This is a genomic window from Hahnella aquatica (SeqCode), assembly GCF_965194505.1.
In the GTDB taxonomy this organism is placed as follows: Bacteria; Pseudomonadota; Gammaproteobacteria; order Burkholderiales; family Burkholderiaceae_A; genus Hahnella; species Hahnella aquatica.
Window position 1 is genome coordinate 1,055,694 of record NZ_OZ239144.1, and the last position, 111,454, is coordinate 1,167,147.

Annotated in this window: 112 protein-coding genes, 7 tRNA genes, 1 pseudogene and 1 riboswitch (2 of these 121 only partly in view); of the genes and pseudogenes, 54 read left to right on the forward strand and 66 right to left on the reverse strand. The window is 63.3% G+C overall.

Features of this window, described 5'->3' with window-relative positions; all coding sequences use genetic code 11:
* The 3 genes in view from prmB to mnmH are tightly spaced (each overlapping or abutting the next) and all read left to right on the forward strand, a layout consistent with a single transcriptional unit that may run on beyond the window.
* Nucleotides 1-259, forward strand: the 3' end of a protein-coding gene (gene prmB, locus AC8GDA_RS05445; protein ID WP_506555528.1) for a 50S ribosomal protein L3 N(5)-glutamine methyltransferase. 668 nt of this gene lie to the left of the window's left edge; the window shows 259 of its 927 coding nt (coding positions 669-927); its start codon lies off the left edge, out of view; its stop codon occupies nt 257-259.
* Complete coding sequence (locus tag AC8GDA_RS05450) at nt 256-951, forward strand: glutathione S-transferase N-terminal domain-containing protein (protein ID WP_506555529.1); 696 nt, start codon at nt 256-258, stop codon at nt 949-951. The genes prmB and AC8GDA_RS05450 overlap by 4 nt, the downstream gene beginning before the upstream one ends.
* Nucleotides 920-2,041, forward strand: a complete 1,122-nt coding sequence (gene mnmH / locus AC8GDA_RS05455; RefSeq protein WP_506555530.1) for a tRNA 2-selenouridine(34) synthase MnmH — start codon at nt 920-922, stop codon at nt 2,039-2,041. The genes AC8GDA_RS05450 and mnmH overlap by 32 nt, the downstream gene beginning before the upstream one ends.
* On the opposite strand, the gene AC8GDA_RS05460 is transcribed toward mnmH, so the two are convergent.
* The 9 genes from AC8GDA_RS05460 to AC8GDA_RS05500 all read right to left on the reverse strand — a co-directional run bounded on the left by AC8GDA_RS05460 (nt 1,993) and on the right by AC8GDA_RS05500 (nt 9,894).
* Complete coding sequence (locus tag AC8GDA_RS05460) at nt 1,993-3,474, reverse strand: SurA N-terminal domain-containing protein (RefSeq protein WP_506555531.1); 1,482 nt, start codon at nt 3,472-3,474, stop codon at nt 1,993-1,995. The genes mnmH and AC8GDA_RS05460 overlap by 49 nt on opposite strands.
* Before the next feature lie 14 nt (nt 3,475-3,488).
* Nucleotides 3,489-3,565 (reverse strand) — tRNA-Asp (locus tag AC8GDA_RS05465).
* A 42-nt stretch (nt 3,566-3,607) separates the two neighbouring features.
* Nucleotides 3,608-3,683 (reverse strand) — tRNA-Val (locus AC8GDA_RS05470).
* Nucleotides 3,684-3,725: 42 nt separating this feature from the next.
* Complete coding sequence (locus AC8GDA_RS05475; RefSeq protein WP_506555532.1) at nt 3,726-3,998, reverse strand: HU family DNA-binding protein; 273 nt, start codon at nt 3,996-3,998, stop codon at nt 3,726-3,728.
* Between the two features lie 49 nt (nt 3,999-4,047).
* Complete coding sequence (gene lon / locus AC8GDA_RS05480) at nt 4,048-6,471, reverse strand: endopeptidase La (RefSeq protein WP_506555533.1); 2,424 nt, start codon at nt 6,469-6,471, stop codon at nt 4,048-4,050.
* An 88-nt stretch (nt 6,472-6,559) separates the two neighbouring features.
* Complete coding sequence (clpX, locus tag AC8GDA_RS05485) at nt 6,560-7,837, reverse strand: ATP-dependent Clp protease ATP-binding subunit ClpX (protein WP_506555534.1); 1,278 nt, start codon at nt 7,835-7,837, stop codon at nt 6,560-6,562.
* Nucleotides 7,837-8,460, reverse strand: coding sequence for an ATP-dependent Clp endopeptidase proteolytic subunit ClpP (gene clpP, locus AC8GDA_RS05490; RefSeq protein ID WP_506555535.1), 624 nt, complete (start codon nt 8,458-8,460; stop codon nt 7,837-7,839). Before clpP ends, clpX begins: the two co-directional genes overlap by 1 nt.
* Complete coding sequence (gene tig, locus AC8GDA_RS05495; RefSeq protein ID WP_506555536.1) at nt 8,457-9,785, reverse strand: trigger factor; 1,329 nt, start codon at nt 9,783-9,785, stop codon at nt 8,457-8,459. Before tig ends, clpP begins: the two co-directional genes overlap by 4 nt.
* Before the next feature lie 24 nt (nt 9,786-9,809).
* Nucleotides 9,810-9,894: transfer RNA gene (locus AC8GDA_RS05500), tRNA-Leu, on the reverse strand.
* Between the two features lie 64 nt (nt 9,895-9,958).
* On the opposite strand from AC8GDA_RS05500, the gene AC8GDA_RS05505 reads away from it, so the two are divergent.
* Genes AC8GDA_RS05505 through AC8GDA_RS05515 form a run of 3 tightly spaced genes read left to right on the forward strand, consistent with a single transcriptional unit; the run spans nt 9,959 to nt 13,067 of the window.
* The gene (locus AC8GDA_RS05505; RefSeq protein ID WP_506555537.1) at nt 9,959-10,840 is read left to right on the forward strand and encodes a squalene/phytoene synthase family protein; all 882 of its coding nucleotides are present in this window, start codon (nt 9,959-9,961) and stop codon (nt 10,838-10,840) included.
* On the forward strand, nt 10,837-11,679 hold the full coding sequence (gene hpnD / locus AC8GDA_RS05510; protein WP_506555538.1) for a presqualene diphosphate synthase HpnD: 843 nt from the start codon (nt 10,837-10,839) through the stop codon (nt 11,677-11,679). Before AC8GDA_RS05505 ends, hpnD begins: the two co-directional genes overlap by 4 nt.
* 8 nt (nt 11,680-11,687) lie before the next feature.
* On the forward strand, nt 11,688-13,067 hold the full coding sequence (locus AC8GDA_RS05515) for a hydroxysqualene dehydroxylase (protein ID WP_506555539.1): 1,380 nt from the start codon (nt 11,688-11,690) through the stop codon (nt 13,065-13,067).
* Here AC8GDA_RS05515 and radA read toward each other — a convergent pair.
* The 5 genes from radA to ispF are packed head-to-tail and all read right to left on the reverse strand — an operon-like array spanning nt 13,035 to nt 18,401.
* Nucleotides 13,035-14,441, reverse strand: coding sequence for a DNA repair protein RadA (gene radA / locus AC8GDA_RS05520; protein ID WP_506555540.1), 1,407 nt, complete (start codon nt 14,439-14,441; stop codon nt 13,035-13,037). The two genes, AC8GDA_RS05515 and radA, sit on opposite strands and share 33 nt — an antisense overlap.
* Entirely contained in the window at nt 14,438-15,577 is a 1,140-nt protein-coding gene (alr, locus tag AC8GDA_RS05525; RefSeq protein WP_506555541.1) for an alanine racemase, read from the reverse strand. Before alr ends, radA begins: the two co-directional genes overlap by 4 nt.
* 1 nt (nt 15,578) lies before the next feature.
* Nucleotides 15,579-15,986 carry a hypothetical protein gene (locus tag AC8GDA_RS05530; protein ID WP_506555542.1) on the reverse strand — a complete coding sequence of 136 codons (408 nt, stop codon included), beginning with the start codon at nt 15,984-15,986 and terminating at the stop codon, nt 15,579-15,581.
* Nucleotides 15,983-17,134: a tRNA (adenosine(37)-N6)-threonylcarbamoyltransferase complex dimerization subunit type 1 TsaB gene (gene tsaB, locus AC8GDA_RS05535; RefSeq protein ID WP_506555543.1), complete on the reverse strand. Its 1,152-nt coding sequence runs from the start codon at nt 17,132-17,134 to the stop codon at nt 15,983-15,985. The genes AC8GDA_RS05530 and tsaB overlap by 4 nt, the downstream gene beginning before the upstream one ends.
* A gap of 13 nt (nt 17,135-17,147) precedes the next feature.
* Nucleotides 17,148-18,401 carry a 2-C-methyl-D-erythritol 2,4-cyclodiphosphate synthase gene (gene ispF, locus AC8GDA_RS05540; RefSeq protein ID WP_506555544.1) on the reverse strand — a complete coding sequence of 418 codons (1,254 nt, stop codon included), beginning with the start codon at nt 18,399-18,401 and terminating at the stop codon, nt 17,148-17,150.
* A 17-nt stretch (nt 18,402-18,418) separates the two neighbouring features.
* Here ispF and mfd point away from each other — a divergent pair, with 17 nt between their 5' ends.
* Both mfd and serB read left to right on the forward strand, forming a co-directional pair.
* Entirely contained in the window at nt 18,419-21,934 is a 3,516-nt protein-coding gene (gene mfd, locus AC8GDA_RS05545; RefSeq protein WP_506555545.1) for a transcription-repair coupling factor, read from the forward strand.
* A complete protein-coding gene (serB, locus tag AC8GDA_RS05550) occupies nt 21,931-22,833 on the forward strand; it encodes a phosphoserine phosphatase SerB (protein WP_506555546.1) in 903 nt (300 codons plus the stop codon). Before mfd ends, serB begins: the two co-directional genes overlap by 4 nt.
* On the opposite strand, the gene AC8GDA_RS05555 is transcribed toward serB, so the two are convergent.
* The 13 genes from AC8GDA_RS05555 to AC8GDA_RS05615 form a co-directional block, all read right to left on the reverse strand.
* Nucleotides 22,780-23,613, reverse strand: a complete 834-nt coding sequence (locus tag AC8GDA_RS05555) for a formate dehydrogenase accessory sulfurtransferase FdhD (RefSeq protein WP_506555547.1) — start codon at nt 23,611-23,613, stop codon at nt 22,780-22,782. The two genes, serB and AC8GDA_RS05555, sit on opposite strands and share 54 nt — an antisense overlap.
* Nucleotides 23,614-23,699: 86 nt before the next feature.
* Nucleotides 23,700-23,948, reverse strand: a complete 249-nt coding sequence (locus tag AC8GDA_RS05560) for a hypothetical protein (protein WP_506555548.1) — start codon at nt 23,946-23,948, stop codon at nt 23,700-23,702.
* 34 nt (nt 23,949-23,982) lie between these two features.
* A complete protein-coding gene (locus AC8GDA_RS05565) occupies nt 23,983-25,026 on the reverse strand; it encodes a formate dehydrogenase subunit gamma (RefSeq protein ID WP_506555549.1) in 1,044 nt (347 codons plus the stop codon).
* 5 nt (nt 25,027-25,031) lie between these two features.
* Nucleotides 25,032-25,268 carry a hypothetical protein gene (locus AC8GDA_RS05570; RefSeq protein WP_506555550.1) on the reverse strand — a complete coding sequence of 79 codons (237 nt, stop codon included), beginning with the start codon at nt 25,266-25,268 and terminating at the stop codon, nt 25,032-25,034.
* Nucleotides 25,269-25,270: 2 nt separating this feature from the next.
* Nucleotides 25,271-25,903: a formate dehydrogenase FDH3 subunit beta gene (gene fdh3B / locus AC8GDA_RS05575; RefSeq protein ID WP_506555551.1), complete on the reverse strand. Its 633-nt coding sequence runs from the start codon at nt 25,901-25,903 to the stop codon at nt 25,271-25,273.
* 14 nt (nt 25,904-25,917) lie between these two features.
* Nucleotides 25,918-28,896, reverse strand: coding sequence for a formate dehydrogenase subunit alpha (locus AC8GDA_RS05580; protein WP_506555552.1), 2,979 nt, complete (start codon nt 28,894-28,896; stop codon nt 25,918-25,920).
* A gap of 24 nt (nt 28,897-28,920) precedes the next feature.
* Complete coding sequence (locus AC8GDA_RS05585; RefSeq protein ID WP_506555553.1) at nt 28,921-29,130, reverse strand: formate dehydrogenase; 210 nt, start codon at nt 29,128-29,130, stop codon at nt 28,921-28,923.
* 77 nt (nt 29,131-29,207) lie between these two features.
* Nucleotides 29,208-29,903 (reverse strand): TorD/DmsD family molecular chaperone, encoded by a 696-nt coding sequence (locus tag AC8GDA_RS05590; protein WP_506555554.1) that lies wholly within the window; start codon nt 29,901-29,903, stop codon nt 29,208-29,210.
* Nucleotides 29,900-31,993, reverse strand: a complete 2,094-nt coding sequence (locus AC8GDA_RS05595; protein WP_506555555.1) for a 4Fe-4S binding protein — start codon at nt 31,991-31,993, stop codon at nt 29,900-29,902. The genes AC8GDA_RS05590 and AC8GDA_RS05595 overlap by 4 nt, the downstream gene beginning before the upstream one ends.
* Nucleotides 31,990-32,694 carry a DUF3306 domain-containing protein gene (locus tag AC8GDA_RS05600; RefSeq protein WP_506555556.1) on the reverse strand — a complete coding sequence of 235 codons (705 nt, stop codon included), beginning with the start codon at nt 32,692-32,694 and terminating at the stop codon, nt 31,990-31,992. The genes AC8GDA_RS05595 and AC8GDA_RS05600 overlap by 4 nt, the downstream gene beginning before the upstream one ends.
* Nucleotides 32,694-33,206, reverse strand: a complete 513-nt coding sequence (locus tag AC8GDA_RS05605; protein WP_506555557.1) for a DUF3305 domain-containing protein — start codon at nt 33,204-33,206, stop codon at nt 32,694-32,696. Before AC8GDA_RS05605 ends, AC8GDA_RS05600 begins: the two co-directional genes overlap by 1 nt.
* A complete protein-coding gene (gene apbC / locus AC8GDA_RS05610; RefSeq protein ID WP_506555558.1) occupies nt 33,203-34,291 on the reverse strand; it encodes an iron-sulfur cluster carrier protein ApbC in 1,089 nt (362 codons plus the stop codon). The genes AC8GDA_RS05605 and apbC overlap by 4 nt, the downstream gene beginning before the upstream one ends.
* Nucleotides 34,292-34,391: 100 nt before the next feature.
* A complete protein-coding gene (locus AC8GDA_RS05615; RefSeq protein ID WP_506555559.1) occupies nt 34,392-35,498 on the reverse strand; it encodes a substrate-binding domain-containing protein in 1,107 nt (368 codons plus the stop codon).
* Between the two features lie 50 nt (nt 35,499-35,548).
* Here AC8GDA_RS05615 and AC8GDA_RS05620 point away from each other — a divergent pair, with 50 nt between their 5' ends.
* Nucleotides 35,549-36,244: an ABC transporter permease gene (locus AC8GDA_RS05620; RefSeq protein ID WP_506555560.1), complete on the forward strand. Its 696-nt coding sequence runs from the start codon at nt 35,549-35,551 to the stop codon at nt 36,242-36,244.
* Entirely contained in the window at nt 36,241-36,879 is a 639-nt protein-coding gene (locus AC8GDA_RS05625; RefSeq protein WP_506555561.1) for an ATP-binding cassette domain-containing protein, read from the forward strand. Before AC8GDA_RS05620 ends, AC8GDA_RS05625 begins: the two co-directional genes overlap by 4 nt.
* Here AC8GDA_RS05625 and moeA read toward each other — a convergent pair.
* From moeA to AC8GDA_RS05655, 6 genes are read right to left on the reverse strand one after another with little or no spacing between them, the layout of a single operon-like run.
* Entirely contained in the window at nt 36,876-38,177 is a 1,302-nt protein-coding gene (gene moeA / locus AC8GDA_RS05630; protein ID WP_506557204.1) for a molybdopterin molybdotransferase MoeA, read from the reverse strand. The two genes, AC8GDA_RS05625 and moeA, sit on opposite strands and share 4 nt — an antisense overlap.
* 23 nt (nt 38,178-38,200) lie before the next feature.
* A complete protein-coding gene (gene mobA / locus AC8GDA_RS05635; RefSeq protein ID WP_506555562.1) occupies nt 38,201-38,827 on the reverse strand; it encodes a molybdenum cofactor guanylyltransferase MobA in 627 nt (208 codons plus the stop codon).
* Nucleotides 38,824-40,440: an ABC-F family ATPase gene (locus AC8GDA_RS05640; RefSeq protein WP_506555563.1), complete on the reverse strand. Its 1,617-nt coding sequence runs from the start codon at nt 40,438-40,440 to the stop codon at nt 38,824-38,826. Before AC8GDA_RS05640 ends, mobA begins: the two co-directional genes overlap by 4 nt.
* Before the next feature lie 15 nt (nt 40,441-40,455).
* Nucleotides 40,456-44,403, reverse strand: a complete 3,948-nt coding sequence (gene purL / locus AC8GDA_RS05645) for a phosphoribosylformylglycinamidine synthase (protein ID WP_506555564.1) — start codon at nt 44,401-44,403, stop codon at nt 40,456-40,458.
* A gap of 21 nt (nt 44,404-44,424) precedes the next feature.
* Nucleotides 44,425-45,084, reverse strand: a complete 660-nt coding sequence (locus tag AC8GDA_RS05650) for a hypothetical protein (RefSeq protein WP_506555565.1) — start codon at nt 45,082-45,084, stop codon at nt 44,425-44,427.
* The gene (locus AC8GDA_RS05655; RefSeq protein WP_506555566.1) at nt 45,081-45,752 is read right to left on the reverse strand and encodes an arylesterase; all 672 of its coding nucleotides are present in this window, start codon (nt 45,750-45,752) and stop codon (nt 45,081-45,083) included. The genes AC8GDA_RS05650 and AC8GDA_RS05655 overlap by 4 nt, the downstream gene beginning before the upstream one ends.
* Between AC8GDA_RS05655 and AC8GDA_RS05660 the strand changes: the two genes are divergently transcribed.
* Nucleotides 45,752-46,390, forward strand: coding sequence for an ABC transporter ATP-binding protein (locus AC8GDA_RS05660; RefSeq protein ID WP_506555567.1), 639 nt, complete (start codon nt 45,752-45,754; stop codon nt 46,388-46,390). The genes AC8GDA_RS05655 and AC8GDA_RS05660 overlap by 1 nt on opposite strands.
* On the opposite strand, the gene AC8GDA_RS05665 is transcribed toward AC8GDA_RS05660, so the two are convergent.
* The 9 genes and pseudogenes from AC8GDA_RS05665 to AC8GDA_RS05705 form a co-directional block, all read right to left on the reverse strand.
* Nucleotides 46,380-46,706, reverse strand: coding sequence for a cytochrome c (locus tag AC8GDA_RS05665; protein WP_506555568.1), 327 nt, complete (start codon nt 46,704-46,706; stop codon nt 46,380-46,382). The two genes, AC8GDA_RS05660 and AC8GDA_RS05665, sit on opposite strands and share 11 nt — an antisense overlap.
* 64 nt (nt 46,707-46,770) lie before the next feature.
* Nucleotides 46,771-48,489, reverse strand: a complete 1,719-nt coding sequence (gene soxB / locus AC8GDA_RS05670) for a thiosulfohydrolase SoxB (RefSeq protein WP_506557205.1) — start codon at nt 48,487-48,489, stop codon at nt 46,771-46,773.
* Nucleotides 48,490-48,582: 93 nt separating this feature from the next.
* Nucleotides 48,583-49,209, reverse strand: coding sequence for a sulfur oxidation c-type cytochrome SoxX (gene soxX / locus AC8GDA_RS05675; protein ID WP_506555569.1), 627 nt, complete (start codon nt 49,207-49,209; stop codon nt 48,583-48,585).
* Nucleotides 49,210-49,221: 12 nt separating this feature from the next.
* On the reverse strand, nt 49,222-50,031 hold the full coding sequence (gene soxA / locus AC8GDA_RS05680; protein ID WP_506555570.1) for a sulfur oxidation c-type cytochrome SoxA: 810 nt from the start codon (nt 50,029-50,031) through the stop codon (nt 49,222-49,224).
* 67 nt (nt 50,032-50,098) lie between these two features.
* Nucleotides 50,099-50,410 (reverse strand): thiosulfate oxidation carrier complex protein SoxZ, encoded by a 312-nt coding sequence (soxZ, locus tag AC8GDA_RS05685; RefSeq protein WP_506555571.1) that lies wholly within the window; start codon nt 50,408-50,410, stop codon nt 50,099-50,101.
* A 30-nt stretch (nt 50,411-50,440) separates the two neighbouring features.
* The gene (gene soxY, locus AC8GDA_RS05690) at nt 50,441-50,911 is read right to left on the reverse strand and encodes a thiosulfate oxidation carrier protein SoxY (RefSeq protein ID WP_506555572.1); all 471 of its coding nucleotides are present in this window, start codon (nt 50,909-50,911) and stop codon (nt 50,441-50,443) included.
* A gap of 43 nt (nt 50,912-50,954) precedes the next feature.
* Nucleotides 50,955-51,698: pseudogene (locus AC8GDA_RS05695) on the reverse strand (c-type cytochrome); the annotation flags it as partial.
* Nucleotides 51,682-53,022, reverse strand: coding sequence for a sulfite dehydrogenase (gene soxC / locus AC8GDA_RS05700; protein WP_506555573.1), 1,341 nt, complete (start codon nt 53,020-53,022; stop codon nt 51,682-51,684). The gene soxC and the pseudogene AC8GDA_RS05695, both read right to left, overlap by 17 nt.
* Before the next feature lie 36 nt (nt 53,023-53,058).
* Entirely contained in the window at nt 53,059-53,421 is a 363-nt protein-coding gene (locus tag AC8GDA_RS05705) for an ArsR/SmtB family transcription factor (protein WP_506555574.1), read from the reverse strand.
* A 96-nt stretch (nt 53,422-53,517) separates the two neighbouring features.
* On the opposite strand from AC8GDA_RS05705, the gene AC8GDA_RS05710 reads away from it, so the two are divergent.
* The 7 genes from AC8GDA_RS05710 (at nt 53,518) to AC8GDA_RS05740 (ending at nt 59,060) form a co-directional block, all read left to right on the forward strand.
* Nucleotides 53,518-53,979 carry a thioredoxin domain-containing protein gene (locus AC8GDA_RS05710; RefSeq protein WP_506555575.1) on the forward strand — a complete coding sequence of 154 codons (462 nt, stop codon included), beginning with the start codon at nt 53,518-53,520 and terminating at the stop codon, nt 53,977-53,979.
* Nucleotides 53,976-55,355 carry a DUF3422 family protein gene (locus AC8GDA_RS05715; protein WP_506555576.1) on the forward strand — a complete coding sequence of 460 codons (1,380 nt, stop codon included), beginning with the start codon at nt 53,976-53,978 and terminating at the stop codon, nt 55,353-55,355. Before AC8GDA_RS05710 ends, AC8GDA_RS05715 begins: the two co-directional genes overlap by 4 nt.
* Nucleotides 55,356-55,440: 85 nt before the next feature.
* The gene (locus AC8GDA_RS05720; protein WP_506555577.1) at nt 55,441-55,800 is read left to right on the forward strand and encodes a protein tyrosine phosphatase family protein; all 360 of its coding nucleotides are present in this window, start codon (nt 55,441-55,443) and stop codon (nt 55,798-55,800) included.
* Complete coding sequence (locus AC8GDA_RS05725) at nt 55,778-57,496, forward strand: SulP family inorganic anion transporter (protein ID WP_506555578.1); 1,719 nt, start codon at nt 55,778-55,780, stop codon at nt 57,494-57,496. The genes AC8GDA_RS05720 and AC8GDA_RS05725 overlap by 23 nt, the downstream gene beginning before the upstream one ends.
* Nucleotides 57,497-57,566: 70 nt before the next feature.
* Nucleotides 57,567-58,301: a Rieske (2Fe-2S) protein gene (locus tag AC8GDA_RS05730; RefSeq protein WP_506555579.1), complete on the forward strand. Its 735-nt coding sequence runs from the start codon at nt 57,567-57,569 to the stop codon at nt 58,299-58,301.
* Between the two features lie 56 nt (nt 58,302-58,357).
* Entirely contained in the window at nt 58,358-58,660 is a 303-nt protein-coding gene (locus AC8GDA_RS05735; protein ID WP_506555580.1) for a hypothetical protein, read from the forward strand.
* 13 nt (nt 58,661-58,673) lie between these two features.
* Complete coding sequence (locus AC8GDA_RS05740) at nt 58,674-59,060, forward strand: hypothetical protein (protein WP_506555581.1); 387 nt, start codon at nt 58,674-58,676, stop codon at nt 59,058-59,060.
* Nucleotides 59,061-59,079: 19 nt separating this feature from the next.
* On the opposite strand, the gene AC8GDA_RS05745 is transcribed toward AC8GDA_RS05740, so the two are convergent.
* Nucleotides 59,080-59,454, reverse strand: a complete 375-nt coding sequence (locus tag AC8GDA_RS05745) for an FKBP-type peptidyl-prolyl cis-trans isomerase (RefSeq protein ID WP_506557206.1) — start codon at nt 59,452-59,454, stop codon at nt 59,080-59,082.
* Nucleotides 59,455-59,553: 99 nt separating this feature from the next.
* Between AC8GDA_RS05745 and AC8GDA_RS05750 the strand changes: the two genes are divergently transcribed.
* On the forward strand, nt 59,554-60,381 hold the full coding sequence (locus tag AC8GDA_RS05750; RefSeq protein ID WP_506555582.1) for a uroporphyrinogen-III synthase: 828 nt from the start codon (nt 59,554-59,556) through the stop codon (nt 60,379-60,381).
* Here the strand turns inward: AC8GDA_RS05750 and AC8GDA_RS05755 are convergent.
* A tRNA-Leu gene (locus tag AC8GDA_RS05755) sits at nt 60,382-60,466 on the reverse strand. It abuts the gene before it with no gap.
* Between the two features lie 76 nt (nt 60,467-60,542).
* On the reverse strand, nt 60,543-61,349 hold the full coding sequence (locus AC8GDA_RS05760; protein ID WP_506555583.1) for a metallophosphoesterase: 807 nt from the start codon (nt 61,347-61,349) through the stop codon (nt 60,543-60,545).
* A 25-nt stretch (nt 61,350-61,374) separates the two neighbouring features.
* Here AC8GDA_RS05760 and AC8GDA_RS05765 point away from each other — a divergent pair, with 25 nt between their 5' ends.
* The 9 genes from AC8GDA_RS05765 to AC8GDA_RS05805 are packed head-to-tail and all read left to right on the forward strand — an operon-like array spanning nt 61,375 to nt 68,871.
* Complete coding sequence (locus AC8GDA_RS05765) at nt 61,375-61,866, forward strand: Na+/H+ antiporter subunit E (RefSeq protein ID WP_506555584.1); 492 nt, start codon at nt 61,375-61,377, stop codon at nt 61,864-61,866.
* The gene (locus tag AC8GDA_RS05770; RefSeq protein ID WP_506555585.1) at nt 61,866-62,180 is read left to right on the forward strand and encodes an MrpF/PhaF family protein; all 315 of its coding nucleotides are present in this window, start codon (nt 61,866-61,868) and stop codon (nt 62,178-62,180) included. Before AC8GDA_RS05765 ends, AC8GDA_RS05770 begins: the two co-directional genes overlap by 1 nt.
* Nucleotides 62,177-62,518, forward strand: a complete 342-nt coding sequence (gene mnhG / locus AC8GDA_RS05775; protein ID WP_506555586.1) for a monovalent cation/H(+) antiporter subunit G — start codon at nt 62,177-62,179, stop codon at nt 62,516-62,518. Before AC8GDA_RS05770 ends, mnhG begins: the two co-directional genes overlap by 4 nt.
* On the forward strand, nt 62,515-63,504 hold the full coding sequence (locus AC8GDA_RS05780) for a DUF4040 domain-containing protein (RefSeq protein WP_506555587.1): 990 nt from the start codon (nt 62,515-62,517) through the stop codon (nt 63,502-63,504). The genes mnhG and AC8GDA_RS05780 overlap by 4 nt, the downstream gene beginning before the upstream one ends.
* Nucleotides 63,504-63,881, forward strand: coding sequence for a cation:proton antiporter subunit C (locus tag AC8GDA_RS05785; protein ID WP_506555588.1), 378 nt, complete (start codon nt 63,504-63,506; stop codon nt 63,879-63,881). The genes AC8GDA_RS05780 and AC8GDA_RS05785 overlap by 1 nt, the downstream gene beginning before the upstream one ends.
* Nucleotides 63,878-65,371, forward strand: a complete 1,494-nt coding sequence (locus AC8GDA_RS05790; protein ID WP_506555589.1) for a monovalent cation/H+ antiporter subunit D family protein — start codon at nt 63,878-63,880, stop codon at nt 65,369-65,371. Before AC8GDA_RS05785 ends, AC8GDA_RS05790 begins: the two co-directional genes overlap by 4 nt.
* Nucleotides 65,368-66,837, forward strand: coding sequence for a proton-conducting transporter transmembrane domain-containing protein (locus AC8GDA_RS05795; RefSeq protein WP_506555590.1), 1,470 nt, complete (start codon nt 65,368-65,370; stop codon nt 66,835-66,837). Before AC8GDA_RS05790 ends, AC8GDA_RS05795 begins: the two co-directional genes overlap by 4 nt.
* Nucleotides 66,834-67,151: a hypothetical protein gene (locus AC8GDA_RS05800; RefSeq protein ID WP_506555591.1), complete on the forward strand. Its 318-nt coding sequence runs from the start codon at nt 66,834-66,836 to the stop codon at nt 67,149-67,151. The genes AC8GDA_RS05795 and AC8GDA_RS05800 overlap by 4 nt, the downstream gene beginning before the upstream one ends.
* Entirely contained in the window at nt 67,144-68,871 is a 1,728-nt protein-coding gene (locus tag AC8GDA_RS05805) for a Na(+)/H(+) antiporter subunit D (RefSeq protein ID WP_506555592.1), read from the forward strand. Before AC8GDA_RS05800 ends, AC8GDA_RS05805 begins: the two co-directional genes overlap by 8 nt.
* A gap of 1 nt (nt 68,872) precedes the next feature.
* On the opposite strand, the gene AC8GDA_RS05810 is transcribed toward AC8GDA_RS05805, so the two are convergent.
* Complete coding sequence (locus AC8GDA_RS05810) at nt 68,873-70,309, reverse strand: DUF294 nucleotidyltransferase-like domain-containing protein (RefSeq protein WP_506557207.1); 1,437 nt, start codon at nt 70,307-70,309, stop codon at nt 68,873-68,875.
* A 120-nt stretch (nt 70,310-70,429) separates the two neighbouring features.
* Between AC8GDA_RS05810 and AC8GDA_RS05815 the strand changes: the two genes are divergently transcribed.
* From AC8GDA_RS05815 to AC8GDA_RS05830, 4 genes are read left to right on the forward strand one after another with little or no spacing between them, the layout of a single operon-like run.
* Nucleotides 70,430-70,732 (forward strand): hypothetical protein, encoded by a 303-nt coding sequence (locus AC8GDA_RS05815; RefSeq protein WP_506555593.1) that lies wholly within the window; start codon nt 70,430-70,432, stop codon nt 70,730-70,732.
* The gene (locus AC8GDA_RS05820; RefSeq protein ID WP_506555594.1) at nt 70,729-71,331 is read left to right on the forward strand and encodes a tetratricopeptide repeat protein; all 603 of its coding nucleotides are present in this window, start codon (nt 70,729-70,731) and stop codon (nt 71,329-71,331) included. Before AC8GDA_RS05815 ends, AC8GDA_RS05820 begins: the two co-directional genes overlap by 4 nt.
* 52 nt (nt 71,332-71,383) lie before the next feature.
* Nucleotides 71,384-71,647 (forward strand): DUF4212 domain-containing protein, encoded by a 264-nt coding sequence (locus AC8GDA_RS05825; RefSeq protein WP_506555595.1) that lies wholly within the window; start codon nt 71,384-71,386, stop codon nt 71,645-71,647.
* 23 nt (nt 71,648-71,670) lie between these two features.
* The gene (locus tag AC8GDA_RS05830; RefSeq protein WP_506555596.1) at nt 71,671-73,731 is read left to right on the forward strand and encodes a sodium:solute symporter family protein; all 2,061 of its coding nucleotides are present in this window, start codon (nt 71,671-71,673) and stop codon (nt 73,729-73,731) included.
* 98 nt (nt 73,732-73,829) lie between these two features.
* Here the strand turns inward: AC8GDA_RS05830 and AC8GDA_RS05835 are convergent, their stop codons facing one another.
* A complete protein-coding gene (locus tag AC8GDA_RS05835; protein WP_506555597.1) occupies nt 73,830-74,312 on the reverse strand; it encodes a MarR family winged helix-turn-helix transcriptional regulator in 483 nt (160 codons plus the stop codon).
* A gap of 145 nt (nt 74,313-74,457) precedes the next feature.
* Nucleotides 74,458-74,563, forward strand: a riboswitch (TPP riboswitch).
* A 31-nt stretch (nt 74,564-74,594) separates the two neighbouring features.
* On the opposite strand from AC8GDA_RS05835, the gene thiD reads away from it, so the two are divergent.
* Genes thiD through AC8GDA_RS05865 form a run of 6 tightly spaced genes read left to right on the forward strand, consistent with a single transcriptional unit; the run spans nt 74,595 to nt 80,416 of the window.
* Nucleotides 74,595-75,437: a bifunctional hydroxymethylpyrimidine kinase/phosphomethylpyrimidine kinase gene (thiD, locus tag AC8GDA_RS05840; RefSeq protein WP_506555598.1), complete on the forward strand. Its 843-nt coding sequence runs from the start codon at nt 74,595-74,597 to the stop codon at nt 75,435-75,437.
* A 13-nt stretch (nt 75,438-75,450) separates the two neighbouring features.
* Entirely contained in the window at nt 75,451-77,364 is a 1,914-nt protein-coding gene (gene thiC, locus AC8GDA_RS05845) for a phosphomethylpyrimidine synthase ThiC (protein ID WP_506555599.1), read from the forward strand.
* Nucleotides 77,361-78,398, forward strand: coding sequence for an FAD-dependent oxidoreductase (locus AC8GDA_RS05850; RefSeq protein ID WP_506555600.1), 1,038 nt, complete (start codon nt 77,361-77,363; stop codon nt 78,396-78,398). Before thiC ends, AC8GDA_RS05850 begins: the two co-directional genes overlap by 4 nt.
* Nucleotides 78,383-78,595 (forward strand): sulfur carrier protein ThiS, encoded by a 213-nt coding sequence (thiS, locus tag AC8GDA_RS05855; protein ID WP_506555601.1) that lies wholly within the window; start codon nt 78,383-78,385, stop codon nt 78,593-78,595. The genes AC8GDA_RS05850 and thiS overlap by 16 nt, the downstream gene beginning before the upstream one ends.
* A 2-nt stretch (nt 78,596-78,597) precedes the next feature.
* Nucleotides 78,598-79,407 carry a thiazole synthase gene (locus AC8GDA_RS05860; protein ID WP_506555602.1) on the forward strand — a complete coding sequence of 270 codons (810 nt, stop codon included), beginning with the start codon at nt 78,598-78,600 and terminating at the stop codon, nt 79,405-79,407.
* Nucleotides 79,408-79,414: 7 nt separating this feature from the next.
* Nucleotides 79,415-80,416: a thiamine phosphate synthase gene (locus tag AC8GDA_RS05865; RefSeq protein ID WP_506555603.1), complete on the forward strand. Its 1,002-nt coding sequence runs from the start codon at nt 79,415-79,417 to the stop codon at nt 80,414-80,416.
* Here the strand turns inward: AC8GDA_RS05865 and AC8GDA_RS05870 are convergent.
* Entirely contained in the window at nt 80,322-80,972 is a 651-nt protein-coding gene (locus AC8GDA_RS05870; RefSeq protein ID WP_506555604.1) for a DsbA family protein, read from the reverse strand. The two genes, AC8GDA_RS05865 and AC8GDA_RS05870, sit on opposite strands and share 95 nt — an antisense overlap.
* Nucleotides 80,973-81,077: 105 nt before the next feature.
* Between AC8GDA_RS05870 and AC8GDA_RS05875 the strand changes: the two genes are divergently transcribed.
* The 5 genes from AC8GDA_RS05875 to AC8GDA_RS05895 all read left to right on the forward strand — a co-directional run bounded on the left by AC8GDA_RS05875 (nt 81,078) and on the right by AC8GDA_RS05895 (nt 85,116).
* Nucleotides 81,078-81,302, forward strand: a complete 225-nt coding sequence (locus AC8GDA_RS05875; RefSeq protein ID WP_506555605.1) for a hypothetical protein — start codon at nt 81,078-81,080, stop codon at nt 81,300-81,302.
* A 215-nt stretch (nt 81,303-81,517) separates the two neighbouring features.
* Nucleotides 81,518-83,737 (forward strand): malate synthase G, encoded by a 2,220-nt coding sequence (locus tag AC8GDA_RS05880; RefSeq protein ID WP_506555606.1) that lies wholly within the window; start codon nt 81,518-81,520, stop codon nt 83,735-83,737.
* Nucleotides 83,738-83,752: 15 nt separating this feature from the next.
* On the forward strand, nt 83,753-84,004 hold the full coding sequence (locus AC8GDA_RS05885; protein WP_506555607.1) for a hypothetical protein: 252 nt from the start codon (nt 83,753-83,755) through the stop codon (nt 84,002-84,004).
* Nucleotides 84,005-84,121: 117 nt separating this feature from the next.
* On the forward strand, nt 84,122-84,622 hold the full coding sequence (locus AC8GDA_RS05890) for a cyclic nucleotide-binding domain-containing protein (RefSeq protein WP_506555608.1): 501 nt from the start codon (nt 84,122-84,124) through the stop codon (nt 84,620-84,622).
* The gene (locus AC8GDA_RS05895) at nt 84,619-85,116 is read left to right on the forward strand and encodes a hypothetical protein (protein ID WP_506555609.1); all 498 of its coding nucleotides are present in this window, start codon (nt 84,619-84,621) and stop codon (nt 85,114-85,116) included. Before AC8GDA_RS05890 ends, AC8GDA_RS05895 begins: the two co-directional genes overlap by 4 nt.
* On the opposite strand, the gene AC8GDA_RS05900 is transcribed toward AC8GDA_RS05895, so the two are convergent.
* On the reverse strand, nt 85,031-86,410 hold the full coding sequence (locus AC8GDA_RS05900; RefSeq protein ID WP_506555610.1) for an APC family permease: 1,380 nt from the start codon (nt 86,408-86,410) through the stop codon (nt 85,031-85,033). The two genes, AC8GDA_RS05895 and AC8GDA_RS05900, sit on opposite strands and share 86 nt — an antisense overlap.
* Nucleotides 86,407-87,231, reverse strand: coding sequence for a methyltransferase domain-containing protein (locus AC8GDA_RS05905; protein WP_506555611.1), 825 nt, complete (start codon nt 87,229-87,231; stop codon nt 86,407-86,409). The genes AC8GDA_RS05900 and AC8GDA_RS05905 overlap by 4 nt, the downstream gene beginning before the upstream one ends.
* 115 nt (nt 87,232-87,346) lie before the next feature.
* On the opposite strand from AC8GDA_RS05905, the gene AC8GDA_RS05910 reads away from it, so the two are divergent.
* A tRNA-Ala gene (locus AC8GDA_RS05910) sits at nt 87,347-87,422 on the forward strand.
* Nucleotides 87,423-87,822: 400 nt separating this feature from the next.
* Here AC8GDA_RS05910 and AC8GDA_RS05915 read toward each other — a convergent pair.
* The 4 genes from AC8GDA_RS05915 to AC8GDA_RS05930 form a co-directional block, all read right to left on the reverse strand.
* Nucleotides 87,823-87,896 (reverse strand) — tRNA-Cys (locus tag AC8GDA_RS05915).
* Nucleotides 87,897-87,908: 12 nt separating this feature from the next.
* A tRNA-Gly gene (locus AC8GDA_RS05920) sits at nt 87,909-87,984 on the reverse strand.
* A 24-nt stretch (nt 87,985-88,008) separates the two neighbouring features.
* A complete protein-coding gene (pgsA, locus tag AC8GDA_RS05925) occupies nt 88,009-88,581 on the reverse strand; it encodes a CDP-diacylglycerol--glycerol-3-phosphate 3-phosphatidyltransferase (protein WP_506555612.1) in 573 nt (190 codons plus the stop codon).
* Between the two features lie 7 nt (nt 88,582-88,588).
* Nucleotides 88,589-89,008: a VOC family protein gene (locus AC8GDA_RS05930; RefSeq protein ID WP_506555613.1), complete on the reverse strand. Its 420-nt coding sequence runs from the start codon at nt 89,006-89,008 to the stop codon at nt 88,589-88,591.
* Between the two features lie 42 nt (nt 89,009-89,050).
* Between AC8GDA_RS05930 and AC8GDA_RS05935 the strand changes: the two genes are divergently transcribed.
* Genes AC8GDA_RS05935 through AC8GDA_RS05955 form a run of 5 tightly spaced genes read left to right on the forward strand, consistent with a single transcriptional unit; the run spans nt 89,051 to nt 92,702 of the window.
* Nucleotides 89,051-89,908 (forward strand): aldo/keto reductase, encoded by an 858-nt coding sequence (locus AC8GDA_RS05935; protein WP_506555614.1) that lies wholly within the window; start codon nt 89,051-89,053, stop codon nt 89,906-89,908.
* Between the two features lie 18 nt (nt 89,909-89,926).
* Entirely contained in the window at nt 89,927-90,556 is a 630-nt protein-coding gene (locus AC8GDA_RS05940) for a response regulator transcription factor (protein ID WP_506555615.1), read from the forward strand.
* Nucleotides 90,557-91,981, forward strand: a complete 1,425-nt coding sequence (locus AC8GDA_RS05945) for a sensor histidine kinase (RefSeq protein ID WP_506555616.1) — start codon at nt 90,557-90,559, stop codon at nt 91,979-91,981.
* A gap of 32 nt (nt 91,982-92,013) precedes the next feature.
* Entirely contained in the window at nt 92,014-92,283 is a 270-nt protein-coding gene (locus AC8GDA_RS05950) for a hypothetical protein (RefSeq protein WP_506555617.1), read from the forward strand.
* Nucleotides 92,284-92,318: 35 nt separating this feature from the next.
* Complete coding sequence (locus AC8GDA_RS05955; RefSeq protein WP_506555618.1) at nt 92,319-92,702, forward strand: hypothetical protein; 384 nt, start codon at nt 92,319-92,321, stop codon at nt 92,700-92,702.
* Here AC8GDA_RS05955 and AC8GDA_RS05960 read toward each other — a convergent pair.
* The 3 genes from AC8GDA_RS05960 to AC8GDA_RS05970 are packed head-to-tail and all read right to left on the reverse strand — an operon-like array spanning nt 92,699 to nt 96,830.
* Entirely contained in the window at nt 92,699-92,980 is a 282-nt protein-coding gene (locus AC8GDA_RS05960; protein WP_506555619.1) for a hypothetical protein, read from the reverse strand. The genes AC8GDA_RS05955 and AC8GDA_RS05960 overlap by 4 nt on opposite strands.
* 2 nt (nt 92,981-92,982) lie before the next feature.
* Complete coding sequence (locus AC8GDA_RS05965; protein ID WP_506555620.1) at nt 92,983-94,935, reverse strand: hypothetical protein; 1,953 nt, start codon at nt 94,933-94,935, stop codon at nt 92,983-92,985.
* Nucleotides 94,932-96,830: an FtsW/RodA/SpoVE family cell cycle protein gene (locus tag AC8GDA_RS05970; protein WP_506555621.1), complete on the reverse strand. Its 1,899-nt coding sequence runs from the start codon at nt 96,828-96,830 to the stop codon at nt 94,932-94,934. The genes AC8GDA_RS05965 and AC8GDA_RS05970 overlap by 4 nt, the downstream gene beginning before the upstream one ends.
* A gap of 17 nt (nt 96,831-96,847) precedes the next feature.
* Between AC8GDA_RS05970 and AC8GDA_RS05975 the strand changes: the two genes are divergently transcribed.
* The 4 genes from AC8GDA_RS05975 (at nt 96,848) to AC8GDA_RS05990 (ending at nt 100,328) form a co-directional block, all read left to right on the forward strand.
* Complete coding sequence (locus AC8GDA_RS05975; protein WP_506555622.1) at nt 96,848-97,894, forward strand: hypothetical protein; 1,047 nt, start codon at nt 96,848-96,850, stop codon at nt 97,892-97,894.
* A gap of 43 nt (nt 97,895-97,937) precedes the next feature.
* Complete coding sequence (locus AC8GDA_RS05980) at nt 97,938-98,594, forward strand: hypothetical protein (RefSeq protein WP_506555623.1); 657 nt, start codon at nt 97,938-97,940, stop codon at nt 98,592-98,594.
* Complete coding sequence (locus AC8GDA_RS05985; RefSeq protein WP_506555624.1) at nt 98,591-99,853, forward strand: lipopolysaccharide kinase InaA family protein; 1,263 nt, start codon at nt 98,591-98,593, stop codon at nt 99,851-99,853. The genes AC8GDA_RS05980 and AC8GDA_RS05985 overlap by 4 nt, the downstream gene beginning before the upstream one ends.
* Nucleotides 99,854-99,953: 100 nt before the next feature.
* Nucleotides 99,954-100,328 (forward strand): bactofilin family protein, encoded by a 375-nt coding sequence (locus AC8GDA_RS05990; RefSeq protein ID WP_506555625.1) that lies wholly within the window; start codon nt 99,954-99,956, stop codon nt 100,326-100,328.
* A 40-nt stretch (nt 100,329-100,368) separates the two neighbouring features.
* Here AC8GDA_RS05990 and AC8GDA_RS05995 read toward each other — a convergent pair whose 3' ends face one another.
* Nucleotides 100,369-100,764: a surface-adhesin E family protein gene (locus AC8GDA_RS05995; RefSeq protein WP_506555626.1), complete on the reverse strand. Its 396-nt coding sequence runs from the start codon at nt 100,762-100,764 to the stop codon at nt 100,369-100,371.
* A 73-nt stretch (nt 100,765-100,837) separates the two neighbouring features.
* On the opposite strand from AC8GDA_RS05995, the gene AC8GDA_RS06000 reads away from it, so the two are divergent.
* Nucleotides 100,838-101,347: a hypothetical protein gene (locus AC8GDA_RS06000; protein ID WP_506555627.1), complete on the forward strand. Its 510-nt coding sequence runs from the start codon at nt 100,838-100,840 to the stop codon at nt 101,345-101,347.
* Nucleotides 101,348-101,409: 62 nt separating this feature from the next.
* Here AC8GDA_RS06000 and AC8GDA_RS06005 read toward each other — a convergent pair whose 3' ends face one another.
* The 8 genes from AC8GDA_RS06005 to AC8GDA_RS06040 all read right to left on the reverse strand — a co-directional run.
* Entirely contained in the window at nt 101,410-101,571 is a 162-nt protein-coding gene (locus AC8GDA_RS06005) for a hypothetical protein (protein ID WP_506555628.1), read from the reverse strand.
* Nucleotides 101,568-102,923, reverse strand: a complete 1,356-nt coding sequence (locus tag AC8GDA_RS06010; protein WP_506555629.1) for an amidase — start codon at nt 102,921-102,923, stop codon at nt 101,568-101,570. Before AC8GDA_RS06010 ends, AC8GDA_RS06005 begins: the two co-directional genes overlap by 4 nt.
* Complete coding sequence (locus AC8GDA_RS06015) at nt 102,923-104,332, reverse strand: TRAP transporter large permease (RefSeq protein WP_506555630.1); 1,410 nt, start codon at nt 104,330-104,332, stop codon at nt 102,923-102,925. Before AC8GDA_RS06015 ends, AC8GDA_RS06010 begins: the two co-directional genes overlap by 1 nt.
* A complete protein-coding gene (locus AC8GDA_RS06020) occupies nt 104,329-104,904 on the reverse strand; it encodes a TRAP transporter small permease subunit (RefSeq protein ID WP_506555631.1) in 576 nt (191 codons plus the stop codon). Before AC8GDA_RS06020 ends, AC8GDA_RS06015 begins: the two co-directional genes overlap by 4 nt.
* A gap of 77 nt (nt 104,905-104,981) precedes the next feature.
* A complete protein-coding gene (locus AC8GDA_RS06025; RefSeq protein WP_506555632.1) occupies nt 104,982-106,154 on the reverse strand; it encodes a TRAP transporter substrate-binding protein in 1,173 nt (390 codons plus the stop codon).
* A gap of 139 nt (nt 106,155-106,293) precedes the next feature.
* Complete coding sequence (locus AC8GDA_RS06030) at nt 106,294-109,404, reverse strand: efflux RND transporter permease subunit (protein ID WP_506555633.1); 3,111 nt, start codon at nt 109,402-109,404, stop codon at nt 106,294-106,296.
* A complete protein-coding gene (locus tag AC8GDA_RS06035; protein ID WP_506555634.1) occupies nt 109,401-110,171 on the reverse strand; it encodes an efflux RND transporter periplasmic adaptor subunit in 771 nt (256 codons plus the stop codon). Before AC8GDA_RS06035 ends, AC8GDA_RS06030 begins: the two co-directional genes overlap by 4 nt.
* A protein-coding gene (locus AC8GDA_RS06040; RefSeq protein ID WP_506555635.1) for an ABC transporter ATP-binding protein crosses the window boundary here: on the reverse strand, nt 110,152-111,454 show its 3' portion. It continues 401 nt past the right edge of the window; 1,303 of the gene's 1,704 nt are visible here — the last part of the coding sequence; its start codon lies off the right edge, out of view; the stop codon is at nt 110,152-110,154. The genes AC8GDA_RS06035 and AC8GDA_RS06040 overlap by 20 nt, the downstream gene beginning before the upstream one ends.

Genomic DNA, 111,454 nt, shown 5'->3' on the forward strand with positions numbered 1-111,454 from the left:
CCATGCACCCCTGGAGTTCCAGAAGGAGCCGCGCATGGCACTCGAGGCCGGAGACGATGGCATGCGGGTGCTTCGAGGCCTGCTCTCCGGTTACCAGAACTGGCTCACCCCAGACGGCAGCCTCGTGGTGGAGGTGGGCCAGGAGTACGAGGCCACCATGTCACTCTTTGAGAATGAATTTCCGCAGCTCGAGCCCCTCTGGCTTGAGACCACCCAGACCCATGACCACGTCTTCTTGCTCCAAGGAGGTTGCACATGATCACGCTCTTCACCTGGCCCACACCCAATGGCAAAAAAGTCTCGATCCTGCTCGAAGAGCTCGGTCTGCCCTACGAGGCCATTGCCGTGGACATCGGTGCGGGCGATCAATTCAAGCCAGACTTTCTGGCCATCAGCCCGAACAACAAAATTCCGGCACTGGTCGACCCCGATGGACCGCAAGGCAAACCCATCTCATTGTTTGAGTCGGGGGCCATCCTGCTCTATCTCGCTGGAAAAACCGGCCGCTTCCTGGGCACCTCCGAGAGAGACCGCTATGAAGTGCTCCAATGGCTGATGTTCCAGATGGGAGGCTTTGGCCCCATGCTCGGGCAGGCCCACCACTTCCGCCTCTACGCCCCCGAGCCCATCGGCTACGCCATCGACCGCTACACCAATGAGGCCAAGCGGCTCTATGGTGTGCTCGAGACGCGGCTGGCCGAGCAGCCCTACCTGGCTGCGGGGTGCTACACCATTGCCGACATCGCCTGCTGGGCCTGGGCGGCCTCCCATGCCAACCAGGGTGTGGACCTCCAAGACTTTCCATCGGTGAAGCGTTGGTTCGACGGCATCGCGGCCCGTCCTGCTGTGGTCCGCGGCGTGGCCGTGCTGGCAGAACGGCGTCGGCCCCTCACCGACGACAAGGCCAAGGCCTTGCTCTTTGGCCAGGGCCCTGCTGCGAGCAACGCCTGATCGACGCCAGGTGAGCGGCACGTCATCCGGGCCAGAGCTGCTCTCGATCGAGGCAGCCCTGGGCCGACTCTCCACCTTCGACAGCATCCTCGACGCACGCACACCCGCCGAGCACCAGGAGGACCACATCCCCGGTGCATGCTGCAGCCCCGTCTTGTCGAATGAGGAACGCATGCTGATCGGCACGCAGTACAAGTCTGACTCCTTCGAGGCCAAGCGGCTGGGCGCAGCAAAGATTGCTCGCAACGTCGCCACACTGCTCGAGACGGAACTGGCCAACAAGCCCCGTCAATGGTCGGCACTGGTCTACTGCTGGCGTGGGGGGAATCGCAGCGGTGCACTGGCCACGATCTTGTCCAAGGTTGGCTGGCGAATCAGCCTGATCGACGGCGGCTACAAGGCCTTTCGGCAGCACGTGCTGGCGAGCATGCCTGGGCTTGTTGAGGCCCGAACGTTCCGAGTGGTCTGCGGAGTCACAGGCTCGGGCAAGACCCGCTTTCTGGAGGCCCTGGCCCGCCAAGGGGCAGCTGTGCTCGACCTCGAGAAACTGGCCCAGCATCGAGGCTCGCTCTTGGGCGCCATGCCAGAGGCGCCCCAGCCGAGCCAGAAGGCCTTCGAGTCGCGCGTCTGGGCGGCGCTTCGGTCGCTGCCTGTGGACCAGCCCATTTACGTGGAATCCGAGAGCAAGAAGATTGGGAATGTCCAGGTGCCAGAGGCCCTGATGACCAGGATGCGGGCCAGTGCCTGCGTGGATGTCTGCCTGGAGACGGAACCGCGTGTGAGCCTGCTCTGTGAGGAGTATCAACACTTCTTTTCTCAGCCCACACGGCTGCTGGAGCAGATCGAGAAGCTTCGGCCGCTGGTGGGTGAAGACATGGCCGAACAATGGCGAGGCCAAGTTCAGGCAGGCGACTGGCGTTCGCTGGTTCGTGGCCTGCTGGAGCACCACTACGACCCGAGCTACCGGCGCTCCATCTCAAGAAATTTTCCTGGCCACGCGCAGGCCGTCGCCGTACGCCCAAGCGGCATCACACCCGCAGACTACGATGCGGCTGCTTCAATCCTCTTGGGGAAGCGCTCAACCTCATAGCGCTGCTCGAGCTGGCGCAGCCAGACCCGGGTGGCCTGGTCGGCCTCGAGCTGTTGGAGGATGTTGAATGCCGGGCCCACGCGATCACGAGATGCGGGCGCATCGGCTGCCGCCAACTTGGTGGACTCGAGCACCAGGGCCAGCACGCCTTCTCCACCGAGATCCACCTGGGCTGGGCGGCCCACACGAAGGGAATCTGAAAAGAGGGTGATCAGCACCGAGCGGGCCTGGGGCAGCTGCTCAGACACACCGAGCGCCTTCAGGGCCGCCCTTGGATCTGACCGGGCCGCCGAGAGCAGCGCAGCCTGGGACCGCTCCGCCGCATTGGCAGACCACTGACGGGCAGCCTCCTGCGCCATGCCCTGGGCCTGATTGGCCTCAAGCGCGCGACGAATGGGCGCAGCCACCTGTGGCAACGGCAGCGGCGCTGCGGGCGCATGACGCACCACGCGTGCACTGGCAAAGAGGCCGCGTCGGATTTCCACCGACTCGGTGTTGCGGCGGTCGATGAGGGCATCGGCCTTGAAGAGCTGATCGATGAGCTTGGGCGACAACAGGGCCGCACGAGCCTCTGGGCTGAGGCCAGCAGGCAAGGCGCCATCGCGGCTCACACCCTTGATGGTCAGAAGGCCGAGGCCGAAGCGCTTGGCCGCAGGCTCGAGCGTGTCGCTCTGCTCGTAGACCAGGTTGGCGAAGGCCTCGACATCGCCCGCCGAGCGATCGCCCGCGAGCAATGCCAGTTCAATGTCCACGACCTCTTGGGACTGATAGCGCTGGGGGTTGCGCTCGTACTCCTGACGAATGTCGTCTTCAGAGACCGTGGCCTTGGCAAGAAACGCCTCTGGCCGGAATCGCTTGGCACGCACCTGGCGAACCTCGGTCTCGGCCCTGGCCAGGTGGCGCGCAAACTGACGCGAGACGATGGTCGACTCCGCCAGCATGCGGGGCAAGACCTCGACGGCCAAATCGCGACGAAGGCCCTGCTCGAACGACTCCGAGGTGAGGCCTCTGTCTTTCAGGAACGCCTGCGCCTTTGGAAGGCTGAAAACGCCCTTCTCCTGGAACTCAGGAATGCTGGAGATGAGGTCTTTCAGGGCCTGGTCGGACACCCCCAGGCGGGCATCGGCGGCCGCCTGCTCGATGAGGGCGCGGGTGATCATTTGCTCGAGCGTGGCCGAGCGCGCCTCTGGGCTGTTGAGCAATTCGGCGGGCACCTGCCCCCCAAACTGAGCAGACATTTGTTCTATGGAGCGGCGATGGGCGTTTTCCCAGGCGGCCTTTTCAATCTGCCGGCCGTTGACGGTGGCCACGGCATTCGCGCCAGCATTCGGCGAGACCATGTCCCATGCACCCACCACCACAAACGAGGGCACGATGAAGAGCAGCAGGACGAACTGCAGCAGACGTCTGTTGGAGCGAATGAATTCAAGCATGGGGAGGGGAAAAGTGGCGGAGCGGACGGGACTCGAACCCGCGACCCCCGGCGTGACAGGCCGGTATTCTAACCGACTGAACTACCGCTCCGCGTGAAACAAACCAATATTCTACCCTAGTCGATCGCATCACTGGTGGGTGCTGAGAGGCTCGAACTCCCGACCTACGCCTTGTAAGGGCGCCGCTCTACCAACTGAGCTAAGCACCCGGTGAAACGACGAAAGCGTTGAACAATAAATAAAAACGGCAATCAGTTCAAGGCGTCTTTGAGCGCCTTGCCCGGACGAAACTTGGGCAGCTTTGCGGCCTTGATCTTGATGGCATCGCCGGTGCGAGGATTGCGACCCGTGCGCGCGGCGCGCTTGGCCACCGCAAATGTTCCGAAGCCCACCAACGTGACCGAACCGCCCTTCTTCAGGGTGGTTTTCACCCCGGAGAGCAGCGCATCCAGGGCGCGGCCTGCGGCAGCCTTGGAGATATCGGCGTTCTTGGCGATGTGTTCGATCAGGTCGGTCTTGTTCACGTGATGGGTCCTATCTCTCGAGGAGTTTGCTTTACCAACGATACGGATTCTAATGCTTTAAGGTTTCGGCTGCTCCGGGCTGTAAACCGTCTGCCGGCGCGGCCACGGGTTCGGCCGCAGCGGGCGGAACATCGGGCAAGGGCACGGGCGTGGAGGCCAGGGCGAGGTCGAGCACGGCATCGATCCAGCGCACCGGAATGATCTCCAAGGCATTCTTCACATTGTCGGGAATCTCGGCCAGGTCGCGCACGTTCTGCTCTGGGATGAGCACGGTCTTGATCCCACCACGGTGGGCCGCCAGCAGCTTCTCCTTGAGGCCACCAATCTGCAAGACCTCGCCTCGCAGCGTGATCTCGCCCGTCATGGCGACATGGGCCTTCACCGGAATGCCCGTGAGCGCCGAGACCATGGCGGTGGTCATGGCGATGCCTGCACTGGGGCCATCCTTGGGCGTGGCGCCCTCAGGTGCGTGGATGTGCAAGTCTTTCTTCTCGAAGACGTCGTCGGCAATGCCCAGGCGACGGGCGCGGCTGCGGACCACCGAGCGGGCCGCCTCGACCGACTCCTTCATGACATCGCCCAATGAGCCGGTGCGGATGATCTGGCCCTTGCCGGGCATCACCGCGGCCTCGATCATCAGCAGCTCGCCGCCGACCTCGGTCCAGGCCAGACCGGTGACCTCGCCGACCTGGTCTTCCTTCTCGGCAATGCCGAATGTGAATCGCTTCACACCCAGGAAGTCTTCAATGTTGGCCGCGGTGATCACGACAGGGCCCTTCTCCTTGCCCGTGAGGATGAGTCGCACCACTTTGCGGCAGACCTTGGAGATGTCACGCTCCAGGCCGCGGACGCCCGCCTCGCGGGTGTAGGAGCGGATCATCTCGCGGATGGCGTCCTCGGACACCGAGATCTCGGCATCCTTGAGGCCCGTGTTCTTGATCTGCTTGGGCAGCAGATACCGCTGGGCAATGCTGACCTTCTCGTCTTCCGTATAGCCGGAGAGGCGAATGACCTCCATGCGGTCGAGCAGGGCTGGCGGAATGTTCAATGAGTTGGCCGTGGCCACGAACATCACATCGGAGAGGTCGTACTCCACCTCCACGTAGTGGTCCACAAAGGTGTTGTTCTGCTCCGGGTCGAGCACCTCGAGCAGGGCACTGGCGGGGTCGCCACGAAAGTCCATGCCCATCTTGTCGACCTCATCGAGCAGGAAGAGCGGATTGCGCACACCGGCCTTGGTCAGGCTGGTGAGGATCTTGCCGGGCATCGAGCCAATGTAGGTGCGGCGATGGCCACGAATCTCAGACTCATCACGAACGCCACCCAGGGCCATGCGAACAAACTTGCGATTCGTAGCACGGGCAATCGACTGACCCAGGGATGTCTTACCCACACCCGGGGGCCCCACCAAACAGAGAATGGGCGCCTTCACCTTGTCGACCCGCTGCTGAACCGCCAGGGCCTCCAGGATGCGCTCCTTGACCTTCTCGAGGCCGTGGTGCTCGGAGTCGAGCACGGTCTCGGCCGTCTCGAGGTTGGTGTTGACCTTGCTCTTCTTCTTCCAGGGCAGGCCGACCAATGCATCGATGTAGTTGCGCACCACCGTGGCCTCGGCCGACATGGGTGACATCATCCGGAGCTTTTTGAGCTCGCCCTGGGCCTTATCGCGAGCCTCTGTCGGCATGCGGGCGGCCTTGATCTTCTTGTCGAGCTCATCGAGCTCGTTGTCCTCGCCCTCGCCGAGCTCCTTCTGAATGGCCTTGACCTGCTCATTGAGGTAGTACTCGCGCTGGCTTTTCTCCATCTGCCGCTTCACACGACCACGGATGCGCTTTTCGACCTGCAGGATGTCGAGCTCGGTCTCGATCTGACCGAGCAGCTTTTCGAGCCGTTCGGCCACCGGCAGCACCTCGAGGATGGCCTGCTTCTGCTCGAGTTTCATGGGCAGGTGGGCGGCGATGGTGTCCGCCAGGCGGCCGGCATCCTCCAGGCTCACCAGGCTGTTGAGGATCTCGGCCGGGATTTTCTTGTTCAACTTGACGAACTGGTCGAACTGACCCAACAGGGTGCGACGCAGCGCCTCGAGCTCTGGGCCCTCGTCTTCATCTGGGGCAATGGGCACGCAGCCGCCCACAAGGTGGTCGCCGCTGTCTTGAAGGTCGGTGAGGCGGGCCCGCTGGGCGCCCTCGACGAGCACCTTCACGGTGCCATCGGGCAGCTTGAGCATCTGGAGAATGGTGGCCAGGCAGCCGATGGGATAGATGTCCTCGAGGCCGGGGTCATCCTGGGTGGGGCTGCGCTGGGCCGCCAACAGCACATGACTGCCGGACTCCATGGCCCGCTCCATCGCCTTGATGGACTTCGGGCGCCCCACAAACAGGGGGATCACCATGTGCGGAAAGACCACGACGTCGCGCAGCGGCAACAGGGGCAGCACGACGGGCTCCGATGGCAACAACTCAGTCTTGGACATGACAGCCTTTCAGGAAACGGCGAAGAGATCGGCGGGGACGCACCCCAATGGTCGACAGATGGGGGCGAAGACTTGAGAAAACAAGGGCCTAACTGCCGCGCTTTCGGGCAGAAGCCACTTTTTGATTGTCTCCATAGAGCAGCAACGGGGGCGACTCACCCGTGACGGCATTCTCTTCGAGGACAACCTTTGCCACCCGTTTTTGGCTTGGAAGCTCATACATGGTGTCGAGCAAGACCTGTTCCAGGATGGACCGCAGCCCCCGGGCACCGGTCTTGCGCTTGATGGCCTTCTTGGCAATGGCCGAGAGGGCTGCGGGACGGACCTCGAGTTCGACCCCTTCCATCTCGAACAAGGCCTGGTACTGCTTGACCAGCGCATTCTTCGGGCCGGTGAGAATCTCGACCAGCGCAGGCTCATCAAGTTCATCGAGGGTGGCGACCACCGGAAGGCGGCCCACGAGCTCTGGAATGAGGCCGAACTTGATGAGGTCTTCGGGTTCGACATCCTGGAAGACCTCGCTGAGCTTGCGGTCGGAGGCCGAGCGCACCTCAGCACCGAAGCCGATGGAGGTCTTCTCGGTGCGATCACGAATGACCTTCTCCAGTCCGTCGAAGGCGCCACCGCAAATGAACAGGATGTTGGTGGTGTCGATCTGAACGAAGTCTTGGTTGGGGTGCTTGCGACCACCCTGGGGCGGCACCGAGGCCACCGTGCCCTCAATGAGCTTGAGCAGGGCCTGCTGGACGCCCTCGCCCGAGACATCGCGGGTGATGGACGGGTTGTCGGACTTGCGCGAGATCTTGTCGATCTCGTCGATGTAGACAATGCCGTGCTGGGCCTTGTCGACCTCGTAGTTGCAGTTCTGCAGCAGCTTCTGAATGATGTTCTCAACGTCCTCACCCACATAGCCGGCCTCGGTGAGGGTGGTGGCATCGGCGATGACAAACGGCACATTGAGCAGGCGCGCCAGGGTCTGGGCCAGTAGGGTCTTGCCCGAGCCCGTGGGCCCGATGAGCAGGATGTTGCTCTTGGAGAGCTCGACTTCGCCCTCTTTGCCCTTCTGGCGAAGGCGTTTGTAGTGGTTGTAGACCGCAACCGACAGCCCGCGTTTGGCCCGGTCTTGACCGACCACGTAGGCATCGAGGATGTTGGCAATTTCCTGCGGGGTGGGCAGGGCCTCCTGGGAGGCCTCCGTGGCCGGCAGGTTTGACTGCTCGTCACGGATGATGTCGTTGCAGAGTTCGATGCATTCATCGCAGATAAAGACCGACGGCCCAGCAATCAGCTTTTTCACTTCATGCTGGCTTTTGCCGCAGAAGGAACAGTAGAGAAGCTTCTCTCCCGACCCCTTTTTATCTGCCATTAATCTCTCCGGCTCAGGACACGATCGACAATGCCGTACTGTAGCGCATCCTCCGCGCCCATGAAGTTGTCCCGGTCGGTGTCACGGGCAATGGTTTCAAGGGGCTGGCCAGTTCGCTCAGACAAAATGGTGTTGAGCTTGTCGCGCAGCGAGAGGATCTCGCGGGCATGAATCTCAATGTCGGAGGCCTGGCCCTGAACGCCCCCCAGGGGCTGGTGAATCATGACCCGACTGTTGGGCAGGGCGTACCGCTTGCCCTTCTCGCCCGCGGCCAACAGGAAGGCACCCATGCTCGCGGCCATGCCGATGCACAGCGTGCTGACATCGGGCTTGATGAACTGCATGGTGTCGAAGATGGCCAGGCCCGCAGAGACAGAACCACCGGGCGAGTTGATGTAGAGGCTGATGTCCTTGTCCGGGTTCTCCGACTCGAGAAACAGCAACTGGGCCACCACCAGGTTGGCGGTGGCATCGTTGACAGGCCCCACCATGAAGATCACGCGCTCACGCAGCAGGCGTGAGTAGATGTCGTAGGCCCGCTCGCCACGGCCTGACTGCTCGATGACCATGGGCACCAGGCCCAGGCCGCGGATGTCCTGATGACTTCCTGAATCGATGTTCATGACGCCTCTTTCATGAGTTCTTCCACACCAACCTGCTTGTCTTCCACCTTGGCAGCCGACAGCACCCAGTCCACCACATTGTCTTCGGTCACGATGGCCTCGACCTCCGCCCGACGCTCGGCGTGGCCGAGTGTCCAGCGAATGAACTCCTCGGGCTGCTCATAGGACTCGGCCATCTCGCCCAGCATGATGCGCAGCTGCACCTCATTGGCCTGAAGCTGATGGGCACGCACCAGCTCGCCCACGAGCAGGCCCAGCCGCACGCGGCGGGTGGCGCCTTCCTTGAAGAGCTCCATGGGGAACGGCGCGTCCTTGACGTTCATGCCCTGGGAGGCCATCTGCTGGCGCATCTGGTTGGCCATGCGCTCGCTCTCGCCATCGACCAAGGCCTTGGGAACCTCAAAGCTGGAGGCGGTCAACAAGGCATCCATGACCGACTGCTTGGTCTTGCTCTTGCAGCGGCCCTGCACCTCGCGCGCCAGGTTCTTTTGCACATCATCGCGCAGCTTGGCAAGGCCGCCAGCCTTGATGCCGAAGGCCTCGGCCAGTGCATCGTCTAACGCGGGCAGCACCGGGCCGAGCACCTCGTGCACGGTGATGGTGAACTGGCTCTGCTTGCCGGCCAGGTTCTCGGCACGATAGTCGGCCGGGAACGTGAGGGGGAATGTCTTGGTCTCGCCGGCCTTCATGCCCACCACCGCAGCATCGAACTCCGGCAGCATCTGGCCTGCGCCCACCACGAACTGAAAGTCGGTGGCACGACCACCATCGAAGGGCACGTCGTCGATGCTGCCCTCGAAGTCGAGTCGAACCCGATCCTCCGCCTGGGCCGCACGCGCCACGGTCTCGTGGTTGACCTTCTGCTTGCGCAGGGTCTCGAGGGTGCGGTCGACATCGGCCTCGGTGGGCTGGGCCACCCATTTCTGAACCGAGAGCGACTCACGCTGGGGCAGCGCGATCTCGGGGTAGACCTCGACGACGGCCTCGAAGTGCATTTCGGCCGGGGTGGGTGCATCGGCGGCTGGTGGGGTTGCATCGAGGGGCTGAATGCTCGGGGGGCCTGCGGGCTTGAGTTTCTGAGCAACCACCGCCTCGCTGTAAGCCCGGCTCACAACATCGCCGATGGCCTCGGACTGGGCCTGGGCACCGTAGGCCTGGGCGACCACCTTCATGGGCACCTTGCCGGGCCGAAAGCCAGGCATCTTCATGGTCTTGCCCATTTTCGCGAGCCGCTTCTGGGCCTGGGCCTCCACCTCCGACATGTGGATGGTGAGGGGAAATTTGCGCTCAAGGCTGGAAGGGCTGGTGGTGGTTTCTGCTGTCATCGTCTGCTCAATGTGTTGATCGGTTGGTGCGAAGGGCGGGACTCGAACCCGCACACCTTTCGGCGTCAGGACCTAAACCTGGTGCGTCTACCAATTTCGCCACCTTCGCGAGGAATCGGCCCCGAAAGCCGTCTTTCTGCATTGTATCGAATGCCCACCGACTAGAATTCCGCATGGATTCCGAACGACTCGGCCGTGCCGTGCATGGTGGCGATCACTACGAGAACTTTCCGGTGGCCTCCTGGCTGCTGCCGAAGGCCTTGCGGCCCGATGTCCTCGCCCTTTACCGATTCGCGCGCGCCGGCGATGACCTGGCGGATGAGCCGATCGCGGGTGGCACGATGACAGACCGGCTGAAGGGGCTTTCCGAGCTCGCCGAGGGGTTGGAGGGCCGAGGCCATGGCCCGCTTGCAGCACTCGGGCAACAGCTTCGCGCGCGCCTCGATGCCAAAGGCATCGACCCACAGCCCGCCCTCGACCTCTTGTCTGCCTTTCGGCAGGACGCAGGCTTTGCCCCGTTTTCAGACTGGCGCGCGGTGCTCGACTACTGCAGCCGATCGGCAAACCCCATCGGCCGCCTGCTGCTGCAATTTGCCGGTATGGCTGATACGCACCTGCTGGCCCATAGCGACAACATCTGCTCGGGCCTTCAGTTGATCAACTTTGGGCAGGACCTCCACGAAGACCTGGCCCGGGGCCGACCGACTGTGCCGACCTGTGACTGGCCCGCGGCCTGGCAGTGGTCAGACCCAAGCTCGTTTGTCGCACCCCTGCCCGCGGATGAGCAGGCCCGCCTCACCCGCCTGCTTATCGACCGCGGCATGGCCATGCTGGCCTTGGGGCAGCCCCTGGCCGCAGCGCTGCGACGGGCGGGCCCGTCGCCATCGCTTCGACTTGCCCTGGAGATTGCCATCACGCGACGAGGGGGTTGCTGGGTGGGCAAGCAGCTCTTGGCCAGCCCACTCACACCCTGGCACCGCTCCATTCGCCTGACCTGGTGGGCCCTGCCAGGCCTGCTGGCCGGCGCGCTACAAGACCTGCGGGCCGCCGCATGACGCCCGAACAATATTGCGCCCAGAAGGCGGCCTCCGCGGGCTCGAGCTTCACCGTGGCCTTCAAACTGCTGCCCGACGAGAAGCGCTCGGCCATGGAGGTGCTCTACGCCTATTGCCGAGAGGTGGATGACATTGCCGATGAGGTCGAGGACCCCACCGTGGCCGGCATGAAGCTCGCCTGGTGGGCCACCGAGCTCGAACGGGTTCGAACGGGCACGCCCACGCACCCGGCCGGCAAGGCATTGCAAGGCATTCGAGGGCGCTTCGAGCTCGAAGATGCCGACCTCGATGCCATTCTCGAGGGCGTGCGGCGAGACCTCCACCCCATGCACCTGGCCGACTGGTCGGCGCTCGATGGCTACTGCGATCAGGTCGCGGGCGCAGTGGGTCGCCTGTCTGCCCGCATCTTCGATCGGCCCAGCGCCGACACCCTGGCCTATGCCACCGAATTGGGCCTCGCCCTTCAGTACACCAACATTCTGCGAGACGTGGGTGAGGACGCGCGCCGCGGCCGGGTCTACCTGCCGGAATCCTTGCTGCACCAACACGGCCTGACACGCCAAGGCATCCTGAAGCTGGAAGACACCCCCAGCCTGCGGGCAGCGCTGCGCGAGTTGGCGCAGCGGGCCAACGTCCGGTACGACAACGCACTGGCCCACCTGCCGGTGTCCGAGCGCCGCGGCCAGCGTGCAGGCCTGGTCATGGGAGCCGTCTATCGCGACCTCCTACGGGCGATTGAAGAGAGCCAATTCGACGTCATGGGCCAGCGCATCTCGCTCGGCCCCGCGCGCAAGGCCTGGGTGGCAGCCACCGCCGCACTCGGCCGCCTGCCGCGCTGAACGGCCAGATGACGCAATCCGTGGCCATCATCGGGGGGGGCTGGTCGGGCCTCTCGGCCGCGGCCGCACTCTGCCAAGACCGGCCAAGCGGTATGCAGATCAGCCTGCTCGAGGCCGCACCGCAGCTCGGTGGTCGCGCCCGAGGCCTCTCCTGGGATGGCCTTCCCATCGACAACGGCCAACACCTGATGCTGGGGGCCTACGAGTCCACGCGGAGCCTGCTCCACTGGGCCGATGTGCCCACCGGGGATTGGCTCTCCAAGGGGCTCGAATGGGTGCACCAGCCATTGAACCGCCCGGCATTTGGCTTTCAGATTCCAGCCGCGGGCTGGCCCATGCGACTGATTGCAGGCGCCCTCGCACCCACCCCCATGGAATGCCAGAAATGGCCATGGCCGGGACGGCTGGGCCTCATGCGTCTGCTCTGGTCGGCCCATCGCGCGAACTGGCAGGCCAGCGGCGCTGCCCAGGAATGGCTGATCGGCTGCGGGCCACTCTACGGCGTGGACCGGCAGTTCTGTCGCCCATTCATTGAGGGTGCGCTCAACACCGACTGGACCGAGGCGAGCGCTGCCGTGTTCTTGCGAGTGCTCCACGACACCATGGCGGGCGGGGCCCGGGCCACCGACGCCCTGCACCCACCCGACAACCTCTCCGACGCGGCCATCGACCCACTCGCCAAGCAGCTGGTTGCGCACGGCGTCCGCATCCAACTCGGTTGTCGCGCAAGACGCCTGCGCCCAGGGGGCGATGGGCGGTGGCATGTCGAGGCAGATGCCAACGGCCCGCGTGAGGCCTTCGACCATGTGGTGGTCTGCCTGCCCACCCGCGAGACCGATCGGCTCTGGCAGGCCAGTGCACTGCCCGAAACCGATGAGTCCAGACGCTGGTCGCTGGTGGAGACACGCGGCATTGCCACCCTCTGGCTCGCACTGCCCGAGCGCCCTGCGCACGGCTGGCTGCCCAGCCATCGACTGCTCGCCATCGAGACACCACAAGGTGCCACCATCATGGGGCTGGCGCGGCCTGCGGGCGCATGGGGTCAGGTCGTTGGGCTGGTGGCCAGTGCGGTCTCACCGATACAAGGCTGGGATGCGGCAGGCCTGTCGCTCTGGGAGGCCGCCACACGTTGGCTTGCGCCGATGGGCCTGGGCGAACCCAAGCAATGGCGCCATCGCATCACGCACGAACGACATGCCACCTGGGCTTGCACGGCAGGCCTGGTGGACGCAGGCCAGGCCTGGGGCAGCGCAAACCTGTTGGAGGCCGGCCTCTGGCGCGCCGCAGACGACCTCTGCCCCGGCTACCCCGCCACCATTGAATCTGCGGTTCGCGCCGGCCGACAGGCCGCGCGTTCAATCCTCGAAGATCGCCGCCAGCGCGTCTGAGAGGCGCGAGACCGGCCGAACCGTGAGGCCGGGAATCGCCCGCTTGGGGGCGTTGGCCTCGGGCACGATCGCCCGAACAAAGCCCAGGCGTGCTGCCTCGCGCAGTCGCTCCTGGCCGCGCGGCGATGGCCGAACCTCACCGGCAAGACCCACCTCACCAAAGACCACGAGGCCTGAGGCCAGAGGCCGATCGCGCAGGGACGAGGCCACGGCCGCGAGGATGGCCAGGTCTGCGGCCGTCTCTTGTATGCGAACGCCGCCTACCGCATTGAGGTAGACATCGCGATCGAAGCACGGGATGCCCGCATGCCGATGCAAGATGGCGAGCAAGAGCGCCAGGCGTTGAGGATCCAGGCCCACACAGAGTCGACGTGGCTGGCCAGAATGCGCCTCATCGACGAGCGCCTGAACCTCCACCAACAGGGGGCGACTGCCCTCCTGGGTGACGAGCACCGCGGATCCGGACACGCGCTGGGCGGGCTCAGAGGCGCTGCCGAGTTGGGCCTGCGTGAGAAAGAGCGCCGACGGATTGGTCACCGGCTTGAGGCCACGGTCGGTCATCGCAAAGACACCCAACTCATTGACCGTGCCAAACCGATTCTTCACCGCACGCACGACCCGAAAGGCCGCCTGCGGATCGCCTTCGAAGTAGAGCACCGCATCGACCATGTGCTCGAGCACCCGGGGGCCTGCGAGGGCACCCTCCTTCGTGACATGGCCCACCAGGAACAGGCCGCGGCCCGTCTCTTTGGCCCAGCGCGTGAGCTGTGCAGCGCATTCGCGCACCTGAGAGACCGACCCTGGCAGTGCACCGACCTGGTCCGAGAAGACCGTCTGGATGGAGTCGATCACCACCAGCTGCGGCCGGCGCTGCTGCATGCATTCAAGCACCTTTTCCAGGTGCGTCTCTGCAAGGATCTCGATGCGACCCATGACCGCATCGGCAAGCCCCAGGCGGCGGGCTCGCAGGGCCACCTGATCGGTGGACTCCTCGCCCGACACATAGAGGACACTGGCCGCCTGCGCCGAGGACACATGCTCGGCAATCGCCTGCAGCAGGAGGGTCGACTTCCCAATGCCGGGGTCACCGCCAATCAACACCACCCCGCCGGGCACCATGCCCCCGCCCAGCACGCGATCAAATTCATCGAGGCCCATGCTCCAGCGCGGCAGCTCCACCACCGAGACCTCGCTGAGCCGCTGCACTCCCATGGCCGGGGCAAAGCCCACGGTTCGCGATGCGGTCTTTCCGGTGGCCGGTGCTCGACCTACGGACAGCGTATTCCAGGCGCCACAGCCATCGCACTGCCCCTGCCACTTCGCATGGGACTGGCCGCAGGCCTCACACAGAAAGACTGCCTTGTCCTTGCTCACCGTTGCCTGGGCACACGTGGCGTCACCGCCGTGAGCAATTCGTAGGCGGAAGTGCCGCAGGCCTGGGCCACACGGTCGACGGGAAGCCGCGCGCCCCAGAGCTCGACGGGGCTGCCCACATCGAGCTCGGGATGGTCGGTGAGATCGACCGTGATCATGTCCATCGAGACCTGGCCCACCAGCATGCAATGCACACCACCCACCAGCACCGGCGTACCATCGGGGGCCGTGCGGGGATAACCATCGGCATAGCCCGCGGCCACCACGCCAATTCGACTCGGTCGTGCAGCACGCCAGCGCCCGCCATAGCCAACCGCCGCACCAGGCTGCACCTGCTGGACAGCGATGATCTCCGTGCGCAGTTCAGATGCCGCCAAGAGCCCCAGTGCTTCGGCGCTCGCCACACGGTGATCGGCTGGCGGCACAACTTGCCCCGATGCCCAGGGCCCCAAAAACGGGCTCGCCCCATACAGGCTCAGGCCCGGCCGCACCCACTCCGCGTCCTGGCTAATCTCAGACCAGACCGCGGCCGAGTTGCAGGTGGAGATGGCCTCCTCCGGGGCACGGGCCACCTGGGAGAGTGCAAGTTCGAAGGCCTGCAGTTGCGACGCCGTGCCACCTGTCACCTCAGCCTGCGCGTAGTGGGTCATGAAGCCCAAGGCAATGCCCTGCGCCCGATGGTCTGCACAGGCCTGCAGCACAGTGCCCATTTGATCGGGCCGAAAGCCCAGACGATTCATCCCGGTGTTGAACTTGAACCAGTGCCGACCCTTGGCCAACGGTGCACGCAACACCTTGGAGGCTCGCCACCAGTCCAATTGTCGGGGGTGATGAAAAACAAGGTCCACATCCAGCGCGACGGCCTGCGCGAGGTCTGCGGACTCGAAGATACCCTCCAGCATGAGGACGGGCTTTTGCCAGCCGAGCGATCGTGCGGCGCTGGCCTCTTGAAGGTCGAGCACGGCCAGGCCATCGGCCTGCGCGAAGGCAGACACGGCCAGGTCGATGCCGTGGCCATAGGCGTTGGCCTTGGCCACCGCCCAGATGCGTCGGTTGGCCGGCAGGGCTGCGCGCAGGGCCCGAAGGTTGTGCGTCAGCGCGTCCGGCATCAGCACCAAGGAAATGGGACGAGGCATGTCAGGATTGTAGAGGCGGGCGGGCCAATGCCTCGCGCATCTCACGGCGCAGGGCACACAAGGCCGACCAGGCCGCTCGCTTGCCGTGGGCCGAGAGAATCTGGTCTGCATTGGGAAGGCCCGCATGCAGGCGTTGATCGGCATCCAAGGCCACGGCAATCTCAATGCCTTGGGCACCCGACTCACCTGCGGCCCATTCAAGGGGAAGGCCGTGGTCTCCCAGGCCCAGGCTCAACATGTGCTCGACCAGTCGGCGCAGGCCAGGGTTCGGCCAAGGCCCACGGATGTGAATGCGAGCCACCGACCCTTCTTTTATCGCGGGGGCCGCTGCCTCGTGTCCAGCCGCAGCACCCCTGGGCACCCATTGCACATCCAAGCCCAACACCGCAAGGCCTCGGCTGCTGATCATGCAGTGCTCACCTCGACCAGCGCGCGCGCAAAGACGACAGCGTCCTCGCGGCGGCCAGACTCTGCGGGGTAATAGCCCCGCCGGGTGCCAACCTCAGTGAATCCGTTGCGCTGATAGAGCCGCACTGCCGAGCGGTTGCTCGGCCGGACCTCCAGGAGCAGGCGTTCAAACCCCTGCTGTGTCAAGGCGCGCATCAACTGATCCAGCATCCATTGGCCCAGCCCACGACACTGACGGGCCGGCGCAATGGTGAAGTTGAGCAGATGGGCCTCCTGCACAACGGGCATCCAGACGAGATAGCCCACCATGGCCCCCTGCTCCACGAGCTTAAGCCCCTCATAGCCTGCGGCCAGAGAATCTTCAAAGTTGCCGGATGTCCACGGGTGGCTGTAGGCCTGCTTCTCGATGACCATGATCGAGGCGATGTCGTTGCGATGCATGGGGGCCAGCACCAGGCTGGCCGAGACCGCCCGCTCGGCCAAGGTCTGCGCCACACGGTCGCGCACATAGAGCGGCTGGGCGGCCACCGGCATCACCGTGGCAGGGTGGTCTGATGGACCCGCCACCAGCCGTTGCTCAGCGACCTTCATGACCTGAGCAGCCAGGGTCATGCCCTGGGGGTGCGCATCCTGCGCGAGCAGCGTGGCCCCCGAGAGTCCCGCCTCCAAGGCGGGCACCACGCGGGGGTCTCCCACCAGGCTGAGCTGCTGCAAGTGGGCGCGCCAGTGCACCACGCCGCGAAAAGCCTCACCGAGCCGCGCATCGAATCGAATGTCGAAGAGCTGATCGCGCTGCTGGGTCTGACTGCCATTCGATGATGCGAGGGCGGCCATGGCCACGGCCTCGAAGGCACTCACCAGGTGGATCTTCAGGCCACGGGAGAAGCCCAGGCCCTGCGCCAGGCCCACCGCCATGCGCAGGCCCGTGAAGGAGCCAGGGCCATGGCAGACGACCAGGCCACCGAGGTCCGCCCAGCGCAGCCCAGCCTCTTGCAGCACGGCCTCGGCCATGGGCAGCAGCTGTGAGGCCTGGGCCTGGCCCGCGGGGGTCTGCCTTGCATGCCACTGCCCTGGCGATGTGGCCAGCACCACGCTGGCCACCGGGCCCGAGGAGTCGAAGGCCAGCAGGGGCCAGTTCCACGCAGTCATTCGAATGCGATGGTCATTTGGTGGTGAGTATCACCACGGCCTGCGCTGCAATCCCCTCTTGGCGGCCCGCAAAGCCCAGGTGCTCCGTGGTGGTCGCCTTCACATTGACCCAGGGCGCGCCCGTGTCCGCGCGGATGTTGGCCACCATGTTGGGCACATGGGGCGCAAGCTTGGGCGCCTGCGCCACCACGGTGGCATCGACCTGCGCCACCACAAAGCCCTCCTCCCCGATTCGGCGAACCACCTCGCGCAGCAGGACGCGGCTGTCTGCACCGGCGTAGGCGGCATCGGTGTCCGGAAAGTGCCGGCCGATGTCGCCCAGACAGGCCGCACCCAGGGCCGCATCTGCAATGGCGTGCAGCAGCACATCGGCATCCGAATGGCCCAGCAGGCCCTTGTCGTGTGGAATGGTCACGCCACCCAAAATAAGGGGCCGGCCGGCCACGAGGGCATGCACATCAAAGCCTTGGCCCACACGCGGAAGATCGAGTCGGCTGGTCATGGATTGAAAATCCTCTGTGAAGGTCATTTTGCGATTGTGGGGGCTGCCTTGAATCAAGAGCGGAGAGACACCAGCGGCCTCCATGGCGCTGGCCTCATCGGTGGCCTGTGGATGGGCATCGAGCGCCTGCAGAAGCTCACCCACCCGAAACATCTGCGGCGTCTGTGCAAGCCAGAGCCCTTCGCGTGGGATGGTCTGTTCCACCGCCGGCACGGCATTGCCATTGGGTAGCGTCCGCTTGACCGTGTCGGGCACTGGCATGGCCAGCAGCCCACCGCGCCCCTCCGACAACACCGTGTCCACCAGCCGATTCAAATCGTCTTTCGCGAGCCACGGCCGGGCTGCATCATGCACCAGCACCCAGTCCTCCAGCACACCCACCCCCAAGGCCTCGTGCAGCACCTGCAGGCCGGCTCGAACCGACTGCGCCCGTGTCTCACCCCCCACGGCACAGGCCATGCAGGCGGGCAACGCAACATCGAGCGTTGACCAATGCGTGTCGGTCGGTGCAAGCACCACCAGATGGCCGGCGAAGTCGTGGCGCTGCTCAAGCGGCATCAAGGCCTCGATGCTGCGCAGGAGCATGGGCCTGCCCCCAACGGCGCGATACTGCTTGGGCAGGCCGGCCCCCGCACGAAGGCCCTGGCCCGCTGCAGGAAGTATCGTCCAAACCCGCGCGGCGGCCCCCACACAAGACGCAGCACGCTGCCGGACCCATTGGGCCAGGCGGGCATCCGTGGTCGAAACGGGAAGGGGATCGCGCATCCCTCTAAAATTAACAGATGACGACCTCTGCTCAGGCGCAACTGGCGCTTTTATCGCCGCTTGCGCTCTATGGCCAGGCCCAGCCCAAGCCCGGCCAGTCCATCGCCCTGCCCCGCCCCCACGGCTCTGCCGACAGCCTGCTGCTCGCGGGCTGGCTCTCAGAGTTTCCAGCGGCCGATGCGCGGGTGGCCGGTGCCGGTGGGCTGCTGGTGGCACCCGATGCCCAGACGGCCGCGAGGCTTGCGGCCGAGATTCCCTACTTTCACCCCGGGCGACGTGTCTCGCACTTCTCCGACTGGGAGACCCTGGCCTACGAGGCCTTCTCCCCCCACCAAGACCTGCTCTCCAACCGACTGCTCACGCTCTATGAGGCCCTTCAGGGCAGCCTCGATCTCCTTGTGGTCGCCGCACCCACCCTGCTGCAGCGCGTGGCCCCGCCCGCCTTTCTCGCCGCCAACACCTTCTTTATCAAGCCTGGCCAGACCATCAGCCTGGATCGCCTGCGAGAGCAGCTGCGCACAGCTGGTTACAACGCGGTGAGTCAGGTGGTCTCCCCCGGTGAGTACGCCCTGCGTGGTGGCCTCGTGGACCTCTACCCCATGGGCAGCAGCCTGCCCTACCGCATCGAGCTGCTCGATGACCAGGTCGACTCCGTTCGGGTCTTCGACCCCGACAGCCAGCGCACCATCCATCCCGTCCAAGAGATTCGTCTGCTGCCGGGGCGTGAGTACCCAAGGGATGAAGCCTCGGCCATGCGACTGCGCGCCCGATGGCGTGAAACCTTCGAGGGCGACCCCTCCCGCTGCAGCCTGTATCGAGACGCGGCCAACGGGGTCTTCGGTGCCGGCATCGAGTACTACCTTCCCCTGCTCTTTGATGAGCCACTGGTGAGCCTGCTCGATTACCTGCATCCCCAGGCGCAGATTGCCCTATTGGGCGAGGCCGACCCCGCACTCCAGGAGGCCACTCGAGATCTGCACACCCGGTATGAGTTCTTGCGCCATGACATCGAGCGGCCGGTGCTGCCGCCGAGCGCACTCTACATGGCGCCCGATGAACTCTTTGCGCAGATGGGCCGATGGGGCCGCATCAGCCTGCACCGGGATCCCAGCGAATCGCTCACCTTGCCGGCGCCCGACATCCGTGCAGACCGGCGGGCCGATGCGCCGCTCACTCGGCTGACCTCGCTGCTCGAGGCCAGCGCAGAGGCCGGCGAACGGATCGCGCTGGTGGCTGAAACCCCCGGCCGCCTCGAGACACTCGCCCAGTACCTGGAGCGGGAATCGGTGGCCACTCAGACCGTGGCCGACTGGCCCACGCTCTGCGCACGCCAGCCGGAAGATGCTTCTGTGCTCACGGGCGTGAGCCCCATCCAGGTGGGGTTTGTGGCCCCATGGCTCGGGCTCACCGTGCTCACCGAATCCGAGCTCTTCGCGGACATGGAGCGGCGAAAGCGCCATGGCAAGCAAGACAAACAGACCAACGTCGACGCCATCATCCGCGACCTCTCCGAGCTCAAGACCGGCGACCCGGTGGTTCACCTGCAGCACGGCATTGGCCGCTACCAAGGGCTTCAGCACCTGGACCTCGGCGAGGGCGAGACCGAATGCCTTCACCTGGCCTATGCCGGCGGCAGCAGCCTCTTTGTGCCGGTCTCGCAGTTGCATCTCATCGGCCGCTACAGCGGCGCCGACCCAGACCAGGCGCCACTGCACAGCCTGGGCAGCGGCCAATGGGACAAGGCCCGCGCCAAGGCAGCCAAGCATGTGCGCGACACCGCCGCCGAGCTACTGAACCTCTATGCCCGACGGGCTGCCCGCGTGGGCCATTCGTTCCGCTTCGAGCCCTCCGACTACGAGCGCTTTGCAGACGGCTTCGGATTCGAAGAGACCCCTGACCAGCTCGCCGCCATTCATGCCGTGGTGCAGGACATGGTGCGAGACAAGCCCATGGACCGCCTGGTCTGCGGTGACGTGGGCTTTGGCAAGACCGAGGTGGCCCTTCGGGCGGCCTTCATTGCGGTCATGGATGGACGCCAGGTGGCCGTGCTCTGCCCCACCACGCTGCTGGCCGAGCAGCACATGCAGACCTTTCAAGACCGGTTCTCCAGCTGGCCGGTTCGGCTGGCCGAGCTCTCGCGGTTCAGGAGTGCGAAGGAGATTGCGCAGGCCCTGGGCGGCATGGCCTCCGGCCAGGTGGACATTGTGATTGGCACCCACAAGATTCTCTCGGCCCAGACCCAGTTCAATCGCCTGGGCCTGGTGATCATCGATGAAGAGCACCGCTTTGGCGTTCGCCAGAAGGAGGCCTTGAAGAACCTGCGGGCCGAGGTGGACGTGCTCACCCTCACGGCCACGCCCATCCCCCGAACCCTGGCCATGAGCCTGGAGGGCATTCGAGACTTCTCCATCATTGCCACAGCCCCGCAGAAGCGGCTCTCGATCAAGACCTTCGTGCGCCGTGAGTCGCCCTCCACGGTGCGCGAGGCGCTCTTGCGCGAACTCAAACGGGGCGGCCAGGCCTATGTCTTGCACAATGAGGTCAACACCATGCAGCACCGGCTCGAGGCCCTGCAGGACCTGGTGCCGGAGGCCCGCTTCGGCGTGGCCCATGGGCAGATGGATGAGCGCGACCTCGAGCGCGTGATGCGCGATTTCCACCAGCAACGGATCAATGTCCTGCTGTGCACGACCATCATCGAGACGGGCATCAATGTGCCCACGGCCAACACCATGGTCATCTACCGTGCAGACCGCTTTGGTCTTGCGCAGCTGCATCAGCTTCGGGGCCGGGTGGGCCGCTCCCACCACCAGGCCTATGCCTACCTGATGGTGCCCGATGAACAGACCGTGACAAAGGATGCGGCCAAGCGCCTGGATGCCATTCAGTCCATGGAAGAACTCGGCAGCGGCTTCTTCCTCGCCATGCACGACATGGAGATCCGAGGCGCCGGCGAGGTCTTGGGGGACAACCAGTCGGGCGACATGACCGAGGTCGGCTTTCAGCTCTACAACGACATGCTCACCGAGGCGGTCTCGGCCTTGAAGGCGGGCCGAGAGCCCGACATGGATGCACCACTGAAGGCCACCATCGAGATCAATCTGCACCTGCCCGCACTCCTGCCTGCAGACTACTGTGGCGACATCCATGAACGGCTGAGCCTCTACAAGCGCCTGGCGAGCGCCGCCACCAATGACGAACTCGACGACCTTCAGGAGGAGCTCATCGACCGCTTTGGGCGCCTCCCAGACGCCACACGTGCGCTGATGGAAACCCATCGGCTACGGCTGCGGGCGCAGACCCTGGGCATCCGCAAGCTCGATGCAAGCCATGAGCACATCAGCCTGCAGTTTCGGCCCGAGGCCTCGGTGGACCCAGCCCGCGTGATCACCATTCTCCAGCGCGATCCGCGCTTCAAACTCGCGGGCCCCGACCGCATCCGCATGAGCGCGGCGTCCGACGACCTCACCCACCGCATGGTGCACATCCGTGAGGCCCTGACCCTGCTCTGTCCCGTCGAGACCAAACGATGATCCCCCGCCACTTCACCATCACCCCGGGCCTCACCGACAACGGCTGCTCTGGTCAACTGCCGACGGGTCTTATCGAGCAGGTGTCGCAGGTGCTCCGCGCCAAGGCCGTCGGCCTGCGGGGAGGCGCCTGCCGATTCGAGTCCACCGTGTTGGCCACGGAGGAGGCCACGCAGGCTGCTGCATCATTGGCGGGGCGCCAGCAGGTCGACTGGGCCTGGATTCCTGAGGGCCAGACCTTGTCAGACTTTCGGGTGCTGGCCATGGACATGGACTCGACCATGATCAACATCGAGTGCATCGATGAGCTTGCAGACTACTGTGGCCAGAAGGCTGCAGTGGCAGCCATCACCGAGGCGGCCATGCGCGGAGAGATTGCGGACTATGCAGAAAGCCTTCGGCAGCGGGTGGCCCTTCTGGGAGGGCTGTCTGTCGATGCCGTGAACAGCGTCATTCAGGATCGACTGCGCTTCAACCCCGGGGCAGTAAGACTCGTGGCCGAGGCCAAGGCAGCGGGCCTCACCACCCTGCTCGTCTCGGGTGGCTTCACCCACTTCACAGACTTCGTGGCCGAGCAACTCGGCATCGACCTCGTGCGCTCCAATGTGTTGGAGGCGAAGGATGGGCGCCTGACGGGGCGACTCACAGGCCCACTCATCGACGGCCAGGCCAAACAGGCCAGCGTGCTGGAACTCTGCAAGCGACTGGGCTGCCCCAGCAGCCAAGTGATTGCCATGGGCGATGGCTCCAATGACCTGCCCATGATGTCGGTGGCGGGCCTGAGCGTGGCCTACCATGCCAAGCCTGCAGTGCGTCAACAGGCCATGCGGGCCATCTCCCATGGCGGGCTAGACAGCCTGCTGCTGGGCTGGAATGAACCGCTCCGCCCCGCTGTAAATTAGAAAGTGTTCGCCTGAACACCGGCCAAACAGACTGAGATTCACGCGGCGGGCCATGTCCAGGCCCATCTGGGTGACACCCGAGCGCGACAGCAGAAACGGAATGCCCATCTGGGCGCCCTTGATGACCATCTCCGAGGTGAGGCGCCCGGTGGTGTAGAAGATGAGTTCATCGCCCTCGAGGCCTTCGAGCCACATGCGGCCGGCAATGGCATCGACTGCATTGTGCCGACCGACATCCTCGATGAACATAAGCATCTCGGGGCCACGAAAAAGTGCACAGCCATGCACGGAGCCCGCCTGCTTGTAGACGGATCGGTGCTGTCGAACACGGTCGACCACCGCCACCAGGGTGCGCTGATCAAGCCGAGCCTGCGGGTTCAGGGTGACACGGTCGAGGTCGGTGAGAATGTCACCGAAAATTGTGCCCTGGCCACAGCCCGTGGTGACCGTGCGCTTCTCTTGGCGCTCCTTGAGTGCCTTGATGCCGCTGCGCGTGACCACGGATGCAGCACCCACCTCCCAGTCGACCTGGATGGACACAATCTCATCGAGAGCCTGCACAAAGCGCTGGTTCTTCAGGTAGCCCAGCACGAGCGCCTCGGGCGCACCGCCCAGCGTCATGAGGGTGACCAACTCCTGCTTGTCTACATACACCGTCAGGGGCCGTTCGCCTGGGATGAAAATTTCTTTCTCGCGACCCTGCTCATCAATCACCGTGACTGGGGAGACCAGTGGCACAGCTGCATCGGTGAGCGCGGGCAAGGCAGATGGGGTCGACATGGAATGAACTGTAGAGCCTCAAATGAAAAATGGCGGGTGCATCACCCGCCATTTTGAAGGACAAACCGCCCTGATGCCGGCGACCTTTAAGCAGGCGGCTTGAACGGGCCCGGATCGGCACAAGCAGCGGCAGCCTCCGTGCCAGGCTTCTTGTACTTGGCAGCCACCTTGTTCTGCACGAGGCAATTCTTATACGCACCCACCTTCGTGCCATGGTCCGCCTGCGCCTTCTTCAACGCAGCGGCTTTTGCAGCCTCTTCAGATGGGGGCGGAAGCGCGGCAAATCCAGAACCCGCCAACGCCATCAGACTCATCCCGACAAGCCATTTTTTCATCGTTGTCTCCTTGCAGACGATTGTTGTTTGTGGGCTAGGTCGAGAGACGACCGCGATGATCACCACCCTGCTTGACATCGTTGTACCAGAGGTCGTGGTGCTCCTTGCCCCAGTTCTCGTCGACATAGCCCGTCTTCATGCCCTGCAGCGCTCCCTCCATGCCAATGGAGCCGATGTAAATGTGACCGACCGACATGGCCATGAAGAGAATAGACGACACCCCGTGGACGATATTGGCCAATTGCATGTCTGCACGCGAGAAGTAGTCGACGCCCGGGATGATCGAGTTCAGCACCCAGCCTGAGGCGGAGACCACGAGGCCCAATACCGTCACGCCAAACCAGAACCAGAGCTTCTCACCGCCGTTGAAACGATGACTCGACCCCTTGCCGCCGCTCACAAGCCACTTGAAGTCTTGCGCCGTGGGGATGTTGTCCTTCACGTAGAGGACGAAGAAGACCACCACACTGATCGTGAAGATGGGCCCCACGATGTTGTGCACGTTCTTCAGGAGCCAGGCGAGAGGTCCGTAGGCGTCTCCTCCCAAGATGGGCAACAAGAAGTACTTGCCCCAGAGCAGAATGATGCCAGTGACCGCGAGAATGACGAAGGTGATCGCCATGGCCCAGTGCGCGTAACGCTCCATCGCCGTAAACCGAAGGATCATCCTTCCCGATGCACCGTCGTGCAGGCGGATCGTGCCCTTCAAGACGTACATCAGCCCAACAGCCGCAATCGCGATGGCGAGAATCCATCCCCCGAAGACGGTGATGATGCCATTGCGAAAGAGACGCCAGTCATTGCCGCCAGACTGAATCAGAACACCAGCCTCGGGCGTCTTGATCGAGCTGTAATGCTCGACATCACGGTTGACCTCTCGCCAGACCGGACTGTTGTTGGCCGGCTGGGCTGAGTCTGCCTGAATCTGCTCTGCAGCCGCTGGCTTGAGCTCTAGGACATTTTGAGACTGAATGCCCGGAAGACTGCCGGGCTGCGGTGCGGGTGCCTGCTGCGCCAATGCCGTGGCCGACAGGCCAAGCAATAGCGCACACAGGCCCTGGCGTAGGCGACTGGGCATCAGGTTCATAGCGGCTGTGACCTTACATAGTCGTTTTGGCTTTGGGCGCGCTCCTTGATGGCCTTCTGCCAGCTTGCAGCATCACCCGACGAAAAGTTCTTCTCGGAGTAGCTGTTGTCAGCCTCGACGTACGGCTTCTGATCGGGCTTCGGACCAGAGGACGTCATCGCGTCCTGGGCCTGTCCGCAGGCCGACAACAACGACACCGCACCGACCATGATCCACAAACGACCCTGTCTCATGATCAGCTCCGCTTCTCGGGCTGCGCGGCCGGCTTCTTGCCGTAGGCCGTGCCCCACCCGAAGAGCTCTGCACCAGCCGCCTTGCCATTGGTCTGACGAACCGTGACCCGACTGCGGAAGATGTCGGCGATGGTGTCGCCATCGCCAGCAAGCAGCGCCTTGGTGGAACACATTTCTGCGCAGGCGGGCAGCTTGCCCTCGGCCAGGCGGTTACGACCGTACTTGTCGTACTCGGCCTTGGTGCCGTTCTTCTCTGGGCCACCGGCACAGAAGGTGCACTTATCCATCTTTCCACGCATGGCAAAGGCCGCATCGGACGGAAACTGCGGTGCACCGAAGGGGCAGGCGTAAGAGCAGTAACCGCAGCCTATGCAGACGTCCTTGTCGTGGAGGACCACGCCTTCGTTTGTCTTGTAGAAGCAGTTGACGGGGCAGACCGCCATGCAAGGCGCATCCGCGCAGTGCATACAGGCCACCGAGATCGACTTCTCCGCACCGGCCACGCCATCGTTGATGGTGACGACACGTCGGCGGTTCACGCCCCAGGGCACGTCATGCTCGGCCTTACAGGCGGTGACACAGCCGTTGCACTCGATGCAGCGCTCCGTGTCGCAGATGAATTTCATTTGTGCCATTTTGATCGCTCCCCTTAGGCCTTGACGACCTGACAGATCGTGGTTTTGGTTTCTTGCATCATGGTGACCGCGTCGTAGCCGTAGGTGGTGGCCGTGTTGACAGCCTCACCGCGCACGATCGGGGCTGCACCCTCGGGATACGCCTTGAGCATGTCTTTGCCCTGCCACCAGCCAGAGAAGTGGAACGGGATGAAGACCGTGTCTGGCCCTACGCGATCCGTGACCATGGCCTTGACCTTGATCTGCGCCCCGGTAGGAGACTTCACCCAGACGTACTCACCGTTGCGGATGCCTCGCGCCGATGCCGCACGCGGGTTGATCTCCACAAAGTTGTCCTGCTGAAGCTCGGCAAGCCAGCGGTTTGAGCGGGTCTCCTCACCGCCGCCCTCGTACTCCACCAGACGACCAGAGGTCATCACCAGCGGGAAGCGCTCGTGGGCCTTGTCGGCAACAGCCTTGTCCTGAACCGACTTGTAGAGGGTTGGCAGACGCCAGTGGGTCTTGAGGTCGTCGTAGGTGGGGTACTTGGCCACGAGATCCGCACGGTTGGAGTACAACGGCTCCCGATGCTTTGGCACGGGATCCGGGAAGTTCCAGACCACCGCGCGGGCCTTCGCATTGCCGAATGGGTGGCAGCCATGCTTCATGGCAACCCGCTGAATCCCTCCCGACAGGTCGGTCACCCAGTTCTTGCCTTCTGCCAGCTCTTTTTCTTCGGCCGTGAGTTCATCCCACCAGCCGAGTTTCTTGAGCAGCACATGGTCAAACGCGGGATATCCCTCTTTGATGTCGGCACCACGGCTGTGCGAGCCGGCTTCCGCCAGCAGGTTCTCGCCATCCTTCTCCACACCAAAGTTCGCACGGAAGTTGCCACCACCGTCCATGACATGGCGAGACGTCATGTAGAGATTCGGCGAACCCGGGTGCTTGATCTTCGCATTGCCATAACACGGCCATGGCAGACCGAAGTAATCACCAGCGAGGTCGTAGCCGGTTTCCTTATCTTTTCCGGCTTTCGCACGAAGGGTCTTCACGTCGAAGAGGTGCATGTTGCGCATGTGCGCCTTCAGACGCTCAGGCGTCTGGCCCGTGTAGCCGATCGTCCACACAGCACGGTTGATCTCGCGCAGGATGGATTCCACCTCGGGCTCGGCCCAGGTCTTGCCCGCAAACTTCGACTGCAGCATCTTGAAGTTTTTCGAGAGTTCCTTGCCAAAGCCGAGGCGATCAGCCAAAGCCTGCATGATCACGTGGTCGGGCATCGATTCGAAGAGGGGGTCGATGACCTTCTCGCGCCACTGGATCGAGCGGTTCGACGCCGTGATGGAGCCAGCGCACTCGAACTGGGTTGTCGACGGGAGCAGGTAGACCTCGCGGTTCGGGTTGACCTTCGCGCCTTCAACGGGGTGCGCTGCCATGGCGGCCGTGGCCGTGGGGTAGGGGTCGACCACCACGAGGAGATCGAGGGCGTCCATGGCCTTCTTCATGTCCAGACCGCGGGTCTGGGAGTTTGGCGCATGGCCCCACATGAACAGTCCTTTAACAGAGGTGGGCTGGTCCATGTTCTCGGGCTTCTCAAGCACTGCATCGACCCAACGGGAGACCGTGGTGCCGCTCTTGGACATCATGCCCGGCGCAAATCGTTTTTGAATGTCCTCGAAGGGCACATCCCAGACCGCTGCGTAATGCTTCCAGGAGCCTTCCGCCAGGCCGTAATAGCCTGGCAGGGAATCTGGGTTCGGGCCGACGTCGGTGGCACCCTGCACGTTGCAGTGGCCGCGGAAGATGTTGGCACCACCACCGGACACACCGATGTTGCCCAGCGCGAGCTGCAGGATGCAGGAGGCACGCACCATGGCGTGGCCAATCGTATGCTGGGTCTGGCCCATGCACCAGACGATGGTGCTGGGGCGGTTCATGGCCATGGTCTTGGCGGCCTGGAACACTTCGGCCTCGGACACGCCGGATACCTCGGTCACACGTGCTGGGGTCCACTGCTCCATGACTTCCTTGCGAACGGCATCCATGCCGTAGACACGGTCGTTGATGTACTTCTTGTCCTCCCAGCCATTCTTGAAGATGTGATGCAAGACGCCGAACAGGAAGGCCACATCAGCGCCCGACCGCATACGGATGTACTGGTCTGCCTTGGCCGCGGTGCGGGTGAAGCGCGGGTCAACAACGATGACCTTGCAGCCGTTTTGCTCTTTGGCGGCAAGCAGGTGGAGCATGGAAACCGGATGCGCCTCTGCGGCATTCGAACCGATGTACAACGCTGCCTTCGAATTGCGCATGTCGTTGTAGCTGTTGGTCATGGCGCCGTAGCCCCATGTGTTGGCCACACCGGCCACCGTGGTGGAGTGGCAAATGCGGGCCTGGTGGTCGGTGTTGTTCGTGCCCAAGAAGGCCATGAACTTGCGCAGCAAGTAGGCCTGTTCGTTGTTGTACTTGGAGGAGCCGACCACGAACAAGGAATCGGGGCCACTGGCCTTCATGATGGCCTTCATCTTCTTGGTGACGCCCTCGAGGGCTTCATCCCAGCTGATGCGCTTGTACTGGCCATCGACCAGTTTCATGGGGTAACGCAGGCGGTGACCGCCCTCGCCGTGCTCCTTGATGGCCGCACCCTTCGCACAGTGGGCACCCAGGTTGATGGGGGAATCAAACACGGGCTCATGGCGAGTCCAGACACCATTCTCGACCACCGCATCGATCGCGCAGCCCACGGAGCAGTGTGAGCAGATCGTGCGCTTGACCTCGATCTTGCCCTTGCCGTCTTGGCTGCGAACCGCTTCTGGCGAGGCCTCTGCCTTGCGAACAAAGCTGAGTTGACCAGCAGCGATGCCCACACCAACGCCCACACCCGAGCGCTTCAGGAAGGCCCGACGGTCGAGGGTTGGCATGCGGTGATCGAGCGCACGCGAGAGGCTCGAAACAAAGCCACTGGCCCTGGAACCCGGGGGCAGTGCAGTCTTTTTGCGAAGTATGGTCATGGTGGTCTCCCTCAGATTCGTGAACTAGACCAGGGTGGTCTGGTAGTAACGCTTGACATGCTCGGTGAGCTGGTAGCCCTTGTTCCCGCCTTCGTCAGTCTGGGCTGCAGTCGCTGCAGCGGCAGATGTGACTTCTGGCGACGAGGTGGACTGGGCCACGACCGCTGCGGCGGATGCAGCCACCACCCCACCAATTCCAAAAAGCACCTTGCGACGGTTTTCAACGGTTTTCATGATCCCGACCTCCAGAGTGTTGGTTTTACTTGTCAAGAGGATATGCCTCCTATGCGAGACGGTTTATAGGGGAAACCCTAAACTTCGGGAAGACCCTGTGCCGCCGCCTGCGTCGCCCCGAAAATGTCGAAGGCCTGACGCTCAATCTCGAAAAAGCAGCGGGCAAACTGCGCCACCGCCGCATAAAACAATGACTTGGGATGCCGCTCCAGCTGATCCAGGCAATCGAAGGCCCAGCCCCCAAGGTGCTTCTGAAAGAACACCTGCTGCTGCTCCAGGAGGCTTCGCCCACTCGAATCGGGCTCCCAATCGCCCGCCACCAGGTAGCGCATCACCTCGCAGAGGCCCGAGAGGTGGTCCTCTGTTTCAGAGGAACTTGGGTCTCGCTCGATGCCGAGCAACGCAAGGTCGGATCGAAGTTCCACCAATGGCGCACGATTCTGCGCACCGGCCATGTAGAAGGACCCGTTGAGCATGATCTCTGGCTTTCCGACGCTGTAGAACAAGGCGTCGTATTCGGCGCGCGATGCCACGGGCGCCTGCTCAATGGCCACCGACAGCAGGCCACGCCAGGCCACGGTGAGGGGCGCATCATCGGCGGGGTCGGGCTTTGGGGAGGCCGCCATGCGGCTGAAAAAAACATCGGAGGGCGGCGCCGCAAAGAGCTCTGCAATGAGGCCGTAGGTGTCCGCTCGGGCCAGGTCTTCCTCAGACTGACCATGGTCGAGGGCGGCGCTCGGCGCCACCAGGTTGATCTTCTGAAAGTCGGTCATGCCTCTTTCTCCACCATGTCCACCACCCTGCAATCGCCACACATTTCCAAACGCTTGGCCTTCTCGCCTGCAAAGGCGGGATGCCCACCAATTCGCTGCAGCATCACGGCCAGGCCTTGCTTGGTTGCAAATGGCTTTCCGCAACGGATGCAGCAGAACGGCTCTGCCCGATTCAGTTCGCTGGGCTCGCGCCGCTTCGCCAGTTCAGAGATGCGGGGTGCCAGCGCAATCGCAGCCTCCGGGCAGGTCTCCACGCACAGGCCACACTGCACACAGTTCTTCTCAATGAGCAAGAGCAGTGGCTCCCCGCTGCCATCCTTCAAGGCCTGCTCGGGGCAGGCGCCCACGCATGACATGCAGAGGGTGCAGCGCTCGTTGTCCACCACCAGGCCACCCATCGGTGATCCAGCGGGCAGCGCAATCGGAAAGGCGAGTGACTTCTGGCGCACACCCTCGCGGATGAGGTGGTCCATCACCGTCTCCAGCGCGGTTCGCTTGTCCGCGCCGATGGCGAAGGTTCCCGCGCGTTTGATCGCACTGGGCGCCAGGGCTTGGTTCAGGAACCCCTCGAGCCCCGCGGGGTCCGCCTTGGAACCCACGAAGAGTCGCACTCGGTCACCCCCAAGGTCGAGCCCCGCGAGCACGGCGTTGGCCATTGAGACCTGCTCGGCCAACGCCTCCTGGTATGCAGCAGCCTCCTGGCCCGTGAGCAGGATTGACACCGACTGGGCCCCATAGGCAATCGCGGCAAGCCAGACCTCCAGCCCAATGCTGGCTGCATGGTGAACCTCGAGTGGCAGCATGTGCGTCGGAATGCCCGGGCCACGCCCGAACATGGCCCGCCGGCCAATGGCCTCCAGTTGATCAATCGCCTCGCCGTGGTCTCGACCACCGAAGAACAGAACGGATCGTGCCGTGGCGCCAGCCTCTTGCATGACGGAGAGACCCAGTCGAAGCCTGCGCGCCACCACATCGGCATCCGGCGTTGCAAAGCGCATCGCCCCCGACGGACAGACGGTGGTGCAGGCACCGCAGCCCAGGCAGAGGTTGGGATTGACCTCCACTCGGCCCTTGCCATCTGTGAAGTGCGAGGAGATGGCCACCGTGGAACACACATCCACACAGGCGCGACATCCAATCTTTCCGTTTCTCCCGTGCGCGCAAAGCCGCTCGTCGTACTTGAAGAATTTCGGCTTCTCAAACTCACCGACCAGCTGGGCCAACGACATCAGGCCCGCCCAACGATCCTCCGGGCTTGCGCCACCCACATGGCGGTAGCCCATCGGCCCATCGGATTGGGGGAAGATGGGAGAGGCTGAGCAATCCAAAACAAGATCAAACTCATCCTCGCGCGCCTGCGAACCCATACGATCGAAGGAAATCGCACCAATCGACTCGCAGGCCTTCACACAGTCTCTGCTCGACTTGCAACGGTTGAGATCCACCTGGAAGCGGTCGTCGATGGCGCCCTCGGGGCATGCGGCCACACAGGCGCCACAGCGCACACAGAGATCGAGGTCGATGGGGTTGACCTGTTGCCAACGTGCCTTGAACGAGCCCAAGTGGCCAGTCATCGAGACCGACGCGGCCGAAAAGATGGGAAGGCTGCGATCGACCGGCAATGGACAGTCCACTTCGGTGAGGATGGCAGTCGGTGTGACGGTATCCGGAAAGTTCGCAACCAGTTGCTCGGCCAAGGGCAGAACGACCGAGGCCGGCCCCACCAAGCAAAGACGGCCCGCACTCCGATAGGTGACTGCGGGCACCGCATCCGGCGCCGGCAGGCTTGCAATGGCCAAGAGCGCCTTGACCTTGGGCTGCGCCTCGGCAGACTTCGCGGTCCAGCCTGCCATCTCACGAATGTTCACGAATCGAACGGCCACCGCAGGTGCCGGTGAGCGTTCGGCAGCAAGGCCCTCGAACAAGGGCGCCTCCTGGGTGCAGGCCACCACCAGGTCTTCGCTGCCCCCGAGTGCATCAAGATACGTATTGACCTCGTGTCGGCACAGGCCCGTGTGGATGGGATGCCCGATCGTGGCGGCATCGAGCTTCATGGTGCGATTGCAGGAGCAGACCAGGCAGGTGGTCATGAGACAGCCTCCCCCTCTTGCCCCGGCTTCTGAGTTTCGTCAGGACGGGCTGTACTCACCAACGAAGACACCCCTTCGTCCCTGGATTCGACCCCGTCATGGTGCATCTGATCATGTGACACAAGACTCTCCTGTGGACGCTCCTCCGGAGCGGAAGCCTGCTGGGAGACGTCTTGATCGACGCCTGCAGCAGCATCGGCCAAAAGCTTGTCGGCCTCCTCCTGGAGCATTTCCTTGCGCCATGGTGGATCCTCAAAAAGTGACAAAGACTCCGACTGCTGGAGGTTCGCCACCTCCGCCGCCGTGAGCTTGGGCATGTTGGAGTAGTCCTCCCAATAGACATCCATGTCGCTACGCACGTTGTAGTGAGGCATTGCAAAGAGCTTGCGCAAGGCCATGCTGCGAACCTCAGCGGCCACATTGGTCCCCATAAACCGGTTGACATCATCACCCACCGACAACGCCTTGGCGTCTTCCATCGAGGGCGCAGGCTGCTGTGGCTGCAACGCCTGGTCTGAACCCGGGGTCGAGCTGGGCTTGTTGGACTGATCCAACGGCGTCGGCGCAATCGGCTCGGTTACACGAGGCTCAGCCTGATCATTGGCCTCGCCCGTGGAGGGCCCGCGAGCCTCCCCTTGTTCCCGGATCGAGCGATCGATGGTTTTGGCGCGTGACCAGCGCGAGAGAAAGCCGTCTGCCACTAGACCTCCAACCGATCCTTGGGGCTCTTGAAGGATGCTGGCCGAGCACGCTTCTTGGGCTCAGGCTGGTAATGCTGGGCGAGAAAGTCGGTCAGCCAGTGGGCGGTGTCGAGGTCGATGGGGTGGCTCTCGACCAACTCTTGTGCATCCATGAGGCGGCCGGCCTCGTTGTAACTGAGGGTGATTCGACGAATCTCCGGAATGGGATCCACCATCTCGCGGTCCAGCCTCCAGTGCACAAACCAGGCCGGCTGCGCCAGCGAGCAGTTCAAGTAGTAGCCCTCGCCTTCATCCGGAAACAACTCCACCGGCATGATGCGACTCACATGGGCACCATCCGCAGACAGCGCGTTGGGGAAGGCGGCCTCTGCATCTGCCACCCACTCTGGGCACCAGACGGCCTCGGTCAGTTCCCAGCGAAAAGGCTCCCAACGACTGGTCTGCAACACCTTTGAGACGGTTGCTCTGGCCCAGCGCATGGGCCGGGCCGACGACGAAGACGTGCTCATCATGTGTTCTGCACCACGATGGTGGGGAACTTGCTGCTCATGTCTTTGCCGATCCTCGAGACGGACACGGCCACCTTGCGGGCGATCTCTTTGTAGAGGCCCGCAATGGCGCCGTCCGGGTCGGCCACGAGGGTGGGACGACCAGCATCCGATTGTTCGCGAATCGAGAGGTTCAGGGGCAGGCTGCCCAGCAGCGGAACGCTGTAGTCCTCGGCCATGAGACCGCCACCACCCGAGCCAAAAATATGCTCTGCATGCCCGCACTGGGGGCAGACATAGAGGCTCATGTTTTCCACGATGCCAATGACGGGCACCGACACCTTCTCAAACATCTTGAGGCCCTTGCGCGCGTCCATCAGGGCCACCTCTTGCGGTGTGGTGACGATCACCGCACCCGTGATGGGCACATTCTGGGCGAGGGTGAGGTGGATGTCACCCGTGCCAGGCGGCATGTCGATGAGAAGGTAATCCAAATCTTTCCATGTGGTCTGGCGCAGGAGTTGGTCGAGCGCCTGCGTGACCATGGGTCCACGCCAGACCATGGCCTGGTCCTTGTCGATGAGAAACCCAATGGAATTGCACTGTAGGCCATGGCCCATCATGGGCTCGATGGTCTGGCCATCAACCGATTCCGGCCGCCCCACGATGCCGAGCATGGTGGGGATGCTGGGGCCGTAGATGTCTGCATCGAGCACACCCACCGTGGCCCCCTCGGCGGCCAGGGCCAAGGCCAGGTTCACCGTGGTCGTGGACTTCCCCACACCACCCTTGCCCGAGGCGACGGCGATCATGTTCTTGACCGACGGAATTCTCTTGAGACCGCGCTGAACGGCATGCGCCTGGATCTCCTGGCGGATGGAGACACTGGCATTGCCCACACCGGGCACAGACCGCACTGCCGCGATGGCAGACTTTCGGATGGCATCGAGCCGGCTCTTGGCGGGAAAGGTCACCACCAGCTCAAGGTCGACATCCTCGCCGTCCACCTTCAGGGATTTCACCAGGCCAGCAGACACCAAGTCTTGGCCCATTTCTGACACCAAAACACCTTGCAAAGCAGCGCGTACTGCGTCCGTCGTCAGGCCCACAACACCCCCTTTTTTGTTTTGGACAGCCCAGCCCCAAGTTTAAAGCCCGGGGATGGCCAAACGCCGCCGCGCCGACCCGGGTAAACCATGGTCCTCCGGATTACCCCCTGAGCAAACCTGGGAAATCCTCGATGGCCCGCGCCTCGGGCACGCGATAGCCCAGACACCCCCCCAATGTCTGAGTCCATCCCGCCCGGCCAAGCCCAGACAGCAGGGCCTGCAAGGCCGGTTGTTGCTCGTTGGCTGTCTTGTAGGCAAGCGAGTAGACCTCCTCGAACAAGGGCACAAAGCCCAGACCCCGTGACTCGGCCACGGCCTCAAGCCCGAGGCCGGCATCGCCATCCCCTGCTCGAATGGCCTGCGCCACCGCCGCATGAGAGGGCTCCTCCTGACGCCATCCACGAATCTGCGATGGACTTGCACCGACCTCCTCAAGCCATGCATCCATGAAGGCCCGCGTTCCTGCACCAGGGGCCCGATTCACGAACCGGACACTGCCGTCGAGCAGGTCGTGCAGCGAGCGCAGTCGAAGGGGGTTGCCTCGCTCCACCAGAAGGCCTTGGGTCCGGATGGCAAATGGAACCACCCTCGCCTGTAGACCATCCGCAGCCTCGGCCATGGACTGCCGCAGCCGATCCAAGACCCCGGCGAGGTCTGGCCTTGGAAGCGGGAGGTGAAAGCCGGCCACCAAGGCACGCCCCTCTTGCAACGCCGCAATGGCGTCGAGGCTTCCAGAAAACCGAATGTCCAAATGCAGGCCATCGGCTGCCAGGACCTCTCGGCAGACCGCCAAGGCTTCGTCGTGACTGGCCACGACGCCGAGCAGTTGTGCCTTGTCATCGAAGGCCACTGCAAAGGCCCGCTCGAGGTCTGAACGCAACTGATGAATCTGCGGCGAGAGCCGCGACTGGGCCTGACGCTCCGCCCAGAGCAGCTTGTGTCCAAAGGCGGTGAGCTGAGCCCGTTGGCCCTTCTCCCAGACAATGAGCAGGCGATCGAAGGACTCCTCCCAGCGCTTGAGTTCACCCCAGACATGCCGGTAGGACAAACCCAGGGTTCGCGCAGCCGCGGAGATCGACCCCCGACGCTCCACCGCATCGAGCATTTCCATCAAGGGATGAATGACCAGGTCGCCGCTTGGCGCTGTGGGCGAAAGGCTGTAGGAGAGCGCCACGCGATGGACGCTCCGGGAATTGTCCTTATGCACGATTGTTTATATCGCCAAATGCTGCAGAGCCCTCTAGGATACGCGGACCCATGAACAGCCTTGTCGAAAGCATCTGGGTCGCAGCCGGTTTGATCGGCTCGGCCGACGCCACCCTGTTGAGCATTGTTGGCCGATCCCTTCAGGTGAGTCTATTGGCCACCCTCTTGGCCTGCGCGGCGGGAGCCGCCTTCGGGGCCTGGCTGGGCAGCCACCGGTTTCGAGGCCGTGGTGCAGTGCTGCTCTTGCTCAACACCTACGTGGCCATCCCCGCCGTGGTGGTGGGGCTCATTGCCTACCTTCTGCTCTCGCGATCGGGGCCGCTGGGCTTTCTAGGCTGGCTCTACACCGTGCCCGCGATGGTCTTTGCACAGACCATTCTTGTCTTCCCCTTGGCCGCCACCATGACTCGCCAGACCATTGAGGATGGTGACCATCGCCTGGGCGAGAGCCTGCGATCGATGGGGGCCAACGCCTTCTGGCGGCCTGCACTGCTGCTCGTGCACGAGCGGCATGCGCTGGTCACGATGGTCATCACCTGCTTTGGTCGGGCCATCGCCGAAGTGGGAACCGTGATGATGGTGGGCGGCAACATCGATGGATTCACCCGCGTGATGACCACGGCCATTGCCTTGGAGACCAGCAAGGGAGATCTCCCCCTGGCCATAGGCCTGGGCATTGTGCTGCTTGCTACGGTACTCGTTTTGAACATGATGCTGGCCTGGGTGCGCCGGCCCCGCGCCACATGACCATTCAAATTCGCAACCTCTGTGTGACCCGCGAGGGCCAAGAGATTCTCTCCATCTCCACGCTCGACCTCGAGCCCGGCCGGGCTCATGCGCTGGTGGGTGCGAATGGCAGTGGCAAGACCACGCTGCTGCGTGCCATCCACGGGCTGCTGCCCGAGTCTGGGTCCAGTGTGACCCAGCCCGCAGCGGGCCGCACTCGAATGGTCTTCCAGCAGCCTGACGCCCTTCGGCTCTCTGCGCGTCGGAACCTTCAATTGGCGGCATGGTTTGCCGGCCAAGGCTGGCAACAGGCACACGACACCGCTCAAAATTGGTTAGAGCGGGTGGGGCTCTCGGCACAGGCGGACCAGCTCGCCACCACCTTGTCGGGCGGCCAACGGCAGCGACTGGCCATGGCCCGCGCCCTGATGGTGTCGCCCCAGGTGCTGCTGCTCGACGAGCCCACGGCAAGCCTCGATGCGGCATCCTGCGAATTGGTGGAGACACTCATGCGCGAGTTCCTCGCAGAAGTGGCCTCCAGCCCGCGCTACCTGATCTTCACCAGCCATCAGTCGAACCAGGTGGGACGTCTGGCCGATCGCATCATTGAATTGGAGCGCGGACACGTGGTGTCCGACCAGCAGCAGCCTCGCTAGACCAGCCCATCGAAGGGAAGCACCTTCACCAGATCGCCCACCTTCGTGAGGCTGGTGTCGTGGTCGAGCACCACCAAACAGTTTGCATCGCTCATGGAGCGAAGGATGCCGGAGCCCTGCCCGCCCGTGGTGCGAACGCGCACGCGCCCCGCATCATCCAAAGAGAGCAAGCCGCGTCGGTACTCGGTGCGGCCCGCCTTCTTGGGAATCTCTTCGGCGGCCTCGGCCAGCACCGGAAGACTGCCCTCCCCCCGGGTGGCCATGAGTGCCAGCAGGCCATGGCGAACGAAAATGTAGAAGGTGACCATCACGGCCACCGGGTTGCCCGGCAGGCCAAAAAGAATGGCGGAGTCGCCCTCGCCCACCCGTTCACCCGACCAGATGCGACCAAAGGCCATGGGCCTGCCCGGGCGCATGGCAATGCGCCAGAACGTCACATCGCCGAGCTTGGCCATCATGGCCTTGATGAAGTCGGCCTCACCCACGGAGACCCCGCCCGAGGTCACGATCGCATCGGCGGCCGACGCCGCCTGCTTGAATGCGCGCTCCAGGGCGGTGGGCTCATCCGGGATGACTCCCATGTCAATGAGTTCCACACCCATGCGGGCCAGCATGCCGTGGAGGGTGTAGCGATTGCTGTCGTAGACGCAGCCGGCATCCAGGGGCTCGCCCACCGAGCGCAGTTCATCGCCGGTGGAGAAAAATGCCACCCGCACGCGTTGGGCGACCGAGAGTTCTGCAAAGCCCAAGGAGGCGGCCAGGCCGAGGTCTGCAGGACGGATGATGCGGCCAGCGGCAAGGGCGGGGCGGCCGGCCGTCAGGTCCTCGCCACGCAGGCGACGGTTGTCACCCGGCCGCACGGCCCGCGCAAGAAAGCGAATGGCCTCGCCCTCGCGCTCGGTGAATTCCTGCGGAATAACAGTGTCGCAGCCATCGGGCATGACGGCACCGGTCATGATTCGAATGCAGTGGCCGGCCGCACAGCGGCCCTCGAAGAGTCGGCCCGCAAAGGCCTCCCCGGCCACCTGCAGCGAGATGGTGTCGCCGTCGGCCAGGGTCTGGCTGTGAAAGGCGTAGCCATCCATGGCGGCGTTGTCGTGGCTCGGCACATCGATGGGTGAGATGAGGTCTTCGGCCAGCACTCGGCCCAAGGCAGCTCGCACCGAGACGCGCTCCACCGCGCGGCCAGACAGCTGCGCACGACACAGGCCGTCGATCACCTCGAGGGCTTTCTCGACCCGCAGGGCGTCCGGATCGTATCCCGTGACACAGGAGACGATCTGATCGAGATTCACCAAGGCCGACATGTGGGGCTCCTCGCCTAGGGGGTTCCAGGTGCCCCAGGCGCCCCGGGTGCCTCAAGGGCCCTGAGTTCATCCACCGTGTTGGCATTGAAGAAGGCCGCCGAATCTGGAAAGACCACCTCGGCCGCCCCGAGGTCGCTCGTCCAGCGATCGATCTTGCGGCCACCCTGCTGCAGGTAGACCAGGAGGCTGTCGTGCACCTCGGCCCGCATCAGCAGAAAGACCGGATGCGGCTGCCGAGTGCCATCGGCCTCGATGGTGACGGGGTAGGCCAGCGGCATTCCCGACGACACAAGTCCTTCATGAAGCGTTGCCACGAGGTCGGTTGGGAAATTTGGCACATCACACGGAATCGCCTGAAGGAATTCCGTTTCCGTGTAGGGCAGGCCCGAGAGCATGCCGGCGAGCGGCCCCTGGTAGCCATCGATCGGGTCGGGCAGCACCGTGACACCGAAGCCCTCGTAGACCCCAATGTTCCGATTCGCATTGATGAGCACCTCGGAGACTTGAGGGATGAGCCGCATCATGGCGCGAAAGGCCAAGGGCTGACCCTGGAAACGCTCCAGACCCTTGTCGACCCCGCCCATGCGACTGCCGCGGCCGCCCGCAAGGATGATGCCGGTGACCTGTTCCGTATGACTCATGCCTCGATGCCCTGGCTGGTAAGGTACTCATCGTAACTGCCCTTGAAGTCGTGCACGGTTCCATCGCCTCGCATGGCCCAGATGCGCGAGGCCACCGCATTCACAAACTCGCGGTCGTGGGAGACCACAAAGAGGGTGCCCTGGTACTTCTCAAGGGCCATCTGGAGCGACTCAATGGACTCCATGTCGAGGTGGTTGGTGGGCTCGTCCATGATGAGCACATTGCTGCGCTCGAGCATGAGGCGCCCGAAGGACATGCGGTGCTTCTCACCACCCGAGAGCACCTGCACAGGCTTGTGGACTTCATCACCTGAGAACAGCAGCCGGCCCAAAATAGAGCGAATGGCCTGGTCGTCGTCCCCCTCCTGGGCGAAACGCTGCAGCCACTCCGTAAGGCTGGTCTGGAGCTCAAACTCCGGGTAGACGTCCTGCGCCATGTAGCCAATCTGGGCGTTTTCTGCCCACTTCACCAGGCCATCGTCGATGTCGTATCCACCGAGGGCCCGTCCCACCATGGCCTTGACCAGGGTGGACTTGCCCGCACCGTTGGGACCAATGATGGCGATCTTCTCCCCGGCCTCGACCATGAGCGAGACCTTCTTGAGCACGGCCTGGCCATCGAAGGACTTCACCACACTCTGCAGATGAACCGCCTGGCGATACAGCTGCTTGGTCTGCTCGAACCGAATGAAGGGGTTCTGCCGTGAGGAGGGCCGGACCTCCACCGCGTCGGACTGAATCTTGTCGATGAGCTTGCGACGAGAGGTCGCCTGCTTGGCCTTGGACTTGTTGGCGGCAAAACGGCGCACGAACTCCTGCAGCTCAGACACCCGCTCCTTGCCCTTGGCATTGGCCGCCATGAGACGCGCACGGGATTCCGTGGCGGCCAGCATGTAGTCGTCGTAGTTGCCGGGATAGATGCGAACCTCGCCGTAATCGACATCGGCCATGTGCGTGCAGACCGCATTGAGGAAGTGCCGGTCGTGGGAGATGATGATCATGGTCGACTGACGCTCGTTGAGCAGGTCTTCGAGCCAGCGAATGGTGTCGATGTCGAGGTTGTTGGTGGGCTCATCGAGCAGGAGAATGTCGGGGTTGCTAAAGAGCGCCTGGGCCAGCAGCACACGCAGCTTCCAGCCGGGGGCGATCTCACGCATGGGCCCCTGGTGCTGCTCGGAGGCAATGCCCGCACCCAGCAGCAATTCCCCGGCCCGGGCCTCGGCCGTATAGCCGTCGTACTCCGCAAACTTGGCCTCGAGGTCGGCCGCACGCATGTAGTCGTCGTCGGTCGCGTCGGGGTTGGCATAGATGGCGTCGCGCTCGGTCATGGCCGACCACATCTCCTGGTGGCCCATCATGACCACATCGAGCACACGAACATCTTCAAACGCGAACTGGTCTTGCTGCAATTTTCCGAGCCGAATCTGGCCTTCATGAATCACCGAGCCCGCGGTCGGCTCCAGGTCCGCTCCGAGAATTTTCATGAGGGTGGACTTCCCGCAGCCATTGGCACCGATCAGGCCATAGACATTGCCGCCGGTGAATTTCACGGAGACATTTTCAAACAGGGGCTTGGCCCCAAATTGCATGGTGATGTTTGCAGTCGACAACATGATGAGACCTATCTTTTAGAGCTGGGACCAGCGTTGGGCATTTCTGAACATCTGAATCCAAGGCGAGTGATCGCCCAGGGACTTGAACTCGGGTGGCACCCAAGAGAGCTGCGCGTTGCGAAAGACGCGCTCGGGGTGCGGCATGAGAATGGTGATGCGGCCATCGTCGTTGGTGAAGGCCGTGGCACCCCCGAATGAGCCGTTCGGGTTGTGGGGGTGGCGCTCCGCCGGCTGGCCGGCCTCATCGAGGTAGCGCATGACCATGTGGGCCTGCCTGGCCCGCTCGGCGGCAGCCGCATCGGCACCCCAGTCGGCCCGCCCCTCCCCATGGGAGACCACCACTGGCAGCCGCGCGCCCGCCATGTCTTGAAAGAGAATGGATGGTGATGGCATCACCTCGACAAACGACAGGCGGGCCTCAAACTGCTCCGAGCGGTTGCGAGAAAAACGCGGCCAGGCCTGGGCACCCGGAATGATGTCCACCAGCCCGGACATCATCTGGCAGCCGTTGCACACGCCCAGGGCAAAGGTGTTGGGGTTGTGGAAAAAACCCAAGAACATGTCGCGAAGCCGGGCATTGAAGAGAATGGAGCGTGACCATCCCTGGCCCGCACCGAGCACATCTCCGAATGAGAATCCGCCACAGGCCGCCAGCCCACGAAAGCCATCGAGGCTCACGCGTCCCGCGGCGAGGTCGGACATGTGGACATCCCATGGCGCCATGCCAGCGGCATGAAATGCCGCGGCCATCTCGACATGACCGTTGACGCCTTGCTCACGAAGAATGGCCACCTTGGGCGGGCTCGGGATGACCACCGCCGGCGCCGACAGCTGACGCGCAAGCGCACTGGGCAGTTCCACCGCCATGGGCATGCGGGTTGATCCAATGGCCTCGAACTCTTCGGCCACGGCCTCGGGATGGTCTCGACGGCTGGCCACCGCCTGGCTGGTGTCCGACCAGCAGCGCTGCAAATGCGCTCGGCTGGCCTGATAGACACACTTGGCATCGCGGTAGATCTCGATCTGATCGCGCGGATTGGGAACCGCCACTTCGATGGCCTGTGCCGAGAGGCCCGTGGCCCGAAGAATGTCCATGAAGGCCGAGCGTTGCGCACGCGCGACCTGCACCACCACGCCAAGCTCCTCAGAGAACAAGGCCCTGACGGTGGCTTCCTCGCGCTGGACCGACACCTGCTCCGGGCGAATTTTGTAGTCGCCCCAGTCAGCCGCATGAGGGTCCACAGTGAGCAGATCCAGGTTGATTGTCAGGCCCATGCGCGCAGCAAAGGCCATCTCACACAGGCAGGCCAGCAGCCCACCGTCGGAGCGGTCGTGGTAGGCCAGCACCAGGTTGGCTGCGCGGGCCTGGGCGAGCGCGGCATGAAGTTGTTGAAGGGCGTTGATGCGAACAAGGTCGGGGGGTTCGCCACCGAAGACACCGCGCGTCTGCGCAAGCACCGATCCACCCAGGCGATGGCGGCCCTCGCCGAGGTCGATGAGCACCAGCACCGTGTCTGGGGCATCGGAGAGCATTGGCGTCCATGTCTGTCGAACATCGTCCACCGGGCCCACCGCCGTGAGGTTGAGCGAGACGGGTGAGACCACCGAGCGCGTGGTGGCGCCGGACTGCCACTGCGCCCGCATGCTGAGGGAATCCTTGCCCACTGGAATGGACAGACCGAGCGCCGGGCAGGCCTCCATGGCCAAGGCCTCCACCGCCCGATAGAGCGCCGCATCTTGGCCTTCCTCGCCTGCAGCCGCCATCCAGTTGGCGCAGAGCTTGATGCTCGCAAAGTCGTCGACCGGGGCTGCCCAGAGGTTGGTGAGCACCTCCCCCAAGGCCATCCGAACCGAGGCCGCCGGGCTCACCACCGCAATGGGTGAACGTTCGGCCACCGCAAAGGCCTGGCCACCGACACCTTCAAAATCCCAGAGGGTGACGGCGACATCTGCCACCGGCGTTTGCCACGGCCCCACCATCTGGTCTCGGGCCGTGAGGCCACCGACGGTGCGGTCGCCGATGGTGATGAGAAACTGTTTGGATCCCACCGTGGGATGCCGCAGCACGGCCTCAATGGCGCCGCCCAGATCAAAGCCAAAGGCCTCGAAGTCATCGGGAGGCACCGGGCTCGATCGGGCATCTTTATGCAGCTTTGGGGGTTTGCCCAGCAGCACCGACAAGGGAAGGTCGACGGGCTGATGGCCCGTGGATGTCGAATCGATGAGTTGAAGGCGGTCGTCCTCGACCGCACGGCCCACCACCGAAAAGGGGCAGCGCTCCCGCTCACACAGGGCCTCGAAGAGATCCAGCGAGGTGGCCGCGATGGCCAGTACATACCGCTCTTGGGACTCGTTGCACCAGATCTCTGCAGGCGAGAGGCCGGATTCATCGAGCGGTACATCTGCAAGACGAAACACACCGCCGCGATCCGACCCATGCACAAGCTCTGGAAATGCATTGGAAAGACCGCCTGCGCCGACATCGTGGATCGACAAGATGGGATTGCGCTCGCCCATGGCCACGCAAGAATCAATCACCTCTTGCGCACGGCGCTGCATCTCTGGGTTGCCCCGCTGAACCGAGTCGAAGTCGAGCTGCAGGTCGTTCTGGCCGGACTGAATCGAGGAGGCCGCGCCGCCGCCGAGGCCAATTCGCATGCCAGGCCCGCCCAACTGAATCAACAACGCTCCCACCGGAATGCTCGACTTGTGCACCTGCTCGTCGGGAATGACCCCCACCCCGCCGGCCAGCATGATGGGCTTGTGATAGCCCCAGTGGCGGTTCCCATGGTGCAGTTCGAAACTTCGGAAGTAGCCTGCCAGGTTCGGCCGACCAAACTCGTTGTTGAAGGCGGCGCCACCGAGTGGGCCCTCGATCATGATGGCCAGCGGCGAGGCCATTCGCGAGGGCTCATGTGGCGCCTCGGAGAAATCCAAGTGCGAGACCGCAAAGCCTGTCAGGCCGGCACGAGGCTTGGCCCCACGGCCTGTGGCGCCCTCGTCTCGAATCTCGCCGCCTGCGCCAGTGGCCGCACCCGGAAAGGGGCTGATGGCAGTGGGATGGTTGTGGGTCTCGGCCTTGAGCACTGTGTGCAGGGTCATCGGCCGAACCACATACGGACCAGGCTCACCAGCGGCCAACAGCCGATGGGCCGAGGCCCCCTGCAGAACTGCGGCATTGTCGGAGTAGGCCGAGAGCGTGCCCTGGGGCGTCTGGGCATGCGTGTGCCGAATCATCTGGAAGAGGCTGGAGGCCATGGGCACGCCATCGATGTCAAAGCTTGCATTGAAGATCTTGTGGCGACAGTGCTCGGAGTTCGCCTGCGCGAACATCATCAGCTCGACATCGGTCGGATCTCGGCCGAGCTTTGCATAGGCCTGGGCCAAATAGGACATCTCGTCATCTGAGAGCGCAAGCCCAAGCCGACGATTCTCCTCGCGAAGGCGGGCCATGGCATCAGCACCCAACGCCGTGATCACGAGCCTGCCGGCGGGACGGTCGTCGAAGTATTCCGATGCCGGCATGCCTGGGAACACCTCCTCGACCATGCGGTCGTGCAAGCGACCCGAGCAGGCCACCGCCGCGAGGTCCTTGCTGCGTAAAACATAACGAATGCCGCGCTCGACACGGCGCACCTCGGCCACGCCACAGGCGTGAAAGATGTCGAGGGCCTTGGAGGACCAGGGTGACCGCGTGCCCTGACGGGGCAAGACCCAAAGCGCTTCCGGCTGGGCCACGAGAGCGTGTACAGGCCGAGGAAGGTCGAGCAGTTGGCAGACCACATCGGGCGGGGGCAGACCACCGGACTCCCAGGCCGCGCCCGCATCGAGCTGCACGAGGTGGCACCACTGGGCCGAGACCACCGAGGCCGAGGCATCGACCTGACGCAGCTTCTCCGTGAGGCGGGCCAGACGGAAGGCAGACAGCGCAGGGGCCCCCGGGAGGCAGCGAAACGTGGACATGCCCAAATTATACGGATGTCGCTACTGCGGCTTTGTGAGCTCGAAGTGCCCCGTGAAGCGGCCTGCGAAGACCGTCTTGAGCTCCGCACCGTCCTGCCGCATCTGAACGTCGACCCCTGGCTGTGCCCTGGGCTCCACGGCCGAGACGGCCACGAGCCCGACGGGCCATGAGACCGACAAGGACGCTTCCATGGGCAGGTAGCCATCGAGGTAACGACGCATGAGCGGGCCGGCCTGCAGGCGCCATCCACCACCATCGACTGCATCCAGGGCCTTTGAAGACAATGCAATGCAGATGGAGGCCCCACGACGAACATCGGTCAGGGTCACGAGATGGCCATCCACCTGCACCCCGCCAATGCCCACATGCTCGCCGATCCTAAGGGTCTTGAGGCGCTGCGGGTTGAAGGCAATCACCACCTTGCGAATTGGGTCGAGCTGCCAATGGCATGTGGCCAGCTCCACCAGGCCGGTCTCCAGGCTTGCGGCCGTGAGGGCCACCCGCGACTCATACCGATAGGCATTGGGGTCGGGGTTCGTTGCCAAGAAACGGAGTTCTCCCTCTCGTGCAATGTCCGAGAATTCCAGTGCACTTGGCGAGGCCAGCGGCAGGCCCAGCAACAGGAGCGCCACGCAGGGCCACAGCCGGCGCCACCACCCAGGCATGAACCCAAACATCACCGACCCTGCTCCAGCAGTGGCGAGAGCACCGCCCAGATGGTGTCCAGTATTCGCGGCTGGGCAGCCGCGTTCGGGTGGATGCGATCGGCCTGGAAATAGCGCAGGTCGGTGGCGAAGCCCTCGAGCATGAAGGGCACGAGCCGAACGCCTTCTGCCCTGGCCAGCCGAGGAAAGATGGCCTGGAACTGATTGGCATAGGTGGCCCCGTAATTGGGGGGCACGGCAATGCCCACGAGGACCACCTCTGAGCCCGCCTGTCGGGCCGCGCGAATCATGTCACGCAGGTTCTGCTCCGTGTGGGCCAGAGACAGGCCACGCAGCGCGTCGTTGGCACCAAGCGCAAGAACGACCACGCGGGGGCGCACCTGGCCCAGCACGCGCTCGAAACGCTGCAGGCCACCATGGGTGGTCTCGCCAGACAGGCTCCGATTGACCACCCGCCAGGCGGGCGACTTGGGCAGGCGCTTCTCGAGCAGGTGCCCCCAGCCCTCAGAGGGAGACAGGCCATAGGCGGCCGAGAGGCTGTCGCCGTAAATGAGTATGCTTGGCGTGGACGCGAAAGCAGGCCTGACGATGGCTGTTGCCGCCAGCAGCATGGTCACCCCCAACAGGAGCGCAGCACGCCGTGAGCATTCAACACCAATCTTTGGCCATACGAGCAGTTTCATTGTTCAAGACTGTATCTGATGGCAACGATGAATTGAGCATTCTCCAAGACATCTCCTTGAATGTGTCACCGGGGCAGTCGCTGGCCATTGTGGGCCCCTCCGGCTGCGGCAAGTCCACCCTGCTCGGCCTGCTCGCGGGTCTGGATGTTCCCAGCGCAGGCCAGGTCTACTGGGGCGACGAGGAGATCTCCTCACTCGACGAAGAGGCCCGAACCGAGCGGCGCTTGCGCGACGTGGGCTTCGTCTTCCAATCATTTCAACTGCTGCCGCAGCTCAACGCCACCGAGAATGTCATGCTCCCGCTCGACCTCCTCGGCGACCCAGAGGCCAAAGAGAAGGCTCAGGCCATGCTGGCGAATGTGGGACTTGAGAATCGGCTGCACCACTTTCCAGCCACACTGTCTGGCGGGGAGCAGCAGCGCGTGGCCCTGGCCCGTGCCTTCGTGAGGGCACCGCGGCTCCTTTTTGCCGACGAGCCCACGGGCAGCCTGGATGCCGCCAGCGGCGATCGCGTCATCTCACTGCTCTTTGAACTTCAACGCGAACAGGGCACCACCCTGGTGATCGTGACCCACGACGAGGCCCTCGCCCAGCGCTGCGATGCCCGCATGGGACTGCTCGCAGGCGCTACCGCTTGAACCGATAGAACCGGTCGTTGAGGAATCGGCTGGCATGCTCGATCTCCTCCTCGAACCAGCCCGCGCGACTGCGGTTCGCGCAGAACTCCACCATGGTGCGAAGCTCGGCGGCCGACTTCATTTTTCGGAAGTCTTCGGAGTAGAGTTCCTCGCCCTTGCCGTCCGGCATCATGGAATTGTGGCAGGAGGCACACTTCTGCTGGTGCAGGGCCTGGCCCTTGGCCGCGTCTCCTTTGGGGAAGAGCGGCGCAGCAGAGGCCGAGGCCCAAGGGCCCAAACAGGCCAGCAGCAAGAGGCCCACAAGACGGGTCGACATCGAAACCGAGTTGGGATGCATGATGCTCATCCTCCGAGGTGTTGAGACGACCCGAGTGTAGCGCTCAGGCGCCCGCCAGACCGGGATTGCCCTTCATGCCCACCAGCTTGGGCGTGTTGAGCTTGCGGGGTGCGACCCGCTTCTTGTCCTTGAGCCAAGTCTCCACAACGTCCCAGACCATTTCGCCTGAGGCACCCTCGGCCACCGGCGCCCAGCCGGCCACCTTGTAAGTCTTCTGGGGCTCAATGGCCTTGCCCTTGAGACGCATGTCCTGAATACGCCGACCCATCTTTTCATTGGGTGCGCAGGTGTACTCCAGGCCACCCACCCGAACCATATCCCCACCCTGCTGGTAGTAAGGGTCGGGATTGAAGAGGTTGTCGCAGACGTCCTCGAGCACGGTCTTGATCATCTCGCCCGACATCTCGGTGACCGTGGAAAAGGAATAGGTGGTCGCGGTCTGGTCCATCACATGCTCACGCGTGATCGCCTGCCCAGGCAACAACGAGGTGCCCCAACGGAAGCCGGGTGAGAAGGCGAGGTCTGCACCCTTGACATCCATGAGGGCATCCACAATCAACTGATCGAAGCTGCCGTTGAAGTTGCCCCTACGATAGAGCAACCCCTCGGTGATGGCCAAGGTCTCCTCCAGCTTGGCCTTGTGGGGTGCACGAATGCGATCGATCAAGGCCGCCATGTCCTTGTCTGCGGGCAGCATGTCTGCAAACACCGGCAGTAGCCTGTAGCGGTAGTCGGCCACCTTGCCGTTCTTGACGTCGAAATCAAGCACGCCGAGGAACTTCGTGTTGGAGCCGGCGTTCGTCACCAGGGTGACGCCGCCCGCATTCTTCACCGGCACGGGCTGGATCACCCCGTCGTGGGTGTGGCCACCGAGGATGGCATCAATGCCACGAACCCGGGAGGCCATCTTGAGGTCGACGTCCATGCCGTTGTGCGACACGACCACGACCACCTTGGCACCCTTGGCCCGGCACTCATCGACCATCTTCTGCATGTTGTCGTCTTGGATGCCGAAGGTCCAGTCGGGCACCATGTAGCGCGGGTTGGCAATCGGGGTGTAGGGGAAGGCCTGGCCAATGACGGCCACCGAGATGCCGTTCTGCTCGCGAATGACATAGGGCTTGAAGACCGGGTCTCCGAAATCATTGGTCTTCACGTTCTGCGCCAGGAATTCAATCTTGCCGGCCAGGTCTTTCTTGACGATCTCCATCACACGGTCGGCGCCATAGGTGAACTCCCAGTGGGCTGACATCATGTCCACGCCCAAGAGCTTCGTGGCATCGACCATGTCCTGGCCTTTGCTCCAGAGCGCGGTGGCCGAACCCTGCCAGGTGTCTCCGCCATCAAACAGGAAGGCATGCGGGCGACTTGCGCGCATCATCTTCACCAGCGTGGCCATGTGGGCAAAGCCACCAACCTTGCCGAAGGTGCGGGCTGCCTTCTCGAAATCCAGGTAGGTGTAGGCATGGGCCATGGGCGTTCCCTTCGGAATGCCGTACTGCTTGAGCAGACCCTCTCCGACCACGTGGGGCACTTTGCCCTGCATGCCAGCCACACCAATGTTCACATCGGGCTCACGGAAATAGACCGGCATCAACTGGGCGTGACAGTCGGTGAAATGCAGGAAGCTCACATTGCCAAATTTGGGAATGTCATAGAGCTTGTCGCCCTTCTTGGCCGCCGCCTGCGCGTCTGGAAACCCGCCAAACATGCCTGCTGCCGATGCAGCCGCCATCACCCCCACAAACTCCCGCCGATTCATGTCCATTACCGTATACCCATTGATGAATACCGCACTAAAAAAAAGGCCCTCTCACAAGGAAAGGGCCTGGTTGATCCTGCAAAAGCCCCCGGACTACTGATTCACCGGGGAGGCTGGGTCGAGCAGCAGCGCCATGATGTCCTTCATCTGGCCCTCCGTGAGCAGTCCTGCATGACCGAACCGAGGCATGTTGGTGCAGGCGTTGTAGGCCTTGGCGTTGTAGAGCTTGCCCCAGGTGTACTTGACCACCGCATCGCCATCACCACGTAGCTTTCCGTACTGATAAAGGCTCGGGCCCAGCGTGCCGTAGGAGATCTCGGCCTTGGAGATCTGGTGGCAGTTGTAGCAGTTGCCACCGTTGGCCGAACCCGCCTTGTCGGAATAGGTCATGCCACGGCCACTCTGGGCGATCTTCTCGCCAGACTTCCAGTCACCAATGAACTTGCCATCGGCCGGAAACTTGACGGTCTTCATGTTGGCCTCTTCCACCCGCTTGCGGGTGGCTGCATCGAGATCTTTATTGTTGAGTTCGGCCTCGCTACAGACCACGTTGATCTCGTCCTGATTGAGACGGTCGAGCTTGGCCATGCCCTTCTCACCGAAAGACTTGGCCACAATCTCACGCGTCATTTTGTCGTAGTCGGCTGCGCTGTATTGACCAGCACATCCCACCAGGCCCACTGCAGCGGCCACCGCCGTCAGCATCAATTTCTTGTTCATGGTTGGTCTTCCTTATCGCTTGATGGTGGGGGCCAGTGATGCAACACCATTGCCTGTCACACCCATGTAGGTCGACAAGGCCACGGACAATTCACTGCCAAACTTCATCTCCGGAAAGCGCTGCTGGCGGAAACAGTCTTCCAGGCGCTTGTTCATGGGCCAGAGCTGGCCGTTGCTCACCCGATAGGCTGGCCATGAGGTGAAGGCGGCGCCAGCGGGCTCTTTCTTGGTGAGGTTGGGCAAGCCCTGCAGGCGAATCCGGGTGTTGTCGGCCGCGTGGCAGGTGGCACAAGCGAAATCATAGGGGCCGGCACGATAGAAGAAGGCACGCTTGCCCACTTCGTACATGCGCTTCTCTTCTGCATGGTTCTGCGGCACGTTCACCGGCATGCCCTTGGACTGCGTGGCCACCCAGGTGACCAGGGCCACGACATTCTTGTGGTCGTCGCGGTTGTAGGTCGCCACTTTGGGGGTGATGCCCTGCAGGGTCTGCATGCAATAGGCCAGGCGGCTTTCGAGGTCCATGACCTTGCCCGCATCGGCAAAGTATCGCGGCAGGCTCACATAAGCACCCTTCACGACCCCAGGGCCAAGGCCGAGGTCGCACTTTTCTAATGATGCGTTGTTTGGGCCAGCCTTCTTCTTCCAGAGCTCCTCGCCCTGCATCTCCCAGAGTTCGGCTGGGTTGCCATCGGCAATCAGTTCTCGATAACGATCGATGCCCTTTTCCGTTTCCGTCTTTTGGGCCTGGGCCAGCGCACCGCCCGCCGATAGACAGAGGCCCATGGCCAGCATGGCCAAACTCCGCTTCGCATATTGCATTGTTCTCTCCCCGCTTGTTGTGATCAAAAAGCAAGACGGGCCCATCGGGCCCGTCGTCGTCAAACACTTACGCAATGGCGGCCTCGTCTGTGCGAGTCTCACCCTTGTTGTCTTTCCAGGTCACTGCAACCTTGTCGCCTGCCTTGGCACCCTTGACCTTGAACTGGAGGTAAGGGTTCTTTGAGACCGCGGGGCCCCACTGGGCGGTCATGACGGCCTTGCCGTTGACCGAAGCGGTGACCTCCTGGATGAACCAGGCCGGCACGAGCTGACCATCGCCGCCCTTGCGCTGGCCTGTCTCCATCTCGTGGGACATCAGCACCCGAACGTCTGCCACATCGCCCTCAACACGGGCCCGAATACGCATTGGATTCGCCATTTCTATTCTCCTGTTCTGTTGTAACCGGGATCAGCCGCCGCAGCCGCCGAGGGTGACCTTGATTTCCTTCTTGGCCATGTAGAACTTGCCGTCGGCCTTGACCAAGGCGTAAACATCGGAACTCTGGCCCATCTTCACGCGCATGGAGACATCCGGCACGGCATCGGCCGTGAACTCATAGAACCCAGCCATCATCGATGGATTCTTCTCGACCATGACGGCCGCCATTTGGGTCTTGGCCAGCTTGCTGGTCACGCCCACGGGCACCACGGCACCATTCTCGGCAATGTCGGGCGACGTGATGGAGATGTCGCCGCTGTTCGGAGCGGCAGCCACTCCCATGGCCTTCAAGGTGTCGGCGATGGTCTTGGTCTCAAACCATTCTTTTTTCCAGGTGCTGGCCAAGGCCGGGTTGGCTGCGAAAAAGCCCATGGAGGCCAGTGCCGAATACACAGCGGCTCCGCCCCCAGCTTTGATGACGTCTCGACGATTCATGCTCATGTGTTGCTCCTCTTCAAAGGTGTGGAAATCATTTCTTCACTGCCTTGCTGGTGTCCAGGCCTCTCGTGGGACCGATCGGACGATTCTGCTCGATCAGATTGCCATGGCTATCGACTGCCGAGCCCGGCAGAAACGAGGTGATGACAACTTCCTTCTTGCAGTCTTTCATACATGCCACGTTCTTGACATCAGGTTTACCCTTGACTTCCCACAGCCCGTGGTCGGTGGTCATGCCATTGCGGTTGGGCATCTTTTGCTGCACCTGGGCAATGTTCTTGTCCGAGAGCACAAAGTCGGCCGGGACAATGTCACCAAGGTTCAAAATGAACGCTGTGACGGCATAGACCTCATCGGTGGTGAGGGTCTTGGGATGCGTCCAGGGCATGGCACGGTTGATGTAATCCCAGAGGGTGGAGACCGTGGCGACCTTCATCAGGGTGGTCCGCTGAGGGTAGTCCACCCTCGCAAGGTTGGCCACCCGGCCCGTCTTGATGTCGTCTTTCGAGGTGCCGCCAGCAATGGGCGTGAAGACCTCGGTGCTCTCACCGAACACTCCGTGGCATGAGGCACACTGGGCCTCCCAGACATCTTGGCCCTTGGCCACAGAGCCAGACCCAGCCGGCAGGCCCTTGAAGTCAGGGCGGACATCGATGTCCCACTTTTGTACCTCTGCAGGCGTGGCCAGACGGCCAATGCCGTCGAACTTGCCTGCGGCGTGGGCTCCGATGCTCACGGCCGAGAGCGATGCGACCAAAACGAGTGTTGCGAACTTAATTGACTTGAACATTGCTCACCTCCCCGGTGTCGGCCACGCGCCACGATTGGATCATGTTGTTGTGATAGATCGAACGGGTTCCACGAACCTCGCGCAGTTGGTGAACGGTCGGCTGCACATAGCCCGTGTCGTCGATGGCGCGCGACTGCAGAATGGCCGGCGCCCCGTTCCAAGTCCAGTCGATGTTGAACCGGGTGAAGGCCTTGGTGAGCACGGGCGTCTCGAGACGCGCAGTTCGCCAATTCTTGCCACCGTCGACCGAGACATCCACCCGCTTGATCTTCCCGCGCCCCGACCAGGCCAGGCCAGAGATGTTGTAGAAGCCTTTGTCGAGCAGCAACTGGCCGCCCGAGGGTGAGGTGATGACCGACTTGGCCTCCTGCATTCCGGAGTATTGGCGGTGCGTGCCATCGGGCATGAGGTCCACGTAGTGGATGGCCTCATCTTTGGTGGCCCATTTCTGGTCGCCCACCTCGATGCGGCGCAGCCACTTCACCCAGGAGACGCCCTGCACACCCGGCACCACCAAGCGCAGGGGGTAGCCGTTCTCGGGGCGAAGCATCTCACCATTCATGCCGTAGGCGACCAGCACGTCGTCGAGCGCGATGGACATCGGGATGGTTCGGGTCATGGAGGAGCCATCGGCTCCTTCAGCCAACACATACTTGCCGTTTTTCTTGTCGTAGCCGCAGTCTTCGAGCAGCACGGAGAGCGGAACGCCCGTGAACTCCGAGCAGGAAATCATGCCGTGGGTGTATTGCACGGTGGGCACGGCCACATTGCCCCACTCCATGGCCGTGTTGGCACCGCACTCAATGAAGTGAATTCGGGAAACCGACGGCAGCCGCATGAGGTCGTCCATGGTGTAGACCTTTTGATTCTTCACCAGGCCGTTGATCATCAGACGATGCTTGGAGGGGTCGATGTCCCACCATCCCTGGTGGTGCCGCTCGAAGTGAAGGCCACTGGGCGTGATGATGCCAAAGGTGCCCTGCAGGGGCGTGAAGGCCACGGAGGCGGCCGACACGCGGGTGAGGCCAGGACTCTCGCGACGCTGAAGGCCTTTTTCGAACTGGGATGGCATGCCGTAGCCGTTGGCCGCAACCGGCATGCCCAGGCCCGTGGTGTGGGCCGGCAGGTTCAGAATGTTCGGATCGCCCTGCCCCGACACGGGGTTCGAGGCCGCCCGGGCTACCGCGGCCAGGCTCAAGCCCGCTGTGGCCGCACCGGCTGCCAAAAACTTACGCCGCATGGCCTCCGGAGACTTGCCGTCCTCCGGTGCCAGGAAGTTCTCTGGCGCCTTGACCAATCGTCCCAGTTGACGCTCCGTGCTCATGACCTGTCGGCTCCCATGATTTTTGAGTGAAAAAAGTTACCCAAGGCCACCCGCCAGCCGAACGCACACAGAGCGGCAGAGGTCGGTGATCATGGGGTCGGAGATTCTGTAGAACACAAAAGTGCCCTCGCGTCGGCGATTGAGCACCCCCGAGCGGAAGAGCAGGCTGAGATGCCGAGAGACGTTGGGCTGGGGCAGATCGGTGAGGGCGACCACCTCTTGGACAGACCGCTCATCGGTGCAGATGGCCTGGATAATGCGCAGGCGTGCTGGCTCCGAGAGCAGTGCAAAGTACTGTGCAGCACGGTCGAAGATGAAGTCGAGCTCGCCCTTGTCGGTCACATGTTGGCCGAGGATGCCGACGTCATCTTTTGCTACAGGGGTTGGTGTCTCCGTCATTTGACGGCAAGATATGCTTATAGAGACATATAGTCAACAACAAAACGTAATGCGGCGCACAAATCTAGGCGCCGCCGAAAGGCCCCAGGAATCGCGATGGTCAGACCCATCTCAGCGGAGCAGCTTCCCGCCGCCCTTCAGGAGGCGGCAAAGGCGCGCGGAGCCCTTGTGTTGGTGGCCATGGCCAGCCTGCCCAACTGCCCCTGGTGCGATCTGGTGCTCCGAGACCAGCTCCTGCCCCGCATGCGATCGGCCGACCGCCCGCAGTTGCGCGCCGTCATTCTCGACATCACCGACCGGCGGCCCATGCGCAGGCCCGGGGCCGACCGCCCCGAGGTTGGCCTTGAGTGGTTGGCGCAGTCACCTCAGCAATGGGCGCGTTGGCATCGCATCCGCATGGCCCCGACGGTGTTCCCCATCGACCTGGCCGGCCGGCCCATCGGGGAGCCCCTGGTCGGTTACAACTCGGTGGACTTTTATGGCGCCTACCTCGAAGATCGCATTCAGCTCGCGAAGGCCTACTGGGCTCGCGGGATACAAACGGGAGCAGCCACATGAAGAGTGCCATCCAAGACCACGCCGCCCGCGAAGCCCTGCATGAGGAAGTGCATGCGAGACCCCCGATTGCGTTGTGGCCCGAGGAGCGGATCTACAGCCAGTCGCTGATCATCAGCACACCAGACCAGCGGCGCGCGCTCATGGACTGGATCGACCGGCTCACCTCAGCCCTCGATGCGGCCGTGCATCCGGTGCATGGCCAGACCGTCCGGGTGCTCGAGCTCAGCCCCTCCCCGGGACGCCTGCTGCTGAAGTGGGAGCTCCACGGAGAGTTCTGCGGCTTCACGGTCTACGCCCAGTGCCCCATGGCGCCAGCCGAGGGCTTCACAGACAGCCGCAAACCGCTGCAAGAACGGGTGCGCGCAAGGCTCGCAGAGCTGGGCATGGAATCGCTGAACCCGTCGATTGGTGAGCGCATGGCGGCAGTCGACATCGCCCTGCGGCCGGCTCCCCACACCGATGATGCAGCGAAACACGCCCCACTCTTCTCTGGCAATACCCTGGTGGGTTCGACCATCCTCTCCACCCAGAAGGCCCAGGTCTGGACCGACTTCCAGTTGGACAAAGAGGGCTTCGTCTGCATGCTGGTGACCCACGAGGGCATGGGCTCTCGGCAGGCCGGCCGGGTCGTACAGCGGCTCATCGACATCGACACCTATCGCATGATGGCCATGCTGGGCATTCCCCGTGCCAAGGCGCTCTCCGGTCCGCTTCGCGAGACCGAGTCTCAGCTGGCCAGCCTGGTGGAGCGCATCGCCAAGGCCGGTGCACCAACCCCCGAGACGCCCGAGGGCTTTCAGACCGACGAGCACCTGCTCACCGATGTCACAGCCATCGCCGCCCGCGTGGAGGAATGGATCTCGCTGCACGGCCTGCGATTTACCGCGAGCGAGGCCTACACGGAGTTGGTGCGCCGATCCCTCAGCGAGCTGCGGGAAACGGCCATTCCAGGCGTGCAGAACCTCAACGAATTCATGGACCGCCGATTCGAGCCTGCCATGCGAACCTGCCGCTGGACCCAGCGACGGCTCCAGGCCTTGTCAGACCGGGTGTCACGCACCACGCAGATTCTGCGCACCCGAATTGAGTTTGTGAACGAGCGGCAGACCCAGGCCTTGCTCGCCAGCATGGACCGCCGCGCCAAACTTCAGCTCAAGCTGCAGCAGACCGTCGAGGGCCTTTCCCTGGTGGTGCTCACCTACTATGCGGTGGGCCTCATTGATCATATGACCAAGGGCCTCAATGCTGCTGGGGTGGCCGCGCCGTCTGATGTCATCTCCGCAGTGGCCGTGCCAGTCATCGCGGGGCTGCTCTACATTGGGGTCCGGCGGGCACGCCGACTTGCAGCTCGAGAGGGCTCGACAAAACAGCCCTAGCCCCAGGCCATGGGCGATCAGAAAATCGAGCGACAATCAAGAGCCGAACCCTCACACGAATCACCTGCTGAAGAAGGACCCCCCCATGACCCTCTCCACCCGCTGGCTCACGGACCAACTGGCCGTGGCACCACAGCTCGAACCCGCAGACATGGCCGCGGCCGCAGCCGAAGGCTTTCAATCGGTGATCTGCAATCGTCCGGACATGGAGGGCGGCCCTGAGCAGCCCACGCAGGCCAGTGTTGAGGCCGCTGCCCAGGCCGCTGGCTTGTCGTTTGCCTACCTGCCTGTGTCCCCCGGCGGACAGACGCCCGAGGAGGCGCAGGCCATGGGCGAGCTCCTCGGCAGCCTGCCCAAGCCCATCCTGGCCTATTGCCGATCCGGCAACCGCTGCATCAGCCTGATCTCCCTGACCGCACAGCTTGGCCTTCCCATTCCGCGCTAACCCGCCCAGCTGGTTCGCGCCCTGGCGGCAAGACCGGCCTGCCGATGCGCGTCTGCTCGATGATGTTGTTGCGGCCGTCATTGTCACCCTGCTGCTCATTCCGCAGAGCCTGGCCTATGCGGTGCTGGCCGGGGTGCCCGCGCACCTGGGCCTTTACGCCAGCATCTTTCCGCTGTTGGCCTATGCCGCATTCGGGCGCAGCCCAGTGCTCGCGGTCGGCCCCGTGGCCTTAACCTCGATCATGACCCTCGATGCGCTGCAGGGCTATGCGGTGCCTGGCAGCCCAGAGTGGATCGCAGCGGCCACCTTCCTGGCCCTGGCCTCCGGCGCCCTGCTCTTTGCCATGGGAGTGCTGCGACTGGGCTTTTTGGCGCAACTCCTGAGCCATCCGGTGATGAGCGGCTTCGTCTCGGGCACCGCCATTCTGATCGTGCTGGGCCAGCTCAAGACCCTCACGGGTATTCCGGTAGAAGGCCAGACCGCACCAGAACTCATTCAAAGCTTCCTGCAAGGCCTGGGACAGTTCGAGCTCGTGACCATTGTCACTGGGGTGACGAGCCTTTTGCTCATCGCGCTGGGCCGTCGATTCATTCGGCCCTGGCTCACACGGCAGCCCATCCCTACAGCCACGGCCGAGCTGCTGGCCCGGGCCGTGCCGCTGGTCGTGGTGGGGCTGGCCACCGCGGTCCTGATGGTGAGTGGCATGGCCTCCGAGACACGAACCGTGGGCACCATTCCGAGTGGCCTGCCCAGCATCGGCCTGCCCGCCCTCGATATCCAAGGGCTCCAGGGCCTGCTGCTCTCTGCTGCACTCATCGGGCTGGTTGGTTTCATTGAGAGCGTCTCCATGGCCCAGACCATGGCGCGGCGTTTCAAGGTGCCGGTGGATCCAGACGCAGAGCTGCGAGGCCTGGGGGCTGCCAACCTCGCCTCGGGCGTCATTGGGGCCTTTCCTGTGACGGGCGGCCTCACCCGCACGGTGGTGAACATTGAGGCAGGTGCCCGCTCGCCGGTCTCCAGCATTCTGTCGGCCGGCCTTCTTCTGGTGGTCTTGCTCGGTGCCGGCGACCTGCTCCATGACATGCCATTGGCCGCCCTGGCCGCCCTCATCATTGTGGCCGTCTCCACCCTCATTGACATCAAGGCCTTTCGGCATGCCTGGCACTTTGACCGAATCGATGCCACCAGCTGGCTGATCACCTTCTTGGGCGTGCTCATGCTCGGACTGGAGACGGGCATTGTCATGGGGATTGTGCTGTCGGCCAGCGGCATTCTGTGGCGCCTGAGCCGGCCACACATCGCGGTGCTGGGGCGCATTCCAGGCACCGAACACTTTCGAAATGTGCATCGGCATCATGTGGAGACCCTCCCCCATGCGCTTTTTTTGCGAATTGACGGCAACCTGTTCTTTGGAAATTGGGTGCGCATTAGAGAGGCCATTGATGCGGCCCTCGAGGCCCACCCTGGAACCGTCAGCCACCTGGTGCTGAATCTGGCCAGCGTGAGCGACATCGACACCACAGCCCTCGAGGGCATGATTCGCCTCCAAGACGACCTGCAGGCCGATGGCATCGGCCTGTGCCTGGCAGAAATTCGGGGGCCCGTGGGCGATAAGCTCGCCGGCCAAGCCCTCAAGGTGCCCATATTCCTCTCCAGCCACGATGCCTTCGAGGCCTTGGCGGGAAAACCCGATTGACCGACCGCCGGCCACGGGACCACACTCCCCGACAATCAGACAACGCCGCAAGTGGTCAAGGGAGGCCCTCATGGCAGACGGTGCAGACCAGTCAGACACACAACGCAGGGAGTTGCTTCACAGCATCGCCTGCCTGAGCGGCGCCGCGCTGGCCCTTCAGCACACGCCAGGCCTGGCCTCGGCGCCCCGATCCGAGAAGCGCTACGGGCCCTCACTCCTGGTGAATGAATTTGGAGACCCCATTCGCGCCAGTCGTCTCGCAGAGGCCGAGCCATGGGTCTTCAACTACCCCTTTCAGGGAACGCCCGCATTTCTCATTCGACTTCCCCAGCCTGTGGCTCGCACCAGCCTGAAGACCGCCAAGGGTGCCAGCTACGACTCGGCGGCCGGCATTGGTGAGAAGGGCAACATCGTGGCCTATTCGGCCATTTGTGCCCACAAGATGATGTACCCCACACCGGCCATCAGCTTCATTGGATTTCGCCCGGGATTCAAGAACGAGCCCGAGCAGGTGATTCACTGCTGCGGGGACGATTCGCGCTACGACCCGACCAAAGGCGCCCGAGTCCTGGCGGGCCCGGCCGAGCAGCCGTTGGCCACCATCTTGCTCCGATGGGACCCAAAGACCGACCAGCTCACCGCCGTGGGCACCGCCGGTGGCGAAATGTTCGATGCCTTCTTTGAGAAGTACGCCTTCAAGCTCGCACTCGACAACGGCCCAAAGGCCAACCACCTCTGCGACAAGACCACCCTGGCCAAGCCCATGAAGGCTTACAGCCGGCAGGTTCAAACCTGCAAGGCCTGAACATTTGCGCCAATAGGCTTGTATCCTAGGGTCTCTTGACCTCGAAGGAGCCAGCCATGACCGTGTACTGCAAACCCGCACCGAACCACTCGTCCTGGCGCCGCTCGCAGGGGACTGCGGTATTCGTGATCATCGCCATGCTCTGCGCCATCATGGCCACACCCGCCCATGCTCGCGACGAGAGGCTCTCCGGAAAGCCTGGCCCCAAGCGCGAGATGAACTGCAACATCACCGAGCGTGTTAAGAACAAGAACCGCAGCACAACCTGCGTCTACAAATGCCCGGATGGGGGCACCGAGAGCGCCTCTGTGGACGAGGGCTTCTCATGCCCCGCAGTGGTGAACGTCCTGCGCAAATAACTTCAGGGGCGTCATGCGACTGATGCCCGAGATCAACCGCGCGGGTTTCCGGGCTTGGTATGAAGGCCAGCTCGCAGGAGGCTTCGGATTCGTCGCCCTGGGCCTGATGCTGATTGTCGGCGGGGCGGCCTTTCTCGAGGCCTGGCTGGGACACATGAGCCTGCTCGATGACCTCATCTTTGCAGGCTCGTCATTTGTTTGCCTTGGCAGCGGGGGTTACTGCTGGATCAAGGCTGCTGAGAAAATTGGCGCGGCAGAACACCTCGCTCAGCAGGCCGTCTGCACCGCATGCAAATCCTACGGGCGCCTCAATGTGTTGTCAGAGGTGCGCTTGAAGCAGAGCGTTCGGCTGCAGGCGCAATGCCGAAAGTGCAACAACCAGTGGCCTCTCGAACTCTAAGGCCCAGGCGCCCGTGGGCCTAGCGAACCTCTAAGAGCTCCACATGGAAGAGCAGGGCTGCATTGGGAGGGATCACACCGCCAGCCCCACGCGAGCCGTAGCCCATGTCGGGGGGAATGATGAGGGTGCGCTTGCCGCCCACCTTCATGCCAGCCACACCCTTGTCCCAGCCTTGGATCACACGGCCAGCGCCCAAAGGAAACGAGAACGGGCTGCCGCGGTCGACAGAGCTGTCGAACTTCTTGCCCTTGCCCTCGGGCTTGCTTGGGTCGTAGAGCCAGCCCGTGTAGTGAACCACCACGGGCTTTCCGGCAACCGCCTCGGCTCCCTTGCCAACCGCGTGGTCGATGGTGGAGAGGCTGGCCAGCGGCAGCGGCGGAAGCGGGTTGGACATGGCAGGGCCTGTGGTGATGAGCGTCGCAGACGCAACAATGAGAAGATTTCGAATGAGTGTGTTCATGGGTAAGATTTTAACCGAGGAAAGAATGCAGCCATGATCATCATTGGAAACCTGCTCGTCACCGTACCCCGCTGGGCGGACCAGGAAGACCCGCTCCTCATTGGCCTTCGGCAGTCAGCAAAGAAGCATTGGGTCGAGGTCTTCGATGCGCCCGCTCAGCTATACAAGCCCATGCCCGAGACCGCCCAAGGCCGCGCCGTGCGCGACCTCGACGACTGGGATGAGCCCGGCGATGCGCGCGAGTGTGTGGTTGTCTGTGTGAACCGCCAGGCCTCTCAGGCCCTGGTAAAGAACAGGCTGGTGGTCGAGGCCCTCAAACGCCGCCGCAACAAGCTTCGCTTCGCTGCCATTGGCCCAGAGACTGCGCATGACTTTGCGCGCATCTTGGGCAAGCTCGACATTGCCAGCATCACCGCGGACCAGGTGCTCACGCCCGATGTCTCTGGCCGCCTCGACGACCTCGCGGCGCGGCTGCTGGGCCGCGTAAAGCTTGGCACCCTCATCATTGCCCTGGGCATCGCCGAGGACCACACCGACTTCTCACAAAAACTCATCTCCGGCGGCCTCCGGCTGGTGCGCATGCCCATCTACACCGCCATCTCGCAGGACATGATTCGGCTGCCCGAGTCAGCGGCACCTTGGTACGCACTGGTGTCAGCCTTCGGCTTCATGGCACCGACCATTGCGGCCCTTGCTGCGCAGCGAATTTCGTCTGATCGCATCATTTGGATGGGGCCCTCGACCAGCGAGGCTCGGGCCATGCGGGCCCATCCCAATGCGCAGTGGATCTCTCTTCGAGGGGCCAGCCCGGAGGACTTCATTGCAGAAGACATCTTGGAGAGAATTTCTACATCAGACTAGTGGTGCCCGGAGCGGGAATCGAACCCGCACGCCTTGCGGCTCGGGATTTTAAGTCCCGTACGTCTACCAATTTCGTCATCCGGGCCCTACATTCCTGCGACCGAGGCATTCTCCTGCGACCGAGGCATTCGCCTCGGCAGGCGCTTTGATCTTACCTTGGACTAAACCTTGATCACCAACTGTGGATCGAAGCTGGGGTTCTCCCAGTTCAGGGCCTCAAGCGACTTGGCCTTGCTCAGACCCAGGGGGTAGCCTCCGGGATTGGTGACCACCCGGCAGCCGCCCACCCGATAGTCGAAGCTGTCGTGCACATGGCCGTGCAGCCACAGGTCTGCCCGCTGAACCAGAAGCTCCAAGTCTGAAATGAAGCCCGCATTGCAGGGGTCGTCTGCGAATCGTGGATGAACGCTGCGTGGGTGCGGGCCGTGGTGGGTCACCACCACCGTGGGGCCATCGAAGGGTTCCGAGAGTTTCTCGGTGAGCCAGGCGCGATCGATCTCATGCAGGCCGAGTGCCTTGGCCGCAGAGAAGCCCTCGAGCGGGCTGGAGACGCCCTGAATCTTGCGATGGTCAGCCAGCCTGGCCTCGCAGGCCTTCATGCCGCGCGCCTTCTGGTCTTCGCCATTGAGTGCGTAGTCGGTCCAGAGCACACAGCCCAGGAAGCGAACCCCTTGGTAGATCCACTCGGTTCGATCCATCACGATGACGGCCGTGTTCACTGCGGCTTTCTTGATCGTAGTCAATGTCTGGTCGATCGTGTGTTCATAGAATTCGTGATTTCCGGGCACATAGAGCACCGGGTGTGGCCATTGTCCGAAGAGCTCCACCGCTCGAACACCGTTGTGGATGTCCCCGGCCAGCACCAGTACATCGGCCCAAGGGGTGTAAAGCCTCGACACCCTGAGGGCATCGGGAAACTTTCGATGAAGGAACTCTAGGTGAAGATCGGATGCCAAATGAACGTTCATCACCCTAGTTTACAATTCGCGCACCATGCAGACGACACGTGTTTTGATGCTTTTCGGCGGTCTGGCGGCTCTTTGGCTGCTCTGGTCGGGCCTCTACCTCCCCCTGATGCTCAGCCTGGGCCTTGCCTCCTGCCTTCTCGTGGTCTGGATCGTCAAGCGCTTTGAAACCGTCGACCAAGAATCGGTGCCGATGCAACTGGGCCTTGGGATCCTCACCTATTGGGGCTGGCTCGCCAAGGAAATTGTGGTCTCCAGTCTTCAGGTCAGCAAGATTGTGTTGAGCCCCTCCATGCCCATTAGCCCAACGGTGGTGCGTGTTCAGAGCATGGCCGATGGCGAAGTTGGCCGAGTTCTGTTTGGCAACTCGATCACACTCACCCCCGGCACCCTCACGATGGACATCAGCCCTCAGGGCATGATCACGGTGCATGCCCTGACCCAAGATGGCGCCGAGGGTGTTCTCACGGGCGACATGAACGCCCGGGTCGCCGCCTTCGAAGGCAGGGCCCCGAATTGATGCTCACGGTTGCTGGCTTTGCCGTTCTCGTAACCATGGCCTTGGCCTTGTTGCGTGGCCTGCTGGGGCCTGGCGTTTACGATCGGGTGCTGGCCATGAATATGTTTGGCACCAAAACGGTGCTGCTGGTGGCCTTGGTTGCCATGATCAACGGCCGGCCCGACTTTCTCGACCTCGCCCTCGCCTATGCGCTCATCAATTTCATTGGTGTGCTCGCCATCCTTCAGTTCGTGCAGAACAGTCGTAAGCGTCAAGCCCTAGAGGCACAGGCCCAACAAGCCGGCGCCGCCACGGGGGAGACCAAACAGTCATGAGCGACGTGATCCACATCGTCTCTGGCGCCTTCCTGCTGTTCGGGGGATTCTTTGTCCTGGTGGGCGGCATTGGGCTGCTGCGCATGCCCGACTTCTACACCCGCATGCATGCTGGCAGCGTGACGGAAACCCTGGGCACCATGCTGATCATCCTCGGGCTCATGATGCAGGCAGGCCTCGACCTCGCGAGCTTCAAGCTCTTCACCATACTGCTCTTCCTGCTCTTCACGGGCCCTGTGTCTGCCTACGCCATGGCCAACGCCGCCAACGTATCAGGCTTAAAGCCGATGCTCCGTGGCCCCACCGATCAGAAATCCACCGAGGGGCCCTCGTCGTGACCAGCCTGCTGGGCATCTTCACGCTTACCTTTGTGGCCATTGCCGCCTTTGCCACCATTCAAAGCCGCAACCTCTTCGTGGCCAGCATGTGGTCTGGCATCTTCAGCCTGATGATGGCCTCCAACTTCTTCATTCTCGATGCAGCAGATGTGGCGCTGACCGAGGCAGCCGTTGGCGCGGGCGTCTCCACAGTGCTCTTCATGAGCGCCCTTGCACTGACCGCCGAGCACGAGAAGCCCGATGCCACCATGCGGCCGCTGCCCATTCTTGCGCTGGGCTTGCTGAGCATCGTGCTGCTGGTGGTCAGCCTAGACCACCCTCAGGTGGGCGACCCCACGGCCCCGATCCATCAGCACATCGCGCCCTGGTACCTCCAAGAGACACCCAACCTCATCAACATTCCCAATGTCGTCACCGCCATCCTCGCCTCCTTCCGGGGCTATGACACGCTGGGAGAGGTGGTCGTGATTTTCACCGCGGGCATCGGCGTACTTTCAGTGCTGAGCTTTCGGCCCAAGGCAAAGCCGGGCAGCGCTCCAGCATCACCCTCTCACCATGCCCAAGGGGTGCAGCACCACGCGATCCTGAGGGTCGTGGGCAAGCTCATCATTCCACTGTTGCTGCTGTTTGGCCTGGTGGTTCAGTTCCACGGGAAATACACCCCTGGCGGAGGCTTTTCTGCAGGTGCGCTGTTTGCTGCGGCCGTGATGCTCTATGGCATTCTCGAGGGGCCGGCCCGCAGCGCCCGGGCCATGCCGCAGGATGTCATGCTTCGGCTCGCGGCCCTCGGCGCCTCCATCTACACCTGTGTGGGCTTTGCCTGCATGCTGCTGGGCGGCCAGTTCCTTGACTACAACATGCTGGCGAGCAACCCGCTCACGGGCCAGTACGTGGGCATTTTGTTAGTGGAGTTCGGGGTTGGTCTCACGGTGGCCACCGTCCTCATCATGGTCTTCAACGCATTCGCTACTCGGCAGCACCCCTGATGCAAATCCCAGACATCACCTTTCTCGGCCTCTACAACTATTGGGTCTACATCTTTCTGCTCATCATTGGCCTATACGCGGTGCTGGTCAAGGGCAACTATGTTAAGCGCATGATTGGCCTTGGCATTTTTCAGTCCGCTGTTTTTCTGCTGTACATCTCGATGGACAAGGTTGAGGGCGGAACGGGCCCCATCTTTCGGGGTGCGCCGCATGCCGGCGACCTCTACGCCAACCCCCTGCCCCAGGTGCTCATCCTGACGGCCATTGTGGTGGGCATTGCTGTGACCGCGCTCGGGCTGGCCCTGACCGTCCGGATCAAAGAAGAGTACGGCTCCATCGAAGAGGACGACATCGAAAGGCTCGATCGGGAGTCATGACGCTGGCCGATCACCTTCCCATCTTGGTTGTGGTGGTGCCAATGCTCTTGGCGCCGCTCGTGGCCATTCTGCCCTCAACCGGCCGCGGCCCATGGATGCTGGCCACCGCCACGAGCCTGCTGACATTCCTGATCGCCATCGGCATCACGGGCCAGGTGCTCTCCCAAGGCACCCTCCTCTACGAACTGGGCAATTGGCCTGTGCCCTTTGGCATTGGCCTGGTCATTGGCCCCTTCTCTGCACTCATGCTCCTGGTCGTGACTGGGGCCTCCTTGGCCGCCCTGCTCTGGGGCGGTCACAGCATGGATGCCGAGGTGGGCCGCTCGCATCAAGCCCTCATCTATGCCTGCTGGCTCCTTGCACTGACGGGCCTGGTGGGCATCACGGTCACAGGAGACGCCTTCAATGTCTTCGTCTTCATGGAGATCTCCTCGCTGGCGTCCTATGTGCTGGTCTCGGCCGGGCCTCAGCGTCAGGCCCTCACGGCCAGCTTTAAGTACCTGGTGACCGGAACGCTCGGAGCCACCTTCTACCTGATTGGCGTCGGCTACCTCTACATGATGACCGGCACGCTCAACATGGCCGACATGGCGAGCCGACTCGCCACCCTCTCAGACGCCACGCCCGTCTTGATCGCCAGCGGCTTCATTCTGCTGGGCCTGTGCCTAAAGGCCGCCCTCTTTCCCATGCACGCCTGGATGCCCAACGCCTACCGGTATGCGCCCACGATCGTGACCGTCTTCTTTGCGGCCTGCTCCACCAAGGTTGCGCTCTTTGTGCTCATTCGATTCGACTTTCTCATCCTGCAGCCCAATCTCATCGACCATGCACTGATCTTCTCGGCCGTTCTCATTCCGCTCTGTGTGGCGGGCTTTCTGGTGGGCTCCATCGTCGCGGTGTTCGAGCGAGACCTCAAGCGCATGCTCGGCTATTCATCGGTGGCCCAGATCGGCTATATCCTGTTGGGCGCAAGCATGGTGAGCAGTGCTGGAACGATTGCCGCCATGGTGCACATGTTCAACCATGCACTCATCAAATCGGCCCTCTTCATGGCCGTGGGCTGCCTGGTGCTGCGGTATGGCACCTCGAAGCTCGATGACCTGGCCGGCGCCGGAAAGACCATGCCGCTCACCATGCTGGGCTTTGTCCTGGCCGGCCTCTCCCTCATCGGTGTTCCCTTGACCGCCGGCTTTGTGAGCAAATGGATGCTCATCCAGGCCATGCTCGCCGAGGGTGGCCTGGGCCTGCTGCTGATCGTGCTCGTCCTGATCAGCTCGCTCATGGCCGTGGTCTACATCTGGAAGGTGGTTGAGGTCGCCTACTTCCGCCCTGCAAGCCCGCATGGCCACCCACACCAAGAGGCACCCAGGAGCATGCTCGTCATGCTTTACCTCCTGGTCGTTGCCAACTTCTGGTTCGGCATCGACCCAAGCCTGCCGCTGTCGCTGGCCAATCTTGAGTCTGCAAGCCTCATTGGGCCGACCCCATGAGCCACGAGAACCTCATTCTCCTGTCGATCTTCCTGCCGCTCTCTGCGGCCGGGGGCATCGCACTGCTCGGCAGCCGGCCCAACCTTCGAGACAGCTTCATGGTGGCGAGCGCCGTGGCCGTATTTGCGGCGGTGCTGAGCCTCTACCTTCGGATGGAGGATGGGGCCGCGCTCGCGGTCACCCTCTTCGAGATCATTCCCGGCATTGCCTTTGGTTTTTCCATCGAGCCGCTGGGCATGGTCTTTGCGCTGGTGGCCTCGGGCCTCTGGACGCTCACCTCGGTCTACGCGATCGGCTACATGCGCGGTGCCGAGGAGGAGAACCAGACCCGCTTCTTCGCCTGCTTCTCCATTGCCATTTTTGCGGCCATTGGCATTGCCTTTTCGCAGAACATGCTCACGCTGTTCATCCTCTACGAAGTGCTGTCGTTGTCCACCTACCCGCTGGTGGCCCACAAAGGCAACGACGACGCCAGGCGGGGGGCACGGGTTTATCTCGGGCTGTTGCTGGGCACCTCGATTGGCCTGCTCCTGCCCGCCATGCTGATCACCTACGCCCTCACCGGCAGCCTGGAGTTCGTGGCCGGCGGTGTCATGCAGGACAAGGTCGGGCAGAGCATCGGCGCCATACTCCTCGTGCTCTTCATGTTCGGCATCGGCAAGGCCGCCCTCATGCCATTTCATCGATGGCTGCCATCGGCCATGGTGGCACCAACCCCAGTGAGTGCACTGCTGCACGCGGTTGCGGTGGTCAAGGCCGGCGTCTTCACCGTCTTGAAGGTCAGCATCTACCTCTTCGGACTCGACTATCTCGAGGGGCTCTGGACAGCCGATCTCATGATGGCGGTGGCCGCCTTCACCATGCTTGCGGCATCGCTGGTGGCGCTTCACAAGACCAACCTCAAGGCCCGGCTGGCCTACTCCACCGTGAGCCAGTTGTCTTACATTGTGCTGGGCGCCATGCTCGCCTCCCAGATTGCAGCCATCGGTGGCGGCATGCACATTGTCATGCATGCCTTCGGGAAGATCACCCTCTTCTTCTGTGCGGGTGCAATCTATGTGGCCGCCCACAAAACTGAAATCCATGAAATGGACGGCCTTGGCCGCAGCATGCCCATCACGATGTTCGCATTCCTGCTGGGCGCCCTGTCCGTGATCGGCGCGCCGCCACTCGGCGGCCTCTGGAGTAAATGGCACCTCATGCTCGGGGCTGTGGAGGCCGGCCACGCCATCATGATCGGCGTGTTCCTGCTGAGCACACTGCTGAATGTGGCCTACCTGCTGCCGCCTGTGGTTCGGGCCTTCTTGTTGCCACCGCCCGAGGGCACACCAAAGGGCATTCACGAGGCACCGCTCTTTTGCCTGATTCCACTGAGCCTCACCGCACTGGGGGCGGTGGCACTCTTCTTCATGGCAGACCCGGTCCGCGGATTCATCGCGACCATCTTTGTTGGAGGCTCTTCATGACCCCCTTCGGACGCTTCCTTGAAGCCGTGGTGAGTCGCTCGAAGCTCCTGAGCAGGGTCATGCTCGGCATCATGGCCGCCCTGGTGGTCGCAGACATTCTCATTCCATCGGGCTACGACCGCTTCTTCTGGGAGAGCCTGAGCGGCGCCGGCGCGTTCTATGGCCTCTTCTCTTGCTGGCTGATCGTGGTGGTGTCTAAGTTCCTCGGCCACAAGTTCCTCTACCGCAAGGAGGACTACTTCGACAACGAGGCCGAGCCAAACAGCCTGATCGGCGACCCGGCTGCCCGAGAGAAGGGAGTGCCCCATGACTGACGGCGGGCAAGTCCTTCAGGCCGTCATGGCCAGCTCCGGCTGGTGGCTGCATCCGTCCTTTGTGCTCATTCTTGCAGCCTTGCTGCTGCCGTTGCTCAATGGCGTGGCCCAGCAGATGTACCGAGTGTTGCTTGCCCTGGTCTTCATGGGCCTGCTCTTTCAGATGGTGCCGGGCATCTATGGCCAGTTCAGCTTTATTGGCCTGGAGCTCACCACCGGTCGGGCCGACAAGCTCAGCATGGTCTTTGGCTATGTCTTTGGCCTGATCACCGTCATTGCCACGATCTACAGCCTGCATGTGAAGGATGTGATTCAGCATGTGGCGGGCTTCATTTATGCAGCCTCTGCTGTGGGCGTGGTCTTTGCTGGCGACCTCATCTCCCTCTATGTCTTCTGGGAAATGATGATGCTCGCCTCGGTCTGGCTCATCTGGCGGCGCGCCACAGCCACGGCCTACGCCTCGGGCTACCGATATCTGCTGGTGCATGCGGTCAGCGGCCTGATGCTGCTGGGCGGCATCGTGCTCTTTTTCTTCGAGACAGGCTCGGTGGCCTTCGATCAGATTCCCACCGATAGCGCCGCCTTCTACCTCATTCTGATCGGCTTTCTCATCAATGCGGCCGTGCCACCCCTGCATTCGTGGCTCACCGATGCCTACCCCGAGTCCACCATCACCGGGGCCATTTTCCTCAGTGCCTTCACCACCAAGACCGCTGTCTACACACTCATTCGTGGTTATCCGGGAACAGAGTTTCTGATTTGGCTTGGCACCGTCATGGCGCTTTGGGGTGTGGTCTACGCAGTGCTCTCCAACGACATTCGCCGCCTGTTGGCCTACAGCATCATCAGCCAGGTCGGCTATATGGTGGCCGGGGTGGGCATGGGCACCGCCATCGCACTCAACGGCGCAATGGCACATGCCTTCGCACACATCCTGTACGGCTCCGTTCTGTTCATGAGCGCCGGGGCTGTCATGCACATGACCGGCAAGAGCAAGCTCACGGAGTTGGGCGGCATTTACAAGCACATGCCCATCACCTTCGTGCTCTACATGATCGGCGGCTTTGCCATTTCGTCCTTCCCGCTCACCAGTGGATTCGTCACCAAGACCATGGTGATCGAGGCAGCTGCCATCGACCACCGCGCCTGGGTTTGGCTGCTGCTTTCCATGGCGTCGGTTGGCACGTTTTTATATGCAGGGCTCAAGCTCCCCTACTTCGCCTTCCTGGGCAAGGACTCCGGCCTGCGTCCGAAGGACCCCCCTTGGAACATGCTGCTGGCCTTGGCGATCTCGGCCTTCTTCTGCATCTTCATTGGCGTGGCCCCGGAATGGCTCTACCAGTTCCTGCCTGCATCGGTGGATTACAACGCCTACTCCTTGGGCCACATCTTCTGGGAGTTGCAGGTCTTGCTCTTCACCGGCCTGGGCTTCTTCCTGATGCTCAAGCACCTTGGCGGCGAGCCAAAGGCCAGCCTAGACATCGACTGGATCTACCGCAAGCTTGGGCCAGGCGTCTTCCGGCAGGCCGCCGCCTTGGTGCGCAATGCCTGGTCTGGCTTCATCGCCGCAGGCCTCGGGCTGCTTCAGTCGATCTGGTCGAGCCTGCAACGAACCCACGGACGAGACGGCATTCTGGGCCGCGCCTGGACCATCGGAGAGACCAGCGTCTGGGTGGTCGTGCTGCTCTCGATCTACGGCCTTGCTTACCTGGCTTTCTAACTTACAGCCTGAGATCGAGGGACACCGCAGACCTCAGCCGTGAGAGGTCGTCGAGGGCCACCCGCAGCGCCTCGAGTTCATGAAGGCTCAAAGGGTCGAGCTCCAAGGCGTTTGGGTTCTCACGGCCCTGGAGCTGCGCCCTTAGCCGATAGCGCTGGGCCAGGTCGAAGGCCTCCCGAATGGCCTGCGACTCACTGAGCTGAAGCTTCCCCGCCCTCTGGAGTGCAGCCAGGCGCCCGTCGGTGGACGTGATGGCCACCCCATTCATGAGGGCGAGCACTCGAGTCCAGGCCACCACGGGTGCCGTGCCCGACTTCTTGATGTCCAACTGCGGCGGCGAGAGCCAGTCGGCCCGGACGTTTCGGCTGCGAAGCCAGCGGGCCACGGCCGAGAAGAACACCGGGTTCGGGAGCTCACCCACACCATTGCGCGTGGCGTCCTGGGCCATGGCCCGAAGAAACGGGGGGTGGCGTTGAACCTCGTCGGTGACCCAAGACCGCAGCGAGCCCACCAATTCACGATCTCCATAGAGGGCTCGAAAGTCGAGAAAGATATGGGCGTCGAGAATTCGCTCAGGGCTGGGCCGCTCGAACCAGTCGCTGAGCGCTTCCCGCCAATGCGCCAGCGGCCGACACCACTTGGCGTGCTGGGCCATGACGCCACCCTTGCACAAGGGAAAGCCCACGGCATCCAGACCCTCATTCACCGCCCGGGCGAAGTCTTGAAAGAGCGGCGCCAAGACCTCGTCACCATCAAAGACAATGGCGTTGTCTTGGTCGGTGGCAATGGTCTGTTCGTCGCGGCCCTCCGAGCCCAGCGCCAGCCAGGCCCAGGGCACTGTGGGTGGGGCCATCACTCGGGAGTCTGCACGAACCAGATCGATGACCCGAACGGTCATGGCATCGTTCAAGTGGCTCATGAGCTTGGCCACCGCGGTGGCCGAGAGGCCTTCTTGGAAGAGCCGCTGCGCCAGGCGGCGAATGTCTTGACCGATGGCCGCCAACTCAGGGAAAGAGGCAGCATGGGCAATCATGGCCGAGAGGCTCCGAAGGCTCTGGCGCTGATGGGCCATGAGGTCGCTCTCGGAGAGCACGCCCACCAGCCGGCCGTCGTCTTCGAGCACCGGCAGGTGCCGAATGCCATGTGAGGCCATCTGAATCATGGCCTCCAGAACCGTCTGGTGGGTTGGCGCACAGATCACGTTCTTCGACATGACCTGCTCAATTGGTGTCTGCAGGTCCACACTGGGCAGGATGATGCGGCTGATGAGATCGTAGCGGGTGAGGATGCCCATGGGCGCGGCCTCGTCGTCCACCACCACAATGGAGCCCACACGGCCTGAGTGCATCTGTTGGAATACAACCCGCAGGGGAGCATCTGGAGGGCAGGTCAGTGGCCTGCGTCTGATCAATCGTCCGATCTGGGTCTCCGGACCCATGAGGCTCAGATCTTTTTGCAGTGCGTCATCCAATGGCTTTCCCTAGGCAAATGCGACTAGACAACGTGGGGTTCACGCGGTACTGTCAGCGAAATTTTAATAACAAAGAGGGGACAACGGTTGATCGACCTGGTCGTCATCTTGAAGGGACTCGTGGAATTCACTGGCCTGATGCTGCTCGGCCAGGGCATCGTCTATTTTTTGAGTTTCGGCCGCCATGAGAACAACGCGGTCTACAAGATGTTTGCCATCGTCACCAGCCCGGTCGTGAAGGCCGCCCGTGTGGTCACGCCCCGCCAGGTCGCAGACCGTCACATCCCTGTGGTGGGCTTCCTTCTGCTCTTCTGGATCTGGTTCGCCCTTACGGTGGTGAAGGGCTCATTGGTGGTGCCGGCCGCACAGGCCACGGGGCTTTCACCATGAGGTTGCTGCGCTGCTTCTTCAACAAGAAAGTGGGCATCTGGGCAGGCGTGTTCGGCCAGGACGAGATTGCCGCCGACTACTGGATTCGTGCCGCCGAGCTCGAAGGAACGCCTGCAGGCATGGCCACCAGCCTGATCACCGCAGCCAACCATCTCACCATCGCCAAGAAGCTCGCGGAGTCCGAGGCTGTGCTGCGCCGGAGCATCGAGATCGATGCCACCCAGGCACCCGCCTGGTTCAACCTCGGCTTCCTTATTCAGAAGCGCAATGCCCACGACGAAGCCCTCGAGGCCTTCGACCAGGCCATCCGCCACGACCCTCGTCTGGACCGTGCCCATTACGGCCGCGCCCTCTCCCTGATGGCCGTCGATCGCAACATCGAGGCCAAGGCCTCACTGGAGCGCACCGTCGACCTCCAGCCCATGAGCCCCTACGGCTATTACCACCTGGCCCACCTCCAATTCCGCATGGGCGACGAAAAAGCCTATCGCAAGACCACGCGCAAGCTTCACACCTTTGAGCCCAAGCTGGCGGTGCAGCTGCAAACCGAAACAGGCGTCGATGCTGGCGTGTCAGACCCCTTCGACAGACTGCGTTGAATTCGATTGATGAAACGGCGGGACAAGCCGGTCTTTTCTTAATGGAGGATGTATGCAACTGACGGAACGACATCTCGCCTACTGGCGAGCGCTGCTCAAGAAGACCGGTCTCTTGCTGGCCATCTGGTTTGTGGTGACCTTTGTGGTTGGTTACTACGCCGAGAGCCTGGCATTTGACTTCTTCGGCTGGCCCTTCTCATTCTGGGTGGGCGCTCAGGGGGCATTGGTCGTGTATGTACTCATCATCTGGTACTACGCACGCTCAATGAACCAAATTGACAAAGAATTCGGCGTTGCCGAGGCGGAGGAAGACTGATGGCTACTCTTGATTCTCACAGCATGGAAGCCAAGTCGCAGAAGGCCTTTAATGCGCAGTTGAAGAAGGTCTACGGCTTCTACACCGGCGGTTTCATCGGTTTCTGCATCCTGTTGGCCATTGCAGAGCAGATGGGCCTCTCACGGGCTGGCATTGGCTATGTGTTCCTCGGCGCCACCGTGTTGCTCTATGCCGGCATCGGCATCATGAGCCGCACGAACGACGCGGATGAATACTACGTGGCCGGCCGTCGCGTGCCCGCCGTCTTCAACGGCATGGCCACTGGCGCAGACTGGATGTCCGCAGCCTCCTTCATCGGCATGGCGGGTGGTCTGTACGCCGGCGGTTATGGCGGCCTGGCCTTCATCATGGGCTGGACAGGCGGATATGTGCTGGTTGCGCTCTTCCTGGCGCCGTTCCTGCGCAAGTTTGGTCAGTTCACCATTCCGGACTTCCTCGGGGCCCGTTACGGTGGCACCACCCCGCGTCTCATCGGCGTGGGCATTGCCATCCTCTGCTCCTTCACCTATGTGGTGGCGCAGATCTACGGCGTGGGCCTGATCACGACCCGTCTCACCGGCGTGTCGTTTGAGGTGGGCGTGTTCCTCGGACTGGCCGGCATTCTGGTCTGCTCGTTCCTGGGTGGCATGAAGGCCGTGACCTGGACCCAAGTGGCCCAGTACATCATCCTCATCATTGCCTACATGATCCCGGTGGTCTGGCTGTCGGTAAAACAAACCGGCTTCCCCATCCCTCAGTTGGTCTACGGCCAGCAGCTGGTCAAGGTCACGGCGCTTGAGACCAAGCTCAACGCCGACCCGAAAGAGCTGGAGGTTCGCCAGATCTTCAAAGACCGTGCGGCCGCTGCCACCGAGAAGCTCAAGAACGTGCCTGCCTCTTTCGCGGCTGATAAGGCTGCTGCTGAGGCCAAGGTTGCTGCTGCCGGCACTGACGCAGCCGCGCTGGCTGCCGCCCAGGCTGCACTGGCCAAATTCCCCGCAGACGAGGCTGCCTACACCAAGGGCCTGAATGCGGAGAAGGGCCTGGCAGCTCGTGCCAACCCGCCCCGCGCCCACGCCGCTGCATTCCCCGGCAAGGACGAGGCTGCCAAGGACAAGGCACGTCTGAACTTCCTGGCGCTGATCCTCTGTCTGATGGTGGGTACGGCTGCACTGCCCCACATCCTGATGCGGTTCTACACCACGCCGTCTGTGCGTGAGGCCCGCAACTCGGTGACATGGTCGTTGTTCTTCATCTTCCTGCTTTACTTCACGGCGCCCGCACTGGCCGTGCTGGTGAAGTTCGTGATGTACAACGACATTGTTGGTTCTCAGTTCGCCAACCTGCCCGCCTGGGTTGCCAACTGGCAGGCCGTGGACGCCTCGCTCCTGTCGATCCGAGACATCAACGGAGACGGCATCGTGCAGCTGGCCGAAATCACCATTGGTGCCGACATCGTTGTGCTGGCCACGCCAGAGATTGCCGGCCTGCCGTATGTGGTCTCGGGCATGGTGGCTGCGGGTGGCTTGGCTGCTGCCCTGTCGACTGCCGATGGCCTGCTGCTGACCATGGCCAATGCGCTCTCGCACGACGTCTACTACAAGACCATCGACCCGAACGCACCGGTGTCACGCCGCGTGATGATCTCGAAGTCGATGCTCCTGATCGTGGCCGTCTTGGCTGCCTTGGTGGCGCAACAGAAGCCAGCCGACATCCTCTTCCTGGTGGCTGCGGCCTTCTCCTTCGCTGCGGCCGGGTTCTTCCCCGCCCTGGTGATGGGAATCTTCTGGAAGCGGACCACGGGCATTGCCGCAAGCCTGGGCATGCTCGCCGGCATCGGCATCTGTGTGCACTACATGACGCTCAACCAGCCTTGGCTGCGTGAGGTGTTCTACGGCGTGGCCCGTAGCGTGCCCACGGCACCCACCGAGTGGTTCGGGATCTCCGCGATTTCTGCGGGCATCTTCGGCATCCCCTTGGGCTTTGCAGTGATCATCATCGTGAGCCTCATCACCCCGGCCCCAAGCCGTGAGGTGCAAGATTTGGTCTCCCAGGTTCGGTATCCAGACCTGAAGATGGCCTAATCCGTCAGAGGTGCTTCACCAAAGCCCGTGCAGAAATGCACGGGCTTTTTTATGCCTGCAAGAAGCGAGTGGTGTGACCCGCCAGAGAAACGGCGTCTTTAAATGTCGGCCAGCGGCATGAGGGCCGTGGCCGGCATGGCACCGGTGTGGCCCATGCGGGCGATGAGGTGGTCTAAGTGGCCTTCGAGCACCTGGCAAGACGCCACCGGCATTTCTGCCAGGGCTTGCACCAGCACACCGGCCTTGGGCTCTGGCACCTTGGCCAGGAGCTCGTTGGCCTTGGGGGTGGTGATGAGGGCAAAGGCCCGGGCGTCGTCCTGGTCGCGCTGCCGAATGACAAAGCCATCGGCCACGAGGTTTCGAACAATGTTGCTGGCGGTGGACTGGTGCACGGCCAGGCGCTCGGTGAGCTCCCCGGGTCGAATGCCGGGGTTGTCGAAGATGATGGCCAGGGCCCAGACATGGGAGCCTGAGAGGCCGGTGGCCTTTTCCACCTTTCGGTAATGCTCTTTGACGGCACGGAAAATCACGCGGAACTGCTTGAGAACCCGAACGGCTTGGTCGGGCACGTTGTTGGTCACGGGGGCCTCCCTTGGAATAATCGCGTGACACTAGCACTTCTGCCCCTGGCTGGCGAGTCTGCCCAAACCCCAACCCTGCCTGCGCCCCCGGAACCTGTTGGATATCTTAGGCCAGTCCACATCATCTAGAACAGGCGTACACTTCTGGCTATAGCGGGGGTGCCTGGCGGCAAGTTGCCGAGCAGGCTGAGAGAGACCCATTGAACCTGATCTGGTTAATGCCAGCGTAGGAAAGCTTCGATCACCCCCTCTGTCCGTCTTCTGATAAGGGGGTTTTTGTTAATGGCGTCGCCAGCGGTTGTGATCACCATTGCGGGCTCCGATTCCTCGGGGGGCGCAGGCATTCAGGCCGACATCAAAACCATCTCGGCGCTGGGCGGCTATGCGGCCAGCGCCATCACCGCCCTCACGGCCCAGAACACCACCGGCGTGCGTGCCATCCATGCCCCAGAGCCCGCCTTCCTTGCCCAGCAGATCGATGCCGTCTTCGAGGATCTAACTGTTTCGGCCGTGAAGATTGGCATGCTCCACAGCCGTGCGGTGGCCCATGTGGTGGCCCAGGCACTGGCCCGGCATCAGCCTGCCCATGTGGTGCTCGACCCCGTGATGGTGGCCACCAGTGGTGCTGTGCTGATCGATCCGGACACGGTCGAGACCCTCGTGGCCGAACTCTTTCCGCAGGCCAGCCTGATCACGCCAAATCTGGATGAAGCCGCCCACCTGCTGGGCCGGCCCGTGACCAGACTGGAGGACATGCCTGCCGCGGCCGCTGCACTGATCGACATGGGTGCGCGTGCGGTCTTGCTCAAGGGTGGTCATCTCACAAACGCGCAAGGTGACCCGAGCGGCAAGGTCACCGACCTGCTCGTGCTCGCCAACGGGCAGCAGCATGTCTTTGAGCAGCCCCGCGTGGCCACCACCAACACGCACGGCACTGGCTGCAGCCTCTCGGCCGCGATTGCCACCCTGCTCGCCCTGGGCCATGGCCTGCCGCAGGCCGTGGAGGCGGCGCAGGCCTATGTGCATGCCGGTCTTACCGCCGCCATGGGCCTGACCATTGGCAAGGGCCACGGCCCCATCAATCACTTCTTCCAGCCCGCAGCCATGCGGATTCTTCCCACCTGACCAGGAGCATCGAATGGCCACCAACCCACAGTTTCTTGCTGCCACCGCCACCGTTGACGAGGCCGCCATCCAGCCCTTGCCCAACAGCCGAAAAATCTATGTGCAGGGCTCACGGCCCGACATTCGGGTGCCCATGCGCGAGATCTCGCAAGACGACACCCCCACCATGATGGGTGGCGAACAGAACCCGCCCATCACGGTCTACGACACCAGCGGCCCCTACACCGACCCGACCGCGAAGATCGACATTCGCAGTGGCCTGGCCCCCATTCGGCAGGCCTGGATCGATGAGCGCCAGGACACCGAGCTGCTCTCGGGCCCGAGCAGCGACTTTGGCCAGACCCGCCTGGCCGATCCCAAGCTCGCGCAGCTGCGCTTTAACCTGCACCGCCAGCCGCGCAAGGCCAAGGCGGGCCGCAATGTCACACAGATGCACCATGCACGCCAGGGCATCGTGACCCCAGAGATGGAGTTCATCGCGATTCGCGAGAACCTGCGCCGGCAGGAATACATTGCGAGCCTCAAGGCGCTCGGCGACAAGGGCCAGCGCATGGCCGAGCTGCTGCTGCGCCAGCACCCGGGCCAATCCTTCGGCGCCGCCATTCCATCGGAGATCACTCCCGAGTTCGTGCGGGACGAGGTGGCCCGAGGCCGCGCCATCATTCCCAACAACATCAACCATCCCGAGTCGGAGCCGATGATCATCGGGCGCAACTTCATGGTGAAGATCAACGGCAACATCGGCAACAGCGCGGTAAGCAGCAGCATTGCCGAAGAAGTGGACAAAATGACCTGGGGCATCCGTTGGGGTGCCGACACCATCATGGACCTCTCCACCGGCAAGCACATCCACGAGACCCGAGAGTGGATCATTCGCAACAGCCCCGTGCCCATTGGCACCGTGCCGATCTACCAGGCCTTGGAGAAGGTCGATGGCAAGGCCGAGGAGCTCACCTGGGATCTCTTCCGAGACACCCTCATTGAGCAGGCCGAGCAGGGCGTGGACTACTTCACCATTCATGCGGGCGTGCGCCTGGCCTACGTGCCCATGACGGCCAACCGCATGACCGGCATTGTCAGCCGTGGCGGCAGCATCATGGCCAAGTGGTGCCTGGCCCACCACCAGGAGAACTTCCTCTATACCCACTTCGAAGACATCTGCGAGATCATGAAGGACTACGATGTGGCCTTTAGCCTGGGCGATGGCCTGCGGCCCGGCAGCGCCTGGGATGCCAATGACGAGGCCCAACTGGGTGAGTTAAAGACCCTGGGCGAGCTCACGCAGGTGGCCTGGAAGCACGACGTGCAGGTGATGATCGAGGGGCCGGGCCATGTGCCCATGCAGCTCATCAAAGAGAACATGGATCTGCAGCTCGACTGGTGCGATGAGGCGCCCTTCTACACCCTGGGGCCGCTCACCACCGACATTGCACCGGGCTACGACCACATCACCTCGGCCATTGGCGCCGCGCAGATTGGCTGGTACGGCACGGCCATGCTCTGTTACGTGACGCCCAAGGAGCACCTGGGCCTGCCCAACAAAGAGGATGTAAAGGCCGGCATCATCGCCTACAAGATTGCAGCCCATGCGGCCGACCTGGCCAAGGGCCATCCAGGCGCGCAGATTCGGGACAACGCACTCTCCAAGGCTCGGTTTGAGTTCCGGTGGCACGACCAGTTCAACCTCGGCCTCGACCCCGACACGGCCAAGGCCTATCACGACGAGACCCTGCCCAAGGAGAGCATGAAGGTGGCCCACTTCTGCTCCATGTGCGGGCCTCACTTCTGCAGCATGAAGATCACGCAGGACGTGAAGGACTACGCCAAGCAAAAGGGCCTCAACGAGCAGGAGGCCCTTCAGAAGGGCATGCAGGAGAAGTCCATTGAGTTCGTAAAGACCGGTGCGAAGGTGTATCACAAGCAATGATGCGGGTTGGCATTGCCGGCGGTGGCCTGATGGGCCGCCTGATGGCCCATTGGTGTGTGCAGCAAGGCTGGTCGGTGTCGGTTCGAGAGGCCGGGCCAGCGCATCCGGCCGTGCTCACCGAGCGGGCGGCCGCCTACACCAGCGCCGGCATGCTGAGCCCCGCCGCGGAGATGGAGGCCGGTGGCCTGCCCGTCTACGAGATGGGCCTGCGCTCCATGGCCCTGTGGCCACGCATTCACGAGGCCTGCGGCAAAGGCTTCGACCTGCAGTTGCAGGGCAGCCTGCTCATTGCGCATCCCACCGACCGTGGGAGCGCAGAGCGCATTCTGCGGCACATCCAGCCGGCTGCTGAGCATGCACCAAGGGCCCTTTCGCACGAGGCGCTGGCCGAGCTGGAGCCTGCCCTCAAGCCTCGGCTTGCCGCCTGGCTGCTCCCCCATGAGGGACACTTGTTTCCACTGCAGGCGCTGGAGGCCTTGAAGGCCAGCACCCCCGCAGACTGGGCCTTCGACACACCCGTGCATGCCGTCTTGCCCGGTGAAATACAGAGCACCAAGGGAAGCGAGACCTTCGACTGGGTCTTCGACTGCCGCGGCCGCGGTGGCCACGGCCCGAGCATGCCGGTGCGCGGCGTGCGCGGCGAGATCTTCACCCTGCAGCCTGCGGCCGACACGCCGCCCCTGAACCGGCCCATTCGCCTGCTCCACCCTCGCTGGCGTGTCTACCTGGTGCCGCGGCCTGGCGGGCAGATTGTGGTGGGCGCCACCGAGATCGAATCCGAGGACCGCTCGCCGCCCTCGGTGCAGAGCAACCTGGAACTGCTCTCGGCCGCCTTTAGCATCATGCCGAGCCTGGCCGAGGCGCGCGTGGTGAGCAGCGATGTCAACCTGCGGCCAGCCCTGCCCGACAATCTGCCCGTGGTGCAGACCGAGCCTGGCCTCACCCGCATCAATGGCCTCTTTCGCCATGGCTGGCTGCTCGCGCCGGCTTTGATGGAAGATGCTGGAAAGGCCATGGCATGCAGCCCAGCATGACGGTCTCGGTCAATGGCCAGGCGGTCTCACTGCCCGAGGGCGCGAGCCTGGAAGACCTCATTCACCTGCTCAACAAAGACCCCGTGCGTGTGGCCACGGCCGTCAACGAGACATTTGTGCCCCGCACACAACGAAGTGCTGTACGGCTCTGCCAAGGAGATGCCATCATGACTTTCGAACCCATCACAGGAGGCTGACTGTGGTTGCTGCAACGGGTTACACGCTATTCGGTCGCACACTGAGCAGTCGCTTTTTCCTCGGCACGGCAGGCCACCCCTCGCCGGCTGGGCTGGTGGCGGCCATCGAGGCCTCCGGGGCCGAAGTGCTCACCATGGGCATCAAGCGACAGGCTGCCAATGTGGCCGCCTCCGGAGACAACCAGTGGTGGTCGATCATCCGCGGCACCGGGCGCCACATCCTTCCGAACACGGCCGGCTGCCGCACTGCCAAGGAGGCCGTGGCACTGGCCCAGATGGCCCGCGAACTCTTCGAAACCGACTGGATCAAGCTCGAGGTGGTGGGCGACGACTACACCCTGCAGCCCGACAGCTTTGAGCTGGTGGATGCGGCCGAGCAACTCGTGAAACTCGGCTTTCAGGTCTTTCCCTACTGCACCGAAGACCTCATCGCAGCCCGCCGGCTCGTGGATGTCGGCTGTGAGGTGCTCATGCCCTGGGCAGCGCCCATCGGCTCGGGCCAAGGCATCGTGCACCGGCCTGCCCTGCTGCGCATGCGCGAGGCCTTTCCCGATCAGTTCTTGGTCATTGATGCCGGCATTGGCGCGCCCTCGCATGCCGCAGAGGCCATGGAAATGGGCTTTGACGCCGTGCTGCTCAACTCGGCCGTGGCCCAGGCCCAAGACCCCGTGGCCATGGCGGCGGCCTTTCGGATGGCGATTGAGGCCGGATGCCTTGGCCATGCAGCCGGCGTGATCCCCGAGCAGGCCTTTGCCACACCCTCCACGCCCGTGACCGGCCAGCCGTTCCTCATCCACAAGGCCGCAGGCTGAGCCCTTCATGAAGATCGAGACGCGGCGCGGGCACCTCACGGTTCTGGCCGACAGCCTCGAGCTCGACTGGCCGTTTGCCAAGGGCAGCGTGGCCTGCCCAGATGCCGTGCACCACGAAGGATTGTTGTCGGCCGCCTTTGATGAGAGCCTGGCCCGAGGCTATGTGGAAGAGGAGGCCAGCATCCATGCGGCCATGGCCTGCGACATGCGGCCGCACCGCCTCTGGACGGCGGGGGCAGCGTCTCATCGCGAGGCCTTCCCCACCCTGAGCCTGCCCCAGGCAACTCGCATCGATCCACCAGCGCCCTTCCCACGGCTTGCCAACCCCGCGCCCGGGGTCTACCCCGTGGTCGACAGCCAGGGCCTGCTCGAGACCCTGCTCGAGGCGGGCACCAAGATCATCCAGCTTCGCATCAAAGACCTCTCGACAGCCGAGCAGGCCGATGCCGTTCGCCTGGCCTGTCGTGCGGCCGAGCACGCCCCCGAGAGTCAGCTCTTCATCAACGACCACTGGCGTGCGGCCCTCGACCACGGCGCCTTCGGCATTCACCTGGGGCAGGAGGACCTGCTCACAGCCGACCTGACGGCCATGGCCGCCCAGGGAGTGCGGCTCGGGCTCTCGAGCCACAGCTACTGGGAGGTCGCCCGGGCCATGTGGCTCATGCCGAGCTACCTGGCCTGCGGGCCCATCTTTCCCACGCGGGCCAAGGCCATGAACTGGATTCCGCAGGGTCTGGACAACCTGGCCTATTGGGTGTCTGTGAGCCAAGTGCCCGTGGTGGCCATTGCCGGCATTCATGCCGGCAACCTCGAGGAGATTGCGGCCACCGGTGCAGATTCCGCTGCGGTGATTCAGGCGATTGTCTCCATGCCCAGCCCTGCGGCCGCCTACCGGGACCTCCAGGATCGCTGGATCAGCGCAGCAGGTTCGAGATCTCTTGGGCCAGCATCGCCGGCGGCACCGCGCCCTGAAACATGGCCTGCTCGCCCGACCCTGTCTCCAGCCTGAAGGTGGGCACCATCGAGACGCCCTTCTCGGCCCACTCCTCACAGACATGGGCCACCCGTTTGACCAGCAGCGCATCGTCCAGGGCTGCTGCAGCCCTGGCCGCGTAAAGGCCCACCTCGTTGGCGCATCGAAACAGCACGCCACGGTCGGTGAGGTCCTCTCCGTTCACGAAGTAAGCAGCAAATAGCGCTGCAGCCAAGGCATCGGCCTGCTCGCCGGCTGCAGCCATGAGCACGTGGGCCGAGAGCGTGTTGGGCTGCACCTGAATTTTCTCCAGGTTCATGGGAAGATTCACCGCCCGGGCATGGTCTGCAATGCGGGCATAGCCGGCCAGGCCAGACTTGCCAAATTTCTGCTCGAGGTACTGCTGCCGAGGCATGCCCTGGGCCGGCAGGTGGGGGTTGAGCTGATAAGGGCTCCACGAGATGGTGAGCCGCGAGGGAAGTTCCGGAAACTCCGCCTTCACGCGGGCCAAGGCCAGGGCCAGGTGCTGTCGACCGATGTAGCACCAAGGGCAGACCACATCGGAAATGATTTCAATTTTGAGAGCTTGCATGCCGTGGTTTCAAAACGCGCTTTAAGGTGGCAGGAAGGCCAGACCTCGACCGGGGACACCCCGCCCGAGGAGGAGGACCTCACGTGCCCGTTGTGTGGGCGCCCCATGGTACCTGGGCCCACGGTCGATGAGCACCACCTGGTGCCTCGGTCGCTCGGGGGCCGCGAAAAGCAACGGCTGCACAAGGTCTGCCACCGGAAGATCCACCAGGCCTTGAAGCCCCGCGAGATCGCACGGCACTACACCACCTGGGCGTCCCTGCGGGACCAGCCCGAGATCGCCACGTTCATCGACTGGGTTCGCAAGCGCCCGCCCGAGTTTCTCGGGTAACCTCGCACCATGGTCATCGGATGGGTTGTGATTTTCTGCCTGGGCTTCTTGGCGGGCTATGTGGTGGGGCGCAAGAAGCCTCCACGGGGGGACTGAGCCTTTCCCGAAGGCCTCTCGAAGGGCCCGAGCACAGCGCCCCCCTAAAAGTTTTTGCACCGCAACAAACCTTTGCTACACTTCCGTCATACAAATTCTCATGTTGGCGGAGGTGATCCATGTCAGCCCCTTTTCTGCCCATGCACGGCATCGAAGTTGACCCGGCGCTCTGCGCCTTCATCGACCAGGAAGTGCTGCCCAACACGGGCATCAGCCCGAACACCTTCTGGGCCGGCTTCGACCAGATCGTGGCCGAGTTCGCGCCTCAGAACGATGCGCTGCTCGCGGAGCGCGACCGCCTGCAGGCCGAGCTCGATGCCTGGCACCAGGCCCATCCAGGCCCCATCCAAGACATGGCGGCCTACCAGGCCTTCCTCTCTAAGATTGGCTACCTGGTTGCAGAGCCCGGGCCAGTCAAGGCCTCCACAGCCAATGTGGATGACGAACTGGCCGTTCAGGCCGGGCCGCAGCTGGTGGTGCCCGTTCTTAATGCACGCTACACGCTGAACGCGGCCAATGCCCGCTGGGGCAGCCTCTACGATGCGCTCTACGGCACCGATGCCATTCCTGAGGCCGACGGCTGTGCCCGCGGCGAGGCCTACAACCCAAAGCGTGGTGAGAAGGTCATGGCCCGCGCACGGGCCTTCCTCGACGAAACCATTCCCCTGGCCCAGGGCTCGCACGCCAACAGCAGCCGCTACTGGGTGGAGTCGGGCCGCGTCTGCATCCAGCTCGCCAATGGCGAGGTCACGGGCCTTCGTGACCCGGCTGCATTCCTGGGCCACCAGGGCGACCTGCTCGAGCCCAGCGTGCTGCTATTCCGCCACCACGGCATCCACTTCGAACTCGTGATCGACCCCAAGACCAGCATTGGCCAGGTCGACCCAGCCGGCGTGAGCGACATCATTCTCGAGGCCGCGCTCTCGACCATTCTCGACCTGGAAGACTCGGTGGCCGTGGTGGACACGGCTGACAAACTGCTCGGCTACCGCAACTTCCTGGGTGTCGTGCAGGGCAGCCTCACCGAGCGGGTGCTCAAGGGCGGCAAGACCGTTCTTCGCGGCTTGAACGGCGACCGCTATTACACCAAGCCCGAGGGCGGCAGCCTCGTGCTGCCCGGCCGCTCCTTGCTCTTCGTTCGCAATATGGGCCTGCTCACCACGCACCCAGCCGTGCGATATCGCAAGGCCGATGGCTCCTGCCGCGACATCCCCGAGGGCATCCTGGATGCCGTGGTCACCGTGACCATTGCCCTGCACGACATCCAAGGCCATGGTCGCCTGCCCTCGGGCGAGGCCATTCGCAACAGCCGTGCAGGCAGCATTTACGTGGTCAAGCCAAAGCTGCACGGCCCGGCCGAGGTCGCCTTCAGTGCTGCGCTATTCGCCAAGGTGGAGGCCCTGCTCAGCCTGCCCGCCAACACCGTGAAGCTGGGCGTCATGGATGAAGAACGCCGCACCAGTGTGAACCTGAAGGCCTGCATCGCAGCGGCCGAGAGCCGCATTGCATTCATCAATACGGGCTTTCTCGACCGCACCGGCGATGAGATGCATTCGGCCATGCTCGCAGGCCCGATGATTCGCAAGGCTGACATGAAGGCGAGCGCCTGGATTCAGGCCTATGAGCGCAACAATGTGCTTGTGGGCCTGGCCTGCGGACTGCGCGGCAGGGCTCAGATTGGCAAGGGCATGTGGGCCATGCCCGATAAAATGGCCGCCATGCTCGAGCAGAAGGTGGCCCACCCCAAGGCGGGTGCCAACACGGCCTGGGTGCCCAGCCCCACGGCGGCCACGCTGCATGCCCTGCACTACCACCAGGTGGCGGTGGCCGACATTCAGCAGGGCCTCGAACAGATCGACGCAGAGACCGAGCGCGCCACGCTCCTTCAGGGCCTGCTCACGGTGCCGGTGGCCGAGAGCGCCAACTGGTCTGAGGCCGAGAAGCAGCAGGAGCTCGACAACAACATCCAGGGCATTCTGGGTTATGTGGTGCGCTGGATCGACCAGGGCGTGGGCTGTTCCAAGGTGCCCGACATCCAAAACGTGGGCCTCATGGAAGACCGGGCCACCCTGCGCATCTCAAGCCAGCATGTCTGTAACTGGCTGCACCACGGTGTCGTCACGGAGGACCAGGTTCGTGCCACCTTCACGCGCATGGCCTCGGTGGTGGATGAGCAAAATGGTGGCGATCCGTTCTACACGCCGATGGTGCCGAACCTATCAGGCAGCAAAGCCTTCCAGGCCGCCTGCGACCTGGTGTTCAAAGGTCTCGAGCAGCCCAATGGCTACACCGAGCCGCTGCTCAACCAGTGGCGCCTGGCTGCAAAGCAGGCCGCATAGGGCTAGACTGTTGGCATGCGTATGGATGCCCATCTGCTCATGAAAGGCCTGTTCGTGGCGACGGCCGCGTGGGCCACCCTGGGCGCCACGGGCGTGCAGGCTGCGCCCGCCAAGAAGGAACCCCTCGCCTGCTTCATCTCGGAGCGCAAGATCAATCGAGAGCAGACGCGCATCAATTGCATCTACAAGTGCCCGGACGGCCGCTCGGAGAGCGAAGTGATTCCCCGGGCCGCCCAGTGCCCGTCGAAAATCGAGGTCGTTCGCTAGGTCGTTCGCTAGGTCGTTCGCCAGCAGGTCTTTCGAGGGAGCCCTCAGGAGGGCGCTGAGGACAGAGCGCCTCACCCTCTCCCTTCAGTTTCATCCTCTCGGGCCGATTTCCCCTCCATGGGAACTGTCCATCCAATCCATCGATTCGCTGTGGACCGCGGCGCCTTAAAGGGCATCGGCGGCCAGATGCTGCAGCACGAGCGTGAGCGGGCCTTCGATGCGCGCCAACTCACGCCGGCCGAGCGGCTCTTCTTCCAGGTCTGGGCGAGCGAAGGCTTTGCAACGGTCATCTTCCGGGAAGGACAGACCCTGTCTTCGCGCGGCGACGTGCCCGAGGCAGCCTACGTGATCATCTCGGGCTCGGTGGTCATGCAGGGGGAGCGTGAGTCTTACTCGCTGGGCCCAGGGGCTGTGATTGGCCTGGCCGAAGGCCTCTGCCAGGTGCCTGCCCAGCTCACGGCCCGCTCCACCAGCCTGCTCAACTGCAAGCTCATTCCCATGGACACGGCCATTCGCACCGTGGCCCGCACGAGCCCCGGCCTGCGCGAAGTCTTTCGACTCACCATTCGGCGCATCTTGGGAGAGACCGCGCCCGTCCCCCGGTGGCTCGCGGCATGATGCAGCGCGCCTGCCCCATTGAGGCTGTCTTTGAGCATGCAGCCCCGCGCCTGAAGGCCGTTCAGAGGGACAGCGCGCGGGTGGCGGTCTCGCTCGAGCAGCTCATTCGGCTCTTGGTGAGCGATGGTCCGACATTGGAGACGGCGCTGCCAAGGCTCCAGGTGCAGGCCATGGAGGTCCTGGCGGCCCCGTCGGTGCACCGAAAGGTTCCCGCGCCCATCGCTGTGGCGCAAGCGCCAACGGGCGGCGCAGAAGTCCCTGCGTTGCCGATTGCTCACGCAGTGGCGACCCCCACGCCCGTCGCCGAGCTGGTGACGCAGGACTCCGCTCCCACCTCAGAGGCGCTGTGGCTGCCCTATGGTGAACTCGAGGGGCTGCTCCACAACAGCCCAGGCCTGGTCAGGCCCCTCATGGAGGCCCTGCTGCTTCAGTCTCTGGCGAGCCAGGCTGCCGAATCCTCAGCAGAACCAGCACCAGCACGCCAAGCAGCATGACCCCCACGGAGACCGAGGCCGCATTCTGACTCGCGGCGTACTGAATGCTCGAGTGGGTGAGGTAGGCCGAGGAGGCACAAAAGAGCAGAGGTAGGACCGGATAGAGCGGCACCCGAAACGGGCGCACAACCGAGGGTTCACGCCAGCGCAGCACCAGCAAGGACAGGCCCACCAGCGTGAGGAAGAACCAGAAGACAGGCGCGGTGAACTCGACCATGGCCTCAAAGCCATCGTGCTGAAAAGCACCAAAGCCCACCAGGCCGAGGCTGATGAAGCCTTGTAGCCAGATGGCTCGAGTGGGCACACCGATGTCCTCTCGCCACTGCGACAGAGCCCGCAGACCTTGCCAGTCGACACCGAGGGACTGCATGGTTCGACCCCCAATGATCATGGTGGCATTGATGCTGGTGAGCGCGGCCAGTGCCACGATGATGCCCAACAGACGCTCGGCCCATGGGCCCAAGGAGAGTCGCATGGCATCGGCGGCTGCGGCCTTGCTCTGGGCCAAACCCTGCAGCCCCAAGGCATGGACCAAGGACAGGTTCACCAGGAGGTAAAGGGCGGAGATCAGCAGCAGGCTGCCCACCAGCACCCAGACCATGGTGCGGGCCTGTCCTTTGACCTCCGAGGACAGGTAAGCCGCCTCTCCCCAGCCGCCAAAGGTGAGCAGCACAAAGACCATGGCCAGGCCCAACAAGCCCAGGGGTGGGGTGGTGGCGAACCACGGCATCTGAGAGAGCGACCCTTGGGCCGGTGGGCTCCAGAGGCCCACCAGCACCACCACGGCCAGGCCCAGCAGGGCTGCAGCGAGCAGCATGGACTGCAGGCGCGCAGAAGCCTGAAGGCCAAAGAGATTGGTCAGCGTGAGCAGCACAATGATGAGCGAGGCCCACACCGCGGCGGAATGCCCCCCCAATGACCAGACCTGGGTCATGTAGTCGCCAAAGACATAGCCCAGTAGCGCAATGGCACCCGGGTTGATCACAAATGCCTTGGCCCATGCGTATAAGAAGGACAGATGTCGGCCAAAGGCCCGGTGCAGGAAGTGGTACTCGCCGCCTGAACTCGGAAAGGCCGTGCAGAGCTCGGCATAGCAGAGGGCGCCAGCCAAGGACAACAGGGCGCCAGCCACCCACAGCGCAAGCAGCCAGCCGAGATCGCCGGTGATGCCTGCGACCATGGACGGCGTCTTGAAGATGCCCGCGCCGACGACGATGCCCACGATCACCGCCACGGCCGCAAGCGGCGTCAACAGCCGGGCATGCGGCTGGCCTGATTGCGCAGAGGCGCTCACTGGCCGGATGCGGGCTTCTTGCTGGTGCGGCTTCCGCTGATCAGCGTGGGCTTGACCGCAGGCTGCATACGACCTGACAGGCGATCGCCATCCACACGGCCGTCAAACATGAGCACCTGGCCGCCCTTCATGCTGACCTGAAAGGTCATGTCGGCACCGCGCATGCGGGCCGCATCAATGGACACCGTCTGGCCATCGAGGGTGAGGCGACCCGTGAGCATCTGATGAATCTGACGCAGCTCAAGGCTGGCGGGCTGCTTGTAGCCCGGTATTTGAATGGACCAGGTGCCTTCGACCTGGGCAGGCACAATCCAGAGGTAGCCGATGGCGGCGCTCGTCTCGATGCGCTGATCGGGCGCCCAGGTCTGCATGTCAAAGGAGTGGGATACAACCCGCGTGCCCGGGGGCATCTTCTTGAGAATGGGCTTGAGCCGCAAGTTGAGGTCGGGCAGCAGGTACATGGTCACGACCGTGGCCTTGCTGAAGTCTTCCTTAAAAATGTCGCCCTGAATGATTCGAACCTTCTCGGCAACGCCCGCACGCACCGCGTTGCGCTGCGCAAGGCTCGCCATATCGGCCTCGTACTCAATGCCAACGGCCCTGGCTCCGAACTGCCGGGCCGCCGCAATGGCAATCTTTCCATCGCCCGCGCCCAGGTCGTAGACCAGGTCCTTGGAAGTGACACCGGCTGCATTGAGCATGGCCGTGACCATCTCGTCGGGCGTGGGAACCCAGATCACATCCTTTCCAGCCTGGCCAACGGTGGGCTGGTACTTGTCGTCGCCGGTGTCGGCCAGGGCAGTGGGTGCAGCAAGGGTCATCAATGCAAGGGAGGCAAGCGAAGTCAGGAGCACGCGCACGGGGTCACCTATGAGGAGAAATGGTCGGCCGCCAATCCGGCGGAACGACCAAATCTTATTAGAATTAGAGCCATGTGGGGACGTAGCTCAGCTGGGAGAGCGTCGCGTTCGCAATGCGAAGGTCGGGAGTTCGATCCTCCTCGTCTCCACCACCAAGTCATTGATTTGCGCAAAGACGGAGTCGACCATGTCGACGTAGCAATGATGTGTGAGTTCGGGCTGAGCCCTCCCAAAAAGAAGGGCGAGTCAGCATGCCATTCAGTACCCGGGAATTGCAGGTCTGTTCTGTGCCGCCTTCTCCTCATCTTTCTCGCCACATCCAGTGAGCACTGTCAGAGATAAAAGAACAGCAAAAAAAGCATGAAGGACTCGCATCATTGTCTCCTTAGGACTTGCAATTAATTTAGATGATTACAAAGACGCAAGTGCAAGACCCCAAACCAGACCAACCAAAAGCGTCTCCATGCCCCCTCCCTATCCACAGCCCCAGTCGATTTCTGATGGGGTCTTGTGTTCGTCTACTCTGGCCGTTTGATTTTTGTTACTTGGTGCTGGAGGCGGGACCCGGAATCGAACCGAGGTACACGGCTTTGCAGGCCGCTGCATAACCACTCTGCCATCCCGCCCGCAAGAGGGGTTGGAGCGGGAGACGAGTCTCGAACTCGCGACCTCAACCTTGGCAAGGTTGCGCTCTACCAACTGAGCTACTCCCGCAACGAAGCCCTCAATATTAGTCGTTTAAGAGCGGTCTCGCAACTCGGGCCAGGCCTGCATCAGGTAGTAGACCATCGAGAAAAAGGTGAGCCAGGCGGCAATGAGAATGAGCCATTGGCCCAGGGCTGCGGTGTCGATGAGGCCACCCAGAGCGGGGGCCTGGTAGAGCAAAAATGGAATGGACACCATCTGGGCCACGGTCTTGGCCTTGCCCAGCCAGTTCACGGCCACGCTGCGGCGCGCGCCAATCTCCGCCATCCATTCGCGCAAGGCCGAAATGGTGATCTCCCGCCCAATGATGATGAGGCCGACCACCGGGCCGACCCGCTGGGAATCCATGAGCACCACCAAGGCCGCGCAGACCATGAGCTTGTCTGCCACCGGGTCTAGAAAGGCGCCAAAGGCAGTGGTCTGGTTCCATCGCCGAGCCAGCCAGCCATCGACCCAATCCGTGATGGCCGCGAGCACAAAAATGAGCGTGGCCAGGGCGTTTCGCTCGTGGTCCGTCAGCCCCAAGGGCAAGTAGAAGACCCCCATGAAAATGGGGATGGCCAGCACCCTGGCCCAGGTGAGCAGGTTGGGGAGCTGGAAGTTCAAGCGGCTCCTACCAGCTGCCCACGTTGGGCATGGAAGCCCAGGGCTCGGCTGGCGGCAGCGGCGCGCCCCGCTGCAGGAGTTCGATGGAGATTTGATCGGGTGAGCGCACAAAGGCCATGTAGCCATCACGCGGCGGCCGGTTGATCACCACACCGGACTGCATGAGCCGCTCACAGGTCTCGTAAATGTTCTCGACCCCATAGGCCACGTGCCCAAAATTTCGGCCACCGCTGTAGACCTCTGGATCCCAGTTGTAAGTGAGCTCCAGTTGGGCATCGGCATCGCCCGGAGCGGCCAGGTAGGCCAGCGTGAAGCGGCCCTGTTCGGACTCGCGGGTTCTCAGCAATTCCAAGCCAAGCGCCTTGGTGTAAAAATCGATGGAGGCTTGAAGATCGGTGACACGCACCATGGTGTGAAGGTATTTCATGGCCGAAACTATACCGTGAAGGCTGTGCCCAGGAGACCCCCAATGACCTCACATGCAAACCCCTTGATCAGCCACCGAATGGGCCTTGGCACGTGGAACATGGGCGAGTCGCCCCTCACCCGAGACGCTGAGATCGCGGCGATCCAGACCGGGCTCGACCTGGGCATTCGTCTCATCGACACCGCCGAGATGTACGCCGAAGGCGGTGCCGAGCGGGTGATTGCTGCAGCACTAGAGGGACGGCCGGCGGTTGCGCGAGACTCCCTCACCATCGTGAGCAAGGTCTTGCCCTCCAATGCCAGCCGGACGGGCACTGTTCGAGCCGGCGAGGCCTCAATTGCACGCATGGGTTGCGATTATTTGGATGTCTTCCTGCTGCACTGGCCGGGCCGATTCCCGCTGGAGGAGACCCTCGCGGGCATGATCGATCTGGCCGAACGGGGCCTGATTCGTCGTTGGGGCATCAGCAACTTCGATCTGGCCGGCTGGCAACGCTGGGCCCAGGCGGAAGAAGCGCTCGGCGTGGCCGGGGCCTGCGCCACCAACCAGGTCTATTACGCCCTGGGTGCTCGGGGCGTGGAGTTCGACCTGCTGCCCGCCATGGTCGAGGCTGGCCAGCCCCTGATGGCCTACTCACCGCTGGGCAGTGGTGGATTGCTTCAGCATTCAGGCCTGCAGCGCCTCGCAGCCGACCACGCGATGACAGCCGCCACCTTGGCCATGCGATGGATCTCCCTTCGGCCTGGCGTGCTGCCCATCCCGAAGTCGAGCCGGCCTGAACATGTCGAAAAAAACTGGCAGGCGACCACGCAGTCGCCACCCCTCCCGCATGAGCCCTTGGCCGCACTAGATGCCCTTTTCCCTGCCCCGGTGAAAAAGATGCCGCTGGCCGTGCTCTAGTCTTCTATATTGGCGCGCATGCAAGACTCAACCGTGGTGTGGCTGCTCGATGACGATGCGAGCGTGCGAAAGGCCCTTTTGCGCATCCTCCACGACGCCGGCTGCGAGGTTGAGGATTTCGATTCTGCCGAGGCCCTGCGCAATCGGGCCAGCAGCGCGAGTTTGGCCCACGTAGACCTCCTCCTATTTGATGTTCGACTGCCTGGCGACTCGGGCCTGCAACTCTGGCAGGCCCTGCGCACCCGATCCGACTGCCCGCCCGTGGTGTTTCTCTCTGGGAATGCACAGATCAGCGAGGCCGTGACCGCCTTCAAGGACGGGGCCGCCGACTTTCTCCTCAAGCCATTCGAGCAGTTCGGCCTTCTGGAAGCCATCGAGCGCGCGAGGTGTCGGCCTCGGTCTGGCCGGGTGAATTCAGCTGCCCCCGCGGGCCAGCCCCCTTGGATGGACAGCCTCACCCAGCGCGAGCGCGAGGTCATGCTGCTCGTGGGCGAGGGCCTTCGCAATGCGGAGATCGGCGACCGCCTGGGCATTGGTTTGCGAACCGTGAAGATGCACCGGGGAAACATCATGTCCAAGCTCGGCGTGCGCAACCAGGGGCAGCTCTTGAAGAAGTATTTCTCCTCGCCCAACGGCCCGGGGGCCTAGATGATCGACGTTCGCACCACCTATGCCCTCACGGCATTGGTGCTTATGCTGGCCCCGATTGGAATCCTCCTCACCACGCGGGGCTTGCGCAACCATCAGATCACCTGCTGGGTCTTGGCCAATCTCATAGGCGGCCTTGGCTTCGGCTTCGTGATGCTCAGAGGCGCTGCGCCTGATCTCATCAGTTTTCATCTGGCCCATGTGCTCATGCTCCTGGGCATGTTTATGCGAATCCACACCCTTCGCATCCTGGAGGCGCCAGGGTCCTTCGGCCTCACGCGCGAGAATCTTCAGCCCTTCGCACTCTGGTTTGTCGGCTACATGGCCGTGTTCACCTGGGCCATGGCAGTGCCCTGGCCAGACCTCTGGCGAATGACGGCGGTGGTTCTTTCGCACATGGTCTTGCTGATCTGGTTCCTTCAACGAACCAGTCGCCTGGAGCAGCAGCAGCCAAGTGAAGGCCTCAGGCTGCTCCAGCTGGCCATCCTCATCCTACTCATTGGCTATAGCCTGAGGTTCGTGAGCATGCATGTTCTGCAGGAAGACGCCCATGTCTTTGCCGCAGCGCCTTTGCATAACGTCTCGGCCCTGCTGCTCATAAGCTTTGCGCTGCTCTCGAACATCGCCTTTCATCGACTCATCCTCGAAGACATCGACCGCGATCGCACCCAGGCCAAAGGAGCCTTGGTGGAAAGCCGGGGCGCAGCCTCCCGTTACGCGCTGCAGACACCAGGGGTGTCCATCGAGGCCTTTGGGTCGGCGATCTCCCACGAACTCAACCAGCCGCTTACGGCCATCGCGCTCAACGTGTCGCACCTACAACAGCAAATGGCCTCAGCGGGGAGTCGGGACCATCGTGACGAGGTGCTGCGTGACCTCATGGCCGACACCCGACGCGCCGCCGCGTTGGTGACCAACCTTCGCGTCCTGCTCGCCAATCAGCAGAGTGCTCGTGATGAGGTGCCCATTCAGGCTGCGGTGCATGAGGCCGTTGCATTGCTGCAGCGAAGCCCGGTGGCACAACAGCGCCCCATCTCGATTGATGTCTCTGCTCCAGAGCAGGACCTGCTGGTCATGGCCAACGCCGACCAACTGGTGCAGGTCTTTCTTAACCTCATGGTCAATTCCGCAGAGGCCATCGTCACCGAGTCCAAGCAAAAGCCCGCCCAGATCGCCATATCGGTGACCCAGAAAGGCAGCACGGTGGAAGTCTGCGTGACCGACAACGGTCCCGGTGTGCCGCCCGAGCTGCAGGACAAACTCTTTGACCTGTTCTCATCGGCCAAGCCCCGGGAGGGTGGCGTGGGCCTGTGGCTGGCCAAGACCATTCTGCTCAGCCATGAGGCCAGCATTTCTCTGGACACCAGCCATGCCCCGGGCACGCGGTTTGTCATGGTTTTCCCGAAGGTGCACCAAAGGCCGTAGTCATTGCAATGTTCTGGCCTTAGCCTCCACCGATGTCACTCGAGCTCGAGGCCATGAATCTACTCCGAAAATGTGCAGAGCGGCGCCGCAGCGCCAACATTCCCGCCCAAAAAGCTGCATTGGCTTTGAACTGGTCGGTGAGCAAGCTTGAGAAGATTGAGGCCGATGCCCTCAAGGGCGAGGGCTCGTTCCAGCAGTTCTCGGCAGAGGCCAAGGCCTACGACGCCTGGCTCACACAGGAATTGGGCGGCCCCATTTTCGTGCCCCACTTTCTTCGTCACACGCCACCATCAAAGCGCTGACCGGCGCTCTCACACCCCTCACGTAAACTTCGGAGATGGACGTTCTGCGAAGCACCCTTCGGGTGCTCTCATGGACAGGCGCGTTTTTAGCGCTGTCTGGCTGCGACCAAATTTCGCAGCGGCTCTCGTCACCGGCGTCCAGGCAGCCGGCCACACCAATGCAGCCAGTGACCATTCAGCCCGTGCCCAGCGCAGCCCCCACGGAGCCGCCCCCATCGGCAGCCACACCAGCACCAGCGCCACAAGCGACCAAGCAGCCCTCGCAGGAAGCCGCAGGCACGAACAGCAATGCGGTTCAGGCCTCGCCACAGGCGCCACGGCCCGACCAAGAAACCCTCAGCACCGCAAAGCTGCGTCAGTCCAGCCCGCTTGCGCCAGCGCCGGGCGGCACCGCTCCAGACCGCAATCAAGGCCGTTAAGCCGGCTCCTGAGGGGTGAGCCGGGCTCGAAAGGTGGCGCCCGCCACAACCTGCGTCTGAAGGCGTGCCTCGAGGTCTGGGGCGGCATCGAGCAAGACATCCGAGAACACCGCCCGAAAGGCCTCGGCCGGCACCGCCTCAAAGACCGCCCTCGGAATCTCCAGCGCCAGATGGCCCTGGGACAGGCCGCGGCTCGAGAGCTTCAAGGCAAAGGCCAGCAGTTGGGCCCGTGGGTCGTCCCGCTCGTCGTAGCGCACCGACCAATCCCATTCCGCCATGTTCAGAGCCCCTCCTGCTTGCGCGAGAGCGCCGCCAGCCAGGCCATCGCCTGGCGACTTGCGGCGTGCCCCGAGCCCGCTGGTGGAACGCCCTGCGGGAAGGCAATGACCCCCAAGGCCAGCTCCTTGGGCAGCCCCTTCCAGTGCGCGGGCGGCTCCATGCCCAGCCAGGTGGCCAGTTGTGGCACATCCACGAGGCCTGCAAACACGGTGGTGCCAGCAAAGCCCACGTCTGCGCGGCCCACCGTGCCCGTCTTGCCACGCAGCGGGCAGCCCTCCTTGCACGGCCGCCCGAAGGCCGCCTCCACCGCGGGGTGTGCCGTGCCACTGCCCCTCCAGCCGGGCTCTGCAGGCATCATCACCTTGGCCATGCCCGCCTGCACCACCTCCGCGGCACGACGATTCTGAAGGCCCGGGCGCGCAAGCGGCCGAACGGCATCGTCTTGTAGGAGCCAGACGGGCGCAGAGGCCCGCCCCCGAGCGGCATTCGAAATCTGTGCTGCCAGGCTGGCCACGCCCACGGCCGTGGCCCGGGCATCGCCCGCACCAAGCACCGACTGCACCAGGCTGGACGTGCGCAGGTAGGCCTGCTCCGCAGCACGGTCGCGCGGCGCGCGGGCCCGGCCTGCGCGAACATCCTCGTAGCTGCGCCAATCGAAGAGCACCACGGGCTCGCGCATGTCTGCACCCTCGCCTGCCCCAATGGGCATGCGCCCGAACTGGCCTGGCACGGGAAGGCGAGCCCCGCTCAGGTTGGCCCGCTCCCCCGACCAGCCCACCTGGGCCACCAGCGCCGACACCCGCATGGGCATGGCACAGGGCACCGGCACACGCGGTGTCGCGCCCAAGTTGCAAATGGCTGCGCGCTCCCACCACTCGTTGCGCTTTTCGACCTCATCGTCGAGCTGACCCGAGGTCTTGATCTGCAACTGCAGGTCGCGCGAGGAGACCGACTCGGCAAATGCAAGGCTAAAGAAGAGTTTGGCCACGGATGCCGGTGGCGCTTCGACCAGGGCGGCCGCCAAGGGCTTGGAGCCTTCGATGCCGCGCTGGTCACAGGCGGCTCCCTCACAGCCCATGGCCAGAATGCCCATGGTGGCCGGGTCGATGACCACCATCGAGAGGCCCTTCATGCCCCGGGCTGCCTGCGGCATGAAGGCTTCGAGCTGCTGCTGCAGTGGGCCCGAGAGGCTGATGCGAAGTTGGCGCGGCGATGCAGACTGCCCATCGACGGCATCGGTCACCATGGCCCGAGGCGCCATCCAAGCGGCCAAGTCTCGGCTCAGGCGCGGCGGCGATGCAGCCGGGGCTGCGAGGCCACACCGGGCCCGTGGGCCCGAGAGCAGAACCTGCTGGCCACTCGTGTCCTGGCCGAAGAGACAGGGCGGCAGCGAGGTCCAGGAGACCCGCTCGGCCAGCGACTGGGCCACGATTGCGCGCTGTGGTTCATCGGCCCGGGGCGTGAGCCATGCCGGGTTTTGCGCCACGAGGGCCAGGTCTCGCAAGAACGGACCACACGACACCGTTCGCCAGTGCGAGAACAAGGCCTTCGCGTGCGACTGCGCATGGGCCTGCCAGGCCAGGGCCACGCGTGTGGACCAGTCCACCGGCCTCGCCGCGGCACCGGCAGTGCGATCCGTCACAACACCCGCAGTCGCACCCGCCGCGCTCTGAAGCCGCCCCAGCACCACCGCCAGGGGCCTGGCCTCACAAGCAGCCACAAGTGCAGCCTGGGCTGCCGCGAGCGTCGCGGCATCGGCGGGGGCTTGCGCCGCAAGCTCTTGGCTCAAGGCCACCAGCCGGTTCACTTGGGCAGCGGGCACAAAACGGTCGTCGCCCTCGTAGGCACGGCTCTCCAGGCGTTCCTGCTGAAGGCCCACGGCCAGGAGCAGCAGCAGCGAGAAAAAGGCAATGAGGCCCACCAGGCCGCGCAGCAGTTGCCGAGAAAAACTCATGGCCGGCGCTCCTTCGAAGACTGCGCGCTGGCCCCGGCCAGCAGGCCAAATCCAATGGCCGCCGACAGGAACGATGAGAGACCGAGGCTCATGAGGGGCAGCCCAAGGCCAGTGAGCGGAATGAGGCGAAGGTTGCCCAGGCCGGTGACCACCGTCTGAATGGCGGACGCCATGAGCAAGAAAAATCCAATGGCATAGAGGGCTCGGCTCTGGTGCAGGCCCATGGCCAGCCCGCGCACGGCCACCACCAGCAGCAGGCCATAGACGATGAGCACCAGGGCCAGCAAGAGCAGGGCGGTCCGGTCTCCAAAGAGCCCCAACAGGATGGTGGGCAGGTAATCGCTCAGCGACTGCAGCGGCAGGCAGGCCCCCTCGTGGCTGCACCACTGAATCTGACCCAGGCCGTAACCACTGGGCTGGCCACCTTCGGCGAACTTGATGAGACGCGCGAAATCACTCACCGCAGCCTGCATGGGCTCGAGCATGAGGAGCAGTCGGCCCATGACACGTTCGGTGAGCATGGCCGCGGCCGACAAGACCACCCCCAGGCCCATGGCCAGCGCCAGGAAGCGCCAGCCAAAAATGATGAAGATGAGCGCCAGGAAGACCGCAGCACTGATCAACGCGCCACCAAAATCCTTGAAGGCCACCGCGGCTGCACCCACCACCAACAGGGCCAACAGAAACACGCCACCGAAGGCGCGAAGAAAGTGGCGATGAATGTCGCGGGCTGCGCAGGGAGATGCAGCAGCCCCAAACAGGGCGCGCACCAGCCCGCCCATGCTCATAAAGCCCTCGAGCACCTCACGCGCAAGGTAGGCCTGCCGCGCATAACGAACCACCACCAGGCCCGCCAATCCGCAGACCCAGATCTTCAGAGATTCAGAGCCCGCCGCCGGGCTGATGGCCGCATAAAAGAGTGGCACGATCGCCGCACCCAGGAGCGCGGCCAGGCCCAGTCGATTCGAGAGCCACTCCAAGGCCTGCGAGATGGGCCGTGCGGCAAGAAGGCAGGCCATGAAGCAGGCCAAGGCACCGACCACCACGATCAGTTGGCGTGGCAAGGCATACGTGAACGGGTTCAGGGCAAAACCCAAGGCCCCTTCGCCAAACCGCAGGCCTGCATCGGCCATGACCAGCAGGCCCAGGGCCACCACCGAAAGCAGGCCTGTGGTCGCGGCAAATGCGGGCCAGCCCAGGCGCCGCCAGACGAGCCAGCCTGCAAGGCCTCCCAAGAGCGCCAGCACACCGGGCATGAGGCTGATGGCCATTGTGAGCCGACTGGCCTGCGCAGCGAGCCGATCCGGCTCATCGATCACGCGAGCCAAATCCCATCGCACTGAAGAAAACTCACCGGAGAGGCTGTTGTAACGAATGCCCTCGGCCAACAGCAGGGCATGAAAGAGGTCGATGTAGCCAGGGTTCGCCTCCTGGGTTCGAACCCGAATGCGCTCGATGCGCTGATCGACGAGGCCCACCATCCAGTGCGACAAGAGATGGCCCGAGGACACCTGCAGCACGGCTGCGCGCAGCGCCTCGTAGCGCACGAGCCCACGTTGGGCCCTCTGCAGCCCAGCCTTCAAGGCCTCTGGGTTCGTTTTTGCGTTGGCATTGGTCGCGAGCAGCCTGCCCATGCCGCAGTCGGCCTGCGCAATGGGCACACCCAGGTAACCCTCACACAAGGATGCTGCGGATGAGACAACCTCGCCATCGGTCGATGCCGGCCCACGCAGATCGAGGTTCACGGCAGCGGCCCGAGAGGCGAGCCAGAGGGCCTCTCGCGGCACGCGATCGGTTGGCAGGCCCAGCGTGAGCATCGACCACAGAAACCCCCCGAGCAGCGCGGCAGCAAGAAGTCCCGCCAGCCCGCGGCTTGGTTTCCTTAAGTCAGACATTCGTATAGATTGCCAGAATGCTCTCCGACCTTCTTGCGCACTTCCGCAACAGCACCCGTTCGCCCGAGGGCGGGCCGCCCAAAGACATGGAACAGGCCACCCACTGGGCGGAGGCCATTGGCCTGGAACTCAAGGGGCTCATCTCACAGACGGTGCTGGCCGAGCTCGAACAGCGCGAGAAGAAATACCTTCAGAGCATTCTGGCCAAGAGCCAATTCGTGATCGACTCTCTCGTGGTCATTCCCCTGGACAAGGACGCCTCGGAAAACTTCGAGAGCTTTCTACAAGTACATGAAGAGATTGATCCCGGCTTCAAGCTGCGCTTTTTTCGCTCGCTCATGGAGACCCAGTACCGGTCTACACGCGGCTCGGTGGTCGTGGTCTCCCAAGACTTCCAGCCCACCGTTCAGTTCTTGAGCCAGAGCCTGGAGCAGCCCAGCCAGGATGAGCGCTATCAGGTCTCCCTGCGAGGCCGACGGCTGAACTTTCAGGTGCAGGTGAGCCTGCGCGGGCCGGTGGCCCAGAGTGCACCATCGGGCGCGGCTGCGGCCGCAGCGGCAGCAGTCAGCAGTGTGTTTGGCAGTTCAAGCGGCAGCAGCTCAGCCAGCCCCACAGCGGGCGCCGACAACAGCCTTCTGCTGCGCATCTGGGATGCCCAGGGCGAGCGCATGCTCGAGGTGACCACACCATTCCTGATCGGCCGAGAGAGCCCGAGCGAGGCCGAGCTCGGTGGCCTCTCCTTCGTCACCTTGCACGGCCAGTATGTCTCGCGGCGTCATCTGGTGGTGCTCAATGTGCTCGATGAGACCTACTTCTTCATCCATGATGCGGCGAGTTTGTCGTGCTTGTCGGCGGGCGGGCAGCTGTTGCGGCCCTCCACGGTCTACAGCATGCCCAAGCACGCCGAGATGCGACTGCTCTTTGGGGCCACCAGCGAGAACCGCGCCCAGACCTTCGACAAGGCCCAGGCTGCGCAATTTCCAATCGTGGAGATGCGCCGCCGCGGGGCCCAGGGTACGAGCGTGACCGAGGCCACGCCACGGCCCCGCGCCATCAAGCCTTGAACCCATTGCACTGCCGGTGGCGTCGTTGATGTTTCGATGTGGCATGGCGCTCAACCTGGGCGCGCCCGATCGGCTCGCCTTCGATGCGGCCACTCGCCACCCGAGCCTGCCACTGGCCGTGCTCTGCGATGGCGCCAATGGCACCCCGCACGGCGGCGCTGTGGCCCAGGCGGCAAGCCAGCGGGTGCTGGAGGCACTCGGGGCGGGCACACCCCTGTCGGGCCAACTGCTCGATGCCATGAGCCAGGAATTCGATGCCCAGTGGCCCGAATCGGGCTGCACCCTGCTCGCCTTTGCGGCGGACGACCAAGGCCTTTGCATCACCAGCGTGGGCGACAGCTTTGCCGAACTCTTTGCTCATCGCCAAGGACAGTGGGCCTCCGAGCATCAATTGGCTCGGCATGTGGATGACGAGGGTCACCCCACCCAGCTCATCGGAGCCAATGTGCCCATCAGCCCCCACTGCTGCGAGCGACAGACCAGTGCCGAGGTGACTTGCTGGGCGGCCTTCCTGATGAGCGATGGGGCTGGTGCGTATTTGTCCACGGCCGACCTTCGCGATGTCTTGCTGCCCATTGGCTCACAGACACCCAGCGACCACGACCTGCAGTTCTGCGCCGAGACCTTGGCCGCGCTGGCGATGTCCAGGGGCAGCCACGACGATGTCTCGGTGCTCATGGCCTGGGTGCAACAGCCATGAAGCTCGATGCCTTCACCAAGCGGTTTGAGGACGACCACAACCTCTCGCGCGAGCTCTCGCTGCTCAACGACCTCGCCCAGCGCGGCGCGCCCGTGCCGAAGGTGCTCGCCACCGACCACCGGGCCCTGACCATTGAGATGGAGCATCGCGGCCAGAGCCTGGCCGAGTGGGTGCATGAGCGGCCGGACGATGAAGTGGTGCAGATGCTTGCACCTGCCCTGGCCGCCTTTGACCGTGTGGCCCGGCTTGGGGTTTTTCACCTGGATGTGGCTGCCCGCAATGTGCTCCTCGAATCGCCAAGCAGCCGCCAAGCCCAGGTGATTGATTTCTCGGCTGCCCTGTGCGCGCGCTTTCCACTGCAAAAGCCGCTGTGGCTGCGCGTGAACCCCAGCATTCACCACCCCGAGCTCGCACGCGCCATCGAGGCCGACTGGCGGGCCTTCTTTGAGGCCGTGGGCCTGCCCGTGCCCGAGAACTTCGTGGACCACTTCGACATTCCATGGGATCGATACGCAGGCCACTGGCCCGGCAGCATCGCGGCCAACAGCCTGAACCACCAGCATGCGCTGCTCGCCTATGGGCTGGCTGGCCTGCTCGACGAGGTGGGGGCCACCCTCACCTCTGCCCACCGCAGCCGACTGGCCCCATGGGCCCAGGTGCTGCGCGCCTGCCAGACCCAGGCCGAGGCACAAAAGCAGATTGCCGCGGCCATCCGAGCACTCGGCACCCAGGATGCCACCCCGATGCCCACGGCCGTGCACACGGGCGGCCAGGGCACGGCGGAACGTGGCTCAGCCGATGCCTCGGCTGCATCCCGAGCATCCACCTCGGGGCCGATGAGTGATGCGGGTCGACCAGCAGCGGCCCCCGCGGTCGAGCCGACGGCCGGAGCATGGCCCCCTTCCGCCGAGCCCGATGGCTTTTCCTGGCAGGCGCGCGCCCTGCTGGCCGCCCTGCCGGTTGCGGGTTTCATCATCACCGACCAGGTCTACACCAGCCAGGCGGCCAGGCTTGGTGACATGGCCTTCTACAGTGCCCTGGCCACCATTCCCGTGCTCATGCTGCTGCTGGCCAGTCTGGCCCAGACGGGCGGGCTCAACCTGCAGCGCGTCTGCATGCTGGTGCTCGCGGCCCTTCAGTTCATGCTCGCCCGCGACCTCTGGCCGCAGGTGGGCCCCCTGTGGGCGGGCCTCACCCTGCTGCCTGGCAGCCTGGGGGTGGTGGGCATTGTCATGCGTTGGCGATCACCCATGCAGTGAAAGACGGTTTTATGGGGCTCAAGACGAGAGTGCTTGCTCCGATTCTAAACTCGGGGAATACTCGTCCGACCGATCAATTTAATTTTCCAGCGTGACCGTCATGTCATCTCAAAAAGACAACTTCTCGAACAAGTCTTACCCCACCATCATCGACGGCACCACGCGCTTCAAGGGCGACCTCGAACTTGGCGCCAACGCCCGAATCGATGGCAAATTCCTCGGAAACCTCTTGGCGCCCGGCGAGAAGAACGAGGTCACGCTGGTCATTGGCCGCGATGGCGACATCCAGGGCGACATCCGCTGCCACAGCATTCAAATTTCCGGCACGGTGCATGGCAACGTGCGGGCCAAACTGGTGGAACTGCGCACCGGTGGCGTGATTGAGGGCGACGTGGAATACGACGCCATTGAACTGCACCAGGGTGCGTCCATTCTGGGCGCCCTCACCTGCAAGGCCGAGGGCCGCAAGCGCTGAATTGGGCTTCGGCTGCGCGGGTGGCACCACCACCGCGCCGCTAGCCCGTGCAGAACTGGCTGCGCAGGAGCTTTCCGAGATCTCCCTTGCTGGCCAGCGGCGTCCAGCCGGCTTCGGGCTGCCGAATCACCGCCGTGGGACGTCCCGTTCCCCGCTTCCCGCTGTAGCGCCGTTCCAGGCGCACCCGCATCCTGGCCTTCTGGCAGTCGATCTCCTGAAGCCGGAGGCGAGAAAGATGGCCAAAGAGGTCGGCATGAAAGTAATCCTCCACCACAACAATCAGGTAGCCCACCTGGGTTCGGCGGGCCGTATCAAGTTCCACGTACTCCACCCGATTAAATCCAGAGGCCACTACCAAATAGTTGGCCTGCGCACGGGGCGCAGCAAAAAAAGACGAAGCCAGCAGAAAGCAGACAAAAGCGAATGATGAGTGCAAGAAAGCAGGAAATGACCACCAAAGGCGGCCTGCAGCAGATGCCCAGGGGCGGGAACGAGTGAGGGCGACAGAGATGACACGCATAGGAATGGAATCGGGCGACACTGTGGTGACTTTACCCCCCGCGGTCGTGCCCAAGCAGCAGTGCCCCCCAGGCCGGTCCTTGACGGCTGCGGCAGTCGCGGCGACCGCGACGACCGTGCTGGCCCCCGTGACGCTGGTGGCCCTGACCCTGCTCGCCTGGCCAGCACCCGGCCGTGCACAACTGCCCGGGCAGGAGGAGGCTCCACCGCCCCCGCCCACCAACTGCGCGGTCAGTGGCTTTCGGGCCGCCGTGACGGACGCACCCGAGGGCGAGCGCAATGCCAAGGCGCTCGAGTGGCTGGCCCAGGAGGGGCCCAAGTGCAGCCTGGACCGCTGGATTCTGATTCGGAACAACCGAAACCAATGGATGGGCAGCGCAGACTCGGCCAAGCTGGCCGGCGTGATCGATTCAAAGGTGGAGGAACTGGCCCGCGAGGATGCCGGGGTGGTCAACAACCTGTTCACCTCCCCGCCACCGCCCGCCCCCAAGAAGGAGTGACCAGGCCGCACAAAGCACCGAGCAGCAGGCCGCCTAGGAGGCCTGCTGCGGCAGACACCGCGTCAGTTGTCTTTGGAGGTGAAGAAGTCGTAGACCGCCAAGGCCAGCCCGAACAGCAGAATGATCGTGATGTCGAGTTGCGGCAGCTTCAGGATGTAAGGCGTGAGGAAGGCGGCCAACAGAACAAGGCCAATCAGCCCGGTGATGTTCTCAAAACGTTTCATGACTCGTTTCTCCGTAGAAATTCACTGACCAGCCAACGGGCGGACCGAAGCAGCCGGGCGTCGTTCTTGTGCCGACCCACGAGCTGCACGCCCAACGGAAGCTCGTTCGAGAGGTTCATGAGCGGCAGGTTGAGTGTTGGCAGCCCCGCAAAGCTCCAGACCGTGGACATGATGGGGTCGCCGGTGGCGGCCAAACCCGCGGGTGCCGTGCCCAGGGCCGACGGGCACAGGATGCCATCGTATTCATCGAAGTACGCATCGAAGGCCGACATCACGTGGGACATGCGGTCTTTGGCGAGGAGGTAATCCATGACTGGCACCTGCATGCCCTCGGCCACCCGTGCCTGCAGCGCCGGGCTGAGCTGATCGCGATGATTCTGCCATTCCTTTTGCAGGCAGAAGGCGAGTTCCACCTCGTTGACCTGCTTGTGCCATGCAACCGCCTGCGAGACCACCTCTGGCACGCCAGACATCTCCACGCAGCCTTCTAAGTGGGCCACCAGCGCCTCATAGGCCTCTTGGGCCTCGGGGTCGACCTGGCCCCACCAGGGTGTCTTAACAAAACAGAACTTCGGCGGCAGCGGTGGCTCGGCCGTGGCCACATCCAAGAGACGCATGGGGGCCTGCGCGCGGGTGGCGGTGTCGTGGCCGTCGTCGCCCACCAGAACCTGCGTCACCAGCGCGATGTCGTCGATGTTGCGAGCAAAAACACCAACCTGATCGAGCGACGGGGACTGCTCCAGCACGCCAGTGCGGGGGATCAGGCCCATGGAGGGCTTGAAGCCATAGACACCGCAATAAGAGGCTGGGCGAATCACAGAGCCATTGGTCTGGCTGCCGATGGCCACGGGCACCATGCCGGCGGCCACTGCGGCCGCCGAGCCACTGGAGGACCCCCCCGGCGTGTGCTCTAAGTTGTGCGGATTGCGCGTGGAGCCCGGCACGAAGGTGGCGAACTCGGTGGTGACGGTCTTGCCAAAGATCACGGCGCCGGCCGCGCGAAGGCGTTGCACCACGGTGGCATCGCCCACGGAATACCGGCCCTTGTGAATGGCGCTGCCGTATTCAGTGGGAAAGTCTTGGGTGTCGATGATGTCCTTGATGCCAATGGGCACACCAAACAACGGGCCCGGCAACTCACCTGAGGTTCGAGCCTTCTGAAGGTATTCTGCTTGGAGATCCACCACGCGGTCGTCGAGGTGGGCAAAGGCCTTCACCTTCTCATCGGCGGCCGCCACAAAGGCAGACACTTGCTTCATGAGGCCAGCGACATCAGCCTGCCCAGCCACCAACAACTCACGGGCTTCGTGGGCCGTGAGCTCATGGATGGGGCGCTGGACAGCCTCGGCCATTACATCGTTTTGAAGATGTTGGGGTCGACCACGGATTCATCGGTCGGATCGTACTTAATCTCGGTGGCTTGATTGAAGAACTGGTCGGGCAGATAGGTGACCATGCTCGGGTAAATGTAGGTGAGCGCCAGCGTGAGAATGACCATGCCCACGAACGGCATGCAGCCCTTGAAGATGGTGACCAGCTGCAAGCTCTTTGGCGCCACCCCCTTGAGGTAATAGGCGGACATCGCCATGGGCGGCGTGAGGAAGGAGGTCTGCAGGTTAATGGCAATGAGGATGCCAAAGAGAATCGGGTCTACATCGTAGAGCGGCAGCAATGGCAAGAAGATGGGAACAAAGATGATGATGATCTCGCTCCACTCAAGCGGCCAGCCCAGAATGAAGATGATGAGTTGGGCGAGCAGCAGGAACTGCACTGGCGTGAGATCGAGCGCGAGCAGCGCATCTTTCACAATGTGCTCGCCACCCAGGTACGAGAAGACCGACGAGAACGTGGCCGCACCCACAAACAAGAAGCAGACCATGGCCGAGGTGCGCGCGGTGAGGTAAACGGCCTCTCGAAGGCGATCCCAGGTGAAGGCGCGGTAGATCACCGCGAGGATGATGCCCCCCAGTGCGCCCATGGCGGCTGCCTCGCTGGGGGTGGCCAGGCCAAACAGAATGGAACCTAGCACGGCCAAGATAAGCGCGGCCAGTGGCACGAAGGCCTGGAACACGAGCACCAGGCTCTTCCAAACACCATATTCGGCACCGTCCTTGATCTTCGGGCAGAGCGATGGGTTGATCGTGGCCCGAACAATGACGTAGACCACGTAAAGCCCCGCAAGCACGAAGCCAGGGATGAGGGCTGCCGCATAGAGCTTGACCACCGACACACTGGCCGTGGCCGCATAGACGATGAGCAGGATGGAAGGCGGGATGAGAATGCCGAGCGTGCCGCCGGCCGTGATGACACCGCTCGAGAGTTTCTCGTCGTACCCCGCCTTGAGCATGGCGGGAAGCGCAATGAGGCCCATGAGGGTGACGACCGCCCCCACAATACCTGTGGCCGTGGCGAACAAGGCGCAGGTGACCAAGGCGGCCACCGCCATGGATCCCGGCAGGAAGCGAAGGCCCACCTGCAAGGAATGAAAGAGTCGATCAAGAATGTTGGCCCGCTCAATGATATAGCCCATGAACAAGAAGAGCGGGATGGAGATGAGCACATCATTGTTCATCACGCTGAAGGTGTTCTGCGTGAAGAGGTAGAAGATGCGGTTGTCCCAGAAGGCCTGATCGGCCAGGAAGTAGGCGTAGTAGCCAAAGCCAATGCCCATCGCCATGAGCGTGAAGGCAATTGGAAAACCCAGAAAGATCACGCAAATAAACAGGCCCAGCATCAGCAGGGCCACCACTGGATCACTCATGATGGGGCTTTCTCAGCATGTTGTTTGATCAGGACATCTTCGAGTTCTTCGACATCGCCGCTGCGTGAGAGCCAAGCCCCCGTTCGAATGCAGATGAGACAGCGCATGACCTCTGCAATTCCGGCAATGAGAAGCGTGAGACCAGTGACAAAGATCACAAGTTTCAGCGGCCAGACCGGAACACCGGCGGGGCTGTTCACGCTGCTCTCGAGGATGCTGGCCGACTGGAAGGAATACTGGGCCCCGGTAAACACCATGGCGAACACCGCGGGAAAAAAGAAGATGAAGTAGAGGGTGAGGTCGACCTTGGCCTGGGTGCGGGGCGCCCACTTTCGGTAGATGAAGTCGCCACGCACATGGGAGTTCCTGGACATGGCATAGGCGCCAGACATCATAAAGAGCGCGCCGTACATCATGTAGCTCATGTCGAAGGCCCAGGCTGTTGGGGCATTGAGCACATAGCGCATGAAGACTTCGTAGCAGGTGCTCGCGGTGAGAACCAGTACGCACCACGCGAAGGCATGGCCCACAGACTTGCTGAAGGTGTCGATTCTGCGAATCCAGGTTTCCATTGCAGGCAATCCTCTTAGAGCTCAAAAATAAGGGCTGCCGGGAGACCCGACAGCCCTTATTCAAACATGAACCAAACTTAGCGCGGCAGCTTTGTCTTCTGCACGTGCTCGAAGGCGAGGCGATAGTCTGCCTCATTGGTGAAGTGGTAGAAGCCCACGCGCTTGGACCAGGCCTTGAAGGAGTCGTTGATCTCTTTGAACATGTCGACTTCTTTCTCGAGCTTGGGCGTGACCTTGTCCCATGCAGCCAACTGGCCCTTGTAGATGTCTTGCGTGGTGCGCGACACCTGGACCTTGTGCTTGACGATCAGCTCTTGCAGGTCTTTGGAGTAGTTGGCATGGGCCAGAGCCGTGGAGGCCGTGGAGGCTGCTTCAGCTGCGTATTTCAGGATGGCCTTCAGGTCTGCCGGCAGGGCGTCGTACTTGGTCTTGTTCCAGATGATCTCGAAGAACTCTTGAGCCTGGTGGAACGAACCCATGGAATAGTACTTGGCCACGTCTTGTGCACCGAAGCGCATGTCGGCGGTGGGGTTGTTGAACTCAAAGGCATCGATCACGCCGCGCTGCATGGCAGGAACGATCTCGCCGCCGGGCAGCTGGGCCACGGCCATGCCCATTTCCTGGAGCATGTCGGCCGCCAGGCCGATGGTGCGGTACTTGAAGCCCTTGAGGTCTGCCGCCTTCTTCGGAGGTGTTTTCTTAAACCAGCCCAGGGGCTGTGAAGGCATGGGGAAGGAGAAGAAGCCCACGACATTGAGGCCCATCTTCGCAGTGAGCTTGTTCCAGAGCTCCTGGCCGCCGCCGGCGTGAATCCAGGACAGGCCGATCTCGGGTGTGGCGCCGCTCACGGGGCCAGTGCCGAAGAGCGAGGCGCTCTTGTTCTTGCCGTACCAGTAGCCGGACACGTGGTGGCCACCATCGAGCACGCCTTTGCTGACGGCGTCGATGATTTCAAAGGGCTTGACCACGGCACCTGCAGGCAGGTACTCCACTTTGAGGCGGCCGCCGGCCATCTCATTGACGCGGGCGACGTACTGCTGGGCCATTTCCGAGAAGATCTCGTTGGCACCCCAAGAGCCCTGCATCTTCAGGACGATGGGCGCCTGGGCCACAGCGATGGAGGGGAAGCCAGCAACCACGGGGGCTGCCACAGCAGCCGTTGCAGCCTTGCCAAAAAACTTACGACGGCCGACTTGAGCCTGTTCGGCAGTGGCTTGCACTTCGGCCACTTCGGTCTGGGAATGCTTCATGTCATCTCCTTGGAAAATTCGAAAGGTCCAACCAATCGACAGCCGACTGCCATGGACAACCGGAAGTGTACCCAAATCCCCGCGAGAGGGCGGTGACCCGGACCCTAGTGTTTACCCGAGCGACGCAGCCCAACAACTTTTAATCCAGCGCCCGGCCCCATCGGCCGACCAGCGCCACCAGGGCCGGGAGGGACAGCAGCGTGAGGGCTGTGGCCACAATGAGCCCGCCCATGATGGCCACCGCCATGGGGCCCCAAAAGACCGAGCCCTGGAGGGGAATCATGGCCAGAATGGCTGCGGCCGCGGTGAGCACAATGGGGCGAAAGCGGCCCATGGTGGCCTCGACAATGGCATCCTGCAGGCCAAGGCCTTTGGCCCGCTCTTTGTCGATCTGGTCGATCAGAATGACCGCGTTGCGCATGATCATGCCCATGAGGGCGATCACGCCGAGCATGGCCACGAATCCAAAGGGACGGTCGAGCAGCAGCAGAGCACCCGCCACACCGGCCACACCCAAGGGCGCCGTGGCCAGCACCATGATGCTCTTGGGTGTGCTTTTCAACTGCACCACCAGCAGCGTGAACGTGAGGAAGAACATGATGGGCATGCCGGCAAAAATAGAGGACTGCCCTTTGCTGCTCTCCTCCACCTCCCCGCCCACTTGAAGACGGGTTCCCGCGGGTAGCGCACGGACCAGAGGCTGTAGTTGGGCCAGCAGTTCTGCGCTGACGGTTGCAGCCTGACGGTCGCTGCCAATGGCCGCCTGCACCGTGACGGCGTACTCACGATCCCGACGCCAGACCAGGCCGGGCTCCCAGACCATCTCCACGCGGGCCACCTTGTCGAGCGGCACCTGCTCGCCCGAGAGGGCTGGCAGCAACAGGCCCCGCAGACCGGCAAGGCCCTCACCGCGCTCTGACTGCGGTAGCCGCAGCAACAAGGGGATGCGCTTGTCGTTCTCTCGGAATTCGCCAACCGTCACCCCGGCAAATCGGGCCTCCAGGGTTCTTGCAATGACGGCCGGCGGCACGCCGAGCTCACGCGCCCGGGCGAGGTCCACCTGCACCTGTGCCACCGGCCGTTGGCCCTGCCAATTCAGATGAACAATGCGCAGGTCTGGATGGGACCGCATCTGGGCCTGCACCTGCTCGGCCGCCGCCAATGCGGCCTCCGGGCGATCGGCCACCAGGCGAAAGGCCACGGGATACGGCACCGGTGGTCCGTTGGGCAGGCGCTTGATCCGAAGCCTTGCCTCGGGTGCGATGTCGGGCAGTCGAGCCTGGAGGGCCGCCAGAATGGTCTCGCGGTCGGCTCCTTTGGCTGGCTGGATCACGAGCTGTGCCACATTGGGGTCTGGAAAGATGATGTCCAGTGGCAGAAAGAATCTAGGCGCACCGGCGCCCACCCAGCTCGCCACGGTGCCCACCCCAGGGGTTTCCAGCACTGCGGCCTCCAGGGCTTCCACGACCTGGTCGGTGGCCCGACGGCTGCTGCCCTCTGCAAGGGTGACATCCACGAGAATCTCGGGCCGAGATGAGTCCGGGAAAAACTGCTGCTCCACCTGGCCCATGCCCACCAGGCCCAGGATGAAGACGATCACCGTGAGCGCCAAGGTGGTGAGCGGTCGGCTCACACAGCGCGAGACCAACGCACGAAAACGCTGCGCAAAGGCAGTGTCTTGGTGCCCGCCCTGACCCGCCGCCTGCCTGGCCGCAGCCATTGCGGGTGAATGCGCGATGCCTGTCGGCGACCGCAGCAGCCAGTAGCCCAGGGCCGGCACAAAAAAGACCGAGACCAGCCAAGAGACCATGAGCGCAGCAGCAGTGACGGCGAAAATGGCAAAGGTGTACTCACCCACCACCGACTTGGCAATGCCAATGGGCAGAAAGCCAATGGCCGTGATGAGGGTGCCCGTGAGCATGGGCATGGCCGTGAGTTCGAAGGCGGCCGTGGCCGCCTGAAGACGATCGGCGCCCTCCTCGAGCTTGCGCACCATCATCTCCACCACAATGATCGCGTCATCGACCAAGAGGCCCAAGGCGATGATCAGCGAGCCCAGGGAGATCTTGTGCAGGCCAACCCCCCAGAGGTGCATGATGAGGAAGGTCACGGCCAAGACGAGCGGAATGCTGATGGCCACAATCAGCCCGGGCCGAGGGTCCACCCGCAGTGGCCGACGGTGAAGCCCCAAGGCCAGTAGGCTCACGGCCAGCACAATGGCAATGGCCTCACCCAGCACGATGAGAAATTCCTGCACCGACTCCTGCACCACCGTGGGCTGGTCTTGAATCTGTACGAGGTTCACACCCACGGGCAGGTCGGCTTGAATCGCAGCCACCGCGCCGGCCAATGACCGACCCAGGGCCACGATGTCGCCGCCCTTTTGCATCGAAACGCCCAGGCCAATGGCAGGCACCCCATTGACCCGCAGCCCAGGACCGGCCGGGTCTTGCGGGCCACGCTGCACCTGCGCCACATCACCCAGCTTGAGGAGCAGCCCACCCGCGCGGATGGGCATGTTGCGGATGTCCTCAAGCGAGGCGAACTGGGCCTGCACTTCTAGGGGAATCTGCCAGCGGCCGGCCTCGAGTTCACCGGCCGAGACCACCGCGTTCTGCTCGCCCACCTGCTGGGCCACAGACGTGGCCGTGAGCCCATGGCGCGTGAGGGCTGCGCGGCTCAGTTCAATGAAGACGCGTTCCGCCTGCAGGCCAAAGATGTCGACCTTGCCCACGTCGGGCACGCGCATGAGGGTCGACCGTGCTTGGCGCGCGAGGTCTGCCTGGTCGGCCAATGCATAGCCAGGCGCCTGCAGGGCATAGATCACCCCGAAGGTGTCGCCAAAGTCGTCGTTGAAGAAGGGGCCCTTGACCCCCGTTGGCAGGCTGCCAGCCTGGTCGGTGACCCTCTTGCGCACCTGGTAGAAACGATCGGGCACCTCGGCCGGATCGAAGTCATCCCGCACCTGCACGATCACCGTGGTCTCACCGGGCTTGGAAAAGCTCGTGACCATGTCGATGTTGGGCACGTCCTGGATCATGCGCTCCAGGCGATCGGCCACCTGGTCGGCCATCTGGAGTGCGGTTGCACCTGGCCACTGGGCCTGCACCACCATCACTCGAAAGTGAAAGGGCGGGTCTTCGTCTTGGCCGAGCTTGAAATAACTGCCCACGCCCAAGAGCAGCAAGGCCACCATCAGGTAGCGGACCAATGCGGGGTGCGCAATGGCCCAGGCCGACAGGTTGATCACCGCCTCACCCGAACCGCATCACCATCGGCCAGGCGCTGAGCGCCCGCCGCCACCACGAGGTCACCGGCCACGAGGCCTTGTGTCACCAGCACCTGGGTGGCATCGGCATCGCCGAGCACCACCGCCACGCGCTGCACGCGAAACCCGCCATCGGCCTCCCGCACACGAAAGACCCAACGGCCATCCACCACGGCACCTGTGGGCAGGATGAGGCCTTGTGGCGCCCCAGCCGCGCGCTCGGGGCTGAAGCCTTCCACTTGCATCTTGAGCATCACGAGGCCGGCGGCCACCGCCTGGCCTGGCCGCACCGACACGGCCTTCACCGTTCCGGCGCGTGACGCTCGCAGGGTGTAGAGGCCAAGCCGATCGAGGGTGGCCTCGAAATCGGCCCGTACCAGGGCCAGGGCCGCTCGGCGGCGATCCCACTCGGCCGCGGAGATAAAGGACTGATCACGCAGTTCGGTGTAACGGCGGAAGTCGGCCTCGGCTGCCGCCAGTTGTGCCTTGGCGGCTTCAATCTGCACCCGCGCGGCGGAGTCGGCGAGGCGGGCATCCGTCGGGTCTACGCGAACAAGAGCCTGGCCGGCCTGCACCCGCTCACCCGGCTTGACGAGCACTTCAAGCACCTCGCCTGCGAGCTCCGACTTGGCCTCACCAGAGGCTGGGATGGTTGGCAGGTTCGTCGATGCCCCTGCAGTGGTGGCCGTGGCCACGGCCACCAAGGGTGGCAGGGGCGGCGCCGGTGTCTCAGATGAGCAGGCGAGCAACCCGAGACAACTCAGCAGAGGGAGCAGCCGGCGAGGCCATCCCGTCGAGCCGCTCCTCAGGGAAGGCGGCATCGAGCAACTGCTGGGTATAGGGGTTGCGTGGCTGGCCGAGCACATCATCGGTGGCACCAAATTCCACAATGCTGCCCTGGCGCATGACGAGCGTGCGATGGGCAATCGCGCGAATAACGGAGAGGTCATGGGAAATGAATATATAGGTTAAGCCCTTGGCTTGTTGCAACTGCACAAGCAGCGTGAGGATCTGCTGCTGAACCGAAAGATCCAGCGCGCTGGTGGGCTCGTCGAGCAGCAGCAAGGCGGGCTCAAAGATGATGGCTCGGGCAATGGCAATGCGCTGACGCTGGCCACCAGAAAACTCATGCGGATACCGGCCAATGGCATCGGCGGGCAGGCCCACCTCCTCGAGACAGGCCTCACAGCGCGCGAGCCGCTCGGGCGGGGTCATGGCTGGGCGGTGCAGCCGCAGTCCTTCCTCCAGAATTTGCCCAACGGTCAGCCGCGGCGAGAGTGCACTGTAGGGGTCTTGGAATACCGCCTGTAGAGACGCTCGGCGGCTGCGCATCTCGGCGCCCGACAGGGCGAGCAGGTCAACGCCATCGAAACGCACCTCGCCCGAGACCCTCGCGGCCGAAAGCCGCAACAAAGACAACCCCAGCGTGGTCTTGCCCGAGCCCGACTCGCCCACAATGCCCAGGGTTTCGCCACGGGTGGCGATGAAGCTCTCGCGGTTCACCGCCGAGTGCAACCGGGTCTTCAAGAGACTGCCGCCCACGGCAAACTGACACGACAGGCGACGCACCTCGAGCATGACCTGCCGTGGCCCCGGTGCACCCACCATCTTCTTGGGCTGGGCATCCAACAGAGCCTTTGTGTAAGGTGCCTGTGGCTTCTTAAAGACGGCCTCCACCGACCCCGACTCCACCAGCCGACCCGACTGCATGACACCGACCGACTGGGCAAAACGCCGCACCATCGGAAGGTCGTGGGTGATGAGCAGGATGCCCATGCCCGTCTCTTCTTGTAGGGCGATCAAGAGATCCAGCACCTGCTGTCGCAGGGTCATGTCCAGCGCGGTGGTGGGCTCATCGGCAATGAGCAAGGCCGGCCGGCAGGCCAAGGCCATGGCAATCAGTGCACGCTGGCGCTGGCCACCGGAGAGCTGATGCGGGTAGGCCACGGCGCGGCGTTGTGGGTCATCGATGCCCACACGATCGAGCAGGCCGACCGCCCGCTCGTGGGCCTCCAGGCGGGACAAGCCCTCG

Bases quoted from the DNA above. Each gene is read 5' to 3' on its own strand.
- AC8GDA_RS05450 (WP_506555529.1), top strand. From the start codon at position 256: ATGATCACGCTCTTCACCTGGCCCACACCCAATGGCAAAAAAGTCTCG.
- AC8GDA_RS05460 (WP_506555531.1), bottom strand. From the start codon at position 3,474: ATGCTTGAATTCATTCGCTCCAACAGACGTCTGCTGCAGTTCGTCCTG.
- lon (WP_506555533.1), bottom strand. From the start codon at position 6,471: ATGTCCAAGACTGAGTTGTTGCCATCGGAGCCCGTCGTGCTGCCCCTG.
- clpX (WP_506555534.1), bottom strand. From the start codon at position 7,837: ATGGCAGATAAAAAGGGGTCGGGAGAGAAGCTTCTCTACTGTTCCTTC.
- clpP (WP_506555535.1), bottom strand. From the start codon at position 8,460: ATGAACATCGATTCAGGAAGTCATCAGGACATCCGCGGCCTGGGCCTG.
- tig (WP_506555536.1), bottom strand. From the start codon at position 9,785: ATGACAGCAGAAACCACCACCAGCCCTTCCAGCCTTGAGCGCAAATTT.
- AC8GDA_RS05505 (WP_506555537.1), top strand. From the start codon at position 9,959: ATGGATTCCGAACGACTCGGCCGTGCCGTGCATGGTGGCGATCACTAC.
- hpnD (WP_506555538.1), top strand. From the start codon at position 10,837: ATGACGCCCGAACAATATTGCGCCCAGAAGGCGGCCTCCGCGGGCTCG.
- AC8GDA_RS05515 (WP_506555539.1), top strand. From the start codon at position 11,688: ATGACGCAATCCGTGGCCATCATCGGGGGGGGCTGGTCGGGCCTCTCG.
- alr (WP_506555541.1), bottom strand. From the start codon at position 15,577: ATGCCTCGTCCCATTTCCTTGGTGCTGATGCCGGACGCGCTGACGCAC.
- AC8GDA_RS05530 (WP_506555542.1), bottom strand. From the start codon at position 15,986: ATGATCAGCAGCCGAGGCCTTGCGGTGTTGGGCTTGGATGTGCAATGG.
- tsaB (WP_506555543.1), bottom strand. From the start codon at position 17,134: ATGACTGCGTGGAACTGGCCCCTGCTGGCCTTCGACTCCTCGGGCCCG.
- ispF (WP_506555544.1), bottom strand. From the start codon at position 18,401: ATGCGCGATCCCCTTCCCGTTTCGACCACGGATGCCCGCCTGGCCCAA.
- mfd (WP_506555545.1), top strand. From the start codon at position 18,419: ATGACGACCTCTGCTCAGGCGCAACTGGCGCTTTTATCGCCGCTTGCG.
- serB (WP_506555546.1), top strand. From the start codon at position 21,931: ATGATCCCCCGCCACTTCACCATCACCCCGGGCCTCACCGACAACGGC.
- AC8GDA_RS05555 (WP_506555547.1), bottom strand. From the start codon at position 23,613: ATGTCGACCCCATCTGCCTTGCCCGCGCTCACCGATGCAGCTGTGCCA.
- AC8GDA_RS05560 (WP_506555548.1), bottom strand. From the start codon at position 23,948: ATGAAAAAATGGCTTGTCGGGATGAGTCTGATGGCGTTGGCGGGTTCT.
- AC8GDA_RS05565 (WP_506555549.1), bottom strand. From the start codon at position 25,026: ATGCCCAGTCGCCTACGCCAGGGCCTGTGTGCGCTATTGCTTGGCCTG.
- AC8GDA_RS05570 (WP_506555550.1), bottom strand. From the start codon at position 25,268: ATGAGACAGGGTCGTTTGTGGATCATGGTCGGTGCGGTGTCGTTGTTG.
- fdh3B (WP_506555551.1), bottom strand. From the start codon at position 25,903: ATGGCACAAATGAAATTCATCTGCGACACGGAGCGCTGCATCGAGTGC.
- AC8GDA_RS05580 (WP_506555552.1), bottom strand. From the start codon at position 28,896: ATGACCATACTTCGCAAAAAGACTGCACTGCCCCCGGGTTCCAGGGCC.
- AC8GDA_RS05585 (WP_506555553.1), bottom strand. From the start codon at position 29,130: ATGAAAACCGTTGAAAACCGTCGCAAGGTGCTTTTTGGAATTGGTGGG.
- AC8GDA_RS05590 (WP_506555554.1), bottom strand. From the start codon at position 29,903: ATGACCGACTTTCAGAAGATCAACCTGGTGGCGCCGAGCGCCGCCCTC.
- AC8GDA_RS05595 (WP_506555555.1), bottom strand. From the start codon at position 31,993: ATGACCACCTGCCTGGTCTGCTCCTGCAATCGCACCATGAAGCTCGAT.
- AC8GDA_RS05605 (WP_506555557.1), bottom strand. From the start codon at position 33,206: ATGATGAGCACGTCTTCGTCGTCGGCCCGGCCCATGCGCTGGGCCAGA.
- AC8GDA_RS05620 (WP_506555560.1), top strand. From the start codon at position 35,549: ATGAACAGCCTTGTCGAAAGCATCTGGGTCGCAGCCGGTTTGATCGGC.
- AC8GDA_RS05625 (WP_506555561.1), top strand. From the start codon at position 36,241: ATGACCATTCAAATTCGCAACCTCTGTGTGACCCGCGAGGGCCAAGAG.
- mobA (WP_506555562.1), bottom strand. From the start codon at position 38,827: ATGAGTCATACGGAACAGGTCACCGGCATCATCCTTGCGGGCGGCCGC.
- AC8GDA_RS05640 (WP_506555563.1), bottom strand. From the start codon at position 40,440: ATGTTGTCGACTGCAAACATCACCATGCAATTTGGGGCCAAGCCCCTG.
- purL (WP_506555564.1), bottom strand. From the start codon at position 44,403: ATGTCCACGTTTCGCTGCCTCCCGGGGGCCCCTGCGCTGTCTGCCTTC.
- AC8GDA_RS05655 (WP_506555566.1), bottom strand. From the start codon at position 45,752: ATGAAACTGCTCGTATGGCCAAAGATTGGTGTTGAATGCTCACGGCGT.
- AC8GDA_RS05665 (WP_506555568.1), bottom strand. From the start codon at position 46,706: ATGTCGACCCGTCTTGTGGGCCTCTTGCTGCTGGCCTGTTTGGGCCCT.
- soxB (WP_506557205.1), bottom strand. From the start codon at position 48,489: ATGAATCGGCGGGAGTTTGTGGGGGTGATGGCGGCTGCATCGGCAGCA.
- soxX (WP_506555569.1), bottom strand. From the start codon at position 49,209: ATGAACAAGAAATTGATGCTGACGGCGGTGGCCGCTGCAGTGGGCCTG.
- soxA (WP_506555570.1), bottom strand. From the start codon at position 50,031: ATGCAATATGCGAAGCGGAGTTTGGCCATGCTGGCCATGGGCCTCTGT.
- soxZ (WP_506555571.1), bottom strand. From the start codon at position 50,410: ATGGCGAATCCAATGCGTATTCGGGCCCGTGTTGAGGGCGATGTGGCA.
- soxY (WP_506555572.1), bottom strand. From the start codon at position 50,911: ATGAGCATGAATCGTCGAGACGTCATCAAAGCTGGGGGCGGAGCCGCT.
- soxC (WP_506555573.1), bottom strand. From the start codon at position 53,022: ATGAGCACGGAGCGTCAACTGGGACGATTGGTCAAGGCGCCAGAGAAC.
- AC8GDA_RS05705 (WP_506555574.1), bottom strand. From the start codon at position 53,421: ATGACGGAGACACCAACCCCTGTAGCAAAAGATGACGTCGGCATCCTC.
- AC8GDA_RS05710 (WP_506555575.1), top strand. From the start codon at position 53,518: ATGGTCAGACCCATCTCAGCGGAGCAGCTTCCCGCCGCCCTTCAGGAG.
- AC8GDA_RS05715 (WP_506555576.1), top strand. From the start codon at position 53,976: ATGAAGAGTGCCATCCAAGACCACGCCGCCCGCGAAGCCCTGCATGAG.
- AC8GDA_RS05720 (WP_506555577.1), top strand. From the start codon at position 55,441: ATGACCCTCTCCACCCGCTGGCTCACGGACCAACTGGCCGTGGCACCA.
- AC8GDA_RS05730 (WP_506555579.1), top strand. From the start codon at position 57,567: ATGGCAGACGGTGCAGACCAGTCAGACACACAACGCAGGGAGTTGCTT.
- AC8GDA_RS05735 (WP_506555580.1), top strand. From the start codon at position 58,358: ATGACCGTGTACTGCAAACCCGCACCGAACCACTCGTCCTGGCGCCGC.
- AC8GDA_RS05740 (WP_506555581.1), top strand. From the start codon at position 58,674: ATGCGACTGATGCCCGAGATCAACCGCGCGGGTTTCCGGGCTTGGTAT.
- AC8GDA_RS05745 (WP_506557206.1), bottom strand. From the start codon at position 59,454: ATGTCCAACCCGCTTCCGCCGCTGCCGCTGGCCAGCCTCTCCACCATC.
- AC8GDA_RS05750 (WP_506555582.1), top strand. From the start codon at position 59,554: ATGATCATCATTGGAAACCTGCTCGTCACCGTACCCCGCTGGGCGGAC.
- AC8GDA_RS05760 (WP_506555583.1), bottom strand. From the start codon at position 61,349: ATGAACGTTCATTTGGCATCCGATCTTCACCTAGAGTTCCTTCATCGA.
- AC8GDA_RS05765 (WP_506555584.1), top strand. From the start codon at position 61,375: ATGCAGACGACACGTGTTTTGATGCTTTTCGGCGGTCTGGCGGCTCTT.
- AC8GDA_RS05770 (WP_506555585.1), top strand. From the start codon at position 61,866: ATGCTCACGGTTGCTGGCTTTGCCGTTCTCGTAACCATGGCCTTGGCC.
- mnhG (WP_506555586.1), top strand. From the start codon at position 62,177: ATGAGCGACGTGATCCACATCGTCTCTGGCGCCTTCCTGCTGTTCGGG.
- AC8GDA_RS05785 (WP_506555588.1), top strand. From the start codon at position 63,504: ATGCAAATCCCAGACATCACCTTTCTCGGCCTCTACAACTATTGGGTC.
- AC8GDA_RS05790 (WP_506555589.1), top strand. From the start codon at position 63,878: ATGACGCTGGCCGATCACCTTCCCATCTTGGTTGTGGTGGTGCCAATG.
- AC8GDA_RS05795 (WP_506555590.1), top strand. From the start codon at position 65,368: ATGAGCCACGAGAACCTCATTCTCCTGTCGATCTTCCTGCCGCTCTCT.
- AC8GDA_RS05800 (WP_506555591.1), top strand. From the start codon at position 66,834: ATGACCCCCTTCGGACGCTTCCTTGAAGCCGTGGTGAGTCGCTCGAAG.
- AC8GDA_RS05805 (WP_506555592.1), top strand. From the start codon at position 67,144: ATGACTGACGGCGGGCAAGTCCTTCAGGCCGTCATGGCCAGCTCCGGC.
- AC8GDA_RS05810 (WP_506557207.1), bottom strand. From the start codon at position 70,309: ATGGGTCCGGAGACCCAGATCGGACGATTGATCAGACGCAGGCCACTG.
- AC8GDA_RS05820 (WP_506555594.1), top strand. From the start codon at position 70,729: ATGAGGTTGCTGCGCTGCTTCTTCAACAAGAAAGTGGGCATCTGGGCA.
- AC8GDA_RS05825 (WP_506555595.1), top strand. From the start codon at position 71,384: ATGCAACTGACGGAACGACATCTCGCCTACTGGCGAGCGCTGCTCAAG.
- AC8GDA_RS05830 (WP_506555596.1), top strand. From the start codon at position 71,671: ATGGAAGCCAAGTCGCAGAAGGCCTTTAATGCGCAGTTGAAGAAGGTC.
- thiD (WP_506555598.1), top strand. From the start codon at position 74,595: ATGGCGTCGCCAGCGGTTGTGATCACCATTGCGGGCTCCGATTCCTCG.
- thiC (WP_506555599.1), top strand. From the start codon at position 75,451: ATGGCCACCAACCCACAGTTTCTTGCTGCCACCGCCACCGTTGACGAG.
- AC8GDA_RS05850 (WP_506555600.1), top strand. From the start codon at position 77,361: ATGATGCGGGTTGGCATTGCCGGCGGTGGCCTGATGGGCCGCCTGATG.
- thiS (WP_506555601.1), top strand. From the start codon at position 78,383: ATGCAGCCCAGCATGACGGTCTCGGTCAATGGCCAGGCGGTCTCACTG.
- AC8GDA_RS05865 (WP_506555603.1), top strand. From the start codon at position 79,415: ATGAAGATCGAGACGCGGCGCGGGCACCTCACGGTTCTGGCCGACAGC.
- AC8GDA_RS05870 (WP_506555604.1), bottom strand. From the start codon at position 80,972: ATGCAAGCTCTCAAAATTGAAATCATTTCCGATGTGGTCTGCCCTTGG.
- AC8GDA_RS05875 (WP_506555605.1), top strand. From the start codon at position 81,078: ATGGTACCTGGGCCCACGGTCGATGAGCACCACCTGGTGCCTCGGTCG.
- AC8GDA_RS05880 (WP_506555606.1), top strand. From the start codon at position 81,518: ATGTCAGCCCCTTTTCTGCCCATGCACGGCATCGAAGTTGACCCGGCG.
- AC8GDA_RS05885 (WP_506555607.1), top strand. From the start codon at position 83,753: ATGCGTATGGATGCCCATCTGCTCATGAAAGGCCTGTTCGTGGCGACG.
- AC8GDA_RS05890 (WP_506555608.1), top strand. From the start codon at position 84,122: ATGGGAACTGTCCATCCAATCCATCGATTCGCTGTGGACCGCGGCGCC.
- AC8GDA_RS05895 (WP_506555609.1), top strand. From the start codon at position 84,619: ATGATGCAGCGCGCCTGCCCCATTGAGGCTGTCTTTGAGCATGCAGCC.
- AC8GDA_RS05905 (WP_506555611.1), bottom strand. From the start codon at position 87,231: ATGACCCTTGCTGCACCCACTGCCCTGGCCGACACCGGCGACGACAAG.
- AC8GDA_RS05930 (WP_506555613.1), bottom strand. From the start codon at position 89,008: ATGAAATACCTTCACACCATGGTGCGTGTCACCGATCTTCAAGCCTCC.
- AC8GDA_RS05935 (WP_506555614.1), top strand. From the start codon at position 89,051: ATGACCTCACATGCAAACCCCTTGATCAGCCACCGAATGGGCCTTGGC.
- AC8GDA_RS05940 (WP_506555615.1), top strand. From the start codon at position 89,927: ATGCAAGACTCAACCGTGGTGTGGCTGCTCGATGACGATGCGAGCGTG.
- AC8GDA_RS05945 (WP_506555616.1), top strand. From the start codon at position 90,557: ATGATCGACGTTCGCACCACCTATGCCCTCACGGCATTGGTGCTTATG.
- AC8GDA_RS05950 (WP_506555617.1), top strand. From the start codon at position 92,014: ATGTCACTCGAGCTCGAGGCCATGAATCTACTCCGAAAATGTGCAGAG.
- AC8GDA_RS05955 (WP_506555618.1), top strand. From the start codon at position 92,319: ATGGACGTTCTGCGAAGCACCCTTCGGGTGCTCTCATGGACAGGCGCG.
- AC8GDA_RS05960 (WP_506555619.1), bottom strand. From the start codon at position 92,980: ATGGCGGAATGGGATTGGTCGGTGCGCTACGACGAGCGGGACGACCCA.
- AC8GDA_RS05965 (WP_506555620.1), bottom strand. From the start codon at position 94,935: ATGAGTTTTTCTCGGCAACTGCTGCGCGGCCTGGTGGGCCTCATTGCC.
- AC8GDA_RS05970 (WP_506555621.1), bottom strand. From the start codon at position 96,830: ATGTCTGACTTAAGGAAACCAAGCCGCGGGCTGGCGGGACTTCTTGCT.
- AC8GDA_RS05975 (WP_506555622.1), top strand. From the start codon at position 96,848: ATGCTCTCCGACCTTCTTGCGCACTTCCGCAACAGCACCCGTTCGCCC.
- AC8GDA_RS05980 (WP_506555623.1), top strand. From the start codon at position 97,938: ATGGCGCTCAACCTGGGCGCGCCCGATCGGCTCGCCTTCGATGCGGCC.
- AC8GDA_RS05985 (WP_506555624.1), top strand. From the start codon at position 98,591: ATGAAGCTCGATGCCTTCACCAAGCGGTTTGAGGACGACCACAACCTC.
- AC8GDA_RS05990 (WP_506555625.1), top strand. From the start codon at position 99,954: ATGTCATCTCAAAAAGACAACTTCTCGAACAAGTCTTACCCCACCATC.
- AC8GDA_RS06000 (WP_506555627.1), top strand. From the start codon at position 100,838: ATGACACGCATAGGAATGGAATCGGGCGACACTGTGGTGACTTTACCC.
- AC8GDA_RS06005 (WP_506555628.1), bottom strand. From the start codon at position 101,571: ATGAAACGTTTTGAGAACATCACCGGGCTGATTGGCCTTGTTCTGTTG.
- AC8GDA_RS06010 (WP_506555629.1), bottom strand. From the start codon at position 102,923: ATGGCCGAGGCTGTCCAGCGCCCCATCCATGAGCTCACGGCCCACGAA.
- AC8GDA_RS06015 (WP_506555630.1), bottom strand. From the start codon at position 104,332: ATGAGTGATCCAGTGGTGGCCCTGCTGATGCTGGGCCTGTTTATTTGC.
- AC8GDA_RS06020 (WP_506555631.1), bottom strand. From the start codon at position 104,904: ATGGAAACCTGGATTCGCAGAATCGACACCTTCAGCAAGTCTGTGGGC.
- AC8GDA_RS06025 (WP_506555632.1), bottom strand. From the start codon at position 106,154: ATGAAGCATTCCCAGACCGAAGTGGCCGAAGTGCAAGCCACTGCCGAA.